Source organism: Myxococcales bacterium (genome assembly GCA_022184915.1).
Classification (GTDB): Bacteria; Myxococcota_A; Polyangia; order Fen-1088; family Fen-1088; genus JAGTJU01.
Genome location: JAGTJU010000001.1, coordinates 1 through 115,343, shown reverse-complemented (window position 1 = coordinate 115,343; position 115,343 = coordinate 1). Strand labels below are relative to the sequence as shown.

Genomic DNA, 115,343 nt, shown 5'->3' with positions numbered 1-115,343 from the left:
GACGACAACGCCGACGATGACGACAACGCCGACGATGACGACAACGCCGACGATGACGACAACGCCGACGATGACGACAACGCCGACGATGACGACAACGCCGACGATGACGACAACGCCGACGATGACGACAACGCCGACGATGACGACAACGCCGACGATTGAGAAACGCCCATCGAAATGGTGAAGGCCGCCCAACAGGTGGCCTGAATGCCAAAAGACATCTTGCGCGAGGCCAGCATTGAAACGTCACCCCGTCCTGGGGACGCTCGGTCGCGCAGGTTGCCGGGCTACAGCTTGCGCAGCCAAGCCTGCGCCGCTTCCAGGCGTTTTTCCAATTGCCGAATGGAAGCCTCACTGATGCGCTTGACGCCTGATTTGCGATTGAGGTCGCCATTGACGTCGGCATGGCGACGCCCCGTCAGGTGCACCAACTCACGCACAATCGCGCTGTTTTTTTCCCGCAGATCGCGGCGCCTTGCCAACGGGCTGCCAGCCGGCAAGGGCGCAGGGGCGGGCTCGGGCTCGGGCAACGGCAAAGGCGCGATGGATTCCCATGCGGTCTCCAACGGCGCTGTCGCCGGCTCGCCGCCGAAGCCCACCAAGTCGGGGATCTCCTCGCCCGCGTCCTCGAACACGCGCTGCTCATCCAAAGGCCGCCCCTGATCGTCCAGCGGCACCGCTGACAAAGCCGCAAACAGCGACAGCTGATCGTCAAGCAAGTCGGGCTCTTTGGGTGCAGCTTCCTTGGCGGCGGCGTCGTGGCCCCACGTCTCGTCGGGGTTGTCTTTCTTCCTTAAGCTGTGCCGGCGTTGTTCGGCGATCGTAAACGCCGAAGCGCGCACACGCGCGTCGTCGGGAATAAACATGTACGCCGTGCGTACAGGAACTACAAGCGCCACGTCCCTCCGCGTCAAATTTGTCTGATAAAATATGTTCTATCAACTAACGTAAGCCGCCTTGCGTCCTTAGCCTTACTGCCGGCGGTCGGGTTGCCTGCCGTGCAAAACGCTGGGAAGGTCGCGCTTTACGAGACCTACAATCGGACGACCGGCATTGCGGCCCTCAGCAAGATGCCCATCGAGTTGCCGAACGGGCCGCTCCCGTTCGGGTTTACCGCAAGCTCGAACTTCGGCACCCAAGTGGTTAGCACGGGAGGTAGTGTCTTCGTCAGCGATCAGAGTGCCACCCAGGGCCTCGTGTACCGCTTCAAGTGGGAACGGCAGCCAGGGCGGGATCCGCATGACCCGAAGACTTTCACCTACGCCGCGGATACCCTCGTAGGTACGTCGGGGCCGAGCTACGGCAAAGCGCTCGGCGCCTTTGCGGATCTTGTCGCCGTCGGGGAGCCCACCGCGAACAAAGTCGCCGTGTGGCCCACCGGAAACTCGATCACGACACTCGTCACCACGGCGAGCACTCCGCAAGGAACAGTTTCGGTCTCGGTCACGAAGAATGGCGCCGGACCTGACCCGATGGTCACCGCAGGGAACTGCACTACTTTCCAGCAAGGGATTCAGGCAGGCGTAGCGTTGCCCATTTGCCTCAACGTACAGAACACGGGCGAGCTTGTCGGCAGTTCCGAGGTTTGCTTCCCGAACCCAACGGGTAGTGCTGGTTTCAAGGTGTATCGCTGCTCGAGGAGAGCTGTTTGCCTTCCGCTCGAGGTGAAGTCCAACGACCTTTGCTGCGGAGAGCTGACGAAGCGGACAACGTTGACTTTCAACCCCTACTGCGTTGAAACTGATGGCTTCAGCGACTTCCTGGCGACGCCAATTCCGACTCAAACACTCAGGGACGCGGACAGTGATTTGCGGCCCGACCTCGTCGACAACTGTCCAACGACGTTCAACCCCTTCCAAGCGGACACCGACAACGACGGCATTGGCGACGTATGCGAAGCGACTCCGAAGCCCGTCCCCGTCAAAGGCATCGCTCCGGCGCTTGCGCTCCTTCTGGTAGGTGTGGGAGCATTCATCCTTCGTCGCAAGGTGCTCTCTTGAAAAAGCAAATTGGAAGGTTCGTTCTAGGGACGCTTCTCTTGGTCGGGTGCGACGACGATAGCGGCGGCTTGACAGGCGCCACCATTGATGCAGACACCATGGATGCGAACACAATCGTCATCGTCGACGCACAGCAACGCCACGATACCGCCGCCAGGGAGGACGTTCCGCCTTTGGTGACCTCGGACGCGCATCCTCCAGACGCGGCGGTGACGGATGCGGGTGTGGCGCCGGACGGGTCGGTCGCAGACTCGGGCTGGGTGTTTGGAGCGGATGTCACGGAGGTGCCGTGTGACAAGTTTGGGCATGCGCTGAAGGAGGTGGCTAGGGCCACATGCGCCGGCGCCACGCGTCCAGTATCGGCAACCATCTGCTTCCCGAACCCCACGGGGGTTACGCATTTAGAAGTCAACGGTTGCGTTGCCAAGAACGTTCCGTGCGGGCGATATGAGGTACTCGATGCGAGAAGGGGTTTTGTTGCCAAGAATTGCGCATCCTTGAGAGCTATTCACCGTACTGCGTGCGCGGGGGCGACAAGACTGACTTCGTCGTGGCTCTCTCGTATCACTTCGTAGATGTAGACATGGATCTACAAGCGGACCTCGTCGACAACTGCCCGACAGCGTTTAACCCGTTCCAAGCGGACACGAACGGCGACTCCATCGGGGACGCCTGCCAAGGGCAGGACGCTTCGGCGATGTGACCGGGGATCGGCGGGAAGACGATGTTGTCATAGGGGTTATTATCGGACAAGTGCAAGCGTCTCGCCGTTCTTGACGCAAGCGCAAATGCAGCTTATTCGTCCTATGGTCTCTAGACGAAGTGCGCAACCTCTACGTTCAAACCCCTTACTTTAGCAGCGGCAATCGCTTTCCATGCCTTGGCTGACATCAGTGGGATGGGTCGTGGCCGCAGCAACCCCCGCCGCGTTCCGATCAGCTCCTTAGTCTCAAAGAGATCTGCCGGTATGTGCGCCGCCCTTCGCACGCTCACCTCCGACAAAACATTCAAGCCAACGACGTCGCCGCACTCGCACCTCCCGCTTCGCTCGGTGTCGAATGGATCATTGCCCACTCGAGTTGCTTCATGCAGTTCCACCGAGGGGCCAGTGGCCGTCATCTGGAAGGTGTCAAAGGCGTCGACTAAAACTGTATTGAGCCGAGCCAGATTGGCCGTAAAGTGCGTGGACTCGTCAGACTGTGGTCCTGAGATGAGGCCAGAGTTTGGAACGGCAGTGAACATCATCGATCCAGGCGCGGTTTCCCTAACAATGGTCCACAGCGCGCCCACGCTGCCGATGTTGTCTTCAGTGCGATGAGCGTCTGAGCGGCTGCCTCTCCGTAGGCCGAAGAGAATTTTCTGGGGCTTACGCTGTTCATCAGAGCCGATAGGTAAATCAAAGCGTGTTTTGTGGTCGTGGGCGCAGAGGATGGGGAGAAGGGGGCGAACTTCATGGAAACATCATGATGGGCTTTGAAAACGCCATCGGCTTCCACCATAGGCCGCACACCAGAGAACACGCGCCTCGTGAGCAACCTGATGCGCATGCTGCTGTTGTGGCAAAAGCGAGCGTTATCAAACGGCAGCGCCACGGTGAACGTACGGGCACTCACCGCAGGCACCGGTCAAGGCGAGTGGGCCGCAGGTCTTGAGGCAGCGGCGAAAACTGCCGGCAGCGATGCGGCGTTGCTCACAAACACAGCTCAACTGACGCGCGAAGTGCTTGGGCTGTTGGCCAAGGCGCCGACAATTCCCGTACCCGCCGGCTACGCGATGCCTCAGTAGCTGCATTTCCCTCTTTCATGCAATCTGCGTGCATGATTCCCGAATCACATCACGGTGCATGGAAGGGGCCGAACCGCCTGTGGCTCGAGAACGCTAATTTCACGCAGGCGCATTTCCTTGACGAGCCGGTCCTGCAATGTCTTGTTCATCCGCTCAACGCGTCCTTTGGGCTGCGGCGTATTCGCGCAGATGATGTCGATATTGAGAGCTGCCAGCGCCCGACCGAACTGGCTAACACCGGCTGAACAGCCGCTCGATCCTTCCTGATTCACGCGGAACACCCCGTGTTTGTCGCTGCAAAACGCCACGGGATTACCGTGCTGGCCCAGGTACGACTGCGTGGCTGCAAAGTAATGAAGGGCCGATTCACTAACCACGAAACGCAGTTGCATCAACCGTCCCGTCGCATCGTCCACGTAGACCAATGCTGTGCAGCGGCCAGCGCGTGTCTCGAACCACTCATAATCGCAGCCATCAATCTATATGAGTTCGCCAAGACATTGGCGGCGGTGCCGGGGCTGATGCACACGCCGTGTGCGCTCCGAACGGGTGAGCCACAGTCCCGCTTCGGCCAGCCACCCACGCACGGTCTCACGGCTCACGTCAATGCCATGGATTTCAACGAGCTTCTCGTGCGCCAGCTTCGGCCCGAAATCCGCGTAACGCTCACGCACGAGTTCTACAACGACCGCCTTTCGCCTAAGCAGTGAGCTTGCGATTGCTCGGTCGACCGCGCTAGCGCGACATAAGCCCGCACAACCCATCGGCTTTGAACTGCCGGCACAGGCGCTTCACTTGGCGCACGCTAAGCCCTAGCTGTGTCGCGGCCTTGGTTTGTGTTAGCCGCTTCTCAAGCCTACCCCGCCCCTTTGCGCCGAGAGTTCATCACCTGCGGCATTTCCCAGCACGCCTTCGCGCACCTATACGGCGACTGCTGACAAAGTGCCAGGTTCTCCAGGGCGAGAGCACGTTGAGGTTTAAGGCCCGATCTTGCCGCGGCGAGGGAAACGCCCAAGCCGCTCGTACGTTGAACTGTTGAACTAGCGAAACAAAGGATCGTCGACGAAACGCACTTCGAAGATTCGCGGCCAAGACTTGCCCGTCAGCAGGTAGTGTTGACTTTCGGGCACATACGCAATCCCGTTTAGATCTAGCGCTCCATCGATCGCGTCGGACGAAACGTCAGCATGCCGAAGCAGATTTCTGGTGTCGATGATGGCGGTTATCTCGCCGCTCGCAAGGTCGATCCGAACGAGCTCTCGGTACTCGAACACGTTGGCCAAGACTTCACCGTCGACGCACTCAAGCTCATTGAGTCGAAGAAATCTAAAAGGTAGAGTACCGGTCGTGCGCACGTCGACCTGGTGCTTCAGGGCAAAGGTTTCCGAGTCGCGGATCTGCAGTGAGCTCGTGCCGTTGCTCATGACGAAGGACTTGCCGTCATGACAAAGCCCCCAGCCCTCGCCCTCGTAGGCGAACTCGCCGACGCGCTCAAGGGTCTTCATACTCCAAAGCAAGGCTCGCCCCGAGCTGAATGTCAATTGGACGAGCCGGTCGCCATCACGCGCGAGCCCTTCACCGAAGAGGTCCTGATCGAGCCGGACGGCTGCGACCTCTTCACCGGTACCGAGCGCGAGCCGGCGCAGCTGAGAATCACCAACGGTGCCCGTGCTTTCCCACAGCTCGCCATCGTGAAATAAGAGACCTTCGGTGTGGGCCTGCTGCGAATGGGGATAGGTTCTGACGACCTCGACGGTAAGCCGCGCGGGGGGCTTTGTGGCGATCGTCGGCGGATCTTGCCGCCGGATCGCGGGGCTCGCGCCGGCGTTCGAATAGTTGCCGCAGCGGTTCCCAGGCCAGCGGGTATCGAGAAGATGGCCACAGGTCGGAGCGCCGTATTCAATTTCGCACTCGCCATCTTCGACGCAAGATCGGCAGCGGCCGTCGATGCACAGGTAAGCACCACAAGTATTCTGCTTGCCGTCGGTTGTGCCGTTCGGATTTCGCGGCGCGAGCGTGCAAGGCGCACCAAAGCGGGCGGTCGAACTCACGTCGACGCTGCCGCACTGTCCGGTCCGGTCGCAGAATCCGCCGCTGCAGTCCGCGTCGGTACTGCATCCACCGAGGGCTGCCTCAGGCAAGGAGCGAGCGGTCGAACTGCATCCCAAGAGTCCAGCGAACCAGACCACGAACGTCACAGAGGCGTGCCGTGCTTGCCCGCAGGATCGCTTCCCTGGCGCTAGTCGGGACCCGGCATTCCTCAAAGTCGATACACCTGAAAGTTTCGTCATGTTTTAACCTCGGGCTGAGGTGGCCGCAGCACAAACGCGTCGGCCACCATGACCCTGGGAGCTCAGGTCGGCTCGCGCTCAGTTGCAGCCGGCGCCATCACCGCCAGGCCCTCCAAAGTTGAACCAATTGGTTGAACCATTGTTCTGAACGGCTGTCATATTGTAGCAGGCCGCGTCGGTGGCGGTGCCAGTACCGTTGAACCAGATGTTGCCCACCGAACGCTCAACGATCATTTCGAGGAAGGCGAGGCTACCCGCGGAGGGGCCCAAAATCCCGTTGCCTAGATCACCATTGTGCCAGCTGGTGGGGGTCGCGTCGAACACCTCGCCGTACCAGTGCGTTTCGCAAGCCGAGGCGTTGATCAAGTCGAACGGTATCTTCCCGCTGGCGTTTCCTATCGGATAGTAGCCGAGCCAAGTGAAGGAGGTCGGGCTCACATAATCCTGCACCCACCAAGCGCCGTTGAAAAGCGTGGCGCGCAGCCGGCGCTGATGTGCCTGTCCGGCAGGCGGACTGGGTATGGTCGCGCCGGGGGGGAACGCTCCTGGATAGCGTACAGGAACTACAAGCGCCACGTCCCTCCGCGTCAAATTTGTCTGATAAAATATGTTCTATCAACTAACGTAAGCCGCCTTGCGTCCTTAGCCTTACTGCCGGGGGCCCGGCCCCTCTCGAAATTCAAGCGGCCAGATAAATCCTTAGAGGAGCACCCGCGCGAACGATGCCGTCCAAAGTGCGGGGATTCAAGGGCCTTCCCAATTACAAAGAATAGACTCTTCACTCGCACGCGTCCTTACGGCCGCACCCCGACTGGCGCAGGTCAAGCGCCTTTGCGAGTAACTCGCGAGTACCGTGACTCAACAATTCAACACGTCGACTTCGCTGGGGCGTGGTGTTGAACACCCCCACTTGGCATCAGCCCACGCCCACGCTACTGAACAGGACATGGTCTAGAGCTGCGTTGTTCTGCGCCTTCTACGCAAGAGCGCCTGGATCCCACAATACGAGACAAGCCCAACGAGTAATGCAGGACCACCATACATACGGGCGGCAGAGCCTTTCGTGGGAGTTGCCAGCGTCCTCGGATAGGCCTCGCAAAGGCCTCGGCGTTCTTCGGGGGACATATCTGTCTGCACCCTGCCTCCGCTCCTGTGCGGGAACATTATGCCGCTACGCGAAGGATCCGAAACTTCCGCACAGATAGGGACCGAATTTCCTTTTTCGTCGGTCGAAGTTTCGTCTGTCGTTTCCCTGCAACTGTGCGCAAAACCGAGGGCATGCCCGAGTTCGTGCAACACGGCAGCTTTCAGGTCGCGATGCCCAGGAAACATTCCTGTCCCTGTCGGGAAAAGAGACCATTCAAATGTCGCCGCGTTGATTTCTATGTCTGCTTCTAAAATCTTTGCAGAGCCACCGTCAGCTGTCGAAAATACGGTCGTCAACGCCATTAGGTCTGGATCGTGACACCACTCCCCTTGGCCGTGGTGGGTGCAGTTCCGATACCTAGCAACCACCGTGTTCCGCGAATTTCTCGCCGAAAGCCCGTTAGTTGTGGAGGACTGCTCGACTTTGATCGTCAAGCCGGCACAGGCAGTTGAATTCCACGTTTCAGCGGCGGCCTTCATCGCGACCAAAAGATCACGGTCTAGTCTGGTCGGGACGGGCGGAAGCGATGACTCAACAAAAAAGGTTACCGTTTGGTCGTTCCACTTTATCGGCCGCCCTTCGGCATCTCGTGTTGGAACGTAGGCGACGGCAGGTGAAGAAATCACGATCAAGCTAACAACGCAGCACTTGCTAAGTGTCTCAATAACAGCTGCACAACAATGCCAACCGACCGACAGGTGCTCATTCCTGGGCGGCACTCGTGCGTGCGACTCTTGCACCAAGTGAGAAGCCATTGGTAGGTTGTCACTGAACCTGTTTGATCGTCACAACCCAATCATCAAAACAATACTTGCATCCGGCCTGCCCGGGGTCGGGAATCAGCTCTCGACGGATAGCCTGAACCATAGATGCATCGGCTAGCGCATTACCGCCAAAAAAAACCGAGGTCTGCCAACGCGCCGAGCAGTTCTGCCCTGGGCCCGTCTTCACATTTTCGTTAACCAGGATTGCCGGTCGTTCGGATCGGCCTCCGTTAAATCCATTCGACCGGCCCGCGTAGTTGTGCTCGCTCAGACCGTTGGGCGGTTCGACGAACTTTCCCATGGACGTTGCACATATGGGGCTCGATGCAGCAAACTCGTTCGTGACCTGTATCTTGAACGTAGAGGATGGGGCCAACTGGTCGATCGCACTGCAACTGGCCCTCGTAAGGTCGAGCGGCTGTTCTTCCAGCAATGTGATTTGATACACGTTTCCTTTGTCGACACCCTTGCCGCAAGAATCTTCAGGTACCGTGCATGCTGATGTTCCGACAAGAACCAGGGTAAGCGCCAGGTCGGCGATCATTTTTGGCCAAGCCATACGCACGCTCCTGGAGTTGGATTCTTACACATGTACGGCGAAACGATGGCCTTGCAAGCAGGTGAATTGGGATCCACTTTGTATTCCTTGCCGTCGTCAGTGCACACAATGTTGTCGCCGCGTTGGAAGGCGATTGTCTTCCCGTCGCCATCTCGCATGAGCCAAATGGGCTCCAAACCAGGTCGGTTGGATTGTGAGAAGCAGATCGTTTTCCCATCGGGCAATGTGCGAACGGTCGTACCGACCCTGACCCCCTCCATCATTTCGTCGAACAGGCGAGACCGCGTCCCGCCTGAATTGCAGATCAAAGTCTCGTCACCCGACTTGGAGCAGACGCTTGTCTCGTCTGCCGTGACGTTGCATCTGGCACGTACCTTGGCGACGCACGGCGGGTAACACTGGTCTAACGGTGAAGCGTCCGTGAGGCCGGTGTTGGCTGCATCCACCACGGCACCGGCATCAAGTTTAACGCTGGCAGCCTGATCCTTCCCTCCGCCGTCTCGCCCGCCGTCATCCGCCGTGGCCGCATCATTCTCCATATCACCATCGTCGGTGTGGCAAGCCGTTACCGGAATGAGAGCAATCACTGTCAAGCAATGAAGCCACGGCCAAACGCCTTGTGTGTTCTTTTTCATCGGCTCTAAAGAGTACATGAACTCGAGACGCAACGGCTATCGCTAGTGGGAGAAAAGCAGGATGAGACGGGAATGTTGTCCGCTAGGCAGGAGCATGCGTTGAATGGGTTGGAACAAGGACAAGGGCAACTACCTACACAGGAGCCTTGATGAAGAAACTGACCGGGCGGGCACGACGTGATCACGCATACAGAGCCCTGGCGCGTCTGCCCTGGAGGACAAACACATTGCCTGTCTTTTTCCACGAACGGGGCGCTGCACGGCCCAAATGCGCAGAACGTGTCGGCGGGTGGGTCCCCGATCCATTCTGTTGGACATGTGCCTCCCGGGCCAGCGTGGATCTTGAAGACTTCGCAGATCTGGCACCAGTTGTAGCCCTGCTCTCGCATCGCTTGGGCCATGCCACCAAATAAGCTGGCCTGACTTAGAGAACTTTCCCGCTCAAACATGTACCTGACAGCATCCCACAAGCGCGGGCCATCTAAGGAAACGTCTTCGTCATGGACATTGGGAGTGGTGGGCCCTACGTACCGGAAATCTGCCCCGAGGTCTACCTCCCAGATACTGCCATCCCCTGGGTTGAGGGTTGATGGCGGATGACCATCGAACGCATCATGAATGGTGGTCATTCCTCGGCCGACGGCTCGAGAGAAGTCATCCTCCGTAGTAGGATCTACTGGCGTACAGGAACTACAAGCGCCACGTCCCTCCGCGTCAAATTTGTCTGATAAAATATGTTCTATCAACTAACGTAAGCCGCCTTGCGTCCTTAGCCTTACTGCCGGGCTCCTCGGCCTTTTGACCCGAAAAACACCCTTCGAACGACCTATTGGCCAGATACAAGTTCCGAAAATTTGCCGCAGCCCGTATGGAGGTGCCCCGAGCCGCAACCCTTTGATGCCGGTACCGACGCGGAAAAGGCAGACGCGGCTGCGCTCTGAGCGCAGGGTGCAAGCTGAGATCTGGACTGACAATCGCGACATCTGTTGACGTTTGTTCGAGCGCTCCGCGCGTGATTCCGCAACTCGTACTGGCCTGATTCGTACCGCCGCAATTCTCTGATGCTTCCGGGGGCGCGCTAACCTGCCTTTGATTTAGTAGCTCCAAAATCACTGCATGCTCACGACGAAGCATTAACGATTGTGGCTTTGAATTGACATCGGGTTGGTGAAAACGCAGATTGCATTCGTGCATTTCAAGTCTGCAAAGGTCGCACTCGGCGCTCTACTCGCTTCGGCCATGACCTTCGTCATTTCGATCGCTGTTAGTCGTGAGGTGGCGGCAGATGAAGTGGAGACACTTCCGCCTTTCGAATCGGTTCTATGTCCAACCGCCTTAGGCGCACGGAAATCTGTTTACTTGATCGAAGACGAACAGGGCTCAATTGGCGCTGCCTTTCTCTTTAAAGATCGCAGACACCTAGTGACCGCTTGGCACGTCGTCTCCGATGGCTTGCCTGCGGTGGCAACTTCGATTTCAGGTAAGAAGACAGCCTTCGAGGTGGTCGCAAAAGATGAAGCCAACGACTTAGCCATTTTGCGCGTAAGCCACGATCTTGAAGGTGACCCGATAGAGCCGGCACAGATCGTAGAAGTCGGAATGCCAGCTTTCACCATTGGTCATCCTTCTGGACTATCGCGCATAGCGGAAAAGGCCTTCACAAAGGGTATTCTTCGTTGGTCGATCGCCACGGGAACCATCTCTCAGATCGGTGAAGACCTCGTTCAAACCGACGCAGCGGCGATTGGAGGCAACTCAGGTGGCCCGCTTGTGTCCTGTTCAGGAAAACTACTCGGGGTAGTCAGCCTAAACTTCGGTGCCGGAGTGTCAGCGGCAGTAAAGGTCGAAAGGCTACAAAAACTGACGAACGTTTCCGAACGGAAAATTACACCTCACCGCTTCTTATTCTTGATGGATCTTGCGGGAGCGTTGGGAGTAAATAGTTCCAACGCCGGGATGAGTCTCGCGTTTTCCGAGTTCATCGGGGCCGTGGGACTGCGACTGGGGTTGAGCCTAGTTTCTAACGATAACTTCACATCCCCGCTATACCGAACAGATCGAGGCGTGCTTTCGCTTGGCCTTGCCTATAGAGGCTATTGGCCACAGATCAACGGTTTTGTAACTCCCCATATTGGATGCGCCTACATAGTTGACAGGGTAAGCGAAATCTTCATCGGAGAAACAAGCGGTCAATTGCGCCAAAGCTTGAAACGCTATTCTGGAGTGGGGACGAAATTGGGCATCAACCTCAGCTATGGTTATTGGCTTTTTGGGTTGGTTGCAGAGGTCCCGTTTTCAGGCGACGTGAAGGGCAACAGCTACAACGCGCTGTTTGGCCTCGCATTCTAGACTCCGTTCGCTTGATTGATTGATCTCGGGGATGGACGCAGGTCAAGCCGTTGGAGAAGCGGTTCCTCAGATCAGAGCTTAGATGTCGTGTAGCGCCCAACTTCGAGTCAATCGTCACGTCGAACCGTTGCGTTGTTGGCTTGAGACCGCCCCCAAATAGAAATGTCCCCTTTGAGCCGCGTTCTGCGTGCTCATGGGTGGACTCATGCAGGAAAGCGACGTCGTCTCCACCTGGACGGGACCCAAATCGACAGCGGCGACTTTATCCGAACTTTCGGCTCGTCTTACGAACAGCCACGCCCTCTGAGACTGCGCGGACCCAATAAAGTCCACGGCATGGTCACGCCACATGCGTGTCATATCCAACGTGAGCGATACCGACTCACCCTGGGGTACCCATTCGAACTCGGGCGTCGGCGCACCCGCGTGGATATCGAATGGGAACGGATTCGCTTCAACTTCAAATGCCGCCAAAGACTCCGAGACACGTTGCTCGTAAAAATAAAGGGCCACGCGCTTGGCGCCTTCCTTCGACACAGCCACACTCGGGCAGACCAACTTTTGAGGGGTTCCCTCGAGATGACACCCTGTTTTCATGAGAGCCTCTTCACCCAGCACGGTCGCCCGCACGAGACCATCCGTCGATGCATCAGGTCCACCACCAATTTGGTAAGTCCAGCCTGACGGGGGTGGCAGAAGGGGAAATTCGCAAAAAGCGGCGGAGACGGCATGAGCCGGTACGCGTGGAGGCGTGCCCACGAGCGGGCCGAGCAAAACGCGGCCAGGGGCGCAGCGTCCTTCGCGCACGTGTTCAGGCTCGAGCGGGATCGCCATCGGGCCGAGGGGAGGCCGTTGGTGATGAAAAGGACCCGTCGGGTCCAACGGAAGGTCTGGCGACGCGCCCCCGATGGGCATCTCGGGCATGCCACCCATGGGCATCTGGGTCATGCCACCCATGGGCGGTCCTTCCATGGTGCCCCCCAGCAGAGCGCCGCCTGTTCCCCCGGCGGCGCCTTCACCGTCTCCACCACTACCGCAGCCCGATGATAGACAACCCAACAGGGCAACCAGAAAACAGGACGCACCGTAACGCATTGCGTGTCGACGAGGAGGTTCCGAGTTCTGAGACATCGGCGGCATCGGTCTGCAAAGGGCGGTCCAGCCTGGCCTTGCCTCAATAAGGCACGGCATCGGGGCGTTTTATGAGGGGCATCCTTGCCTCTTTTTGTTCACCGCCACGAAAATCTGAGGCGAACTGCAGTTTCTTGGGGAAGACCGAATGCCCACCAAGCGGACGGCCAAGGTGCCAGGCGGGTCAGTCTCCTAGGCAACTCCTAGGCGGGAACCGGCTACAGGGGCGAGCCCTGCGGGTTCGTGCGCCGCATGTGCTCGGGTAGCCCTGGGCACTTACGCACCCAGGGCCCCCACAGATCCGGGCATGCGGGACTACCGCACCCGGCTCTTCAAGAATACAGGTTCACTGACGTGGGTTTCCGCGAGGGCATGTGGGGCAAAGGCAGAGGGTAGCGTGCAAGTATCCGCAGGAAACGCTCCCACGTGATCCTTCCCCGTTGAGAGCGACGACGCAACCAGCCGCACCAGGTTGTCGCAACGGCCCAGTAGTAGCGTGAGAGCCCACGGGAATTCCCGGTGATGCCGTAGTACCCATAGTGCCCTCGCATCTTCTTCTGCAACGCTCTCTGCTGTTCTTGCACGCTATCGTGCCGGTGTGCCCCGGCACCATACGCGTATTCGTTCCAGTGCTCGCGTTAGCCTTGCTGGACCACGAGGTGAGCCACCCCTTGCTCTTGAGCGATCAGTGGCTGCAGCCAACGACGGTGGACGCTGGGTCTTCGAAACCAGCGGCACCGCATTTCCGTTCGAGGACCAAACGGCCTACACGAAAAGAGCCAAATCAAGTCGTCTAACGGGCGATATGCTTCACGGCTATCTGCTGGCGCTGGGCGTACCGGTCGACTCTGAACCGAACTGGCGTACTGCTCTCTTGGTCCAGAAATAGCGCAAACCGACCGACAGTACTCCACCGGCAGGGTCGGTCGTGGCACTTGCCATCCCGGCTACGCCACGCTTTGTTCCGCGCCATTGCTGTGCGTTCGCAACCAGTTGTTGTCGTCGTAGGTCATCGTGCGCGCGCCGATGTCTTCATCGTGCGCCCACACAAGGCGCCCCAATGAATCGTATCGGAACGCATGCGTAACGAGGCCGCCTTGCAGAATCATCTTCGTGATTCGATCAGCAGCGTCATAGGTGGCCACCACCTCTTCGGGCTTGCCGTTTACCGTGCGCGTGGTGTGCATGATGCGCCCCAAGCGTCAATAATGTCCGGGTTTAAATCACAGCGGGCGCCGCGATGGTGCGGAGCAGGTAGCAACCGTAGCCTCTTACGCCGCGCCTGCCGCCCTAGGTGAGAATCCAAGCAACCCGAGGGCCGCTGCGCCGATGCCTTTAGGTGGACCAAGCCCGAGCTTACAGCCACCCCGCCTCGTCACCAGGGGCCCTATATGCACCCCGGCAGCCGCAAAACACGGCGCTTTTCCGCGTGATGCAGGCCCACCTCGCCTCCTTCCTCGATCAGTGGCAAAGCAGTGCCGACGGCCGCAGCCTCCCCCGCCACGTGACGGGCGAGCTGCAAGAGTACATCACCTGCGGCATTCCCCAGCACGGCTTCGCGCACCTATACTGCGACACCTGCCGCGCGCGCCATGTGCTGCCGTTTAGCTGCAAAGGCAGAGGCTTTTGCCCAAGCTGTGGCGGCCGCCGCATGAACGAAGGCGCGGTAAATCTTGTTGACCACGTGCTGCCCACGGGTGTGGCGCTTCGACAATGGGTGCTCACCTTCCCCTTCGTGTTGCGCTTTCCCTTGGCCTTCGACGCGCGCCTGCTGGGCGCCGTGCACCGGCTGTTCACAGACACGGTGGCCGCCTTCTATCGCAAGCGCGCCATCAAGACTTGCGGCACCGCCAAGGCCGAATGCGGAGGCCTCACCGTCATTCAGCGCGCCTCGAGCGACCTGCGCTGCAATCCGCATTTTCACACCGTGTTCCTCGATGGCGTTTACGTGTTCCCCCAACACGGCGGCCCGCCGGTGTTTCACCCCGCTGCGCCGCCCTCGCAAGTAGAGGTGGAGCAGGTGGTGAAGAAGGCGGCCGCACGCATCGTGCGCTTCTTGAAAAAGCGCGGCCTCATCGAGCTTGCCACCGCCCCCGGTGACGACGAAGTGACCGTCATCGTGGGCGACGAGACCTTGGGTGAAGACGACCCGTTGCTTGCACAGCTGCTTGCCGCTGCCACCGCGGGTCTGCCTCCCGCTGGGCCTGCGCAGCGGCGTGCGCCTTTGCGCTTGGCCTTATCCGCCAACGCCCAGCCTATACGCAAAGGCCGGCTGTGCGCCGAGCATTGGGGCTTCAATCTGCACGCCGCCACCCGCGTGCACGGCAACGACAATCAAGGACGCGAGCACCTGTGCCGCTACATCCTGCGCCCGCCACTTGCAAACGACCGCTTGCACATTCTGCCGGGCGACAAAGTGCAACTCGACTTCAAGCGCCCCTGGTCCGATGGCACAAGCTGCATCGTGCTCGACGCCCAAGCTCTCATCGCGCGCCTTGCCGCCATTGTGCCTCCTCCCAGGCGCCACGTGACCCGCTACTTCGGCGTGCTGTCGTCACACAGTGCCTTGCGACCTCTCATCGTGCCTGCGGCGACTGTGGCCGCCACTGCGGCGCAAGCAACGGAATCGCCCGCCCAAGACCTGCAAACCCCCATTGCCGCCAAACCTCCTCGCACCTCTAAATACATCGCGTGGAGCGACTTGCTTCGCAGAACATTCGGCATTGAGCTGCACTGCAACCGCTGCCACGGCGACCTGCGCCTCATCGCCCTGGTAAAAGAAGCCGCCACCATCGCCAAAATCCTCGGCGCCATGGGGCTGCCCACCACGCCGCCCAGGCTTGCCCCGGCCAGGGCACCGCCTCACCAGGCCGAGCTCGACTGGTGTAATTGACGTCCCGCCGGGTGCCTTGCCAGAGCGAGCTTTGGCGCAGCCGCATCCGCTTACGGAAAACACGCGGCATTTCGCCCATTTCCGTCTCCTTTTTCAACCCTTGCCCCTCCCAGTTTCCCCGCTTGAGAGGCTTGTTCGCTCGGGCTCCTCGGCCTTTTGACCCGAAAAACACCCTTCGAACGACCTATTGGCCAAGGTAGGCACGTGTACAGCAACGCTCATCCATCCCCGCTACATCTTGACTGCAGCCCACTGCTTCTTCTACCGCCCCCAAGGACGCCCGACGCCCGACACCTTCCGATATCGCTTCTTGCCTGCAGGAGCAACCCAAACCGTGGACATCAAGGTGGAGAGGATCTTTCAGTTTGCAGCCATCGCCACAGACAGAGACGTTCCTGAATCTGAGTTCAACAATGTGTGGCGAACAAACTTACCGTCTCTGCGAGGGAACGACGATGTGGCAATTGCGCGGCTGGCAGCGGAGGCACCGCCGACTCTAATCCCCGTTCGAATCAGCAGTGTAGCCCCGACAACGGGCGACATAGTCACCACCTTCGGATTCGGATGCACCGATGGAACGACTCTTCGAGGAGACGGGCGCAAGCGCTCCAAGACTTGGACATACGTCGAGTCGGAGGACTATAGAGGGAGCCAAGAAAGTGGTGCGATCTGCGAAGGCGACTCTGGAGGTCCTGCAATCTTTGGTGCGGCTTCAAGCGGCGGAGCCATATGGGGTGTCAACTCAGCCAGTAGCGCCACCCGCGACATCTTCGGAGACGTCACTTGGTACGGGGATCGCGTCCTTGATGCGATTCAAAGGATGGAAGGCGGCATCGCCAGGGGGATTCAGCGAGAAGGGGAGATCTATCAAGAGATCTCGGTATCGGGTTCGCCTGACCTTACCCAAGCCTGCCGCGACGCGTGCACCAGGGCAAACCTCTCGTGCGCGGCCTTCACCCTGTTCCCCGTCAGCGGGACCTGCAGACTCTTCCGTGCGGTGGGAGGTTGGAAGGCCAACCCTGTCGCCCTGTCAGGAGTGCGCGCGACCGAGGAGGCGGGCGTTGATATCCTGGGCGCAGCCCTACCGGAGGGAACAGTTACGCTTACGAACGGGAGTGCAGAGTCCTGTCGTTCGCTATGCGGCGTAACGAAGTTCTGCCGCGCCTTCTCCTGGGAGAACGCAACAAAGGTATGTCGCATGAAGGGCTCCTTTTCGTCGCGTGCCAATAATGCAGCTTTCCTTTCGGGAGTGAGTACAGGCCTCGCAGCGCAGATAGAGCGGACAGGGCCGAGCTACAAGTCGATTCCGCTGACTTCTCCTGATCCCTATCGCTGTAGGAGCGAATGCGACGTCGATGCCCGCTGCCGCGCATATAACTACTTCCCAGGGGGCTTCCTCTACTCGGGATCTCCTCCCACCTGTCAGCTAAAGAGTGCCGCCGGAAACGTCACCTGGAGGAACAGCGTGTTCTCTGGTGCCAAGCGGGGATTATCCTACGGTGTTGACCGACCCGGCAACACCTACTCAACTGTGAGTGAAGCTTCGATGACAGCGGAGCAATGCCAGACTGCGTGCAGCAAAGATTCGATGTGCAAAGCCTTTACCTTCTGGCCCGCCAATTGGACCAAGCGGCAATGGTCTCGATGTGAACTTAAGTCCACGGAGTCGGCGGCGACGCCAATGCCGTCACCTCAAGGCGATGGTGTCATCTCGGGGATACGGGGCGATAGTTTCTTTTAACCAGGAGACTCTCCAGAGTCGTCCACCGTCGAGATCGGCAGCGAAACCACGAAGGTGGCTCCAACTTCGGTATCAATAAGCGTCAGATCCACTCCATGTTCGGAGACGATCCCCTGAGATCGTCCGCTTTCGCTTGTTCTGTCGGGTGCCATTGCCAGCAAAAATGGCCGCAAACAGTGCATCGCTGATCACTACGTGTTGTTGGTCATGCGAAGTTGCCATCGGAGCAGCCTACGGCCGCGGCAGTGAAACACCAAGCGAGCAGCGAAAGAGTTAGGCGAAATACTCGTTTACTGCGAAACCTCGGAATGCAGATCCACGGAGCCGCCCCCAAAGCCAAAGGTCGCCTATGCGCAGAGCAATGGGGTTTTAACCTTCACGCCGCCACCCATGTGCATGGCAACGACAAACCGGGCCGCGAGCATCTTTGCCGCTACATCTTGCGGCCCCCCTTCGCCAATCACCGCTTGCACTCGTTGCCCGACCGCAAAGTGCAACTTGATTTCAAACGTCCCTGGTCTGACGGCACAAACGCGGTTGTGCTTGCACCGCATGCCTTCATCGCTCGCCTTGCCGCCATCATTCCCCCGCCAAGGCGCCACGTCACCCGTTACTTCGGCGTCCTGTCTTCGCACACAAATCCAAATTCATCCCTTGGAATGAACTTCTACGCCGTACGTTTGACACCGAATTGAAATGCGCAAATTGCAAAGGGTGCAGATCTTTTCGGCGGCATGATTTGGGCAGCTATACGACGGTCAGCTTGGGACGCCTATTGACCTTCAATGGGAGCTCGGTTGTGGGGGGATTGCGGCTGTAGCGTTCGAGGTGGTTTCGGCGAAGGTCGGCCTGTTCGTGGAAGTGCCAGTATCGATCAAGGTCTCCGCTCGACCGAAGGGAGCGGAGCTTGAGGACAGCCTCTGCCCCGTCGAGTCCCCAGCGGGCACCGGTAATGTCCATTCTGTCCTTAATGAGGTGCCGACACGCCCCCTCGATCACACCTGTGGCGATCGGCATGCCAGCTGCCAGGTACCGATCGTATCGGAGATAGTTCCGGTACTTCAGAAGATAGTTTGCGCAGTCATCTACAGCGGCACGTTCGGACCCCGTCATCTCCCGCAGGGTTGCACTTCTGCGCATGCCACTGGCCACGGTGCTGGAGCGCCCCCGCAAAATCTGGAGCAAGCGCTGCTTTACCCACCGTTCCGCAGCGATAGAGCCCTCACCCACTAACGCAAAGGCCGCCTTCCACAGGTATTCCAGCACGTGAATAATGTCGATGATGATAGTGGGGTTGACACCCGTTCGCCTCGCCGTCTGCTTGATTGTCCGAAGCTGTGACATGTTGCCGTCTACGAGGCTCACCCATGTCTTTGCGACCGTCGGGTCACAGCGATGGGCGTGCTCGAACATCGCGGCGATGACCTCTTCAGGGTCCCGCACGACACTGGCCCAGACCCGCTTGCTTTGTGGGCGTGGGCGCACTGGAGCCTTTTCGCCCGGCCTGCCGTCAGGGTGAAGGTCCTTTACGATGTCTTCGGCAGTTCGGACGAACGGCGCGACTGTGTAGACACTCGCAACTTGGGCCATCCGTTTGCCGTTGCGCTTCTCGCCCCGACTCAACCGCTTGGTCAGCTTGTGCGCACGCTGCTGCGCCGCCCGCTTCGTAGCGTCACGAAGGCCGTCCATCCGCATCACGATGCCCTTTGCGTCGGTGGTCGTTACCAGGAGTGCGCCGGTTTTGCTCGCTTGTTCCTCTGTCTCGGCCTGCTGGGCTTGGTAGAAGGCCTCAAAGTCCTGCGCCGCCTCGACCGCGAGCTCTTCGACCTGCCGCTTCGGAACCGTGGTGCCTGTGTTGGTGCCGACCGCTTCAGCGGCCTGATCAAAGGACGTCTTGATCACCTCTGCAACGACGCGACGCCGTACCTCATGCGAGTACAGGCCATGAGGCAGGTTGAGTTCGGCGTCCCTCGGAAACAGTGTCTCTGCATCCCGGGCCGAGTACCCGAGGCGTCCAACCTCCACCTTGCCAAACACCGTCTTGAGGTGCCGTTGCCGCTGCCTCACTTGCGTTCGCACAATGCCAGTCGCACCCACAACCTCACCTCTGGCTCTTCCGGGGCCGCGCAGGTCAAGGTGGTCTTGGAGCAAACACCGTAGCAGCTCCCAGCCTTCCTGTTGCAACATCCGCTCCAACTCGCCGTGGGTCATCTGCAACGCCTCAGCACTCGCCAGTCGCCCCTTGAGTCCGTCGAAGACGTGCTCCGACGTCGAGAAGGGGTTCTCATCTGCGGTCTTACGTGTTTGTATCTGCATCGGGGGGGCCTCCAGGGACGTATGAGAATTGACACCACATACATGCCTTGTAGGTCCCCCTTTCGTCTATTGAATCACGTCAAATCCTCGAGAGAACCCGCAGCCGAAAAGAGCTGCACCCAATTGCAAAGGCGACCTTCGCCTCATCGCGCTTGTCAAAACTTGGTCTCGACCTCAAGGTCTGCGAACGTTCCCCCGGGGATCGGCGCAAAAAGAAGTTGTCATAGGGAGTGCTATCGGTCTTTTCGTGAGTCTTGCCACACTTGACGCAAGTGCAAATGCAGATTGAACGTCCTATGCTCGGCATTTCAGATCCAAGATCTAACTGATGCCAACCCTTACCCTTGCCGATCTACGCCGCTACGCCATTGCGCGCAGCTTGTTTGCGCCGACAACGTTGCCGCGCGCAATCGATAGGCTTGGCTTCGTACAGGCCGATCCGATCCGTGCGCCAGCAAGGGCACAAGACCTAACACTGCGCCATCGCGCAAAGAACTACCACGCGGGTGATCTTGAACTGCGATACGCGACGCTCGGTATCGAGGAAGATTTTTTCGTCAACTACGGCTTTTTGCGCCATGAGCATCAAATCTTGATGCATCCGCGCGTGTCGCGCACGCAGTGGACGGCGGCGCGTAACCGGCAGGCACAGGAAGTGTTGGAGTTTGTCCGCGCACAGGGCGCGGTACACCCGCGCGTGGTGGATGCGCATTTTTCCCACGGCAAGGCCAGCAACTGGTTCGGCGGATCTTCCAATGCCAGCACGCAGCTGCTCGATGCCATGCACTACCGGGGCATGTTGCGCGTGGTGCGACGAGACAGTGGCGTGCGTGTCTATGCAGCGCGCGAACAGATTTCCACGGCTCTAGACGCGTATCAGTGCCGGCAGCAGGTTGACCGCCTGGTCGAATTGATCGTGCGCAAATACGCGCCCTTGCCCGCAGCAAGTCTGAGCGGACTGTTGAGCCAGTTATTGCGCAATGGTACGCCCCAGTGGACTGCAGATCGAAAACGCGCACTTGATCACGCCAAGCAAAATCTTGCTCATGCGCGTGTCGATGGCATCGACTGGTACTGGCCGCGCGATGAGAATCCCGGATCAAGTCGTTACCGCATTGACGAGCAGGTGCGCCTTTTGACACCTTTCGATCCGGTGGTGTGGGATCGCCGTCGATTCGAGATCTTCTGGGGCTGGGCCTATCGCTTCGAGGCCTACACCCCAGCGCCCAAACGCAAGCTCGGCTACTACGCGCTACCTCTGCTTTGGGGCAATCAAGCTGTGGGCTGGGGCAACGTACATGTGCGAGATGGGCGACTCGTCGAATCGTTCGGCTTCGTGAGCGCGCGGCCACGAGCGAAGGCATTCACGGCAGCACTGGAAGAAGAGCTGCAGCGTCTTTCTGTATTTCTTGGTCTTTGACTCTGCAGACCATCGCCAACAATCCCAGCGTGAACCAACACCTATGTTGGAAGTATCACAGCTGTGCGAGGGCAGCTACCCAGCAAAGAGTTGCGTACAGGAACTACAAGCGCCACGTCCCTCCGCGTCAAATTTGTCTGATAAAATATGTTCTATCAACTAACGTAAGCCGCCTTGCGTCCTTAGCCTTACTGCCGGGCGAAAACAAGGACCACGCGAGAATCAAGCCGTATTGAATCAGTATTTCACAATACATTTGCATGGCGCGGTCAGATCTCCCCCCTCCAGCCCCACCCTCGGCTCCCTACAGAACCTCAAGCCGGCCACAGATCCGAATCACATCCCGTCTCGCCCGTGCCTCCGGGCGGTCCCCTCGCCGGTGACCACGTGGGCACCTCCGCTGAGAGGCCCTTGTAGGCCAGGATCGTCTCGATAGCCCCTCGCTCTTGCACAGGGCCCAGCACCTTCATCGGCCCCGCGCAGCGCGGGCACACCAGCACCTCGTGAGCGAACACGCGCCGCATGAGCTCGGCCCAGCTCATCGCCGCTGCGTCGCCTCGCTCCCGTAGCTCCGTGACGTGGTCCTCACCCCCATCTCTTTCTCCCTCGCGCTTGCCACACCCTCGTCGCGCCTTGCGCCCTGCCCCGCCCGGAACGATGCGGACACGATCCGCCGCCGCGGGCGCGAACACCCCGTGGTAGCGAACCAGGTGGGCGCGCGGACGTGGCACCAACGCAACCAGCTTCTCGATGAACTCCTCGGGCGTAAACGCAACGTGCGTGGTGCCGTCGCGCCACGGGCGTTTGAGCCTGACGGCCACACGCCCATCGGGTAACTCCGAAAGCCGATCTTCGCTCAGCGGTGGCCTGGCGATGTAGCGAATCAGCCGCTCCAGGCCGTCCCTGTCGTTGGCTGCGATGCGCGTGCTGGCGTGCAGGTTGAAGCCCTCGACGAAAGCGCACTGCTTCCCCAACACGTAGGGTTCCCACGACGCGATCGGATCGTTGCCGAGCCGCATGACCGCTTGTCCTCGGCGCCTTCCCGTGGCGATGAGGGATTTGACCGAAGCGCCTGCGATCACGGAGAGCGCCTCGGCGTCGTCAGCGTCTCGTTCCTCTGACGAGGCAAGCGCCTGTGTTACACCCTCCCAGATCCGCGCGGTCACCTCGGCCACCTCCTCATCGCGCGGAGGTGGCGTGGCGAAGAACGCGGGCCGACCGGGCGTGTCGACACGGAACACGCCGTCGGTCACTACGGAATGAAAGTGAAGGTTCAGCGCAAGGCCGGAGCCGAAGCGCTGGATCACCGTCACGGCGCCCGTCGCGAGCGCCCCCCGCACCCCGGCCTTGCGTGCACGCTTTCGGTACCACCGGCTCACCTCGCGCAGAAAGACCCTCAGCACCACGCTGGCCAGGTGTGGCTCGCGCGCCATGCGGTAGCGAAGCGCGTGCGGCACCGTCAGCACCCACTGCCGCGCTGGGACCGCCGGAAACACGTTGTCCACCACGTGCGCGGCCGTCTCGGCCATGCGCCGCCCGAGGCAGCTGGGGCAAAAGCCTCTTCGTTTGCACGAAAACGCCACCACCCGCGTCTCGGCGCAGGCTTCGCAACGAACGTTGACGAAACCCTTGCCCAGAATCCCGCAACCCAGATACGCCTCGAACTCCGCCGCCACGAAGGCGGGCAGAAAACCACCCTCGCCTCGTACGTTGTCGCGGAACGTGAGCCAGGTGTCCTGCACCACGCGGTAGAGCCGCGTTTTTTCAGGCTCGCGGCGGCGATACCCGGAGACCTTCCCTGCGGCTCTGTCGACCACCCCCGCTTATCGCGCCCGCATGCGCTTTCGTTGCAGGGCTTGAACGCCCTTGCCGCAACCGCGAGCCAGGCCGCTCGAGCGGGTCCGCGTTCGCGCGGCGCCCCCTCCGAACCTTGCAACGCCGCGCCGAAGATGCCCCTCAACCCATCATTCGATGCGACGGAAGTTCATATCCGTCCACAGGATGGTCGCAAGGGCGGCGTTTTTATCGCAACATCCGCGGGGCGACGCCCGAAACGAATCTGTGTCAGCGCGATTCCCAGATGTGGCCGGCCACGTGGCCGCGCTCGAATCCCAATGGGCCTTGAGCCCAGGAGATCCTGCGTGCCGCGCCAGCGTGGAAGCCGGACTGGCCGAGCTGCGCGTGGCCTGGCGGGAGCAGCCCCACATCTTTGCCCCCGACGTCTTGGCGCGCCTGGCCAAGCTGGCGAAGGTCATCAAGCGCGCGCACGAAGGCCCGGTGCCCATGCACGTGGCCCTGGGGGCCCTCAAAGAGACCTTTGGCTACGATCGCTTTCGCCCCGGACAGCACGAGATCATCGAAGCCGTGTTGGCCGGGCGCGACTGTGTGGGCATCATGCCCACGGGTGCAGGCAAATCGCTCACCTATCAAATTCCGGCCCGCGTGTTGGGGGGCACCACGCTGGTGGTCTCACCGCTCATCGCGCTGATGAAAGATCAGGTGGATGGCGTCAACGAATACGGGCTGCGCGCCACCTACCTCAACAGCAGCCTGCCCCCCGAAGAACGACGCCGCCGCGAAGAGGGGCTGGCCACCGGCGCTTACGAGCTGGTCTACGCCGCCCCTGAAGGCATCGAAGCGTCGGTGGGACGCGCGCTGTCCCGGGCGCGCATTCGCCTCGTGGCGGTAGACGAGGCCCACTGCATCAGCCAGTGGGGCCACGATTTTCGGCCTGCCTACCGCAACCTCGCGGGGCTCAAGCGCAAGTTCGGAGGGCTTCCCGTGTTGGCGCTCACCGCCACCGCCACCCCCGAAGTGGGCCGCGACATCATCGAGCAGCTGGGCATGGACAACCCCGTGACGTTTCGGGGCAGCTTTTTTCGCCCGAACCTGCGCCTGCACGCCTACAAAAAAGGTGACGGCCAAACGAAGACCCGCGACAGCATCCTCAGCATCATCCGGAGCCGGCGCGGCGAAAGTGGCATCGTTTATTGCATTACCCGCAAGTCCGTCGAAAGCATCAGCACCTTCTTGCAGGAATCCGGGATCAAGGCCGCCGCGTACCACGCAGGGCTCGAGCCGCGCGAGCGCGATCGCGTGCAAGAGGCGTTTTTGCGCGACGATTACGACGTGGTGGTGGCCACCATCGCCTTTGGGATGGGCATCAACAAGTCGAACATCCGCTACGTGATCCACCGGGACATGCCTCGCTCGGTCGAGAGCTACTATCAGGAGATCGGACGTGCCGGCCGCGACGGGCTCGACGCCGATTGTGTGCTGTTCTACTCGTGGGCCGACGTGATGAGCTACGACCGCTTCGGGGAGGACGGGCCCGCCGAGGCCGCCGCGCGCAACCGCGCCCAGACGCGGGAGATGTTCGAGATGGCCGAGCGACGCCTGTGCCGGCACCAGGCGATCGTGCGTTATCTCGGGGAGACCCTGCCCCCCTGCGTGAAGTCCTGTGACGTGTGCGCGGACTGGGACCTGCTCGACACCTTGCCCGCGGCCAAAGCCGCGCGCGGACCCGTGCTGGCGCGGCTCGAGGCGAGCCTGGGAGGCCGTGTCCCCCTCGAGACGGGGGGCGCCGATGGCGAGCTCTTCGCGCGCCTCAAGACCCTGCGCAAGCGTTTGGCCGACGAGCGCAAGCTGCCGGCCTACATCGTGTTTTCGGACGCCACCTTGCGGGCGATGGCCCTTAACCGCCCGCGCTCGCTCGACGAGTTCCTGACCCTGCCCGGGGTGGGACCGAAAAAGCTCGCCGAGTATGGCGAGGCGTTTTTGCGCGAACTGCAAAGCGGCTCGTAGCCGCCAGCGGGCCGCGCACCACAAGCAGCAGGAGCTCATGTCAGCGGCGGCTCGAAGCCCGGCTTCCACTTGATCCCGCAGCCGATCGAAGGCTTCTGGAGCGCCGCAACGGCACGGCCCTCCAGCACGGCGTCGATCGCGGCGCGCAGGTCGGACCCCGTAACGGGGCGATCGTTGCCCGGCCGGCTGTCGTCGAGCTGCCCCCGGTAGACCAAGGCGCGGTTCGCATCAAAGACGAAAAAATCAGGTGTACAGGCGGCCTGATAGGCACGGGCCACCGCCTGCGTTTCGTCGAAAAGGTAAGGGAAAACGTAGCCCCGCGCGGCTTTTTCGGCGGCCATCTTCTCCGGGCTGTCTTCGGGGTAGCGATCGGGATCGTTCGCGTTGATCGCGAAGATCGCCACGTCCCTTCCGGCGTAGTCGCGGCCAAGCGCTGCAAGCGCCGGGGCCACGTGCTTGACGAAGGGGCAGTGGTTGCAGATGAACATCACCACGAAGGCGCGGGCGCGCGCCGCCGCCAGCGAGACCGGCTGGCCGTCCACATCGGGCAGGGTGAAGTCCGGCGCCACGGTGCCCAGCGGCAACATGCAGGAGGTCAGGGCCATGAGGGGGAGTATAGCGGCAGGGCGCCGAGATCGAAGGCGCCGAGCAGCTTCTGGGTGACGGGCCGCTTGGCGTCGGGGAAGAGCCGCGCCCGAAAAAAGCGCTGGGCGTCGGCGGACGACAAGCGCTCGTGGGCCGTGCGGGCGGTGGCCTCGTCGGCGAAGGGCAGGAAATAGCAGGTGTCGTCGAAGAGCACGGGCCGCCCCTCGTGCGGTCCCACCACCTGGAAGCGCAGCGAGGCGTGCAAGCCGGAAACCGCCACTTTCCAGGGGGCGAAGCTGTAGGGGCCCACGCCGAACACGGAGAAGGGAGGTTGTCCCCGGTAGATGGAGCTGCGGCGCGCGGCCAGGAGGTCGGCGTGCGCTTGCAGGTAGGCCCAAAGACCCGGCGCGGAGGTGGCCAGGGCTTTGGTGTCTTGCCCCGGTCGCCGTTGCGGCAACACCAACCGTCGCACGGGGGCCAGCCGGCCGTGGTGCAGATCCGTGCTCTTGACGAAAGGGTAAAGGTGCTCCGCTTCGACCATGACCACGTCGCCCGCGCCGTTGAACGAGGCGCCCCCGCGCTGGGCAAGCTCCATGACCGCGGCGCAATCGTGTTTGACCCCGGAGCGCCAGGGCCACGGCTGTGGGGACAGGGCGCCCCGGGTGGCCTCGAAGGCGTCCAGATCGGCCACCAGCTCGTCGCCCACCTGACCCAACATGCGGGCGGGCGTGTTCTGCCCGAGGCCCGCGAACCAGGGCCAGGGGCGTGCGGGGCGCCGCTCGGCCTCGCCCGTCGTGCTGAGAACCAAAAAGACGGCCGAGACCGAGGCCTTGAAGTGAGACCGCGCGTCCACCTCGAAAACCCGCCCCGTCACCCGGGGTGCCTCGCGCACGCAAAACTGGAACACCTTGCGAGCCACCGAGGCCTTGCAGATCATGGCGATGACGAAGGGCCGCCCCGCGAGCGCCTCGAGCCACTGGCGCAGCAGCCATTCGGAAACGTCGAAGTTCGCGGCCCCCGTGCGCGCGGCCAACCCGGGCAGCCGATCCACGTTCGACTTGTCGGGGTGGTTGTTCCCCTGAAGTGCCCCGAGTTTCCCGATCGTGACCCACGGAGGGTTACCCACCAACCAGAGCGGCGCGCCAAAGGCGGATAGCTCGGCCTTCCAATCCACACGGAATACGTCGACCTGACGCAGGTGCACTTCAGGGGGCAAGGTGAGAGCCGCTGCCCGCAAGTAGGTGGGGTCGAGCTCCCAGCCGTGAAGGGGCACACCAGGAAAAGTGGCGTCGAGGGCTCTCAAGAAGGCCCCCAGGCCGCACGTGGGCTCCAAAACGCCAACGGGTCTCGGCAGTTCCGGCAGGGCCGCCAGACAAGCCAGCGCCTCGCGCGCCAACACGTCGGGCGTCTGGAAATCGCCACGGAGGGCGCGGCGGTGCAAGTCATCCGGCGCGCGAGGAGCGGAGGCGGACACGGGAGAGGTCACGCGTGACACGGGCGCAGGCTACCCGATCCGGGTGGCACACCGACTGCAACACGCCGGCGCTACGAGGCTTCGGCCCCAAGGGGATTCACGGAAAACGCGAAAAACCTTCGGGAGAGCCTGCGGATTTTGCGCACCCCACAAAGACCGACTCGAAAACGAGCCTTCTTTACACAAACGCAACGCACCTTTGGCCCCGCCGTTACAGGGCGATTCTTAAAATCGAAGAGCTTGAACCGAAACGACCTGACCCGACTGAGCTTCGCTCAAGCGGGCATTGTTTCCAACCGAAACGAAACGCGCTCCCGAGGAAAACGACATGAACGTTGAAAAGGTGATGAATCGACAGGTTCCAGTCTGCCGGCCCCACGACTCCGTGGACTCGGCGTTGCGACGGATGCTCGACGGGGGGCTCGAGAGCCTTCCGGTCGTGGACCGTCTTGGCCACCTGGTGGGCGTGGTCTCGGCTGAAGCGGCCCGCACCGCCGTGCGCCGCTGGTCGGGGGCGTCTCACACCATGCCGGTCGACACCGTCATGGCCCGACAGGCCCCGAGCTGCCGGCCCTCGGACGCCCTCGGCGATGTCGAGACTACCTTGGCGCACTACGGAGCCCCTTCGATTCCCGTGATCGACGACGGCGGGCGTTTTCTGGGGTTGGTGTTCGCAGTGGACGCGCCCTTCACGGCGGCTGCGCTGCGGGCGTCGGCGAAGAAGTCGAGCGGCTCTCTGCGGGCCGCCTGAGCCTGCGTCAGGTCCGTTCAAGCAAGCTCTCCCCAGGCGCGCGCGGCCACCCGGGTCCTCCCAGGTGGCCGTTTCCACTTTCGAACGCCCGCTTCGTTTCGGTTTGGAAACAGGTCTTCGCGGTTCCAGAGTTGGTGCTACCGTAAAAACGTGGACGCGCCCGACGAATGGGTCCCCTGTGTTTCTGGTGGCCTCACCGACCTCAAGCGGCTGCTGGAGGCCTGCCAGGCAGAAGGCATCGCCGCACGCCTGGCTGCCGCCGATGCGTGCGACGCGCGGGGCGGCTGCGGCTGTGGGCCGAAGATTCAGCTGCTCACCCCACGGGACGAGGCCACGCGCGTGGCGGCGCTGCTCGCGCGCCAGTGGCACGAGGCGCTGGCCCGAGAGGGCACCGCCGTGGCGCCCCCCGCGGCGGCGGGCGACGAGCCGCCCTGCCCCGCCTGCGGCTCCACGGAAGCGCTCGAGGCCGGGGCCTGTCCCGGGTGCGGCCTGCAGCTGGCGTAAGCGCCTCGCTCAGCGGCGGCGGCTCGCCAGCGCCCGGTCGATCTCGCGCGTGGCGTCCTTTTTCTTGAGGTCGTCGCGCCGGTCCCAGTCTTGTTTGCCCGTGACGAGGGCTAGCTCGACCTTGAGCCGCCCGCCCTTGTCGTAGAGGGCCAGCGGCACGAGCGTGAAGCCCTTTTGTCGCAGCTTGCCCGCCAACCGATCCAGCTCACGTCGGTGCATGAGCAACTTGCGTCGACGGCGGGGTTCGTGGTTGCGGACATGCGCCCACACGTAGACGGACACGTCCACCTGATGCAGCCACGCCTCACCGTTGCTGATCTCCGCGAACGCATCGGTCAAGTTCACCTTGCCGTCGCGGATGGCCTTGACCTCCGAACCCACCAGCACGAGGCCGGCCTCGAGCGTTTCATCAACATGGTACTCGTGGCGGGCGCGCTTGTTCCGCGCCAGCACCTTGATCGCATCGGGGGACGCTGACTTGCTTCCCCCTTTTCCGGACGCTTTGTTCGCTGTCTTGCTCGGCGCAGGCACGGCCGCACAGGTTGGGCCCCGGGGAGGCCAGCGTCAAGCGGCGCGGCCCGGGCGTGCGGCCTCCCACAGCAAAGGCCGCCGCGCGAGTTGTGGGTTTGGGCATCTCGCGGCAGACTGCCGGCACCTCGACCCTGTCTTTTCGGGAAGGGCCAAAAGCAAGGGAGATCTTCGCCAGGGCAGTCTGGCGCCACGGCTCAGGCTCGCAGGCCAGCTGCCGATGCCTTTGGGCTGCCCCATGAGCTCTCTCGATCCCCGAACGTCCAGCAAGGAATCTTTGATGGCTCCCGAATCTGAAGACACGGCGCGCGCGAGCAGCCCCCCGAAAAGCCCGCTGGCCTTGGCCCTCGAGCGCGCCGCGAAGGCCCCCACCCAGGAGGCCGCATGGGACGAGCTCGAGGAACGGGCGGTCGCCGCGCAGCGGCCTGAAGACGTGGCCGCGCTTTATCGCGAGGTTCTGAAGTCGCTGCCGGCCGAGGCGCTTTCGCGGATCGGCGCGCGGGCGCTGGCGTTTCACGAGGAGTGGTTCGGCGATACCCCGGAGCGGCTCATCGATCTGCTGCGCGGCCTGCTGGCACGCGACCCCTCGCTCGCATGGGCCACCGAGCGGCTCACCTTGTTGCTCTCCGTTTCACAGCAGTGGGACACCTTGCTGGCGGTCTACGACGAACTGCTCGTGGCGCTCAAGGACGGGCCGCCGCGGCGCAAGCTGCTCGAAGAAGCGGCGGGCGTGGCCAAGGACTTCCTGGGCAGCCCAGAACGGGCGATCCGCTACCTCACCGAGCTGTGGAAGAGCAGGCCCACCGATCCCCACGTGGAGGCTTCGCTCGAGCGGCTGCTCGACAAGGAACAGCGTTACGCCGAGCTCGAGACCTTGTGGGAAGCGCGGCTCGAGCTGATGTCAGGCACGGAGGCCGCGGAGCTCAGAGCGCGGCTCGCCCACCTGAGGCTCGACCACTTGGGCCACGTGGCGGGCGCCCTCGGTGACGCGCAGGCCTTGCTGAAAGCCCGCGAAGACGACGCCGCTTGCCTCGTGCTCGAGCGCATCCTGAAATTTCCGGGCGCTACGCCTGCGCAGCGGCAAAGCGCGCTGTCCCTGCTTCGCAACGACTACGAGCGGCAGGGGGACCAGGGCCGCATCGTGGAGGCGCTCGAGACGGCGCACGCTTTTGCGTCGGGGGAGGAGAAGCTGCGCCTGCTCCGCGAGGCGGCCGAGCGGCTCGTGGCCCGCAACGACAACGCGTCCGCGATGGACCGCCTGGTGGAGCTTTTGGCCCTGTCACCCGGCGACGCGCCGGCGCGCGTGCGCCTGCACCAGCTGGCGGAGATCTCCGAGCGTTTCGACGTTTACGTCGAGGGCCTATTGGGGGCTGCCGAGGCAGCGGATGACGAGCGGTTGCGAGCGGCGCTGTGGCTGGAGGCGGCGCGCACGGAGCACGAGGTACGCGGGCGACACGGCGAGGCCGCCACCCTGCTGCGCAAGGTGGCCGACGCCGCCGGCGCCGATCAGGGTCAGCGCCTCACCGCCTTGCGACGGGCAAGCCGCCTCGAGGCCCGCTTCGGTGAGCCGGAGGCCCGGCTGGAGGTGCTGGAGCGGTTGGCCCTCCTGGCCCCCGAGCTTCCGGAGCGGCAAGCGGCCCTGGGGCAGGCCGCCCGCTTGGCCACGCAGCTCGGCCAGGACGAGCGCGCCCTCGCGGCCTGGGAGGCACGCCTGGCGCTGGTGCCGGCGGACTTCGAGGCGCTCGATGCGCTCGTGGAGGCGCTTACACGGGGGGGCCAGTCCGAGCGGCTCGCGGAGGTGCTGCGGGCCAGGGCGGAGACCACGCCGCATGCGGAATCCAAGCGCGCCGACCTCGTGCGGCTGGCGCGGGTGCAAAGCGAAGCGCTCCGCGATCCTGCGCTGGCCATCGAGACCTGGCTCGAGGTCGAGCGCCGCTTCGGTGAGGACGCAACGTCTGCCCAGGCGCTGGTGGCTTTGCTGGCATCGACCGGCGCCTTCGAGGAGCTCGCACGACGGCTCGCACGGCTGGCGGCTGCCGACAAGGCCGCGCTCGTGGGCGGAAGCGTGCGCCTTGGCAACGTGCTTCACACCCGCCTCGACAAACCCCGTGAAGCGGCCCTGGCGTATGCCACCGCGCTCGCGCTCGCGCCCGAACATGCAGAGGCCCGCCTTGGGCTCGAAGCGCTTCGGAGCACGCCCGCGGCGGCGGCTCTTGCCGTGGAGGCCCTCGCGCGGGCGTTTACCGAGACGCGTGACTGGGCCAAGCTCGTGGCCCTCACCGACGCCCGCCTCGAGCGGCTCGGCGATCCCGGGGCCGAGGCGCGCCTGTTGGCTGAACTTGCGGGCTGGGTGGAACGCGACCTGGGCGACGGCGAGCAGGCCCGGACCCTGCTGGCGAAGGCCCTCGTGCGCGCCCCGGACAACGCCCGGCTCGAGCAGGATCTGCTGCGCCTGTGTACGGACGCGCCCACCTGGCGGTTCGCGGTGGAGACGCTGGAGCAGGCAGCGCAGGCGCTGCCCGAAGGCGCGTCCCGCAAGGTGGCGCTGCTCGTCCAGCGGGCCCGCTTGCTCGAGGCCCAGCTCGATCAGCCCCGCGCGGCGATGGCCGGTTACGAGGCGGCGTCGCGCCTGGCGCCCGATCGCAACGACCTCAAGCTGGCTGTGGTCCGGCTGGGCGGGGCCTTGGCAGACTTCAACGGCGCGGCCGAGGCCGTGCTGCGCGCGCCCGTGTCGACGGAGGTGGTGAAGGGCTCGCTGCTGCCCGCCTACGAGCACGCGGCCAAGGCGTCGGGCGCCTTCGCCGACGCGGCCCGGGCGCTGGCCGAGACGCTGAGCAAGCGCACCGGCTTGCCCGAGGCGCTCGTGCGGGATGTCGAGGGCCTCGTGGCCACCTGGTACGAGCAGCATGTGGAGGGCCCTGAAGGCACGACCCAGGCCGAGGCGGCGTGGCTCCGCGCGGCCCGCCAGAGCCCCCACCACGTGGCCACCTGGGAGCGGCTTGCCAGCTTGCAACGCAAGCGCCCTGGACGCCCGCTCTTCGAGACGTTGGTGCAGCTCGGCGCGCTCGATCCCCGCCGCCTGGACGTTGCCGCCGAAGCGCTGCGGGTGGCCCGCGACACCCTGCGAGACACCCCACTCACGGTGCAGCGGGGGTTCGCGCTCTTGGGGCAGGTCTCGCTGATCTTGCGCAATGAACAGCCGGTCACGGGCGAGCTGGATCCTGCGGCAGCGGCCGAGTTGGCCGTGGCCGTGTTGGTCGAGACGCTCCTCGCTTCGGGGAACCGGCAGGACGCGGTTCGCGCCGTCAACGTGCTGACCGACGTGGCCACCTGGCCGCTGCCGGTGGCCTTCGTGCGGGGTCTGCGCCGCAAAGCGGCCACCACCACGCTGGAGGTTCTGGGGGACAAGGGGCGCGCGCGCGCCTTGCTGCGTGCCGTGGTGGAGGATGCCCCGGAGGATCGCGAGGCGATCGGGTTGCTGGCCGGGCTGCTCGAGGAAGCGGACCTCTTGAGCGAGGTGCTGTCGGTGCGCCGGCGGGAGCTGGCGCTTGCACTGCCTCGCCCCGAGCGCATGGCGCTGCGGCTCGAGATGTCGCGGGTGGCGGGTCTCATCGAGACGCGAAGCGCACGTGTGTCGACGTTGCTCGCCAACCTCGAAGAGGCGCCCGGCGACGAGGCCACGCTGGCGGCGCTGTCCACTCTGCTCGGTGCCAGGGGTCAGCACGCCGAGCTGGCCGACATCCTGGGCGCGCAGGCCAAATCGCTCGAAGAGCAAGGGCAGCTCGAGCAGGCCGCTGCGATGTGGGGCCGCATGGCCGCCCTGGCCGAAACCCAGCTGGGCGATCTTGGCCGCGCGCTCGCGGGCTACGAAAAAATGGTGGCGCACGCGCCCGCGCCGGCGCCACTCGATGCGCTTGCGCGGCTCTGCATGGCGAAGGCCGAGCCGCGGGCAGCGGCCGCCTGGCTCGAGCAGCGGTTGGTTCACGCCGAGGGCGGTGAACGCAGCGACGTTTGCCTGCGGCTCGCGCACGCTTATCTGGCCAGCGGGCAGCGGCACCGGGCCACGGGCACCCTGGAGCGCGCGCTGGCCGAGGCGCCGGCGGCACACGAGCTGCGCGCCCTGCTGGTGGACACGTACCGTGACGCCGAGGCCTGGGAACCGCTGGCACGGACGCTGGCCGCGGGCTGCGCCGAGGCGCTTTCCAGCAAGCAGCTCCTGGCTTACGCGCAGGAGGCTGCGGCTCTTTACCAGGGTGAGCTGGCAGAGCCCGAGCGCGCCGTGAGCGTTCTCGAACTGGCCTTGCGCAGGCTGCCTGCCGAGCGGGGGCTACGCACGCGCCTGGCCGAGAGCTTGCGCGTGGCAGGACGCAACGAAGAGGCCCGCAAGGTCCTCGCAGCGCTGCTCGAAGAGATGGGCCGGCGCCGCTCGAAGGAACGAGCCGCGATTCATCACCAGCTGGCCCTCGTGGCGCGTGCGGAAGGCGATCTGCCCGCGGCGCTCGACCACCTCGAGCAGGCCTCGGCCATGGACGTGGGCACGCTGCGCATTTTGCTGGATCTCGCCGAAACCGCCGCGTCCGCCCAGGCGCTGGATCGCGCCGAGCGCGCCTACCAGGCCCTCCTGGTGATGGCCCGCCGCACGGATACGACGGACGTGCCGCTTTCGGCGGGCGAGATCCTGCTGCGGCTCGAAGCCGTGGCCAAGGCCCGCGGCGACGAGGCGACCGCCGCCGAACGCCTCGATTCGGCGATGGCCCTGGCGCTCCAGAGCGGGCACGAGGCGCAGCGCCTGCAGGCGGCCTTTCTCACGGCCGGCCAGGTCGAGCGAGCCGTGGCTCTGCTGGACAAGCGCGCGGCGGCAGCGGGGTCGGGTGCCGCCGAGGCGCAAGCGCTCTGCGACAAGGCCCGCCTCTTCGAGCGACAGGAACGGCTCGAAGACGCGCTCGCGGCGATCGCCTTGGCACTCGAAAAGGCCCCGGACCTCGACGAGGCTCACGATCTCGGCCGGCGGCTCGCGCGCGCGCTCGGTGATCCCGAGCGGTACCTCGGGCTGGTCGAAGAAGCGATGGAACAGATGCGGCGGCGGGACGACGGCGCGCGCATGTGCACGCTGCTGATGCGCGCGGGCACCGTGGCGGAGGAAGACGTAAAGGATCCCGAGCGGGCGGCCCGCGCCTATGCCCGCGCCGAACAGACCGGTCACCACCTGTCCGACGTGCTCGTGGCGGTGGCCCGCCTGGCCGGCGCCGCAGGCGACAAGGACGAGGAAAGCCGGGCGATGAGGGCCCTCGCACGGCTTGCCGAGAGCGCCGCCGATCCGGACGCCCAGGCCCAGCTCCGCTTCCGCGTGGCGGAGCTACAGCTGCGCGCCCCCGAGACCCGCGGGGCCGGGCTCGAGACCCTGGCCGCCGCGCTCGACCGTGTGCCCGACTTCGCGCGGGCCCAGGCCATCGTGCGCGAAGCAAACGTGCCCGAAGACGAACTGCCCCGCGTGATGCCGCTTTACGAGCGGGTCGCCCGCGCGTCGGGTGACGACCACATGCTGCTCGATTTTCTCGAGCGGCGGGCCGCCTTCAAGGACGTCACGCAGGCCGAGGTGAGTGAAGCGGTGGAGCTGGCAGTGGCCCTCGGGCACAGCGATCGGGCCGAGCGGCTGCTCGAGCGCGCCGTGGCCTTGGCGGGCCAGCAGGGCGAGGCGCGGGAGGCCGGCTGGGCGCTCTTCGAGCTGGCGCAACGCCGGCGGGCCCGGCACGATCTGCACGGCGCCTTCAAATGGCTGGTGGAAGCGCAGACGGCCGCCGATGGGCCGCGCATCCCCATGCTGCTGCGTGAAGTGGCACGCGAAGCCACCCGCCAAACCAATGGGGCCCGACTTGCCGCCGAGGTCTACGAGACCCTGCGGGCGCGCAACCCCGCCGACAAGGAGCTGTGGCAGCCGCTCATCGAGCTTTATGAGCAGCTGGGCGACGAAGACAAACTGCGGGCCGTGATCGCCGAGACGCTCGAGAAGCTGCTGGACCGACAGGATCGCATCCAGGTACGCCTCGTCTGGGCCCGCCACCTCTTGCGCACGGGCCAGGACGACGCCGAGGCCTCGTCGGTGTACCGCGACGTGATGATGGAGGAGCCCGGACACCGCGAATCCCTGATGGCGCTCGCCGAGCTGCACGAACGGCGAGGGGATGTGTCGGAAGCCGTGGCCTTGTTGTCCGAAGCCCTGCGCGAAGCCGAGGTGCGAGGCGACGCCGATTGGCAGGCCGAGACCTCGCGGCGGCTCGGTGATCTACTGGGCAAGGCAGATACCGCGCAAGCCAAGCAGGTGTACCGGCAGGCCCTGGCCTCGCACATTCCCGATCCCGCGCTCAAGCGGTCCTTGCAGCAAAGTCTGCTGGATCTGCTCGACGACGACGAAAGGCAGGAACGCGCGGCGCTCGGCGAGGCGCTGCTGGCCGACGAGGCCGGCGCCGCGGCCGGCGCGCGGGCGCTGCAGTTGGCAGAGCTTTACGCCTCGTTGGGCAATCACCCGGCCGAACGACGGGTTCTCGAAAAGGGACGGCAACGGGCACCGGGTGAGGCCTCGCTCTTCGAGCGGCTCGCGGTCCGGCTCGAGGCCGAGGATGCCTGGGACGCCTGGGCCGCGTTGATGGACGAAGAGGCCACGCGGCTCGCCACCTTCGAGCCCGAAGCGGCGGCCCGCATTCTGAGGCAGGCGGCCACCACCCGGCGCGAAAGGCTGGCCGACACGGCCGGCGCGGCCACGCTGTTGCGCAAGGCCGCGGCGCTGCAGCCCGCAGACGTCGCGCAGGTGCGTGAGCTGGTGAACTGCCTGCGCCAGATGGGGGACGCCCCGAGCGCCATCGTGGCCGTGGGCGAGACGCTCATGCGGACCGATCTCGCCGCCGCGCGCGGCGCGCTTCATCGGCTGCGCGCCGAGCTGCACATCGAAGCGGGGGAGGTCGCGGCTGCCGTCGAAGATCTGGAAGCGGCCTTCCCCCTCGAGGGGCCTGCGGTGGCCGAGCCGCTCACGGACGCTCTGTTCTTGCTGGCCGCACGCGCGGGCGAACAAGCCGATCTGCCCACCGAGCGCCGGGCCATGCTCCGCCTGGCCGACGTGTTCAGCGCCCAGGGCCAGGGCGACGAGGCCCAGGAGCTGCTCTTTCGCTGGGTGGACCACCATCCCGAGGACCGCGACGCGCTTCAGGCGCTGCGCGGCCGCTTCGAGACCGCAAACCAGTGGGAAGATGTGACCCGCGTGTGCCTGCGCCTCGTCGAGATGGAAGCGGGCGAGGCACGCATCGAAGCCGCCCTCGGCTTGGCGCACGCCTACGAGCTGCTCGGCCGGGCACACGAAGCGATGCCCACTTTAGAGAAGGTGCTGGGAGAGCACCCGGGCCAGCCGGCGGTGCTGAACATCCTCACCATGATGTACGAGCAGGCGGGCGACCGTCGCAAGGTGGCGGCGCTGCGGATCCAGGCTGCCGAAACCATCTTGGATGAAGAGGAGCGCCTGCACGTGCTGACCGAAGGGGCCGACCTGTTCCTGCAGGAGGGTGACCCGCAATCCGCCGTGGGAGCGATCAACAAGGCGTTCGCGCTGCGGCCTGAAGACCGCGTGGTGCAGCGTCTGCTGGCCGATACGCTTTTGGCCACAGGCCAGTACGGCCAGGCGATGGCCATGCTGGAACGGCTGGTCACAGACGTCCGCGGCGTTGATGGGGGTGAGCTCTGCGCGCTTCATCACCGCATGGCGCGGGCCGCGGAGGGCCTGGGCGACGCGGAGGGCCAGCTTTCTGCCCTCCGCAAGGCGCTCGAGGCCGACCGTCGCAACGGGGCCGTGGCGGCCGAGCTGGCCGATCTCGCCGAGGCGATGGGCGATGACGATCTGGCGCTCAAGGCGCTTCAGAGCATCAGCTTGAGCGGCCACGAAGGGCCTTTATCCGTGGCCATGAGCTTCTTTCGGCGCGCCCGCATCGCAGCCAAAAACGGCGACCGCCAGCGGGCGCTCATTTTCGCAAAGCGCGCCCTGGAGGAGGATTCGACCTTGACCGAGGCCCAACAGCTCCTCGAGCAGGTCCGGTAAGGCGCGCGCCTGCCGGAGCGGCCCCGGCGGGCGACCCGGCTTGCCAGCACACGACGGGCGCGCTAACCGGCGAGCATGGATCTCTTGCTCGAGAACAAGGTGGCGGTGGTGACGGGCTCGAGCCGCGGGCTCGGCCGGGCGATGGCCTTTGCGCTGGCGGAAGAGGGGTGTCGCCTGGTGCTCTGTGCCCGGGGCGCCGAGGCCCTCGAAGCCACGTGGCAGGAGGCACGGGACCGCTTCGGCGCCGCGCGTGTGCGGGCGGTGGCTGCGGACGTGAGCACCGTTGCGGGGGCTTCGGCGGTGGGAGAAGCCGCCCGGCAGGCCTTCGGCCGTGTCGACGTTTTGGTGAACAACGTGGGCGGCTCGGGCGCACGAACCTTTCAGGACATGGACGAGGCGGATCTGCAGCAGGCCCTGGATCGCAACGTGTGGCCCACCGTGCTCATGAGCAAAGCCGCCCTGCCGCTGATGGAGCCGGGCAGCGCCATCGTGAACGTCGCGTCCATCTGGGGGCGCGAAAGCGGCGGCGCCCCGGGCTACAACCTGGCGAAGGCGGCCGTGGTGAGCCTGAGCAAGAGCATGGCGCGCGATCTCGTCGGCCAGGGTGTGCGGGTGTGCTGTGTGGCGCCGGGCTCGATCCTGTTTCCGGGCGGCGGCTGGGAGCGGCGCCAGAAGGCCGATCCCGAAGGCATCGCGGCCTTCGTGACGCGCGAGATCCCCGCGGGCCGCTTCGGCACACCCGAGGAGCTGGCTGCCGTGGTGACCTTTTTGGCCTCACCGAAGGCGTCCTGGGTGGTGGGGGCCTGCCTGCCCGTGGATGGGGGCCAATCGCGCGCCTTTTGAGGCCCGGAAACCCGCCGGGCCATCAGCCCGACAGCGGTGGAGCCCCGGTGGTGGCCCCCGCGAAAGCGTGGTAGTCGTGACAGCTCGATGAGCGCCTCTTCCCCCCCCTCCACCCCCGTTGCCAGCTTTGCCACGCTTTACGGCCACGCCCCCACGGTGACGGCCCGCGCCCCAGGGCGCGTGAATCTCATCGGTGAGCACACCGACTACAGCGAAGGGTTCGTGCTGCCCACGGCCATCCCCCGCTTCACCACGGTGGAGCTCCGGCCCCGCTCCGACAAACGCGTGCAGGCGGTGAGCGAGAACGCCGGCACCGGAACGCCGGTGAGCTTCACGCTCGGCGAAGAGACCAAGGATGGCAGCTGGTGCGACTATCTGAAGGGCGTCACGGTGGCCTTGTCACGCGCGGGCTACCACCACGGGGGCTTCGACCTGCGTATGAGCTCCACCGTGCCGCTCGGCGCGGGGCTCTCTTCGAGCGCCTCGTTCGAGGTGGCCGTGTTGCGTGCCCTGCGCGAGGCGTTTTTGCTCGAGCTCGACGACGTGAAGCTGGCCCTCCTCGGACAAAAGGCCGAGACCGACTTCGTGGGCGCGCCCGTGGGTGTGATGGATCAAATGGCATCCAGCCTCGCCGATACGGGCACCGCCTTGATGTTGGACACGCGCAGCTTGGCGTACGAACGGGTGCCACTACCCGCCGCCATCGATTTGGTGGTGCTGAACTCGGGTGTCACGCACAGCCACGCCGGCGGTGAGTACCGCACGCGCCGCGCGGAGTGCGAGCGGGCCGCCGCCGCGCTCGGCGTGCGCATGCTGCGGGACCTGAGCGTGGACGATCTACCGCGCATCGAGGCGTTGCCCGAAGCCGAACGCAAACGCGCCCGCCACGTGGTGAAGGAAAACGCGCGCGTGCTCGCGTTCGCAACGGCCCTGCGGCAGCAGGATTTGAGCGCACTCGGCGCCCTGCTTTACGAAGGCCACGCTTCGCTGCGCGACGACTTTCAGGTGTCGGTGCCCGAGATCGACCTCATCGTCGAGATTGCTCGCGCAACGGACGGGGTCTACGGGGCGCGGCTCACGGGGGGAGGCTTTGGCGGCTCGGTGGTGATCTTGGCCGACGCAGCCCGAGCAAAGGACGCAGGCGCCCACATCGCCCGCAGCTACGCGGCCCGTTCGGGCTTTACGCCTACCGTGCTCACGCTGCGGGAGTAACCGAGGGTGATGCGCGCTGCCTGGCTCCTGGCGACGCTGCTTTGTGCCGGAGCGGGTCTCGGTTGTCGCGGTCCGAACGCCCCCCTCCCCGGCGTGACGCTTCCCGGACCCGAAGATCCCGTGGCCAAGGCCGGGCCCCCGCGGCTCGTGGCTGAAGGGTTTACGTACCTCGAGGGCCCGGTGTGGCTGCCCGAGCGGCAGGAGTTGTGGTTCGTCGATCCGAAGCTCGACAAGCTCTTCAAGGTGACGCCCGCCGGCACGAGCGCGGTGGTGCGCGACCCGAACGGGGGGGCGTCGGGCCTCGGGCGTTTGCCGAACGGGGACGTGGTGCTGCTCGAATCCGCGGCGCACCGCCTCGTACGCCTGCCGGCCGGGGGCGCGTGGACCGTCTTCGCTCACGAGGCCGAGGGGCAGCCCCTCGATCGGCCCAACGACGTCACCGTGCGCAGCGATGGCATGGTGTACGTCACCCTGCCCTTCGTGCGCCAGGTGCTGCGCCTCTCGGCCACGGGCGAAGCCAGGCGCGTATGGCAAGGTGAGGAAGGCACGAAGCCGAACGGCATCGGGCTGTCGCCTGACGAACGGATCCTGTACGTCACGGACACGTTGGAAAACCTCGTGCGCGCCTTTCCCGTGCACCCGGACGGCAGCCTCGGCGCGCCCACAGTCTTCGCGGCGGGGCTTGGCCTCGACCGGCACAGCACCTGGGTGACCGACGGCATGGCGGTGGATCGCGCGGGCAACGTCTACGTCGCGTCGTACGCCCGCCCCGCATCGGATTCACCGGGCGAAATCGCGGTGTTCCGTCCGAACGGCGCCCGCTGGGGGCGGCTTCTGATTCCCCGCGGCCCTTCCAACGTGACGTTTGGCGGAGCGGATGGCAAAACGCTCTATGTGACGGCGCAGGGCGCGCTTTACGCGCTGGCGATGCCGATCGCAGGTGTGGGTGATTTCGAGCGCCCCCGGGCGCCTCAACCGGCGGAAGAGTGAAAAACTTGGATCGAGACAAACGAGATGCCCTCGGGGCCATCGTCGACAACTTCAAATCGCAGCAGCGGCAGCAGGTGTCGCTCGACGAGCTGGCCGTGTGCGCTGAGGACAACCGGCTGGACCACGGCGCCATCGAGGCGCTCATCGATGCCCTCGAGGCCGTAGGGATCACGGTGGGTGAAGCTGACCCGCCGGGCCCCACGCAAGACGAAGCACAGGAGATCCTGGTCAAGGTGCTGGCCGCTGCCCGCAGCCTCAAGGCCGAGCTCGGACGCGCACCCAGCACCGCCGAGATCGCCGAGCGGCTCGGCCTCGAGGCCACGATCATCCGGCGGGTGCTGCGCTTCGGCGCCACCCTCACGTGAGCGCCGGGCCGCTCACAGCGACAACGTGTCGCCCGGCAGGCCGCAAAAGACGCGCTGGCATCCCTTGGCCGTAAGCGCCGCAGCGAAGGCGTCGCGCGCCTCGGGCTCGCCGTGGACCAGGGCCACCGTGTGGAGGCCCCCGTGGCGTTTGAGGGCCAGGGCGAAGTCCAGGAGACCTTCGCGGTCGGCATGTGCGGAGAGGCCCTCGAGGTTGTACACCTCGGCCCGAACGTCGCGCTCGACCCCCGAAGACACGCACCTTGCGCCGGCCCTCCACCAAGCGGCGGCCCAGCGTGTGCTGCGCTTGATAGCCCACGATCACCACGCTGTTTTCGGCGCGGCCCAGCCCCTGGCCGAGGTGGTGCAGGATGCGTCCACCTTCGCACATGCCCGAGCCCGCCAGCACGATGCAAGGCTCGCCGCTCTCCTGAAGCGCCCGCGAGTCTTCCACGCTGCTCACGTAGCGGAGCCCGGGCGGCGAGAAGGGATCATCGCGGCCGAGCAGGCGATCGCGCAGCTCGTGTTCGAGGCTTTCCGGGTGCAGCTTGTAGATCTCGGTGATGGCAATGGCGAGCGGGCTATCGATGTAGATCGGCACGCGCGGGATTTTGCGGGCCGCGTGCAGACGGCCGAGCGCAAAGAGCACCTCTTGGGCACGTTCGAGGGCGAACGTGGGAATCAGCACCCGTCCCTTCCGCGCCAGCGTCTTTCCGACGATCTCCGCAAGCCGCTCGTCGACCGATTCATAGGGACCGTGGCTGCGGTTGCCGTAGGTGCTCTCCATCACGAGCACATTGACGCCCGAAGGTGTCTCTGGCGTCTTGAGCAGGGGCAGCTCCCGGCGCCCGAGATCTCCCGTATAGAGCAGCCGCACCCGCCGGCCGTCTTCCTCCAGATCCAGGCAGGACAGCGCCGAGCCCAGCACGTGCCCCGCCTCGAAGAAGGTGAGCTTCACCCCGGGGCCAATCACCAAAGGCCGCTCGAGCGGCAAGGTGATCATCTGGGCCAGCGTGTGCTGCACGTCCTCCACATCGTATAGAGGCACGATCGGCTCCTCTTCGCCGTTGCGCTCGCGCTTGCGGTTGAGGTAGCGCGCATCTTGCTCCTGGATCATGGCGCTGTCTCGCAGCATCACGCTGCACAGATCGCGGGTGGCGGGCGTGGCGTAAATGTTGCCCGCAAAGCCAGCTTTGACGAGGGTTGGCAGATTGCCGCTGTGATCGAGGTGGGCGTGGCTCAGCACCACGGCGTGTGCCTGACGGGCCCAGCCCGGGAGCTCTCGGTTCTTGGCGTTCGCCTCGGCGCGGTGACCTTGGAACATGCCGCAATCGAGGGCGATGGTCGTGTCACCCACCACCAGGCGGTGCAGCGATCCTGTGACTTCTCCCGCCGCGCCATGGAATTCGAGCTTCACGGGTTCACGTTAGCGCGGCAGAGCCGCCGAGCGCCAGCGGGCAGGCGGCGGTAGACTCGAGTCATGGCCACGGAACCGGCGCCCCCGTTCACAGCCGCATTGGATCCCTCCACGACGGCCCCGCCCGTTAGCGGCGCTGGGGCAAAGGCACACCGCTGCCGACCACGCGCACACCTTCTTCGCGGTGGGCTTCGCGGAGAACTTTCGTATGCGCTCGCTCGCCACCCTCTTGCCTCAACCGCACAAGGGCACCGGTGTGGCGCCGGTCACGGTGGACGGGGGCACGGCCTTCGTTTTTCCCTTTGGCGTGGTGACCTTTCAAAACGTGCCGGCTGCCTCACGCAGCGCCTTCCTCGAGCGGGTACGAGGCCACCTGGATGGGCCGGGGACCTTGGTGGCCGAGGAATCCTTCGACGTGCGCGAGGCGGCCGACGCGGAGCTTGCCGTGCACGAGGGCGCGCTGGTGCTCGATGCGCTCACCCCTTGCGCGCGCCAGCGTGGTGGCGCTCACCCTCGCGCAAAGCGTGGCGATGGACCACTACGAGGCCGTGATTGAACGCATGTCCGAGGAAACCGGCAAGTTGGTGGAGAAGCTGAGGCGAACGGGCTCGGCGCCGCTCGGGCGTGCGGCAGCTCCATCGCTTCATCGGTGAGGCCGTGAGCGCCCGCAACGTGGTGCTCTCCGTGCTGCATCTGCTCGAGAAGCCCGACGCCACGTGGGACGATCCCGCCATGGATCTCATCTACGACGACCTGCGCGACGAGTTCGAGCTGGGCACCCGCTTCGCCGCCCTCGAGACGCGGTTGCGCAGCGTGCAGGAAGCCCTCGAGCTCATCCTCGATGTGGTTCGTGATCGGCGCCTCGTGTGGCTCGAGGCGGCGATCGTCATCTTGATCGTGCTCGAGATCGCCATGACCGTGCCGGGCCTTCTGCGCTGAGGGCACAAAGCTCGCGGCGCGGACGCTGACCGCAAACCAGGATTGCCGGTCGTGATTGCGCGCATACAATCGTCCGACCCTCGGACGCCATGGCTGCCTTCGCATTCGACTGTCTGTCAGACCCCGCTGCGTTCGTGATCGATGGCGCGAACCGTACATGTCGGTTGGCGGGAGCCAGCGCCGCCTGGCTGCGTGTAGGCACAGTACTCCTGGCCCTGCTTTGCATCGTCTGCCTACATCAGGCCCTCACTCGAGACGCCAGGGCCCCTCGGGTTCACGCCGTCCGCCTACTCACGGCGGTCGCGTGTGCGCTCGGTGCCGCGGGTACCGGGGATCCTGCTGCTGATCTTCGTGCGTGCCGACTCCCCTTTTCACGCCGCTGCCACGGCCGCGCAGGTGCGCAGCCGCATGGCGGCCTTCGCCGAGGTGGGTGAGGGCCTTGCGTGTGTGGACATAGAACGGGACGAATGCTCCGCGTGCCAGCCGCTCGCCCAGCTCGTGTACCTGGCCTGTGATGCGAAGAACCGCGCCGCGGGTGGCAAGGCGGTGTTCGAGGCCAACGCGTTCTCGGGCGCCCCCTGCGAGCGGCGCGGCGAGAGGGTCATCTGCGGGGCCCCCCCGTCCCTCGCGCGCGCAAGCCTCCCGCCGGCACGCCGACGCCCATGACCGAGGCCGACACCCCCAAACGTGCGCGGGCTTCCTGCGTCGTGCGGCTCGAACGTGTGCAGGCACCTTACGCCTGGGTCCTCTTGGGGATCGCTGTGCTCTACCTCACATCCATGCGCTCGATCTGGGGTGCGGCGATCGCGCTTGCCTGCGTCCTGGCTCCCGCGTTCGGACCGCGCCCGCGCGCGCGAGGCGCACCCGCGCTGTCGCGGCAGACCTGTTGGGTGGCGGTGAGCTTCATGGCCCTCGGGGCACTCGCCCAGCTTCGGCCCTTGACGCCGCTCGCCTGGGACGAGTTCGTGTGGGTCTCGAAGGCTCAGATCGAAGCGCGCGGGGGCTTCGGTGCACTGACCGCGGCGGCGCTCGAGCCCGGGCACGAGGTGTTCCCGGCGGGGTACCCTTTGCTCTGGTCGCTGCTGCCCGGCTGGCTCAGCCCCTCGCCGCAGCTTCTGCCGCTGACCCTCGCCTTCGGTGTCGGCAAGTGGCTCTGCTTCGGGGCGTTCGGCCTCACGCTCGCCGCTTCGGGGCTGTGGCAGCCACACCCGCGCAGGCGCTGGACGGCGCTGGCGTGCGGTGCGTTGGGGCTCGCCTTTGCTGCACCGTTGTTCCTGGTGCACGCACGGCTCGTCTACGCCGATGCGCCCGTGGGCCTCTTGGCGGCCGCCCTCGCGCTCTCCTTGCTCGCGCGCGAGCAGGAGGGGTCTCGGATTCCCTTCTTCGTGCCCGCGGCGCTCGCGATCGTGCTCTGCGGTTTCAAAGACGAAGGTACGGGCCACGTGGTGGCGGTAACCTGCGCCGCCTGGATGTTCGGCCCCCGCGGGCTGCGAGGCCCAGCCCTATCCGCGCTGGGTGCTTCGCTTGCCACCTTCGCCACCTGGCGTGTTGCGCTCGCTCAGCGAGGACTTTCGAACGCCGACCATTCGCTCGGGTACTTCACGCCGTCAGCCGCCTTTCCTCTGGCGCGCACGTTCATCGCGGAGGCGCTCGATCCTTTGTCGTGGGGCCTTCTGTGGCCTCTCACGGCAGCCGCCGCGGCCCTGTTGCTGGTCGTGCCACACTTCGGGAGCCCCGACCCTGCAAACCTGCAAAGACGCCAGGCCCGCTTCCTGGCGGCAGCTTGGTGCTTGCAAGTGGGTGTACTCCTGGGGGCATTGCTGGTGGGTCCCGAACGCGTGCGCCTCTTTGCGTGGAACGGCACGCTGCTCAACCGTTTGTTGGTACAGGTCACGCCCACGGCAGCCCTGGTGCTTGTGTCCTTCGTGAACCTCTACCGCCTGCAGCACGAAGCCGCCGGGCAGAACGCAAGTCCTTCTTCCCCGTCAAGTAGCCCGACGAGCCGATGACCTGCCTGGTTCATTTGCGGGTCGCCCCGGCGTTTGTGTAGCCGCGCAGCTCAAGACGCTAGAGCCCCCCGTCGATCGCAAGGGGGCTGCGAAGAGCTCGGCCTGGCAGACGATGGAGCGAAGCTTCGCTCTCACGGGTTTCCGTACGTCTCGCCAGCCCGCGCCCGACGCGCTCACGACGAACATTCACAGGGTGGGACACACGCATGAGCGACGGCCAGTCAGTTGCGGCAGGGACGAAGGGTCAACAGGGTGGGTATGGGGCAACGAAACTCGCGCGGCTACTTCTCGCCGCGCTCATGACGGCATGTGGCTCCTCGAGCCCTCCCGTGGGGGTGGACGGCGCCCCCTTGCCGCCCGACCTGGACGCCAGTGTGGTGCCACCGGGGCCCGGACAAGACGCCGACCCCATGAACCCGCCTTCGCCCTGGGACGCTGCGCTTGGTGATACGGGCGGGGTGGTGTTGGCTGCACGGAGAGCTCAGATGCTCTCGGTGCCCCCTTCGTTCGTGCTGTCGAACGAAGAGTACTCATACATGCCCAAGCACTCCGGCGCGGGCGATACGGAATGGCGCATCGTCCAGGCGCCCCCCGGCCTGCTCGTGCGCGAGCGGCGCTTGATCGCCGAGGCCAACACGCTGCCCGCAGGCGCGCATACGGTGGTGCTGGAAGCGCAGGTGGGCGACACGCTCGTGCGCCAAAGCTATCCGCTCACGGTGGCTACGCCCCTGCAAAGGGCAGCGCGTCTGGTGACGCCCACCGAGCCCACCCAGGTGGTGGTGCAATCCGAGACCAGCCTGGTGCGCCGGGCAGGTGTGTCGCTGCCGGTGGGGGCCGTTTCGGTCGATACCAACGTCTCCGTCAACGAGGTGAGCCGCGCCCCCCAGCGCGTGGGCTATCGAGGCGCCGGGCCCGTGGTGGACTTCGGTCCGTCGGGTACCGTGTTCCGACGCCGTGCCACGGTGGCCTTGCCCTTCGATGGGCAAATGAACCCCGGAAAAACGGGCGCCTTCACCTACAACCCTCACGCGGGGCGCTGGGGGGAGGCCCGTGGAAGTGCTGGGCGTGGACGTCGAGAACAAGCTGGTGTTCGCCAAGGCCTCTCACTTCTCGATGTACATGGCCGCCGAAGGTAGCCTTTCGGTGGCCACCAGTCTGGGCGTCATGCCGGCGCCGCCCCGCTGTGAGGGGCGCTTGTCCGCACACAGCGTGCTCGAGGCCACGACCGCCGAGCTTCCCGTGGCGGCCATCAACAACCTTTCCGACGAGATGAAGGCGCTTGTCCCGGGCGCCCTGGAGATGAACGCCGAAGGCATGCCGGTCAAGACGGTGAGTCTGGCGGACCTCCTTGCGACAGGGCAGTTCCGCGGCACCTTGCGTGTGGTGTACGTCTACGAACTTCACGAGGGCGATGACGACGCCCGCGTGCTGCTCGATCGCAAGGTCATGACCGCCTCGCTCTTCGTGAACGAAGAGGGTGTTGCACGCGTCACCGTGGTGGATGCGCTCGGCAACGTCATCGAGTCCCGTACGTATCCTGCGCTTGCGGGGGAACGAGGGTGAGGTGTGGAAGCGGCTCTCGGGCGCCACGGCGCATGCCTTGTTCACCGACGTGCCGCGCGAGGGCCTTTCGGTAGGCACCCGCGTGCACTTGATCTATTTCCCCGACGATCGCTCCACCGAGCCCACCGCCATCGACGACCTTGGCATGTCGCTGGTGCAGACCTACCCTCTACCGGGCAGCACGCCTTCCGCCCGTGCCGCCACGTTCGACGAAGACTGTGATCAGCTGCTCGGAACCTTCGACGCCGAAGACGGGCGACAGAAGCCCGCGATCGTGGCCGAGCCGCTCGAGCTCGTGTCGACCTTGGTGGGACAGGCCGTGAAGCTCTCGGCCACCGTGGTCAATGCGGACGGCATGCCCAAGGCGCAGTGGAACGCGGGAGACGCCAGCCTGGCAGACGCGCCCGGTGAGCCGCAGGCCCGCATCTTTTCGGCCGGAAAGCCCGGACGCTACGTCGTGGTGTTCAGCGCCGAGGTGGGCGGAGATACCCTCAGCCAGTCGTTCGCCATCGACGTGGCCGCGCCCCCGATCGTGAATACGCCCCCTGCATGTCGTCCCTTCGCCAGCGCGGACAGCGGGCTCGTGGGGGATACCGTGGGGCTCAAGGCGGTGGTCGCGGACCGTGAGACCCCTCTCGAAGCGCTCACCGTGCACTGGGGCTTGCTGAATCCTGGCGCGGATCCTGCCTCGGCGGCTGATGACGTGCTCGTGGACTCGGGCCTGGTCTCGGGATCTGGCGAGTCGGGCCGCTTGGTGCTGGGCCGTGAAGGCAAGTATGTCGTGGCCTGTCGCGCGTTCGACGGAAAAGAGTGGGGCCTTCCGGGCTCGGTCGAAGTGGCGGCGTTGCCCGTCGACGTCAACCGCCCCCCCGAGGACGCCTTCCTCTCTCCCCCCGTGGCTGACATCCTCCTGGGAGACTCGGTGCGCCTCGTGATGCGCGCGCGGGATCCCGAAGGCAAACCCTTGACCTTCTCCTTTGCTTCACTGCCCGAACAAGACGGACAGGGAGCCCCCCTGGTGCCAGACCCTACAAGCACCGCAGACCGCAGCGAGATCGTCATCAAGCCCACCGAGGCGGGGCTCATCGAGGTGCGCGCCACGGCTTCCGACGGCGAGTTCACCACACCGCCTGAGTACGCACGCATCATCGTGCGGGGAAAAGGCGCCATCGCGCATCGATACCGATGGAGACGGTTTCTCGGCCGGCATGGGCCCGGGAGAAGACTGCAACGACGCAAACCGCGCGATCAACCCTGACGCGGTGGAGATCTGCGGCAACGACATCGACGAGAACTGCGATGGCCGCATTGCCCGGGGCGACTGCGACGGTGACGGCTACGCCGCCTGCGACGGCAGCAACACGGGAAGCTGCGACTGTGACGACACGGATCGCTACGTGTTCTCCGACGCCCGCGAGCTCTGCAACGGTCGGGACGACAACTGCGACGGCAAGATCGACGAAACCTTCAACCTCGAGGGCTCGTGCACCGTGGGCATCGGCGTTTGTCAGGCTTCAGCCAAACTGGTCTGCAGCCCCGACGGCTACCGTACCCTGTGCAGCGGAACGCCCGCGCCGGCGAGCCCCGAGCTTTGCGACGCACGCGACAACGACTGCGACGCGCAGGTCGATGAGGACGACGTGTGTGCTCTGCCCCTGATCGGCATTTACTTCGAGTGCGCAAAGCCACGGGCGACGGACGATCCCACGAAGTTCACGGACTGCCAGCAGCTGGACATGGAAGGCTTCGAGCTGCGCAAGGACGGCGTGGTGGTGCTGTTGTCGGCCCCCAAGGGCGTGCTGAACTACGACCCGAAGGCGGCCCCTTACTGCTGGCACAACGAAGGCACCTGGCAAATGAAGAGCGCGAATACACTCGTCGCGCGCCTTCCCAACCCGGACACCGGCGCGATCGAAGAGCACCTCCTCGAGAACGTGACCCGCAAGGCCGACCGGCTCAGCTTCTCGATGTTCGACGAGGAGACCCGGATGACCCGGGTGCAGGAGCATCGCCTGGTGTCTGCCAACAACGGCGGCAAGTGCAACTTCCCCACGGGCTGCCGACCCAACCCAGAGGTGTGCAACCGCCAGGACGACGACTGCGACGGCCAGGCCGACAACGGACTGACCTGCACTTTCTGCGACGCAGACAAGGTGGACAACGATAAAAACGGCAAGGTCGACGAACCCGGTGAGCCCTGCGCACCGCCCCCCTGCCTGCGACAAAGACCAGGTCGACAACGATAAAAACGGCAAGGTCGACGAGCCCGGTGAGCCCTGCGGCCCCCCCATGACCTGTGACAAAGATCAGGTCGACAATGACAAGAACGGCAAGGTCGACGAACCCGGTGAGCCCTGCGCGCCGCCCCTGCCCTGCAACAAAGACGGCTTCGACAACGACCGTGACGGCACCGTCGACGAAGCCGACGAGCCCTGTGGTCCCCCCGTCTCCTCTTGTGACAAGGACCAGATCGACAACGACAACAACGGCAAGGTCGACGAACCCGGTGAGCCTTGTGCACCACCCTTGCCCTGCAACAAAGACGGCTTCGACAACGACCGTGACGGCACCGTCGACGAAGCCGACGAGCCCTGCGCCCCCCCCCGTCTCCTCTTGTGACAAGGACCAGATCGACAACGACAACAACGGCAAGGTCGACGAGCCCGGTGAGCCCTGCGCGCCGCCCCTGCCCTGCAACAAAGACGGCTTCGACAACGACCGCGATGGCATCGTCGACGAAGCCGACGAGCCCTGCGGGCCCCCTGTCTCCTCTTGCGACAAGGACCAGGTCGACAACGACAACAACGGCAAGGTCGACGAACCCGGTGAGCCCTGCGCGCCGCCCCTGCCCTGCTACAAGGACGGCTTCGACAACGACCGCGACGGCACCGTCGACGAAGCCGACGAGCCCTGTGGGCCCCCCGTCTCCGCGTGTGACAAGGACCAGATCGACAACGACCAAAACGGCAAGGTCGACGAACCAGGTGAGCCCTGTGCACCACCCTTGCCCTGCTACAAGGACGGCATCGACAACGACCGCGACGGCATCGTCGACGAAGCCGACGAGCCCTGTGGGCCCCCCGTCTCCTCTTGTGACAAGGACCAGATCGACAATGACCAAAACGGCAAGGTCGACGAACCCGGTGAGCCCTGCGCGCCGCCCCTGCCCTGCAACAAAGACGGCTTCGACAACGACCGCGACGGCATCGTCGACGAAGCCGACGAGCCCTGCGGGCCTCCGGTTTCCTCTTGCGACAAAGATCAGATCGACAACGACCAAAACGGCAAGGTCGACGAACCAGGTGAGCCCTGCGGCCCGCCCCTGCCCTGCTACAAAGACGGCTTCGACAACGACCGCGACGGCATCGTCGACGAAGCCGACGAGCCCTGCGGGCCTCCGGTTTCCTCTTGCGACAAAGATCAGATCGACAACGACCAAAACGGCAAGGTCGACGAACCAGGTGAGCCCTGCGGCCCTCCGCTCACCTCCTGTGACAAGGACCAGATCGACAATGACAACAACGGCAAGATCGACGAGCCCGGTGAGCCCTGTGCACCACCCTTGCCCTGCTACAAAGACGGCTTCGACAACGACCGCGATGGCATCGTCGACGAAGCCGACGAGTCCTGCGGCCCCCCCGTCTCCTCGTGCGAGACGGACCAAATAGACAACGACAAAAACGGCAAAATCGACGAGCCCGGCGAGCCCTGCGCGCCGCCCGTCTCCTCGTGCGAGACGGACCAAATAGACAACGACAAAAACGGCAAGGTCGACGAACCCGGCGAGCCCTGTGCGCCTCTTCCCGTCTGACGATCCCGCGGGGGGCTGGGCGTGGTCCTGCCCCCGTGGCATGGTCAAGAGATTGTGAAGATTTCGGCGCTTGGTGTCTTCGCCCTCTCGGGCATATTGTTCGGGCGTGTTGCTCTCGCACAAGAGCACGCTCACCCGTGGCAGACGCAAGGGAGCGCCGAAACGGTCTCACAACGCTTCGTGCCCCCAAAAGGGTACATCCGGGTCCCCGTTGCAGAGGACAGCTTCGGGGCCTGGCTCCGAAACTTGCCGCTGCTCCCGGGCCGACCGGAGGTGAAGCTCTTCAACGGGCGTTTGAAGGGCAACCAAGGCGCCCAGGCGGCGGTCTTGGACGTGGATGTGGGGACCCGAGACCTGCAGCAGTGCGCCGACGCCATCATGCGCCTGCGAGCCGAATACCTTCTTGCGACGGGACGCCCGAACGAGATCTGTTTCCGGTTCACGGACGGTACGGATGCGGTCTGGCTCGACTGGGCCGCCGGGCTCAGACCCCAAAAGCAGGGGCGGAGCCTTGCGTTCGTTCCGGAGGCTCGCCCGGACTCGAGCTACGCGGGCTTTCGCAAGTATCTGAATCTCGTCTTCACGTATGCGGGCTCGTATTCGCTGCACAGAGAGCTTCGCAAGCTATCTCGGCAGGACGTGATCGAGCCTGGTGACGTGATCATCAAGGGTGGCTTCCCTGGACACGCCGTGGTGGTGATGGACGTGGCCGCCAACGCGCACGGACATCGGGTGTACTTGCTGGCCCAAAGCTACATGCCCGCCCAACAGATTCACATCCTGGCAAGCCCGGGTGAGAGCGATGCCTGGTACCGTGGCTCGGCCACGGCGGCGCTCACCACGCCGGAGTGGATCTTCCCAGCAGGCTCTTTGCACAGATTTCCAGCGCGCAGGTGTGAAGCGGCGAGGCTCAAACGGTGAGGGCGCTGCCTGGAGCCCTATCGCTGGCGTTCGCGCTGGCGAGCCCAGCGCCTCGCTCAACCCAGTCCCCCCCGGCAGGCCTCAGTTGTTTGGAACACCACTACCCTCTGCAGATCGCCCGGGAGGGGCAGACCTGGTACGCAAAACTCTCGGACGGCGCCTCCGTTCCGTTCGATGACGGCAAGGTCAAGTCGTTCGAGGAGAGACTCGCCGGGGCCGATCTCGAAGACACCTTCGTGCCACGCTACGAGACCGGTCCCACAAAGATTGAGAACCGCGCCCAGCACGACCCGGGACGCTTTCGCTCGGAAAGCTTCCTGAAGTCACTTTATGGCTTGCCGCCCGCGCGAGGGGATCGGGTTCGCATCCCCTTTCTCGGAACTGGGCTCACCGTTCACCGCGCGCTCGGCGGCCCGCTCGCAAGAGTCGAGCGCCGCCTCGCCTCCGCGGTTGCCCAGCGTCCCGAGCTGGCCCGCTGGTTGCGCCGCTTCGGTGGCGTCTACAACCCGCGCAACGTCGCCGGCACCGAACGCCCCAGCGCTCACGCTTACGGCATCGCCCTCGATCTCGATCCGTCCCAGGGCCACTACTGGCGGTGGGACCACCCCCGCCGCACCTCCTGGTCGCACCAGCTGCCCCAGGAGATCGTGGACGCCTTCGAGGCCGAAGGGTTCATCTGGGGCGGCCGCTGGTATCACTACGACACCTTTCACTTCGAGTACCGGCCCGAGTTGCTGGACGCACGGTGCTGGGCGCCGGATGGCGGCTAGGAGCGCCCGCGCGTGGGCCTAACGTATCGAGGCCATGGGTCTCCTGTCAGTGATGATGCAGAAGCTCTACGTCGTGAGCTCCGCCGTCCCATCGAACGCAGATGCGCCACTTTGCGGTCACCATGAAGGGCGTGAAGGTTGTTTGATTGGCGAGAGTGAAGAAACACGCCTCGATTCGACGTGAGCCAAAACTCTCGGGCGGCCCACTCAGAGAGGTGAAGAAGAACAATTCGCATGAACTGGCATGCTTCCGTCGCCCCCATGACTTCGCTGACCAACAGCGCGCTCGTTTCGCTCACGCTCTTGGTGGGGTGCGGCCGGTACGCACAGCTCATCGAGCCTGGGCCCACCGACGACGATTCCGTGCCCGGGGACGCGGCGCCCCCGGAGGTTTGTTCGGGCCGGGCGGTGTCGCTCGCCGCGGCCGGGGTGGCCATGTGCGCGGCGCGGGACGACGGCCGTGTGCTGTGCTGGGGGGACGGCGACAGCGGGCATTTGTCTCCGGCCTCGTTCCGCTCGCTGGCCAACCCCGTGCTTTTGCCCGAACTCGAGGACGTGGCCCGTGTCCTCGGCAGCGATTCGCTGTTTTGCGCCGTTTTTCGCGCCCCCGGAAAGCAGGCGCAGTGCTGGGGAGTCCTTCGCTTCACAGATCGGGAGGGCCGTTCGATGCTACGCGACCAGCCTCTGCCGCTCGGGCTCGCGGGCGGCGACCTGGCCTTGGGGGCAGGGATCTGCGCCCTGTCTGCAGGCACCCTCACTTGTTGGGGGGGCCCCTTTTGGGATCCCTTGCCGCTGGCCACCGACGTGGTCCAGGTCTTCTGGGACAGTGAGCAGAGCGTCGTCGCGCTTAGCCGGGAAGGCGTTTGGACGCGCTTTGGCGGTCCTGCGCCTGAAACGCTCACGGGTTTTCCCGAGGCGGTGGCAGCCGTTTCGGCACGCGCGTCCCGCTGGGCGCTGCTTTTGCCCACTGGTGAAGTGGCCTTGCCCAATGGTGGGGGGCACCCGGAGACCGTGTCGGCTTTCGGTACCGACAACGCGGCCGTGGAGGTCGGGCCGGGCGGTCAGGTTTGCGTCGTCAAGGCCAGTGGCGGCGTCATCTGTTCGAAGGAGGTCCGCCCGTCTGCACCCGCCGAGGTTCCCGGGGTGAGCGCCGCGGCGCTGGCACTGGGATGGAACGACTGTGCGCTCGACAGGGCAGGACGGGTCTGGTGCTGGGCCGGTCTGGACCTTCAGGGGTCCGAAGAAAGCGCTGAGGTCAGCTTCATGGACCTCGCGACGCCCACGGCGCCGAACCTTTGCCCTTGAGGCCGCGGCCTCAGCGACGCGCGGGCGCCCAACCCACCGAGAGGCGGGGCCCGTGCCACAAGCCTTCCATCGCCAGGTCCCGCCCCTCCTCGTCGAGCCCGGCGCTACCGACGAGGTTGTGGCCGAGCTCGTAGCGAAGCTGCACAAACATCCCTTGCCGAAAGAGCCATTCGGCGCCGAGGCCCAGCAAGGGGCCGCCTCCTGTGCTCCAGAAGGAACGCCCCACGTCGCCCGCGAGGGCGGCTTCGCCCTCGAAATGTGTGGCCGCCAGGCGCGCTCCGGCGCCCGCCAGCCAGGCCCCGTGGGACCAGCGCCGCCTCAGCATCAGCCAGGTGTCCCAGCGCAGGCCGCGGGCGTGCCCCTCGCCTCGTTTGATCTCCCGGCTGCTCGCGTGGCCGGTGAGCGCGCCCAGCGCCTCCCAGCCAAGGGAGCGGCCCTCGCGCTGGTACGTGAGCTCGCCCCCGAAGGCTTGAATCCAGCCCAAAGCGCCTCCCAGGTGCTCCAGGCCGCTGGTCGCGGCCACGCGCCACGCTGCGCGAACGCGCGCGGGCGCTGGCGTCGTCTGTACGGCCACCGGTGCGGGCAGGGCGAGCGCTTCCAGCATTTCTGTGGCCGAAAGCGCGAGCACCCGGGGGTGCGCCGCCTCGTCGAGGCCATGCAAATCGACCTCGCGGGAGGCGCGGGCGCCGTCACGCGGCCGGTACGCGTCGAGGCGCACGGTATCGCCGCAGGTCACCGTGAAGCTGACAGCCTCGGGGGGCAAGCGGCGCGCCTGGGCCTCTTGTGCCACGAGCTGTGTCACCGTTTCGTGTCCGGGAGTGCGGCAGCCGCGCAGTTCGAGTGTGGCCGCTTGCGTGCCAGCCGCGGCATCAAGGCCAAAGCCCAGCAAGACGATTTCGACGAAGGTCATGGACTGGCCGTAAGGCTGCGCAGGCGCGCCCTGTGCACACCTTGCGGGTAGCGCTGCTCGTAATCGGTGGCAAGGCGCTGGGCTTCCTCGCGCCACCCACGGCGAGCCGCGGCCACCGCCTCCAGCGCCAAGGCGTCTTCGGCCAGGGGGTTTCGCTGGGCATGGGCACGCACCCACGCGAAGGCTCGCTGAGCCGCTGCGGGGTCGTGCAGGTCATCGAGCCAAACCCGGCCTTTCACGAGCGCCGCTGCGGCCGCGAGGGCGTGACGTGGTTCAGCGGCGAGGGCGTCTTCGAGCAGTGCCACGGCTCTGCGCGCGTCTCCCCGTCGTCGCGCCTCGTCTGCAGCCTCCATCAAGGCCGCAAGTCCCACGGGGGCGGTTGGTGTAAGGGAGATGGCGGGGGGGGGCGAGGGGCGCAGAGGGCAGGCGAGGCTCGGCTGCCGGCGCAGCGGCGGCGGGCCGGGTTCGTGGCTTCGGCGGAAGGGCCACCCTGGGGTGCACCGGCGCGGGAGAAAACGCCTCCGCCTCCCCGGCCGCCAGGGTGCGGCTGCCACCGGGCCAGGTCACGTCCACTTGGCCTTCTTCACATCGAACCCAGGTCTGGCGCCCTCGGATTTCTACCGTGAACTGGGCGGCGAGCACTTCGACGAACACATGCTCGGTCCGCACGGAGAAGCCTGCCAAAGGTCGGGGCGCCACTGCAAAGGAGGCCTTCCCTCTATTCAACGCGACCCGAACGCCCCTCTCGCCAAGGGGCTCCACGGCCAGCGACGTGTCGGGACGCAAGATCGTCGCCGTCGCACCTTCCGTGAAGGTGACGGAGGGGCGTGCCGCGACGCTTGCCACCGCCGCGGGAGGCGTTGGCGGGGCGGGCCGCAGCACCGCCGTCTCATGCGGGTGCCAAGACCACCAAACGAAAAAGGCGGCCAGGGCGGGCACCGCGGCCATCACAGTCAGGCGCAGGGTGCGGCGACGCTTGTGCTTTCGTGCAAGAACCCCCCAAACACGATCCTGCGTGCGGCGGTGACGGTCCGGCGACCAGTTCGTTTCGAGCCTGGGCAGTCGTGGCATGCCGCCTCCGAGGTCAATCATCGGCAATGACCTTTCTCACCAGCGCATCGGCGCGGCTGATGCGGCGCTTGGCGGTGGCCAAGGAACAACCACACAGCTGCGCGACCTCGAGCGCCGAGTGATCCTCGATGTGCCGAAGCACCCAGGCCACCCGGTCGCTGGTGGGCATGCGGTCGAGCTCCCGGTACACATTGGCGAGGGTGGCCCGCTCCTCGCCGTTGAGAGACGGATCGACGAGTGCGGGAGGCTCCTCGAGGCGATCGAGGCGCAGCCAGCGCATCAGGCGCCTTCTCCGAAGCTTGAGCGTGCACAGGCGAACGGTGATCGTGGACAGCCAGCCCTTGATCGCCTCGCGGTCGCGAACGGAGGCCAGGCCGGGCAGCGCCGAGACGAACACGTCCTGAACGACGTCCTCGACATCGCCGTCGCGTCCCATGAGCTTCATGGCCACGGCGGCCACGTAGGGGGCGTAACGATCGTAGACCTGACGGGCGAAGACGCTGTTGGTTGCGTCTTGCGCCGCCGTCTCCGAGGACGCGCCCACCAGCCCTTTCGAGGGCGCGGCGAGACCGAAGCGTGGAGGAGAAAAGGCCATCCGAAACTCTAGGTGGGAGTTTCTCTTCGAATGGCTCACCGCGATCCGCCTTTTTTCGTCTTCGCTAACTACGCAATGCTCCTACCCCGAAGACGAGCGGCGCCGGGATGGTTACCAAAGGACCCTTACACCGTAGGAGGCAAACTGCTCGTCGCTCGAGATCACGGTGTACCCTTGCACCAACGCCTGCGCGATGATCATGCGGTCGAAAGGGTCGCCATGATGATGCGGCAAGGTCGCCACTTTGGCGATGAAGCGCAGGTCGAGCGGAAGGGTCTCGGCAAGCAGATCGCGGGCAGCCTGTGCGAAGAATTCTTCCACCTGGCAAGGCAAGGCCAGTTTGCCGATCGACGTCTTGATGGCCATCTCCCAAGCGGAAACGGTTGAGACGAAAAGCTCGTGGGCGTTGTCCGTAAGCACGGCGCTGACGTCCGCTGAAAGCGTGTGGGGCGCCGTGGCGGCGCGGTAAAGCGCCACCGTATCAAGCAGAAAGCGCATCAGCGCCGCTCTAGAGATTCCGCAAAGAAGGCTGCCACCGCGCGGTCCGCGTCAGCCCACTCTTCGCTGGACAGGGACGGAGCCATACCGGCCCAGCGCCCGAGCGTACGCTCAGGCTGCCGCACCGGAACGAGACGCACGACGGGCTTACCGTTTCGCGCGATGACGATCTCCTCACCCGCTTCCGCCTGCTCGATGAGCTGCGAGAAACGACCTCGCGCCTCGTAAACGTTAATCTGCTTCACAGCGAAAGCTTGGCTTGTACAACCTGACTAGTCAACCTCATTGAGAGTCCTCTGCCGGAGGTGCAACGGCCGCGGGGCGTTGCTTTGCAAGGCACGTCCCCGCCAGAGGCGCTCGCCCTTGTTGCGCTATATGTCATCTTCGTGTACGCGAGGAGCGGAATGTCAAAGGAGGGCAACGGAAGCTGCGGCCGCCGGAGAGGCGCATGGGTTTTCGTTTTCGTGTGGCTTGGCCTTGTGGGTCTTGTGGGCTGTGAAGGTGGCCCTGACCTGCCGCCGCTCCTGTTCGAGTCGGAGCACTTCGTCTACCACTCGGAATCCACGCAGCACGACCCTGCCGAAATTCAGGCGGCCCTGGAGTCTCACTACGCCGCCGCGGCACGGGCTTTCGGTGAGAGAGTCGTCCTTCCCAAAAAGATTCGCTACAACCATTTCGTTCATTGGGATGAACAGCTCGCCTCAGAGCTTTGTCTCCTTCGCACGGCAGCTGGGTGCGCGAACCTTGTTTCAGGCGGGGTGTACTCGGGTCGTGTGATCCACGAGCACGAATTGATTCATGCGTACCTGGTAGGGTTGGGAGTTCCCCACCGCATTGTTTCGGAGGGCGTGGCACAGGCGCTGTCGTCATGTGGAAACCTCGAAGCTCCTACGGCATTGGCAAGTGCGTCCTCGACAGACGTCTTTTTCCAGAGAGACGTCGCCGTGGAGGTCTACTATCGAGCCTCCGAAGCCTTGATCAGATACGTGATCGCACAGAAGGGTCTCGATGCTGTCCTGAGAAACTTCACGAGCATCAGGTACGATGCCGCCGGCCACGCGTTCGAGGAACAGTTCGCGCGCGCGTTCGGAGAGCCTTTGGCCGACGCTTGGGAAAGGGCAAAAGCGCGGCGAGAGAACGTGAGACAGCCCGAGCCATGCCTCTGTTACAGACCACTCGGCGAGGTCAGTCACACCGATCGCAAAAACCTCATCGTCGCAGGTCTTTCGTATCGAGGAGTCGCTCCCTTGTGCTTGGACGTTCAGGAAACGAGCGGCAGCGTGTTCGGGTTGGCAGCGTTCATCGATGGCCTGGCTCAGGTCACTCGAGACACCTGGGGTGAATCGGGAGCGACAAAGTACACCTACGCCGTCGAGGATCGAAAGTGGTCCATTCTCTCGGGGGTCGTCGCGCCGGCAACCTATACGTTTCCCCAGATCCAGGCCCTCAACTATCGTCTTTCACCCAACCCTGGACAGGCGGTAGAACTCGACGTTCCGGAGGGGGTCTACGTTGGCGAAGTCAACGTAGAGAAGGTCGACGAGCCGTGGCGCTTTCCGACTCGTCTCGTGTTCCACTCGCCTCAAGAGGTTGACGAAGTGCTGTTCGGACAAGGCTCTATTTGCAGGCTCGACGACGCAGGCGGGGAGCTCGAGTGCCGCCGCGCAGAAGAATGGCTGGGCTCTCGCCTATCGGGTCGCATCGAGATTCGTCCCGAAGCGTCCGGTATACGCTTGAATTTCAACACGGGAGACTGCTTCGCTATGCTTTCGGACACCAAAGGGCTCTGCGTCCAAGGCGGGCCCGGATGTCCGCCCTTCTGCGCCTACCACGGGTTCGATCTCGGCTATCCCAACACGGAGTCGGCGCAACTCGCTGGGCTCCCAGTCCCCTGACCAGCCGGGGGGCTCCCTAAAGCCTCCCCCAAAAACGGGTCATCGCCGCAGCGGGCATTGTGTTACTTTTTCGACAGCATGCGGCTTCGTCCCTTCCCTCCGGCACGGCAAGCCATCGCCTTTGTCATCGCGATCGTCACGGCGGTGCCGCAGGTTCGTGCCCACACACCCCCGGTGGCTCAGGGCGAAACCCCCGTCCATGCCCCCCTGACCCCCGTCTACGTAAATGATCTTTCCGAGCTGCGGCCGTTGGTGTCAGAAGACCCAGAACTCGCGGCACGCGCCAACGATCTCGAGCGCCGCCGCAGGCGCGCGGGTACGGTGGGAATGGTGAGCATCGTCGGTGGGATGACAATGGTCGTGCTCGGGGTGATGAGCCTGCACGAGCCGCCCGACGACTGTCGGAGCGCTTGCTTTGCACGCACCACGCCCGTCACGTGGCCGCTGATAGGCAGCGGGTTGGGGCTGGCGGTCGTCGGCGGGCTTGCGGCCTACTGGATGGCACCGCCACGGCGCGCTCTGCTGGGGCTCATCGACCCCTGGAACCGCCGCAATCCGGGGCGTCCGATCGCGCTACAGGATGTGCCGTGCGGCGATGGCGATCGCCAGTGCGCAGACAAGCCGTTTCCGTTGCCGCCGGAGATGGTTCCCACCTCGGTGGTCTTCAAGGTCCGGGGCCGCCTGGGCCTGGGTGCGCAGCTGCGGTTTGGCGCGTTTTCCACCCGGGAACTCGATCGGGGTTTGCGCCACACCAAGCTAGAGGCGCATCGCACGCGCTATCGCAAGACGCTCGAGCACGTTTTCACTTTCGGGTTGCGGAGTTCGGGCTCCTCGATGCCGGCTCGCTGCCGTGACTGGACCAGCGAGGAGGGGAACGTGCGCTGGGGGACCGAAGCGCGCGCGGCCATCGGTCCCGTTCAACTGACAACAGACACCGCAACCACCTTCACGCCAAGCATCAGCGCGGGCGGTTTCTCGTGCGACTTGCAAGCGCCTGACGGCTCTCCCCTCCAGATCGCGCGTGCACACGCAGACGACCCGGGGTTCGTACTGCTCGACGTCGGCCAGGAGCTTCTGCGCGCACGCCCGTACCGGGCGTCGGCCCAGAACGGATACTGGTGGGAGACCACCGCCGGCTTTCGCATCGATCAAGGCGGACAGCCGATCGCGATCGTCGATCTCACGGAGACCGGAAGAGTGGCGCTATCGACACGTGTGGATGAGAACACGGCCCTGCAGGTCGCTGCGCTCATCATGGCGATCATCCTCGATGCGGATCGCCACCGCGCCCGCAGCCTGGATGATAGCGTCTTGAATCCGCTCTTCTGAACCACGAGGTCGCTACCACGAGAGCTGGCTTGGCCGCCCCGGAGCCTCGCTGCGCAGCGCCCGGCCGCCCCGGAGCCTGTGCGGCCCCGGGGCTTTTCGATCGCTCAGCGCGGCTGCGGGGTGAAACGGCCTCGCGCCATCTCTGGGAAGTCGGGCATCTCTGCCGTGGCGGGCTCCGGAGCCGGAGGCGGTGATGCCAAGGCCGTGCTGCCACAGGCAACGCCTGTCTGTTGCACCCGGCACGCAAGTCCCAACAGATCGCAGTCGAGGGTGGTCATGCGGCGCGGCCCCTCCTCGAGGGTGGTGCAGCGGCTTGCGACGTTTTGCATGCACATCCCGGATTCATCAGCGTCTCCACAAGGGTCTTTCCAACGTGCCGCCTGACGAACGAAGGGCAAAACCTCGGAGCCAAACGTGGCGTACACGGTGCCGAAGTCGCAAACGCTGCGGTTCGATCCCACTCCACCAGAGACCACGCCGAATCCCTCGTATTTTCCTGTCTTTTTGTTGAAACGGATGAGCGGGCTTCCCGCATCACCCAAGCAGGGCTGGGCGTCTCCCGGGGCTCCTCCGGTGACGGCTTCGTCACCTGGCAGCAAAAGGGTGCTCTCCCAGAGCTCGCGGGCAAACTGCTCGAGATAGGGGTAAGGATCGCCGCCGCCGTATCCACCACCGCCCCCACCCTGACCACCGTATCCACCACCAACCCCGCCGTCACCACCCACTCCCCCTGCACCACCGATCCCTCCGTCACCACCCTCGCCACCCGCTCCGCCCTCGCCACCCGCTCCGCCCTCGCCACCCGCTCCGCCCTCACCGCCCACTCCGCCCTCACCGCCAATTCCCACGTCGTCACTCCCTCCTCCGATGCCCCCGAAGCCGCTTGTACCGGCGGATCCCGCTGAGCCGGCGGCGCCACCGATGCCACCCATGGGGGCCGGCGCACCGCCTGAGCCCCAAAAGCCGATCTCAGAGACGAAGGGCCGCGCTCCGTAGCCGTTGTCCTTGAACCAAGCGAAGAACGCGTCGAAGGTACCAAACAGGGCTTCGAAGGCGCGGCCTTCCGTGGCCTTCACGGTCTGCGTGCCCACGCGCCGCTCGCCGGACGTGAAGCTGTCGCCCGAGACGCCGTAGCCGATGGCCACGAGCTTTTGACCCACGTTGCGCGCGGTCAATGGGCGCACTTCGAGAGGCGCAACGTTGCGCACAGGCTCTTCGAGGTGCAACACCGCCACATCGCGCCCCACACCCACGAACCCGCCCCATGCCTCGCCGGGGGCCCTCTCGGCCTCCACGATGTCGATGAGCCGGTTCGGCGCGAGGGCGTTGGGTCCCATGGCGAAGGCGGCGCGCATGCCGTACCAGCGCACCTCCTCCACAACACGGGCACAGTGTTTGGCGGTCAGAACACTCTCACTGCCCACGAGGGCCGCCGAACAGAACGGAACCGGCTGCAGGTAACGCTCACCCGGGTAGTAACCCACCAGGGCACCAGCGAAATCGAGTTGCGGGTCTCCGGCCGCAAAGCCGCCGATGAGTTCCTGGCTTTCGGGATCCGTGGACGTTTCGGAGGGAGCCACGTTACCGCCGCAAGCGACGGTCAAGGCGCCGTAGGTGGCCATCGTCGAAGCAAGGCCAGCCCTTTTGAGCAATGGGTTCATGAGGAAAGCTCCTGGACATGAGGGACTTCGCGAAAGCCCGGAGAACCCGGGCAACCGCGGCGCGGCACTACAGCAAGACGCAAGCCAGCATCATTCCTGGCTCAAATACTGGACTTGGCGCAAGAGCAGAGGCGTCAGGGGCACAAACCGCGACAGGCACGCCCGGGTTCCGTCGCCTGCGGGCAGCCAGAGGTTACGGCACACGGCCACCTCTCCCCGTACGCGCCCAGAATGGCGCGTGGACACGGCCGAGGCCTCAGCGCCCGCGCATGCTTTCTTTGAGCAACTTCATGAACACCCCACCCACCACCGAGCGCGCCGCGTACGAACGCCACTCGCCCGTAGTGGTCCAGTAGCGATCCGTCATGGGTACACGGTCAGGTGTCTCGTGCAGGAAGCGATGCACGGGCAGCATCAGCGCCCGGAAGCTCTCGTCGTCCTCGGCCAGCGCGGCCACCCACGAGATCCAGTCGAGCTTCGTGTAGGTCATGCGGCTATCGAGGGGAACCCCGTAGCGCTGCGCCACCTTGCGGTAATGCGCCACCTCCTTGGCCTCGACCGCCTCGGGGAACAAGTCCAATCCCAAAAGATCATCCCAGACCATGTTGTACTTCAGGGACCACGTGCCCGGCTTGTCGAAGGCCAGGCGGACATGATCGCCATCGTCGGCCTCACGGATCCAGCGGCGCGCCATGGCCGAAGCGGCCTTATGAAATACCTGCGCCCGCGCGTCGAGGCCCCGCATTTTGCAAAGCGCTCCATACGACGCCAGGCCCAGGATGGCCTTCACGGACAGGTTCGTGTTGTGCGCCAGATGGCCGGCGAAATCGTCGGTCGAGAGTTGATTTTCGGGATCATAGCCCTTGGCCAGCAAGTACTCGGCCCACAGGCTCAGGCGGCTCCAGAACCGCGACGCGTAGCGCGCGTGGCCCTCCCGCTTGGCGATCGCGTAGCTGAGGATCAGCATGTTGCCACTTTCCTCCACGGGCATTTGCCGATCTTCGCTGGCCTCGCCGCCCCCGTAGGTTTGGCCATTGCCAAGCGGGTAGGTGCCCACGTCGTGCGGGGCATAGGGCCAGCGCCAGCGGCCCGACGCGGCGTAGACGAAGATGGGGGTCATCTGCGCCTTCAAGAGCTCGGGGTTGAGTGTGAGAAAGTACGGAGCCGCTGGATAGAACACGTCCACCGTGCCCATGGATCCGTTGCTCCAGTTTTCTTTGGAGAACGCAAAGGGCTCGCCCCCCGGGCCTCGCACCACCTTGTGCGCGGCCATGGTTTGCCGGTGGGCCAGCGCGCAGAGCTCGGCGTATTCCCGGCCACCTGCCCGCTGGGCGCGGCTCATGAGCTCACGATCGTAGGCCTCGCAGCGTGCCTCGAGGGCAGGGCGCTCGGCCTCCGATGCCAATAGCAGGCTCTCGATGCCGAAGAACTTCGTTTTCCAGTAACCCTCGAGGCGTTGGCCGAGAAACTCCACGGAGAAGATGTCGTCGTAGGCGAGCGTGACGTGCGCCTCTGCCGGCTTGGTGGCAGACAAGGCAAGCGGCAGCTCGAAGGCCATCACCGGCCGCACCTCTTTGACGGCAAGGCCCTGTCCCTCTGCCCCCGTCTTCGGCAGCGGCTTGCCTTCGGCGAAGGCCATGAGGCTGGCTTCGCTCTTGCCTGCGAACACGCCCCTGTGCGCGGCGGTGGGCACCGCCACGAAGAGGTGCCCCCAGTCGATGCGGCGCTCGTCGCCACTTTTCGCCAACACCGCCTGCGTGGCGCTGCCCATGCGCAGCACGGTCAGCCCGTGAAGCTGCCGCTCTTGCCACGTCACGGCCTGGTCGTGATCATTCACCGTGGCCAGGCCCGAGATGTCGAAGTAAATCGATACGTCGTGGGGCTTGCCGTCCTTCGCCGTGAGCCGCCACACCACATAGGTCACGGGGCGCGAGACCAGATCCAGGTTCTCGGGCAGCGTGGGCGTCAAGAACGCGAGCTCGAGCTCCACGCCGTCTTGCGTATAGCGAAAGAGGGTGCGCGTGGGCGTGACCTGCGCGCTCGTCGTGCGGGCCGCGGGCACGAAGCCGGGCGCTTTGCCCATCAATCGGTACACCTTGCCGTCGAGGGAGACGAGGCTCCGCACCGGGACCGGGCTTTGCGACCAGTGCACCGCTTCGGCACGGGTGGGCACCTCGTCCTGCATCCACAGGCTGAGGTAGGGATCCAGGGCCACGAGCGGAAACGCAGGCGGGCGGAAGGGGGCTTCCTGCGCGCGGGCCCTCGACGCGCCCACCGTGAGCATGAGCAGATAGCCTACCCACAGCCTTGCCCGCGCGATGATCACGCGCGCCTCCGCCCGGGCTTCTTCGCAGCGCGCTTGTTTCGGCCGGTGGAGCGTTTGCCACCCCGCGCCCCCCGCGAGGGCGGCTCCGAGACAGCGACAAAAAAATCTTCCAGGTGCGCCAACAGCGCGCGCTCGTCCTCGTCATCGAAGATCACGGGGCCCTCCAGGAACTCACGCAACGAGATGCGCTTGTCACGGTACGACGCCACGAACGAAAGCAGATCTTCGAGGGCGCCGAGCTCCTCCTCGAGCTCGTTCGTCAGCTGTGCACTGACCTCCTCGTAGCCGAAGCGCTTGACGTCGGCAAGCAACGCCGCGTCCGGCTCCTTCCGCATGAGCCGCAGGTCGTGCCGCAGCTCCCTGTGCTCCGCGCGCAGCTCGGCGATGCGCGCCCGCATCGCTTCGCAGCGGGCCTCGAGATCAGGGGCCGAGGGGAGATGGGGCTTGCCTCCGGATGCGGCTTTGGCCCAGGCGGTCTCGAGCGCCATCAAGCGCGCCAGATCCCCCGCTCCGTAAGCGGCTGACGCTTCCTTCATGGCCGCCTCGCGTTGCGCCCGCTCCTCCGTACTCATGGTGCCGTGGCTTTTATCCGGGTGGAGCCACTCCGCGAGCTTGCGGAACAGATCCCGGCTGGCTTGTTTGTCTCTCCCTTTGTGTTTGGGCGCGTCCACCGTGGCATCAGGTGCCGCTGCGGCGGGCGTGGGCGGCGTGTCCCCGAAGAAGGCCTCGGCGTCGAACCCAAAGGTGGCGGCCACATCCTCGGCGCTGCGGCGGTCGGAGATGAGGCCACGCTCCTGCAGGTCCAAGTAAAGCGCCCTCACCTCTGCCCGGCCCCGGCTGCGGCCGGCGAGCAGCTCAGCAAAGGCCTCGTGAATGCGCTCGTCTACCTGGCGGCACTCTGCCATGAGCGGGTCTGCGGTCTCGCCAAGCTGCGCGTGCATGCGAGCCAACGACAGCTCGAGCGCCTCGCACGCCGCCCGCGCCCGCTCCACCTTCTTGGCCCACGCCGCCTCTTCCTTGGACAAGGCCGCCAGACGCTCCGCCGCTGCCAGCGGCCGCAGGGCGGTGGACGACGAGGCCAGCTCGGTCACGCGCGGCTCGCGGCGATGAGCGCGCGGGCGGCTTCGGGCTCTCGCTTGCACTCGAGCAGCGCGCTCAACATGAGGGGGGCCACGATGGTCGCGTCCGACTCGATGACGAACATCGGCGTCTCGGCCGTCAGCTTGTCCCACGTGATCTTTTCGTTGGGCGTGGCGCCCGAGTACGACCCGTACGAGGTGGTCGAATCCGAGATTTGGCAGAAGTAAGCCCAGGGGCGCGCCGGCGCTTCGAGGTCGTATTTGAGCGAGGGCACCACGCAGATCGGGAAGTCACCCGCGATGCCTCCACCGATCTGGAAAAAGCCCACGCCTTCGCCCGCAGCCAGCTCCTGATACTGATCGTAAAGCGCGCCCATGTACTCGATGCCTGACTTCGCGATGCTGGCCGCGAAGTCACCCATCTTGACGTGCGACGCGAAGATGTTCCCGAAGGTCGAGTCTTCGTACCCAGGAACCACCATCGGCAGGTTGGCCGCGGCGGCCGCCAGGAGCCAGCTGGCCTTGGGATCGCCTTCGTACTGGCTGGGGTCGATCATCTTGATGAGATCGTAAAAATATTCGTGCCAGAACCGGCGCACGCCGTCGTCGCTCGCCTTTTTCCACATGGGCACGATGAAGCGCTCGACGGCACGGAAGGCTTCGTCCTCGGGGATGCTGGTGTCGGTCACCCGCCGCATGCGCTCGTTCAGGATGCGGGTGTCATCCTGCTTCGTGAAGTAGCGGTACTCCGGAAAGTCCTTGTAGCTCTTGTGAGCCACCAGGCGAAACAGCGATTCCTCGAGGTTGGCGCCCGTCACCGACAGCCCGTGGATCAAGCCCTCCCGGATGGCCGGCGCCAGCGTGAGCCCCAGCTGCGCCGAGGACATGGCGCCCGCCACGGCCCAGAACATCTTGCCGCCCCGCTCGATGTGCTCCCAGTACGCGAGCAAAGCGTCACGCGTCGCGCGGGCGTTGAAGTTCTTGTAGTTGGAAAGCACGAACTCGAGGAGGGGCAGACGGGCTGTGGTCATCGGGCCGCTTTTACCAGGCGACCACCCGAAGGGAAATCGACATTTCGGTCGAAAACGGCCGGGACGACCAGGAAGCCCGCCCCCCAGGGAGCGCTCGTCCCCCCGCGCACCGCTTCAACCTGGTTCGACAGCCGATTTCGAATGTAACTTCCACGTAACTTCGCTCCGGGGCTCTTCAGGATCCTCGCCACAAGTCGATCCGTCTTCAACGAGGTTTTTATGATCACAGTTTTTCAGGGTCGGTCCTTCGACACGGACGCCGAGCAAGCGATGGCCGCCGCCACAGCGGACTTCGACGCCTCCGCGCCACTCGACATCGTGTTCCTTTTTTCGAGCACCCACCGGGACCCCCACGCCGTCATGGCCGCGGCGCGACGGCGATTTCCGGACGTGCCCGTCGTGGGGTGCACCACCACCGGGGAGTTTCTGGGTGGCGCCCACTCGAACGGGGCCCTCGTGGTTGCGGGTCTCAAAACGCCCCGCTTGCGCTGGCAGGCCACCCTGGTTTCGGGGCTGAGCACGCTCGAACAAAACACCGTCAAGGCGAAGGTCGACGGCCTCTTCGAAAGCCTCGCAATCGACCGCGAGGACTTCGACCCCAGCCACCTCTTCGGGATCACCTTCGTCGATGGTCTGCGGCTGCGCGAAGAGCGCCTTTCGGCTTGGCTCGCCGAGGCGCTCGAAGGCATTCCCTTTTTGGGCGGCAGCGCCGGCGATGACCTGAAGTTTCAGCAAACCCACGTGTTCGCCGAGGGACGCGCCGAGACCGATGCCGCCGTGCTGGTGCTGGCACACGCCGAGGATCCTTCTGCCTTTTCGATCCTCAAGCATCAACATTTCACCCGTACCGAGCGCCGTTTGGTCGTCACGAACTGCGACCCCGAGACCCGCAAGATTCTCGAGCTCGACGGTGAGCCCGCGCTCGATGCCTACGCACGCGCCCTCGGGCTGACGCCCGACGCGGTGACGGATGCGGTGGCCTTCATGAACCCGTTGACCTTCTCGGTCAACGGCGAGATCTACGTACGCTCGATTCAGAAGATCGAAGCCGATGGAGCCTTGACCTTCTACTGCGCCGTCGAAGACGGCATGGTCCTCGACATCGGCGGCCACCACGACATGCCCGTCGAGTTGCAAAGGGCGCTCGGCCAAACCGACGTGGCTCGCGACGGCGGCGGCGCCACGGCTGCCCCGCGCAAACCCGATTTCATGTTGATGTGCAATTGCATTTTGCGGGCCCTCGAGGCGCAGAACACGGGCCTCATCCCCCAAGTGGATGCGGTGCTTTCGCAGTCCGCCCAGGCCTCGATCGGATTCGACACCTACGGCGAACAACTCAACGGTCTGCACATCAACCAAACGCTGGTCGCTCTTGCCCTTCACGGATGACACCATGACGACAATTGACACGAGATCCTGGGAAGCCCGCGCACGCGCCGCCGAGCGCACCGTGGACGTATTGAAGAACAAGGTCTTCGGGCTTTACAACGGCGACCAGAGCAGCATTCAGAAGCAACTCGAACGCGCCCGCGTCCGGGAAGAAGAGAACAGACGCCGACGCGCCGTCATGGAGGCTCGCGCTGACGAGATGGCCAAGTACACGGCAGGCCTCGAAAAAGAGGTTGCGGCCCGCACGCGCGAACTCACAATCATTCTTGACAATGTGACCTTCGGGTTCCTGGTCATCGATCGGGACCTGGTGATTCAGCCCGGCTTCACGAAGTCCTGCGGCGCCTTGCTTTCCAAGTCCGATCTGAGCGGAGCCAACTTCCTCGACGCCCTCGCCGTCAGCAGTGAGCGAGAACGAAGCCACTTCTTGCTCAGCGTGGATCAGATCTTCGAGGACCTTCTGCCCGAGGCGCTCCTCCTCGACCAAATGCCCTCTCGGTTCGAGGTGGGGCCACGCGTCCTCAAACTGGAAGGTCGGACGATCCGCGATGACGCAGGCCACGTGACGGGTCTGCTCGTCACGATCTCCGACAACACCAGCCTGGAGACGGCGCAGCGGGAGAGCCGGACCAACGGCGCATTGCTTTCGATCTTGAAAAACCGTGACGCCTTCGTTGACTTCATCGCGGACAGCCGCAACCAGCTCGAGCTGGCACGGGCCGCGATCGCAGACGCAGCCTACGTCAGGCGGGTCATCCACACCTTGAAGGGCAACGCGGCCTCTTTCGGCCTCGACGAGGTGGCAGCCCTCATCCACGAGATCGAAGAGCAAGACGTGGTGACGCACGAGCACCTCGCCAGCATTGCGGCGGCCTACGAGGCTTTCCTCGAACGGCATACAGACATCCTGGGCCTTTCGTTCTCCGCGGCCAACGACAACAGCTACGAGGTCTCGGCGCACCGCATGGCAGAACTCAAGACGATGGTGCGCGACACCAAAGCCGCAGAACCTCTGCGACGCTGGACCCTGGAGCTGGAGCTCAAGCCCATCCGCACTTTGCTGGGTCCCATCGATAACTTCGTACAGCGCCTCGCGGACAGACTGAACAAGCGCGTCAGGTTCGACTTGGAGGGTGGGGAGGTCAGCGTGCATGCGCAGATCCTGCAACCCGTGGTGAGAAACCTGACGCACCTCTTCCGCAACGCCGTGGACCACGGCATCGAGGCCCCGGACGCCCGGCAGGACAAGCCGCTCGAGGGCCACGTGCAGCTCAAAATCAGTGAGCGTGACGATGCCTGGGTGCTCGAGATGAACGACGACGGGCGGGGCATCGACACGGACAAGCTGACCGCACGAGCTGTTGCATCGGGTCGCGTCAATCAATCCGAAGTCGCGTCGCTCACCGAGCAGGACCGCCTGTCCCTCATCTTCCTGGACGGGCTGTCCAGCGCCGACGTGACGACCGACGTTTCAGGCCGGGGCGTCGGCATGAGCGCCGTGTGGGACGCCGTGCGCGAAGCAGAGGGGCAGATTGAGGTCACGAGTGAGCTCGGCAGGGGCACCCGCTTCCTCATCACCGTGCCCAAGCCACCCGAGCTGGTGCCAGCGGGTGAAGCGCCCCAGCCCTTCGTCGGCCGACAAGCGGCCCGCTGAGCCGAGGGTGCCGGTGGGGGCCCTGTTCCAGCAGTGGACAGGCCCCCCGCGAAGGCACAAATCGCGCGGGTTAGTTTCTTTTCGGTGCTTCGGCCGCTTTGCAGGGGCTGCCCTGCGCGGCGAAGACCGGACATGCGTTGTCGGCGACGTAGCCACCGGGCGCATCGTCCATCTCTTTTTGCACGGCGGCGCGCAGCTCGGCGAAGCAGCGCTTGCCGAGCAGGGTTTGCGCCAGCGGCACGGCCGCGTAGTGGGCAGGCACACCAAGGCCCGCCACCACGGCAAGTTGCAGGTCTTCATCGGTGCAAAGCTGCTTGTCGAACTTCCCTGACAGGGCTTTGTCGAAGAGCGGTAGCGCCCGCTCGGCGTTGACCTTCACGCGCACCAGCTTCGCGGCGCCAAAGCGCTGCGCGGGCTGCTTCTTGAAGAAGGCCTCCGCGCGTTCGAGGCACCCATCGGGGTCGTAGCTTTGGTCGAGGCAGGTCCCGAAGCCCTCGAGAGAGCCAATTTTGGGGAGCCTCTCCTCGGCCCGGGACAGGCTTGGGTTCGCGGCGGACAGGGCCAAGTACGTGCTGGGAAGCAGCATGAGGAAGGATCGAGCGACGAGCTTGGACATTCCGATCAGCCTATCCGAAGTGATCATCTCGCGTCAACGGAACCCGCCCCACCCGGAAAAGGCAGAAGGGTGTCCGCAACGGGGGCGTGGCGTGTCGATGGGTTGGGCCCGCTCGTCATCACGCCGGGGGACTCTCCCGGTGAAGGAGTTCGGCATCTGCCACCGTCTGCTCTACGATGACACCGCTGCAAGGGGCCCAAGGCCGCAAAGACAAGGACACCATGAACCACTCATCACGCATTCGACCCGCATTGCCTATCGCCCTCGTCGTCATGGCGGCGTTCGCGAGCGCCTGCTCCGACGACGACAACCAGCGCCTCTACACCACGATCCTGGCGGAGAACTCCGTCGAGCTCGGCCGGCAAGACGTCACCGTGGCGATCGGTGTGGGCCGCGGCCGCGCCGTACTGGAGGTGCCTGCCAGCGCGCTACAGCGTCCTGCGCGCGCCCGCGTGCGCTTGGTCTCGGGTCTCTTGACCCGGGGTCGCACCCCCGTAGGTGACGTGGCCGTGGAGCTGACGGGCCCGGGCCTCGCGTTCGTGGCGCCCGCGCGCCTTCGGCAGGTGCTCGCGCCCCCTCCTCTCGCCCGGCGGTATCAAGCCGTGGTAGGCGTCTCAGCGCGCACGGGATTCCTCGTCCGCCAGGTGGGCACGCTCGTGGGCCCCGCCGACAACGGCGACCAAGAATGGACCGCACCCGTCTCCGAGCTGGGTGTTTGGGGCTTTGCTTTCGATGAGGCAGGCGACGCGGGGGCGGACGATGCCGGCGCGGACGATGCGAGCGCGCCTGATGCCGGCGGTCCGGATGCCGGTCCTGTGTCCCTGGGCTGCGAAGGTGCGCCGCAGTTGCTCGCCGCCTGCGTGCCCGAGGCAACGCCCGAACAGCAGGCCGCCGCGCGCACCGCCTGCCTCACGCTCCGGGCGACCTACGAAGCCCCGCTGGCCGCTGGCAACCTGAACCCCCGCTTTTTGCCAGTCTTCGACAACTGCATCGGAACGCCAACCAACACGCAGTTCTGCACGTTTGCACGCGACGACGACGACGACGATGTCGAGCCCGAAGCGGCGAAACTCGTGGAAACCTGTGCGGAGTGGGCGGGCGTCGCCGCGGCGCCCCCGCGTTACCGGAACGACGCCGCCCTTGCGACGTGTACGGCTGCGGGATTTGCGGACACGGAGCCGAGCTGCAATGCCGTGGTCGCCGGTCCGGCGTTGACCTGCTTTCAGACCGTAGCGGCTTGCCGCGAATCCTTGCCAGGCGGCACGATCGCCGACGACGTGTGCGCCTTGGTGGGGCTCTTTACCGACGAAGACCTCGTGCAGTTCGACGTTTGCGCCACCCGCTCCTGCGCGGAGATCGGCGATTGCTTCCGGCAGCTCAACGAAGCGAACTTCCCAGGGCAATGAAAGCCGCATAGCCGTGGAGAACAGCAACGCCTTCAAGCACCGGATCGGCGGGGCCGTCGTGCAGCAGCTCGCGACGGCCACGCGGCGCGCTTGGCGTAGCTTTGACGAGGCCAGCTTTCGCACGCGCGCCCTCGACGGCCTCGAGGCGCTCGAGCTCAAAGCACGAGTGAAGTGGGTGGCGCAGGTGTGGGCCGAGCACTTGCCCCCCGACTACGCCGAGGCGCTTCCCCTCGTGCTGGCGACCATGGGGCCGCCTCTCGAGACCGGCGCGCAGGTCTCGGAAGGGCTGTTCTTTCACTGGATCCACGCCCAGTTCGTGGAATCCTACGGTCTATTGCACGTGCTGCCCTCTTTGCAGGCCATGCGGGAGCTCACGCAACGCTCGACCGCCGAGTTTTGTGTGCGGCCCTTTCTGGTGCAGCATCCGGACGAGACGCTGGCCTTCTTGACGAACGCACGCAGCCACGCAAGCCCCCACGTGCGGCGCTGGGTCAGTGAAGGCACACGGCCGCGTCTGCCTTGGGGGCTACGGCTTGCGGCCTTCGTGAAGGATCCGGGTCCGGTGCTGGCGTTGATTGCACCGCTGCGCTTTGACGATGAGGAGTACGTGCGCACCTCCGTGGCGAACAACCTGAACGACATCGCCAAGGATCACCCCGAGCTCGTCGTGGAGACGGTCAAGGCGTGGCTTCGTGAGACCTCGAATCCCCACGCGCCCTGGATCGCCAAGCGCGCGCTGCGCACGTTGATCAAGCAGGGGCATGCCGGGGCGCTCGAGGCTTTGGGGTTTTCTGCAGGCACGCGCACGAAGCTCGTGGCGTTCACGCTCGATCGCGAGAGCCTGTCCGTGGGCGACGACCTGGTGATGGAGGTCACTTTGCAGGCGGGGCCCGCCGAGGTGGTGAACCTCGACTACGCCATCGGTTTTCAGCTCTCTGGGGGAAAACGCGGTGAAAAGGTGTTCAAGCTGAAGGTGCTGAACCTCGACGAGGGGCAAACGGTCGTCCTGCGCAAGAAGCACTCGTTCCGCCCGATCACCACACGGAAGTACTACGGGGGCGAACACAGCGTGGCTCTGATCGCCAACGGGCAAACCCTGGGGCGGGCCACGTTCACGCTGCAGGTGCCCTCCTCGCGGCGAGGTTTTGTGGGGGGTGGCCGCTGAGGGGCGTCCCTCACCAAGCGCGCGGACCAAACTGGTCGTCGAGCACGCTCAGCGTAGCCTTGCGCAAAGCCTCGTTCTGGGGGGACAGCCCGTCGGGCTTGAAGCGCGGGGGACTGCACACCAAACTCGTGTGCGCGCCGCCCGGCGTGACCACGAGGTGATCCAGCACGGGAATGCCCAGCAGGAGGCCTGCGCTCACCAGGCGGTGGGTGAGCTCGTGGTCTTGCTCGGATGGCGCCGGATCGCCGCTTGGGTGGTTGTGAACGAAGATGACGGCCGCGGCGCCCAGCCGCACCAAGGGACGGAACACATCGCGCGGGTGCACTTCGACCCTCGTCAGCGAACCACGCCCCAAAAACAGCTCTTCCAGTACGCGGTTGCGCACGTCGAGCGCCAGCGCCCAGAACTCCTCGACCTCGGCCAACGCCAAGCGCGCCGAAAAGTGCGCGGCCACGTCGCGGCCCCGCCGAATGCTTCTGCCGCTGGGAAAAGGGCTGGGCCGGGTGTACGCCGCAAGGTGCACGATGGCACGCAAGCGGCGGATCTGGGCCGAGGAGAAGCCCAGCGCCTTGAGCTCCTCATCGGAGGCGCGGTAGGCGCGGCGCAGGTCCCCATGGGTTTCCAGCAAGGCACCCGCCCGCCGCGAACCGAAAAGCTCGGCCAAAAGCGGAAGAAGCTCGGTCGTCGAGAGCCGTGATCGCGTGGCCATGGTCACAGCCCCAGCTCGTAGCCATCCAGCAGCTGGGCGCAGGCCCGCGGATGCGTCGGCATGTGTGTCAGGTGCTCGAGCCATACGGACCAATACTGTTCGTCGCTCCAGCTCGCAGGCCGATGGCGGCCCGCAAAGAACGCCAGGTCGAACCTGACCTTGAAGGACAGGGGTGTGGCGCCGCCCGGCAGATCACGAACGAGATCCAGGCGCCCCCGGTGACAGCGCCGATCCTGCCACATCACCTCGAAGTAGGTCTTGGCCACCTCCCCCGGCTCCAGGGCGTCGGCGGCGGCGCGTACGGCGCCATCCGCTTCGGCCCATCCGCGAAAGGGCCCTGGCAGCCAGGCGCGTACGTTGAGCGGTGCCCACGTAAACACCACCCGTTCGAGCCCGATCCGCCGCGATCCGGGCGCCATGAGAAACGACGTTTTCATGGGGGACAATTTTAAGCACTAAAAATACATTTTTAAAACGGAGATGCGCATTTTGGTGGGTTTCTGCAGGTAGAAATCCTCTGGTACACTGCTCCACGCATTGGCCAGCAAACGCCCCCTCAAAGCCGGGCCGAAGTCCACCGCGCCCGGGAACACGGCAGACGTGTCCGCACCTCGCGTGGGGCGCCCCGCAAAGAACAACCGCAGGCTCAACGTCTACATCGGTTCGGATCTCTACGAGGACGTGCGTGACATCGCCGAACGGCGGCGTATGACCTACTCGGCCCTGGTGGAGCTCTACCTGGAGATGGGCGTCAACCGGGATCGCAAGCGTCTCGAGCAAGCGGCGGAGCAGCCTGAAGATTACCTGCCCTGAGACGAACGCGGCCGTCGCCAAGAGAGATGGGGCTCAGCGCTGGGAGCGGAAAAAGACGAAGTCGTCGGTCGGAAGGATCGCCACCGCAACCCGCTGGTATTCGAGCGCGAACGTGGGGACCTGCTGGTGTTTCTGGGGATTCTTTGCGTGGAGCTTTGCCTGCGCCTTGGGGCTGTAGTAGTGGTCGGCGCCGCTGGTCATGTCGGGATCGAGTCCCAGGTAGACGCGCGCGACGACCTTCGCCATGCGCTCGAGACGCAGGGCCTGGTCCGGGCGCTCCAGAGGCGTTTTCTTTTCAAGGTGGGCGAGCGCCGCGCCGAACAGCCAGGGGTCAGCGGGGTTGCTCCGAGGCCTCGTCGCATCGAAGCCCGTGTGCAGCACGATTCCCTCCACCGTGTCCTGCCCACGGTGCTTGTTTGCGGCGCGGTTCATGATGAGGTGAGCAAGCGCGCGCCAGGCGACCTCGCTTTGTCCGCAGGCTTCGCCCCAGATGGCTGCGACCATCAGGTGAAATTCCTTCTTCTTGGCCTCTGGAACGTGCACCGCGCTCGAGGCGAGCGCTGCCAGGTCGCCCCCGTACGAGAGCAACTGGGTGCAGACGGCCCTGCCGGTATCGGGCGTCGCCAAACCACCCGCAACGAAGGGAGCGAAACCGTCCGGCTGTAGCGCTTGCGCCATGTTGGCCGTGTACGCAATGAAGCTCCCGAAGGGTTCCTTGGCATTCGGCCCCGGGGGGAATGCGATGGTGGCGAACACGGCCGCATGGGCGTGGTCGCGCAGGTAGCCCGCCTCTTCTCCACCGATGGTCAGCGAGCCGGAGAACGTGCCGGGTTCGGTTGCGGCCGGGGCGCCCTGGTTCAGCTGAACGGAGCAACCGATGTCCAGGGGCCGAATCCCGACCGGTTCGGGTTCCTGAAGGTACAACGCCACATCGAAGGTGAGGCCAAAGTCCGATGCGATCTGCGTGACCTGGCCCGCAACAGCTGCGTGGAGCGCCCCATCCGAGGGCGCGTCGGGCGCAGGAGCGGCAGGCTCCTGGCGAGCGATGGTCCATTTCGTCAACCGAGGGGGCTCCACCTCGGCGACCAAGCCCGCACAGATGGGCTGCGAGCCCGGCACGGGCAGGTGATCGTCGCCGAGCGCGCGCACGCGGTAGCGGAACCGGAGCTTCGCGGTTTCGCCGATGCTGTACCAAAGCCGTCCGCCGTCGACGCCCAGGCGCAGCACCTCGACGTGCGGCTCACTGCCCATGGTGAACGTCGTCTTGTAGCCCCCCATGGCGAGCTCATCCTCGTAGGAGGTCGGGGATGTTTCACTTTCCCACACGTGCAACTCGGCTTCCCGGTTGGCGAACGGCGCACCCGCCTCTATGCGAAGCGCGAGCTTGCGCCCGACCAGGATGGTCGCAGGATCGAGCGGCGTGCGTCCGTCCGGCGCCACCACCGTCGCTGAAACCGGCACATCGAACGACGCACCCGCCTCACCAGCTGCGAGCTCGCACGGCTCCGTCGCCCCGTCTTCAGGCTCGATGCAGAAGCCAATCTGCCCCTGGCCCGTCAGCCCCAGTGTCAAGACGTCGCAGGTCAGCGGGGCCGGCTTGGGTTCCTCCTTGGCTCCCGGCGCCGAAGGCCGCAGCTCGCGCACCTCGAACGGGACCGCAGCCAGCTGGCCACCCTTGTCACCAGCGGGGACCAACACCACGCCCGCGGTGTGCTGGACTCGGCGAACCTCGCTGCCCATCTGGATGAGCCAGATGAGGCTCGCGCGCACCTCGCGGTCCAGGTTGTCCGCCGTGCCCTCGAGCGTGAGCTCTTGTTGCAGCTTGGTGACGACGACAGCGGGCGAACACGGCGAGAGCCGAGGTCGCACACGCGTCGTGGCGCGCAGGCGAAACCTGTTCATCGTGCCAAGCTCGAACGTGAGCCCCTCGACGGGCGTGGCGCTGCGGCTTCCGATTTCAGGCATGGCGGTTCTCCGTCACAGGGGCGAGCGGTGAGGTCACAGCAGTGGGCCCTTGGGCGAGCCCGCTCTCAGCATGACTTGCCGATTCACGGGCCGGATGTGGGGCAGCCCGGGCGCCTTCAGGGAAACTTTGTAGTACGCCCCGGGCGCGACGAGATTGGCTTGGATCCGTGCGGCGAAAACTCCGTTTGGGTCCACCAAGCCACCTCCTTTATGGACGGGAGCGTAGTAGCTCACAGGCAACGGCAGCGGCGACAGGGGTGGCGTGACCCGCTCCGGAACGACCTCGAGTACGAGCGGGACGTGTTTCCTGCTGGCGCCTCGAACGCTGACAACCTTGCCAGCGCCCCGGCCGCCGTACGCGAACGGGAGCTCGGGTTGTGCACCCCGGGCAGCGGGAATGCCTTCGGTGCGGCACCACAGCACGAGGTATCCGTCCTCCTCGGCCACGGCCATCTGCGGCTCAGCCAGGATGCGGGGCTCGAGCAGGAGCTTGAGCGATGCCTTGAGCTTGGCCCCGCCTCCTCCGGTCCCGTCCGGCTCCACGGTCACCTCGAGGGGCGCCTCACCGCGCCGCTTGAACGTCTGGCCGACGCTGGTCACGCCTGGCTTGACCACCACGCGGCTTGGCTTTTTGCCGTCGCTGGGATCGGCCTTGAACGAAATTGCCGTCCCGACCCACAGGTCGGCACCGCCCACGAGCGGCACATTGACCACGATTTCGTCTTCGATGAGCTTGGCGGTGATCGGACCGAATCTCTTGGGCGTGAGAACACCAGACGCCCCGGCGCAGCGGGCAATGACCGCTTGCGAGGATCCAGCCAGCGAGCCGAACAGGTCCTGGTCGACGCCCGCGGGCCCGCCGCCGAATTCTACCCCGGGGGCGCGAAGCGACGCTCCGTTCACGGCGCAAAACGAGAATCGGTAATGCAACCGCCCGTCGTCCGTTCGTAGCCGTCCCCCCTTCGACTCTTCCGCCCGGATCTCCTCGAGCAGTTGTGTTGGATCGAAGCGGACCACCACGCCTTGTTGGGCCGGGGCAAAAAGGACCAGCTTCTTGCGCTTGTTCTCCTCGACCACGGAAACGTCGGCGAACGCCGAGATCTCCTGGGCGGCGGCGAAGGCACCATCGCCATCGATGACACACTTGCTTCCATCCCAAGAGAGCCGGGAAACGACGCACCGTTTTGCCTTGCCGCGCAGCTGCTCGAGGCCGTTGGCGAGCACGCAGCTGATCCGCGCGGGCGCCTTGCGAACGAACGCTGCCAGAGTGAGCTGGCTCGTGATCCGTTGCGACGTACCCTCAAAGCCCCTGATGTGGCTCCCCTCGATCCGAAGGCCCTCGATCAGCAGGTTCTTGCAGGCGGCGACGCCGGTGGGTTTCACCGTGAGCTCGAGCCCCTGGCGCAAAAGCGAGCTGAGCCGCTCGGTCTCGGGCATCCTGACGTTTTCGTCGAGCTCGTCTTCGGTGAGCGGCGCCTGTTGCCCGACGATGGCCACCTTCGAGAACCGATCACTGGCAAGCGCCTTCGTCGCAATCTCGTGAACGCGCCGCCAGCTCGCCGGCACCGCAATGGTTGCGCTCATCCCTGCATGGTCGAGGCTCTTGATGTCTCCGTCGCGGCATCCAATCTCGTGGAGCGCGTCGGCGAGCGCGCACGAGACCGAAAGATCGGTGTACGCCCGCTGCAGCTCCGCGTATTCAATGTTTTTCGTGACCTTCGGCGTTCCTTTGCCAAAGGTCTTCGCGATCCCAACCACGACGTCGTCCTCCACCACCACGTCTTGGGTGATCTCCACCGGCGTTTGGAACGAAAGGGTCCGCGCCTGGGCAGGTACGCACCTATTCTTCCCGTTCACGGTTGGCTCGGACCAAGACTTGCCATCGGTGCTCACCTCGACAGCGACGAAGCCATTGAGAAGCCGCGGAAGCGGCGCGTGCTCGTCGGCCTTCACACACCACACCAACCCCGATCCGGAACGCCGGGGGCGGTAACGGGAGGCCGCGAGATCGTCCGCATCGGTGTCGCGGAGCATGGGCGCAGCGATCTCGAGAGTCTCCGGGCCGAGCCGCTTCGGTGCGTTCTTCGCACCGTGGAGCTGGAGCTTGAACGAGCCCCAGAAGTCCACGGCCAACGCCTTGACGAACACCCCGTTCGGGCCGTACGGCGCACGGTTCGCGATGGGCAAGGAGAGCCCCGCGCCTTGCGCCTTGATCGTCAACGCGACCGTGGGGTCGTATCCGAAGTCATCGTTGATGACGAGCACGTGCACCGGGGTGCCAAGCTCGACGCGCGAACGCCCGCCGTGGACGATCCAGCCCATGGCCACGGGATCGGCGTCCTCCTTTCGGAAGATGGCGCGCCTTGCGACCTGCAGCTCCAGCAGCCCCTTCTTCTGGAGGATCGAGAGCAGCCAGACCATCGTGACGGGGTGGAGGTTGTCGACGTGTGCGTCCGGCGGCAGCTGATCACCGAAGAGACTCCCCTTGCTGCCCGCCGCCTTCACCGTTTCCTTGTTGTCATGAAGCAGCGGTATGCCGACCGCTTTCATGTTGAGCCACTCTGCGTCAGCTGTTTTCGAGCGGAAGACGCTCCACGCATCGTCCTTCCACCACGCGATCTCCTTCTGAGCCTTCGCGTCGGCCTCGGCGGTGAAGATCCCCTCCGTTTTCAGCTTTCCGAGCAGCTTTTCGACCGCTTTGGGCGACCATTCGGAAAGGTGCGTGAGCCGCGCTCCACGCCAGCGCTGGGCCGCCATGTCGGCCAAAAGCCCCGTCCCAGCGGCGTCGGGCTCGGGGGTTTCGGCGTCACCGAGCACCAGCGCCCCCTCCTTCGGTGCCGTCACACGCACCCGATCGGCTTGCGCCGGAACGTGGACCGTGAACGTCAGGATTTCAGGTTCATCCTTCTTGCCGGACGGCGGGCCCGCCTCGACGATCAATGTCTGCTTTCCAATGAGGGTTCCATACGGCGTGGCGCTTCGACCAGCGTCATCCTTGAAGTACTCGAGCTTCAGCTCGTAGGGGCCGTCGGAAGCCAGACGAGACGACTCCGCCAAGCCGTCGCGCTCGACCTCGATCTGAACGGGGTACGTGAAGGGTTTGCCGACAAAATCTCCGGTGGCGTCGCATCGCTTTTTGGGCGCAAACGAGGCGCCATCTCCGAAGAGGTCGATGATGTCCGAGCGGCGGCCCAGGTCGACGAAGCCCAACGACTGCTGCCGCTCCTTCCAGGCGTCGACCGCGGCTTCGAGGACCTTGCGGTCGGAGGGGGAAAGCGCCGGCAGCAGTTTGCCCTTGATCTCGTCGAACTCGAGAAAGTTGTCCTCCGTGGTCTCCTTGATGAGCTTGTCGGCCGAGAACGCCTTCTTTAGTTCCGGGAAGTGATCTCCCGTGAGGCGAAGCACCTCACGCACGCTGCTGCCCCCGTCCTGCGCAGGGGAGAAGACCTCCCAATGGACAAACGCGGGAGTGGGCGCCGCTGCTGGGGCGGCTTTGTCACCCGCGCGCGGCGCCGCCGGCGGTGCAGCGCCCGGTGGGGGCCGCTCGACCAGTCCGATCATCTCGCCCTCAGCCACCGGGAAGAACGGCTCGTCGAAACTGACGATCTGCCCTTTCTGCAACGCCTCGATGACTTTGCCGACGTCCAGGGGCTTCTCCTTGAAGAGCCAACGCTCCCTCCGGTTCTCGTCGAGGTCGTCGAGCGGAACGATCGGCTTCGGGGCGCCGTGGACGGCGAAGCTCTGGCCGGGCTGAAATTTACCTGTGACCGGGACCTTCGACCAGTAGGTGGTCCCCGCCGCGCCCTCCGCGTCCTCGTCGATCTTCGTGAACGTGCCGTAGCGCTGCTCGAGCAGCGACTGGAACCAGGGCACCACCGGCGTCTCGGCCCCTTTCTTGTCACCTCCCCTGGGCTCGGGCGGTGTCGCTGGGGGCTCGAACGACAGGGGCGCCGTGTGCATGTAGAGCGAGTAGAGCGGCAGGGCCTTCTTGTCGCTGAACTCCTCTTTCCCCGAATCGCGCCAACGGATGTCATGACGGACGAGCACGAACCCGTTCCAGTTTTGGGCGAAGGTCATGGCGGGGCTGGCTTCCTGGCGCTGCGACAAGCGCACCGCCGCGATGTACCCAGGGGCCATGCTCCGAACGGGCGCCGGCGTCGGCCCCTCCGGAAACATGTGCACCCCGCCATGCAGATTGCGATTGAGGCCAAGTCCGTAGTAGCCGCCAACGCCCGTCTCGTTGGACTCGACGTTCCAATAGGCTCTCAGGGGGGATCCCATACGGTTCGGATCTCCCAGGGGAAACCGGCAGCTCCTGCCACCCATGGGGGCCGAGACGCCGGGGACGGCGCCCTTCGGGTTCTCGAGCCCAAACTGAAAGTGCATGGCGTCCGGTTCGTTGAAATGGCCACCCCAGAAAAAGCCAAGCTTTCGAAGGAAAGTGACGATCTCTACCGGCATGTCGAACTTGAAGTGGTTGAGATCGTTCTCGGAGGGATTAATGTCGAAAGCGATCCCGAATGCGTGATTCGAGGGATGCGCCGACTCTGTCGCTTTCGCACCTCGTACATCTCGGTCGTACTCGGCAAGAGCGATGTGAAACAACTTGTCCCATGATGAAGCACCGGGGTGGCGCTCTCTGTACCAACGCCAGGCTTCTTCCTCGAACTTCTTGTTGTCTCGGAGCTCCTTCTTCGTTCGGCCGCACCTTGCGTACCGGAAGTAGTAGCCATTTAGACGCCGAAGTTCGTACCCTATGGAGGCAGCGATCTTCTGAACTTCTCGAAGAGCGTAGGTGACGAGGGGGAAGAGGTCCTTGTGGTACCGAACCTGCGGCTCGGAGCGAGTGAACCCGAAATCTCTTGGGCAAAGGGGCAGAGTCAGTTTCTCTAGGAAGTCCTTGTCGTAAGGGTCACCAAACTGCTTGGTGAGGAAATTCTCTCCGCGCAACAGCTCACGGTCAGCCAATCCAAAGTGGAGCTCCACTCCGTCCTGGTTCTTATAGTCATCGACCGACTTCTGGAAATTGACTGACATGGCGCCTGCACCTGCCTATGGCTGTTTGGCATCCGGCGCTCTCAGCACCTCGAGTTCATATATTCCCTTCGCTGCTGACCGTGTCCATCTGTACCTGACTGGCTCTCCCGCATCCAGCGGATTAGCGGTCTCGAATTCGTACAGGCCCTTCTCTGGCGACCACCGATAGGTTGCGCTCTGAGGATCTGACCAGCGAGTAAAGTTCTCGTTGCGGTAGACTGAATAGGTAAGAGTCAGTCTTTCCGGCGGCCATCCGCCGTCTGATGGAAATACCGCCAAGCTGTTGGATCCCCACCAGCGAGGTTCGTTGAGAACCACACGGACGTCCCCTGCCCTAACATCGAAGATCAACGTCGAAGCAAAGATGTTCACCGGGTAGTGCTTGAAAACCTCCAGCTCATTCGCAGCCTGCTCGAGCAGGGTCTGCGTCCTGGAGAAAGAGTACTCGTCGGTGACATCGCCGAAGGTATCCACGACCAGCAGCCAGCGCGTGTTCACCTCGAGTAGCCGGAAGGAGAACTCTCGGTTGACCCCTACGTCGTCGCTGTCCGGATCGGGAGCTCTGTCAGGATCCCCTTTGAAGGGGTACCACTCGGTCGGCTCGCCATCGGGACCGTTCCAGCGAGCGTAGGGAGCCGGCGTCCACCGCTCTCTGTGCTCTCGCTTGTACCGGCTCTCGCCGACGCCGCAGTTGTCCTCGAACACGCGCACCCAAAGCGGGAACTTGTCGCGTTCGATTGAGACCGTGTGCTTCAAGCATTTCCACGGCGCCCGGCCCGACCTTACGACCCACTCGATGGAAGGCAGGTCCTTCCGCACGGGGGCACGGGCCTTCACTTTGCCAAAGTTGCCTCCTGTCGCCAACTTGAGTTGAGGGCAGGTGGGGGTCAGCGCCGGGGCCTTGACCGTTTTCACCGTCACGGCGTCCGAGCTGAAGACCACGGCTACTTCACGCGCTGCCTCCGCATCCTCTTTGTCTGCGCATACTCCAAGCACCGCCACTCGTTCCTCGTTCCCAATTCCGCCGGCCTCATTCGGAGCCAGCACGCGCGGAAACCCCTCACTCAGCCTCAGGACCTCAGGCTTCGGGAATGCGTGTACCCGTTGCTCGACCTCCTCCAACTTCTTCCCAGATGCGATCACGAGTGCGTAGGCGTCTGGCTCGTCGGCGCCCTGATGGGATCCGCCTTGGATTGGCTCCGCCACCTTGGTTGGGGACGGCGGTGCTACCGGGAGCGGCGACGGCTCGCTCCCCCGCTTGCAGCCGAGCGTCCCAGCGGTCAGCTCCAAGAGCATGGCGAGCGCCCCCATCGTCAAGCAGTACCGAATCTGCGACGAAGTACCCTTATTGTGCGCGTAAAACTCGAGCGACCGGTTCATGACGCGATACTCTGACCGGAGACGCCCTCTTGCAAGAGTGATCTTCTCCGGTTGGGTCCGGCGCCGTCCACGGCCCAGCCCTGGCCAAGGGATCGGCGCACCGTGCCCGCGCTCGAGCGGTACGTTCATCTTGAGAACGGGGTTTCGGCGTCACCAAGCACCAGCGCCCCCTCCTTCGGTGCCGTCACGCGCACCCGATCGCCTTGCGCCGGAACGTGGACCGTGAACGTCAGGATTTCAGGTTCATCCTTCTTACCGGAAGGCGGGTCCGTCTCGACGATCAACGTCTGATTTCCAATGAGAATTACTGCGTGGCGCTTCGACCAGCGTCATTCCTGAAGTACTCGAGTTTCAGCTCGTAGGGCGGAACCTGTCAATGACTTTGAGACCAGCGTTATGGAAGTTTACTGTTGCGTCTCCTCTGTGGTGCTGTTCGGTTTCGGTGGGTTGATCCAAACCGTCTCGGGCGGCTTCCGGGGCTTGGGCGCTCTGTTGACGAAGCGGTGTGGATTGGCGGCATAAGCGGCGTCGAGGACGCGAGCACGATGCGCCAGCCGCTCGTCGACAAGGCCATGATGGACGTCGTGCGGCGTGAGCAGGGCAAGCCGGCTGTGGTGGTGCTGAGTGTTGTACTAGGTGAAAAATTCCCGCAGAAACTGGCGCGCGTGCTCGATCGACGCGAATCGTTCGGGAAAGGCTGGTCGGTACTTCAGTGTCTTGAACTGAGCCTCAGAGAAGGGGTTATCATCATGAGTTCAGGGGCTGCATACTGCGGGGTGGCACGGCTGTCGGCGTCGCTCACGAACCTGGGCGTTGGCGCCGAGAATACGACACATCGTTCGTTCGGAGCAGAGATACTTGCCCTCATCGAGGAGCGCGGCAAACACCTCGACTGGCGCCAGATTGCAGAATCGCAGCTCATTCAGCGTCGCGAGCACCTCTTCTCTTTCAGCCACGGATAGGGCACGTAGGTTCGAGGCTTTGGCGCGACGTCAGGCCGCATATCGACGGCAAACAGATGCAGCACGCCCAGAGAAGCCAAGGCACTGCGTCCAATTCAGAGCGTTGACGTGCTCAGATTGTTCGGCCTCATCTCGGCTAAAAGAGGAACGCGCATCCAGTTCTTCGACAGTTCGCGCCTCATTGTTTCGGGCATTCCATCCTGGCAAGACGCCCAGGCATCACGCGCGCGCTCAATCCCAGAACGCACTTCTGAGGCAGACCATGCCAGCCCCGAACGCTTCACAAGCGCCAGAAGGGACTCGGGTGATACGGCGGAAAACCTCCTGGCCCCCCCTAAAGTGAGCCCCAGTTCAGGACCGTTTGCAAGCTCCCAGCCGTATGAGTTGGCCCAGGTTATTGTGCTGACGAAGTCATAGCAGGGCGTCAAAGTAGGCAGGTCCGCATTTCCCCAAAGGAGACTCCAGTTCTTAAGGTGAGCGTCGGTATTCCCAGAGGCAATTACGAAGCCGATCCTGCGGGCCATTTCCCGTCCTTGATCTTCGCCTGCGACGTCGCTCACAAACTTCAATGCGCCGTCAAACCCGATTCGGTTTGACCCAGAATCTCCGTATTTGTGGTCCGGAAGGAGCTCAAGCGCCTGACAAAGATCTTCCTGATGTATCTTTGAGCCGTCTACGCGTCGATCGAAACGCTCGATCGCAAATGCGTCGGGTACGTCTTCTATCCAACTGGTCGGCAACCCCAGCAAGTTGGAGGTCTGAACTACCATGTTAGGAGGAACGTCGAAGCCGGCGCCCTTTGCCCATTCCATCGTTGCGTGCTCCACTTCCGGAAGTTCTGAATGGCGGGTTCCTGGCAGTTTGACGATCCACTGCGAGGCACCTCTTTCTGCCGCCAAACTCAGTTTATCGCGCACCATCGACATTGAGAACTTCAGTTGCATGCCAGCGAGTGAGAACCGGAATTGGTCGGAGGGCGCTGCATTCTCTGGGAAAACTCTTGCCGAAGCAGGGCTGGACGGCGTGGCAACTGACACTTCAACTGCTCCCGAAAGATCCACTCCGAGAGCCCCAAGTAGCCTGTAGGAGTCTGTTTCCTTAAGCCCGTGAGCGGCGCAGAGCTTCTCTCGCAAAATGCTGCCTTTTTCCGGGAGGAGGTTCTCGAACCAGGGGAGCAAACCGGTGCCCGATTGTCTGGGACCAGGCGAGCGCAGAAAACCTATCCCAAGCCGTGGACGCTGCCGGGTCTGTTCCCAAGCCATATCCGGAATCCATTTTACCAGGCCGGTACGAGTCCGCTCCAGAGTCCCAACTTGAACTGCCGGTAGCGTCACCTTCATGGTCATGCCGCGAAAGCTCCTGTTCAATCCGACTCTGGAGAGTCCGCGTGATCTAGATAAGTGTCAACTGGACGGAGACGCGGTTCTCCAATACCCGCTTTGACCGAAAGGAACTTGGACACTGCCGTGCGCACCCGATTCCCACGGTGAATGAGGAACTGCGCGACATCGTTCCTAATCAAGTGTTCAAACGAGATTTTGTCGATGAGATGCGATTCGAGTGCTGCCCGATCATGCTCAAACGACCAGGTCTTGAATTCACTGCTGAGACCCGTGTGGCGCGCGTCTAGCAGAGCTCTGTTCGCTGCGGTTCGTGCCGCTTGCTTCGATTCCAGCTCGAGTCCTTCCCAGGCTTTGCTTCGAAAGATCTCGCGGGCTACTCGCTCGCCATCAGACACAAGCGCCTTCCAGGACACCTTCCCTCTACGGTCCGACGGTTCTAGCGCGAGCAGAGTAAGTAGTTCCACTCTGCTTGCGGCGTTCCGCGAGAAAAACGGCTGGAGCGTCCAATCGACGTGCAGTGGCTCGTTTACCGAGTCCAGGAGTCTCTTCAAAGATCCTTCGAAATCGTCCTCGACTATGCTGCGAGACTGCAGCCGCATCTTCGACACCGCTGCTCGCTGATGGACTCCAGTGACAACGCCGCGCCAGAGCCACTTAGAGAGTTCGCGTCGGGTGAGCTTGTCTGTCTCCGGAAAAAGATAGAACCACCGCGCAAGCAGGACGAACGCTATTGGGTAAGGAATGAAGCCGTACGAGGGGATGCCGGCTCCGGAGTCGTCACTGTCAGAAGGGGTCTGCAGAAATGCAACAGTGGCCTGGAGTGCCTCCGTCGCATCGAACTCTCCGACGAGATGGGATACCGCCTTCTCTCCAAGGTCCTCTAATCTCCTCGAGGGATCTAGGCCGCTCATGGCCAGAACCGCTTTCAAGACTTCGGGTCTAGGCGGCTGACCGAATCCGTCCAGGTCACAGCTCTCTTGAAGCCGTTGCAGGTCCAGCTTGCCTGCCGTGTGTGCTCGCGTTCCGAGCAGAGCCTGAAATACCTCATCAGGGCGCATTCTGACGCCCGTGCTGTTTAGTCGGGCGAACGCCCCCTTTAGCCCCTCGGGGTCGTCCGTGTCCATGAGGTAGGCAGGGACCTCGAAGTCCAGGATGCGCTGCTGAACATCTTCAACTTGTGTTTGCATGGCAACGTCGAGTTCGCAGTCCCTAAGCCATCTGCCGAGCCGCTTCAAGTCGCCTAGCGTTCGGAGGGGTACATGCCGTCCCTTTTCGTCTCCCGATGGCTCTCCCGACAAGAACTGCATTTCAATCGGGTCGTACCGAACGATCCAGCGATTGTCCCCGCGGTGGTCCAGGTCCAAGAGCGCGGCCGCGAGAGCCGTTGTTCTTTGCTGACCGTCTACAATGAACCACGCTCCGTCTTTCTTTGGAACTGGATGTCGCGCATTGCCGATTCGGAAACTCTCATCCGCAGGAGCATCCTTCTTCCAGAAGAGCAGTGAGCCTATAGGGTAGCCTTTGAGGACGCTGTCGAACAATTTTACTACGTCGCTCGCTTTCCATCGCAGAGGCCTTTGAAAGTCCGGAACGCGAATTTCGGCTGCTTCCACCTTCCCAAGAATCTTCCTCACAGTGAGCGAGAAAGCTTGCGGCGGCTTCTCTAGAGGGGAAAGAAGTTGCTGATTCGACACGGACGCCATTTGGTGTATCTTAACCAGAGTTGGCCAGAAAGCTACGCCTCTGCGGCATGCGTGGCTCAACGCTTCCCGTGCCGCTGACCGCCACGACTCGATCAGTGCACGCGGCTGCCGAACCCGGGGCCTTCGACGATCTCGGCCTCTACCGTGGCCAGCCTGTCCAGCCGTTCCTGGACCTCGGCGGGCTTCATGAACAGGCCCGCCAGCTCGACGAACGTGCCGGCGAGCCGCTCTTCCGCGTTGGCCAGCACCCGTTAGAACTCCGCCCGCCGCGTGTGCCCCGTGCGGGCAAAGCCTTCCGTCAGCAAGATCGGGCGTTCGTGCGAACGCGCCTCGATGAGGCCCACCACCAACAGGAGAATCCACGCGGCAGGGGCTCGATGTTCGTGGCGGCCGCCAGCTGCGCGCGCGTGTACGTGTTGGCCGTATCGGCCCCGGGGGTGATGCCGAGTTCAGCCAGCAATGGGGGTGGCGTGCTTTACGTGAAAGAAGGCGAAGGTACGAAGAACGAACTCGAACCTTTCCCCGTCGTCAACATTCGGCTCGGCAAGTCCTGGTGAGAGGGGCGCGGAAGACGGCGAACACAATACCTGGCACGCCGCTCGCAACATGGCGGCCGCATGCAACTCGTCTTCGATCGCGGCACCGTGCTGTTGCACGATCCGCCGCCTGAGATCGATCCCGGCCAGATCCCGGCGCTGCGCTGGGATCCCCGGGTCAATGCCTTTCGCGCGCCCGCCCGGCTCGCGTACCCTATTCGGCGGGTCCTCCGGCAAAAGGGTGTCGCGTTCGACGACACGCTCCGCCCGCTCTTCGCACAGCCGTCCGGATTTGCACCACTGCCGCTGCGGGACTACCAACGAGCCGCGCTCGAGGCCTGGCGCAAAAACGGCAGGCGGGGCGTGGTGTCGCTGCCCACCGGCACGGGGAAAACCCGCCTGGCGTTGGCCGCGCTCGCCTGCACGGCCACCCCCGCGCTCTGCCTGGTGCCCACGCGTGCGCTGCTCGCCCAGTGGGTGAACACGCTGGCGAACGTGTATGCGGGTCCCATCGGCTGTCTGGGCGATGGGGACCGCACACTGGCGCCCCTCACGGTGGCCACCTACGCCAGCGCCACCCAGCACATGGCAAAGCTCGGCAACGCCTTTGGTCTTTTGGTGATCGACGAAGCCCATCACTTCGGCAACTCCCGTTTCGACGAAGCGCTCGAGATGTCGATCGCGCCCCTGCGCCTCGGGCTCACCGCCACCCCGCCACCTCCGGGCCCTGCGGCGATGGCCCTGGCGCGCCTCATCGGGCCCGCCGTGTTCACGCTGGACGTGGCGGATCTATCCGAGAACCTGGCGCCCTTTTCTCGTGTGCAGATCCCGCTGTCACTCGACGACGACGAACGCGCCACTTACGACGCGCTCGTGAGCGTTTACCGGGAGGCGCTCGGGCTCTTTCGGCTCAAACACCCCCGGGGCCAGTGGGAGGACTTCGTGCGCCTGGCCGCCGGCACCAACGAAGGCCGTCGCGGGCTGGCGGCGTGGCGGCGGGCGAGGCATCTGCTCGCGTTTCCGCGTTGCAAGCGGCGTGCGTTGGCAGAGCTTCTGCGCGACCACCAACACAGGCGCACGCTGGTGTTCGTGGCTGACAACGAAACCGCCTACGCCGTGGCACGCGAGCATCTCATCATGCCGCTCACCTGCGACATCACCCGCAAGGAAAGGCAGGCGATGCTGGCGCGCTTTGGGCGGGGTGAGCTTGCCGCGCTGGTCTCGGCGCAGGTGCTGAACGAGGGGCTCGACGTGCCCGAGGCCGACGTGGGCATCGTGGTGGCGGGGCGGCTCGGGGAACGCGAACACACGCAACGGGTGGGACGCCTGCTCCGGCCTGCCCCCGGCAAACAGGCGATTGTCTACGAGCTCGTGGTGCAAGGCACGAGCGAGGTGTGGCAATCGGAAAGGAGATGGTGCCGTCTTGCTCCGCGACGCCGACCTTCCCCTTAGGATCCTGGGCACCCGAGCCCACTTCGATTTTCTCGGCCCGCAAGACGAGCCCTGGCTGAGCGGCCTCATCGAGGCCACGCGCCCGCTTTCAGGGGCCAAACGACGTCAGCTCGCCGAGCGGCTCTCCGAGCCCCTTGTCGGCGAGGCTCCTCCGTTCAAGCGGCGGGCCGCGGCCCGGGTGTGGCTGCGGCTCTGGCGCCCGCTCAAGCTGGGCAAGCCCTCCCCCGCGCGCCTGCGGGAGCACGTATTTCCCGCAGCCGCAGCCGGTGCCCCACGCGAACGCGTCTTCGCGGACGTGGCAGAGGCCCTGGGCATCGAGGCCGCCGGCATCGAGGAGGCCCTCTTTGCCGACCTGCCAGGGGAGCGGCGGCTCGAGGCGCCTTGCCCCCTGCCTTCGGCCCGCGAGCTGGCGCTGCGTACGAACCTGGCAATTGCGCAGGCGGCGCTCATGCGGGCCGCCGCGGTCGAGCTCCAGCTTCTCGGCAACACGCGCAACATTGTTAAGATTGCAAAGCTTCAGGGCCTGATGTGCGTGGTCAAGGCCGACGCCTCCGAGCCCCACGTGGAGATCTCGGGGCCGTTTTCGCTGTTCCGTCACACCTTGCTCTACGGGCGCGCGCTGGCAAGCCTCGTGCCCCACCTCGCCTGGTGCCCGCGCTTTTCCCTCTCGGCCTCAGCCCAGCTGCGCGGGCAGCTCTGCGACGTGTCGCTCGACCACACGGCCCCGCTCTTTCCCGCGGCGCCCCCGCGCGCCTTCGACAGCCGCCTCGAGGCCCGCTTCGCTGCCGAGGTGGCCGTGGTGGCACCCGATTGGGACGTGATCCGCGAGCCCGAGCCTCTTGCCGCGGCCGGTACATTGGTGTTTCCCGATTTTTTGCTGCAGCACCGGATCTTTCCCGAGCGGCGGGCGTTCGTCGAGCTCGTCGGCTTTTGGACCGAACGCTATCTTTCGGACAAGCTCGCGCGGCTCCGTGCCACCGGTGTGGAAAATCTCGTGCTGTGCCTCGACGCCGATCGCGCCTGCGCCGCATCCGAACTGCCGCCGGGGCTGCCCGTGGTGCCTTACCGCAAAAAGGTGGACGCGGCAGCGGTCATGCGGGAGGTCGAACGCCTCACGACCCGATGAGCGCCAGCCGCGGGCGCCGCCTCAGAACAGCTCGATCTCGCCTCCCTTGGGGGCGATGGACTCCTCGAAGCGGGAGACGGCCTGCGCCTCCTGACGCAGGACTTGCTTGACGGCCTCGGGCCTCACACGCACGAAGGCCTGTCCCGAATCGGTCTTGAACATCACCTGCATGGGCCGCTCCCCGCCCAGGCGCTGCCCCGCCACCGGAATGCCTTCCTTTTTCAGGAATGCGAAGACGAAGTTGGCGTTCTTCTGGGGAACGCCTGACGCGATCTTCAGGATCTCGCAGGCCCCGAAGACTTTGGCCTTCAGGCGCCGCTTGTTGGCGCCCAGGTTGAGCAGATCGTTGATGAGCCGCTCCATCGCATGAACGCCATAACGAAGCGCATTCGGTCCGTCGTCGCCGGCGTCGGGGACCAGGAAGTGATTCATGCCGCCCACCTTCGCCACGGGATCGAAAAGGCAAGCCGCCACACAGGAGCCAAGCAGCGTCGACACGGTACTTGGGTGAGGGGACGTAAATACGTCGCCCACCACGATCCGGTGCACTTGCTCGGAAAGCACGGGTTTTGCGCGCACCACGGGGTTTCCGGCATCCCCTGCAAGCCGGTACGCGGTGTTGCGCATCGAAACGAAGCGCGACGTGAGATCTTGCAGTGACTCCGAGTGCCCCACGAACAGCGTTCCGCCGGGCTTGAGGTGGTCGGCAAAACCCTCCACGAGCCGCTTCTGGGTGACCTTGTCGAAGTAGATCATCACATTGCGACAAAAGATCACGTCGAAGCCATCGGGGATGTGCCAGGGAGGCGCCGTGAGGTTCACCTTGCGAAACTCGATCGATTGCTGAAGGTGTGCCTTGACCTTCCACAGCCCCTCGCTCTTGCCCTTGCCCCGCAGGAAGTGCCGGTGCAGCTGCTCGCGGGAGAGCCCCTTCATGCGCTCGCCGTCGTACACGCCCTCGCGGGCCCGGCGCAACACGTCCGTGTCGATGTCGGTGGCGTAGATTTTCACCTCGACCCCCGACGCGAAAGCACCCGCTTCGTGCAGCGCCATGACGATGGTGTAGGGCTCTTCGCCGGTCGAGCATCCCGCACTCCACACTTGCAGGGTGCGCGGGCCCGGCCGGGTCAACGCCTGGCGAAGCACGTCGTCGACGAGAACCTTGAAGTGGTGGGGCTCGCGGAAGAACTCGGTTTTGTTGGTCGTGATGGCGTTCGTGAGCTGCGACCACTCGTCGGCATTCGCCGAGAGACCCCGCAGATGCTGAATGTACGCCTCGAAGTTGGGAAGGCTGAGCGCGCGCAAGCGGCGCGCCAAGCGCGACTCGAGCAGCACCCGCTTGTGCGACGCCAGATGAATGCCACAGATCCGCCTGACGACCTCGCTGAGATCGGCGAACGCGCGATCGGACATCTTGGGCGACGCAGGGCCAAGCGGCTCCGCCCCGCTATCCAACGCAGGTTCCAAGGTGACTCACACTTCCTCGAACCCATCCATGGCTCCGGCCGAGCCCCCGCCTCCTCCGGCCTCGGACATGATGCGATCCATCTCTGCCGCCCCCCCCGAGGCCTCGGGCTCGGGGCGGCGCACCCGCGATGGGCTTGCCTTCCGGAACGGGCGTCGGGCGGGCGGGGGCACCACGTGGCGCCGGGGGGGTGCCGTGCCCTCGTCTTCCGCCTGACTTCCCCGCTCCCTCAGGCGAAAGCGGCTCACCACGCTCAGCAGGTCGTGTGCCCGGCTCGACAACGTCGAGGCCGTCTCCGCGAGCGCCTCGGTCTCGGAGGCGTTGTTCTGGGTCACGGAGTCCATCTGGGTCACGGCCGTGTTCACCTGCTCCACGCCGGTGGCCTGTTCGGTGGATGCCGCTGCGATCTCGCCCACGATGTCGGTCACACGTTTGACCGACGTCACGATGTCGCTCAAGGTCTGGCCCGAGCGGTTGACCTGAACGCCTCCTTCATCCACCAGCACCACCGCCTCGTTGATGAGCGATTTGATCTCCTTCGCGGCCGCCGCCGAGCGCTGCGAAAGGTTGCCCACCTCGGCCGCGACCACAGCGAAGCCCCGTCCCTGCTCGCCCGCGCGCGCGGCTTCCACCGCGGCATTGAGGGCCAGCACATTCGTCTGAAAGGCGATCTCGTCGATGGTGGTGATAATCTCGGCAATCCGCTTCGAGGCCGTGTTGATCTCCCGCATCGCTGCAACGGCTTGCTGAACATCCTGGCCGCCCTGCTCGGCCGTGTTGCGCGAGGTCTGCGCCAGCTGCGCCGCCTGCTGCGCGTTCTGCGAGTTCTGCCTGACCGCGGCGGTAATCTCTTCCAGGCTGGCCGCCGTCTGCTCGAGGCTCGAGGCTTGCTCCTGGGCGCCGCTCGAGATCTGTTCGGCGCTGGCCGCCACGCGCTGCGAGGCGCTGGTCACGGCGGTGGCCGAGCGGCGAATGTCGATCATCATGTCGTGCAGCTTCTCCACGAAGGTGTTGAATGACCGGCTGAGCGTTGCCAGTTCGTCCCGGCCCTGTTCGTCGAGCCGGCGGGTGAGATCTCCCTCGCCTTCGGCCACGTCCTGGATCAACTGAACCGTGGCATGGATGGGCCGCAGGATCGAGCGTGCAATCGCCCACCCCAGAAGAACCAGGGCCGCCACTGACGCAATGACGATGACCACCAAGGTCCGGCTGCGGAACGCCACGAGGGCCGAGGTCTCCCGCTCAATCGAAACACTTTCCTTGACGGCCATCTCGACCGTCCGGTCGATCGCTGCGCGGTGTTGAGCATACGCCTCGTCAAGCTCGCCCATGGCGGCGGCCACCGCCTGCGGATCCTTCCGCTCAACCGCCGGAATGAACTGGCGTTCCACCACGGCAAAGAACCTGCGCGCAGGCTCGTACGAGTTCCTCAGCAACTCCGTCCGCATCGGGCCCTCCGGGAGCGCCTTGTCCCAGAAGGCATGGCGTGTGTCGTACTCGGATCTGAGTGCCGCCATCTTGTCGAGAAGCGTGGTGGTCTCGTCTTTCGACTGGCTCCTTTGGAGCAGATGCGCCACGAGGTAAGATTCGATGATGTACTCGGGAGGCGGCAGAATGTCCGCCACGAGATCTTTTTGCAGGATGATGCGGTCGTAGTTCGCGCCGTCTACCTTCACCTCTCTCACGGTATCGTCAGCGTAGATGCCTAGCGCGGCCAACACAGCCGCGCCCAGGCCCCCAAGCGCGAAGAGCTTCATCTTGATCGTCCAATTACTCAACATGACGGTTCTCCTGAAAATCGAGCTGGTTACCCTGCCCAAGCGGCATACCGAAGGCGTCTTCCACGAGCGCCTTGACATCGAGACACATGACGAGCCCGTCCTTGACGTGGGCCACACCCGTGACCATCGTTTGCTCGGGGCGAGAAGGAAGCTCCGGAGGCGGCGAGAGGACCTCCAGCGGGAAGGCCACCACCGCGTTGACTGCATCGACCACGAGCCCTACCGTTTTGCCTTCGACGCTGACCACGATGATCAAGGTGAAGCGGTCATAGGGCGGCACCGGCAGATCGAACTTGATCCGCAGATCGATCACCGGAATCACGGTGCCGCGCAGGTTCATGACACCCTTGACGAAGGAGGGCACGTTCGGCACCCGGGTGATCTGCGAGTACACCTTGATCTCCTGCACGCCGAGCACGTCGATGGCGTACTGCTCGGAGCCAAGACGAAACGTGAGCATCTGCCCTGATGCTCTCGGCTCGGCTCCCTTTTCTGTTCTGCGTTGTGGCTGCATTGTCCTCTCCGATGCGGATTTCGCTTCAGGCCCCCAGCACGGCCTCGATCGCGGCAGGCGCCAGATCGTGCAACGGCAGGCAGCGGTCGACGGCGTGACACTTCAATGCTTCCTTCGGCATCCCGAAGACGACACATGTGGCCTCATCCTGAGCGAACGTATGCCCATTGGCTTTTCGCATCGCCAGAAGACCTTCGGCGCCGTCGGCCCCCATCCCTGTCATCAGCACGCCCACCGCGTTGGCGCCGGCGTACTTGGCACACGAGTGAAAGAGCACGTCCACCGAGGGGCGGTGTCCCGAAACCGCGGGACCGTCGGTGACATCCACGATGTACTGCGCTCCGCTTCGCCTCAAGCTCATGTGGTAGTTGCCCGGAGCCACCAGCGCATGCCCAGGAAGCACGCGATCCCCGTGCACGGCTTCCTTGACTCGCACGCGTGACAGCCGGTTCAACCGCTCGGCAAAGGTGCTCGTAAAGCGGGCCGGCATGTGTTGCACCACCAGAATGCCGGGCGCGTCGGCCGGCAAAGCAGAAAAGAACGAGGCCAGCGCCTCGGTGCCCCCTGTCGAGGCGCCCACCGCGATGATCTTTTCGGTGGTGCGTGACAACAGAGGACCACGCGCCGCGGCCACCTTCTCGACGCGCGGACGAGGCTTCTTCGGCACGAGGGCCGAGACGCGACAGTGCGCCGCCGCGCGGACCTTGTTCAAGAGCTCTTGTTCCAAGGCCACCGTGCCCGTGCGCAAGTCCAATTTCGGTTTTTCGACCACCTCCAGGGCGCCCATCTCGAGCGCCCGCATCGTGGTAGCGCACCCGCGCTGCGTGAGCGACGACACGACCACAACGGGCATTGGGTGATGCGCCATCAGGTTGGCCAAGAAGGTCAGGCCATCCATCTTGGGCATCTCGAGATCGAGAGTCAGTACGTGCGGGCGCAACGCCTTGATCTGGGTCCAGGCCACGAGAGGATCGGGCGCGGTGCCCACAACCTCCACGTCGGTCGCCCGTCCCAGACTCGCCGTCAGCATCTCCCGGAAGAGGGCAGAGTCATCCACAATGAGCACACGGGTTCGCTCCATGAAGGCCTCACCCTCCGAAGTGGTTCCCCAGGCGCGCTCGGGCCGGCTCGCGGCGGCCGCTCATCCCGCAAAGCGTTGCGAGCCCCGCCACGTCGATCACCAGGGCCACACGGCCATTGCCCAGGATGGTCGCGCCCATCACGCCCGGCACGGGCTGGTAGTGCGTCTCGAGGTTCTTCATGACGACCTGGATCTGGCCCCTGACTTCGTCCACCAAGAGGGCGAAGCGGCGCCCGCCCTGCTCCACGACGACCACGAGACCCACGTGTTGCTCGTCGCGCGGCGGGTCAGCATCGAAAAGCGCGCCCAGGCGAACCAAAGGCAAGGTTTGGCCTTGGAACAGCACCACCTCGTCTCGTGCCATCACCCGCCAAGCCAGGTGCGATTCGGCCCGAAACGACTGCAGCACGGAGAGCAACGGCAACACGTAAAGCTCATCCCCTGCCGTGACACACAGACCATCCAAAATCGCCAACGTCAGGGGCAGCGTGACCACGAAGCGGGTGCCTCGTCCCGGCAGAGATTCGAGCCGGATGGAGCCGTTGAGCGTCTCCACATTGCGTTTCACCACGTCCATACCCACGCCGCGTCCCGACACGTCAGTGATTCCGTCGGCCGTGGAAAACCCTGGCGCAAAGATGAGCGCATGCACGTCCTCTTCGGCCAGCTGTTGCCCCGGCGACACCAAGCCGCGCTCAATCGCCTTGGACAGAATTCTTGACGACTGCAGCCCGCGGCCATCGTCTTCCACGATGATCTCCACCGAGCCCGCGACGTGGCTGGCACCAAGGGCAAGCTCTGCCTGCGGGTTTTTGCCTGCTGCCACACGCTCGGCGGGGGGCTCCACGCCATGATCGAGAGCGTTGCGCACGAGGTGGGTCAGGGGATCGACGATGAGATCGATGACGGTCTTGTCGAGCTCCGTGTCGCCTCCGTATGTGCGCAGCGAAACCTGTTTGCCCAGGGAGCTCGCCAGGTCCCGCACCATGCGGGGGAAGCGCTGAAAGAGGCTGGACACGGGCACCATGCGCACCCCCATCACGCCTTCCTGCAATTCACGGGTGTTCCGCTCGAGGTCGCGCACGGCGGCTTCGAGGCGCGGAAGGTCCTCCGGATTGAAGTTGGCCACGATGTCCTTCAGCATGGACTTCGCGGTGATGAGCTCGCCCACGGCATCGATGAGTCGATCGATCTTGGCCGTGGGCACACGAATGGTGGACGCTTCAGACCCGCGCTCAGGTGACGTGCGAAGCGCCGTGGTCGGCCGTGACGACGGGGTGGAGCCCCCACGCGTTTCGAGGCCCTGCGGCGCCGCGTCCCCGGCGGGCGGCTCTGCTGCCGCGAACGTAGCGCCGCCGCAAAAAGCGAAGGGATCCTCGAGTTCACTCAGAGGTCGTTCGCTCGCAATATCGAGCTGCCACGTTGCATAGTTGCACTCGGGGTCGACCAAGCCCAGCTCGGGCGGTTCGTCGAAGGTGCAGCGCACTTCATACGAAGTGCACAAGCTCTGGAGCTCGTCGAGCACGAGCAGGGGGTCCAAACCCTGACGGTAAAGCTCGGGACCTGGCGAGAACACGACGCGGTATCGTGTCTCATGGGGGGCCGAGACGAGCACGGGAACTGCCACGGGAGCCGAGGGCGTCGGTGCGGTGGTGTCCAGCAAGCCCCGCAGGCGTTCGAAGGTCGTCGTATACGTTTCGTCCTTGCGCGCCTCGACGCCCGCAGAGGCTGCCGCCACGAGGCTGGCCACGACGTCCTTCGCGGGCAAGAGCACATCGATGACGGAGGCAGTGGCGTCGAGCTGGTGCTCCCGCATGAGGTCGAGCACGCTCTCGAGCACATGCGTGAACGTCCCGATCTCCTCGAGCCCCATGGCCAGCGCGCCGCCCTTGATGGAGTGCGCCGCCCGGAACACGGCGTTGATGGACTCGTCGTCCCCGGGTTGGCTTTCGAGCGCGAGCAGGCCCGACTCGAGCGCCAGCAGGTGTTCTTGGCACTCTTCCAGGAAGATGCGTCGAAAACGCTCGAAGGGCGTTTCGCTCTCGAGGCTCATCGAGGCATGACTCGCGCGATGGTCTTGAGCAGGTCGGGCGGGCTGAAGGGCTTGACCATCCAGCCCGACGCGCCTGCCTCGCGCGCAGCCTGCTTTTTGGCATCGGAGGTCTCGGTGGTGAGCAGCAGCAGGGGCGTGGTGCGATAGGCCGCGATCTGGCGGACTTTCCGCGCCACCGTCAGGCCATCCATCACCGGCATGTTCAGGTCGGTAATGATGAGATCCACCTTCTTTTTGACTGCCTCGGCCATGCCATCGGCGCCATTCGAGGCCTCTCTGACCTCGTACCCCGCCGTGACCAGCGTGTGCTTGAGGAGTTCGCGCATGGACTCCGAATCGTCGATGATGAGAACCGTCTTGCTCATTCGCTCTGCCTCTTCTTTTTAGCCGTTCGTCCGTTCCCAGCTCAGGTAGTCGGCAACACCCAAGGTCACGGCGGCACGCACGAGCTCGTCATTGGCGCCGCAGAGGCGCAGCACGCGGCCCACCTTTGACAGCGCTCGGCTGACCATCACCAGGCACTGCAGAGGTGCACCACCCAGGTACGCGCAGTCACGGCAGTCCACGGTCACGTCCCGCCGCTGCACCTCGGGGTCCGTGAGTCGCTCGAAAAGAGCGATCACCTCGGCGTTCGTCATTCGCCCTCGCAGGCCCAAACGTACGCCGCCCTCGTCGGTGGGCTCGACGTCGATCAGCGGTCGCTCGGGCTCGAGAGCCGTCTCGCTCGGTGTCACGCCAAGAGTCATCGACGCCTTGGCGCCAAAATTGATAGCCGAATCACTTGGAGCCTTGGGGCGTGCCCCGGAGCCTCATGGAGACGCACCACGGCCTACACGCACACCAAGCCCAAGTCTCGGCAGCAAACGTCCAGCGTGGCGCGCAGACCGTCCAGGACGCGCTTACCCGAAGGCCAGCTCGTCCATCTGACGCCGCATGGCCTCACCGAGGGCAGCGGCGGTCAGAAAGCCCATCTCGACCATGAGCTCACCGATGTGCTTGCTACGGAGGGCCTGCTGGCGCTGCAGCGCCACGTGCAAGTCGTCGCGCGAGATCAAGCCCTCGTGCACCAGAAGCTCGCCGATTGGCAGCGGCCGGGTGCCTTCGTCGACGGATTCCATCTGGGCCCTCAGCGCGCGGCTGAGGTCCGCTTCGCCCAGCACGCCCATGTCCAGGAGGATCTGCCCAATCGGAAGACCACGAAGCCAGGTCTGTCGTTCCAGCGCCCGCCGCAACTGCGCCGCCCCAACCAACCCCTCACTCACGAGGAACGATCCGAAACCGTTGTGCATCTCATAGCGTGACCAGCTGACACAGTCGAGGCAAGTCCCATCCCAAGAAAATCAGCAGTGGGGGTTCTCGACCTACAGCGGGTTTGCTCGGCGCAAACGCACACACACCCGAGCAAGCGCTTTCCCCCTCCCCTTCACCATCAGATTCGGCGCAAGCGCCTCGCAAAGGTGGACCGAACAAGCTCTCGTTGTGGTGTTGTCATGAAGGCTCGTCGGCTGTCAGAAAGCGTACCAAGAAGCATTTGACACTCCTGTTTAGCTCTCGCATTCGTCAGTGACGTCGTCCTGTTTCGGGGGCGTCGCTGACGATGCCGCTTCCGAAACCTGCAGGGCTCGACTGTTTTCCGCGGCGAAACGCTGGCGCTGGTAGTGTTCAGGTCGATGCGTCTGACTCGACAGGCCGACTTTTCCCTGCGTGTTCTCAGGCCGGGGGGCTCAGGCTCTCTATTGACCCTGCTCTGTTACGCATCGGCGACGTGGTGAGAGAGACCGAGCCCAACTTCGAGCTGCTCGAGTGCTTCAACGCCGAGAAGAACACCTGCCCGCTCGACCCCTCCTGCACGCTCAAGGGCGTATTCAAGCAAGCCGAACGCCGGTTTCTCGAGACGCTCGATCAGTACACGCTGGCGGACATGATCCGGCGGCCCCAGGCGCTCATCAAAGTGCTCTTGCCGTCCCGCGCTCCAAACTCCGCGCGGCCTTAGCCCCAGGGGGCTCGTCCGCCGGGCCCTGCGGCCACCCGCGGCTTCGGCGCAGAATCCTGTGATCCCCGTGACATCGGATCGCCTTGACAGGGCCCCACAATCCGGGGAGCGTGTCAGCCTTTTCCGAGCCACGTGCCCCCTTCTTCCTCGACCGGGGCGCACCTTATTCCTTGGGGCCCCCCTCGAAGGGTCCCCCCCCAGCCCCCCCCCTTCCTCTAGGAGACTTCATGAAGCGACGAGACCTCCTGGCGGGCGCCACCTTCGGCACCGCCGGCAGCCTGCTCCTTCCCGCCTGGCCCTCGCCCCGCGCCGCCCTTGCCGCCCGCCGGACCCCGCCGCCCTACAAAGAGGTGATGCGCCACGACGATCGGCCCCGCAGCGGCGTGACTTTGGGAGGCGTCGGGGCTGGAGGCGCCGAGCTGCGCAAGGACGGTCGCTTTTACGAGTGGAGCGCGTTCAACAACGCCCCCCGGGGCACGGGCCCCCACCTGGGGTTCGAGCAAGACGACATCATGTTCTTCAAGCTGCGCTACGAGGTGCCGGGACAAGAGCCGCGCATCAAACTGCTGCAGATCGAGGGCGGCCACAGGGTGGGCACCGTCGACGTGCACGTCTACGAGTTTCCCTGGATGACCGGCGTTCAGACGATCACGTACAGCGCCCGGTTCCCCCAGGCTGAGTTGGTGTTCACGGATCCCGAGATGCCCGTGGAGATCACCCTCGAGGCGTTTAGCCCCTTCGTTCCTCACGACGTGGACAGCTCCACGCTGCCCGCCATCTGTTTCGATTTCCAGGTCACGAACAAGTCGCGCAAGCCGGTCGACGTGATGCTCATGGCCTGCCAGCGCAACGTCGCAGGCTACGACGTCAAGGAAAAGCTCTACAGCGCCACGCGCTTCGAGGGTACGGGGTGGAAGGGGTTCGAGGCCGGCGCCACGGGTCTGCCTGCCGATCACAGCTCGAATGGCACCCTGGCGCTGCTGTCTCTTTCGGACGAGACCACCCACTACCTCGGGTGGGAACACCGGCACCCTTACTTCGAGCGCGTGCTGCGCAGCAAAACCTTGCCCGGGCTCGACGAAACCGCCAAGCGCACCACGAAAGACAAGGCCACGGGCAAACGCTTTGCCTTGCCCCGCACGTTCAACACGCTGGCCCGCTCGGCGTCGCTTGCGCCCCGCCAGGGCTTTTCTCACGGCTTCGTCATGGCCTGGCACTTTCCCAACATGTGGAACGAGGACAAAACGCGCATTGAGGGCGCCTACTACGCCCGCACGTTCAAGTCGGCGGCCGAGGTGGCCCGCCACGTGGCCACGCACAAGGCCGACCTGCGGGGCCGCACGCAGGCCTTCGTGGACGCGTTCTATGACAGCGACGCCGACCCCGTGGTGCTGGACCAGGTGAACTCGCAGCTGAACACCTTCGTCACCAGCGGCTGGGCCACCAAAGACGGCAACTTCGGCATTCTCGAGGGCCTCACCCCGGAAAAGCACTGGGGACCCCTGGCGACCACGGACGTGAGCGTCTACGGCTCGATCCCCATCGCCACCCTGTTTCCCTCGTTGCAGCGCTCGACTTTACGGGCTCACCGGGGCATTCAAGAACCCTCGGGTGAGATCGCCCACGGCCTGCTCCGCGATTTCGCGAAGAAGAAGACCGGCGTGGCCGGTGTAGACAGGCGGCTGGATCTACACGCCCAGTACGTGGGCATGGTGATGCGCGACTTCTTCTGGACGGGCGACAAGGCCTTCTTGAAGGAGATGTGGCCTTCGATGGAAAAGGCCCTCGAGTACTGCCTGAAAGAGCGGGATCTCGACGGCGATTCGATGCCCGACATGGAAGGCATCATGTCGAGCTACGACAACTTCCCCATGTTCGGGGTGGCCGCGTACATCGGCTCGCAGTGGCTCGCCGCCCTGGCCGGCATGGCCGCGGGCGCCCGCGCGCTGGGCAACGAGCCCGCAGCCAAGCGCTACGCCGCCTTTTACGAAAAGGGTAAGGCGATCTTCGAGAGCCGCTTGTGGAACGGCAAGTACTACCGCCTGTGGAACGACGAAGGCGGCAAACACGGCGGCAAGGATGAAGGCTGCCTGACCGATCAGCTGATCGGCCAGTGGACGATGCGCTTTTTCGGCAAGGACGATCTGGTCCCTCGCGCCCACGTGCGGTCCGCCCTCGAGGCCGTGCTCGACCTGTCGTACAAACCCGATTTCGGCTTGCGCAACTGCAGCTGGCCCGGGCAAACGCCCTGGGCCGACATCCCCGATCACATCTGGGTGGATCAGGCGAACACCTGCTGGTCGGGGGTCGAGCTGGCCTTTGCGTCGTTCCTCATGTACGAGGGTCTTTACAAAGAGGGGCTCGACGTATTCCGCACCGTGGATCGGCGCTACCGCAAAGCGGGTCGCTACTGGGACCACCAGGAGTTCGGCGGCCACTATTACCGGGCTTTGTCGGCGTGGGCCGCGGTGAACGCCATGGCGGGTCTCACCCAGAACCAGGGCGTGCTGGGGTTCGCGCCCACGGTGCCCAAGCGGCAACTGCGGCTCTTCTTCGCCACCCCCACGGCCACGGGCCACTACGAGCGCAACGGCGCGGCCGGAGGTCAGAGGATCAAGATAAGCCTGGCCACGGGCGAGCTCACGCTGCAGGGGCTCACGCTCAGCCTCGACAAGCCGAGTGCGCGCGCCACGCTGCGGGTCGATGGCCAACCGCTGAGCTTGCCGGCGGGGGCGGTCACGGCAGGCGCGGGCGAGGTCACGTTCTCCTTCGCCACGCCTCTCGTCGTCAAAGCTTTACAGGTGCTCGAAGCGCGGGCTTGATGGTCGCGTGAGCACCCCCCATGCCCGGGGGCCCGGCAACGCCGCGGCTCCCTCCCCTCCCGCGCGCCCGCAGCGCCACGCCTTGTTGGTGCGGCCGGGCGCGGCCTTCCGTTGCTTCGCCGACGGGCTGTGCTGTAGCAGCATCCACCTTCTCGGCCCCGTCTCGGCGGCCGAGCTCATCCCGGTCAAGCGGCTCCACCGCGATCCCGTCTTTTACGACAGCTCCATTCGCGCGAAGGTGTTTCGCTTCAAGGACGACGGCACGTGCGTCTTCCTGCGCCCGGATCATTTATGTGGCGTGCACGCACAGCTGGGTGTCGAAGGAAAGCCCGACACCTGTCGCAAGTTCCCCTTCGCGCTCGTGGCCACCCCCGTGGGCCGCAGGGTGGTCACCGCCCACCGCTGCTCGTGCCGCACCCTGGGCGAGCGTCCCGCCCTCACCCCCGCCGCGGTGGAAGAGGAGATCCGCATCCCGGGCAAGGTCTTGCGTGCCGAGCGCAGCATGCTGGGGCGGATTTCGCTCACGTCTCGTCGCCACGTGGGCTTTGCGACCTACCTCGCCGAGGAAGCCCCCTGGCTTGCCGCTTTGGCGGCCGGCCGTGACCCCTTCACCGTGCTCGCGCGCAAGCCCTTTCCCCGGCTCCGCGGGCGCTCCTGGCGCGACGTCGCCAAGGAGTTTCACGAACAGGAGGACGATTCGGCGTACGAACTGGCGAAGTCCTGGTTTGCCGATGCGATCCTTGCGGTAACCGCAGGCGTGCGCTTCCCTCACCGCGGCCGGCCCTGGGCGCGCTTCTTCGACAAGGCCGAGGCCCGCGCCACCACCGTGCGCCGCCCCCGCGACATGTACAACGACTGGCTGGCCGACGTGATCTGGTCCTTCGAGTGGACCGATCACGGCACGTTCGCGCGCGCCCGCCGCGAATTGGCCACGCGCCTCGCCATGGCCCAGGCCATCGCGGCCGCGCTCACCCGCAAAGGCGTGCGGGCCGATCGGGCCACCGCGGAGGCGCTGATGATCATCGAAGACATCGGCACCACCGAGGCGTGGGAGGCCGTGGTGGCCCTGATGCCGCCGTGAACCACCGCACAACCAGACGCGCCGGCCACGCACGGGGGCCGGCACCGGGCCGCCTGCCGTGGCATCCTACCGAGGCTTTCCCGCGCCCCCGCCCATGATCGAGCTTTCCGGTATCAGCAAATCCTATCGTGCGGGCGTAGACGCGCTGCCTGTGCTGCGCAACATCAACCTACACATCGGGGCCGGAGAGCTGGTGGCCATCATGGGCTCTTCAGGCTCGGGCAAGTCGACCCTGCTCAACATCCTGGGCATCCTGGACGACTACGACGAAGGGCTCTACACCCTCGACGGCACCCCGATCAAAGATCTCAGCGAGGGCCGGGCGGCCCACTACCGCAACCGGTTTTTGGGCTTCGTCTTTCAGTCGTTCAACCTGTTGGCACTCAAGACCGCCACCGAAAACGTGGAGCTGCCGCTCCAGTACCGGGGCGTGCCCCGGCGCCTGCGCCGTGAAATGGCGTTGGCCGCCCTCGAACGGGTGGGCTTGTCGGCCCGCGCCTCGCACCTGCCTTCGGAGATGTCGGGCGGGGAAAAACAGCGCGTCGCCATCGCGCGGGCCTTGGTCACAGGGCCTCGCCTGGTGTTGGCCGACGAACCCACCGGGGCCCTCGACACGAAAACCTCGCATCAGATCATGGAGCTGCTCGAGGAGGCGAACGCGGCGGGCGTCACCCTGGTGATCGTCACCCACGAGCCCGACGTGGCCGCGCGCTGCCGCCGCCTGGTGCGCATCCGTGATGGCCAGATCCAAGAGGGAGACGCCGAGCCCCCCGCCCGGGCGGGGGCGCAGCCGGCCACGCCATGAACACGCTCGACCGATGGCGCGAGGTGGGCTCCTCGCTCGCGCGCCGCAAGCTGCGCACGGCCTTGACCGCGCTCTCCGTCGCCTGGGGCATCTTCATGCTGGTTTTGTTGCTGGCGGCGGGCAACGGCCTCGCCAACGGCGCCGAGAGTGCCTTTCGCGACATCGCCACGAACAGCGTGTGGCTGTTTCCCTCCCCCACCCAAAAGGCCTTTGCGGGCCACCCCAAGGGCCGGATCATTCGCATGACGAACGACGACTTCACCTTCGTCAAAAACGCCGTCACCGAGGCCGACCACGTCAGCGCCCGCTACCGTCCCCGCGAAGACGCCACGGTGTCCCGCCGCGGCCGCCAGGGAGCTTTTTCGGTCAAGGCCGTTCCCGCAGAGAACAGGTTCCTCGAGCGCACCAACATCAGCCGGGGCCGCTACCTCGACGACCTCGACATCCAGGAGCGCCGCAAGGTGGCGGTGGCCGGCCAAAAGGTGATCTCCGTGCTCTTCCCAGGCGGCGAAGACCCCCTCGGCCAGTCCATCTCGATTGGCCGCAGCACCTTCACGATCGTGGGCACCTTCAGCGACGAAGGCGATCAGGGCGAACAAGACACGATCTTCATCCCCCTGTCCACGGGCCAGTTGGTGCTGGGGGGCACGAAGGACGTGGACAGGGTCATGTTCACCGTGGGCACCACGCCCGTAGCCGAAGCCGAGGCCGTGGTGGACGATCTCAAGCGGAGACTGGGCGCCCGCCACGGCTTCGATCCCACGGACAAGGGCGCCATTCGCGTGCGCAACAACCACTTCATGCACCAGAAGATGATGGGCGTGCTGTGGGCCATCCGCAGCTTCGTGTGGCTCATCGGCCTTGGCACCATCCTGGCGGGCGTGGTCGGCGTGGGCAACATCATGCTGATCTCCGTCAAAGAGCGCACGAAGGAGTTCGGCGTGCGCAAGGCCCTGGGGGCCAAGCCTTCATCGATCGTGCTCATGGTGCTCGAGGAAGCATTGCTGGTGACGACCACCGCCGGTTATCTCGGGCTCGTGGCCGCCGTGGCCACGGTGGAATTCGGCAGCCGGCTCTTGCCCGACGACAACACCTTCTTCCGCAACCCCGAGGTGGATGTGCGCGTGGGCCTCATGGCCACGCTGATCCTCGTGGTGGCCGGCTTGCTCGCAGGCCTGTGGCCGGCGCGTCGGGCGGCGCGCGTAAACCCGGTGGAGGCGCTCCGCGCGGAGTGAGCCATGCGCGCGCTCGATCGGTGGAACGAGGTCTTCGAGACCCTGCGACGCAACAGGCTGCGCACCTTCCTCACGTCTTGCGGGGTGTTCTGGGGCGTGTTCATGCTGATCGTCATGTTGGGCTTCGGGCGAGGCCTCGAGCGCGGCGTGATGGGCAGCCTGGGCCGCTTCGCCCGCAACGCCATCTACGTGTGGTCGGGCACCACCACGAAGCCCTACAAGGGCCACGGCCCGAACCGGCAAATTCGCTTGATGGGCAGCGATGGCGCGCTCCTGGCCGAGCGGGTCCCGGGGGTGTTGGCCGTCGCCCCCCGCACCCACGGCGGCTGGGGGGCCACGTCGCCCGTGTCGCGGCGGGAGCGCTCCGACACGTTTACCGTATCCGGGGACGTGCCGGAGTTCCTACAGATCGAAGGGCTCGTCGTCGACAAGGGACGCTTTTTGAATCCGCTCGATCTCTCGGAGTTCCGCAAAGTGGCCGTCATCGGGCAGCGGGTCTTCGAGACGCTCTTTACGCCCGACGAAGATCCCATCGGCCAGCAGATTCGCATCCAGGGCGCCACCTTCGACGTGGTGGGCACATTCCACTCCGAGTCGTCCGGCGAGCGCGCGGACTTCATGAACGGGCGGATCTATCTGCCGCGCTCGACCTTCAACCGCATGAACGGCCGCGGCGATGAAGTGCACTACTTCACGATCCTGCTCGACGAAGGTGTGTCGTCGAGCGAGGTCGAGGCCCAAGCCGCCCAGTTGCTCAAACGGCGGCACCAAGTGGACCCCGACGATCCCGGAGGGATCGAAAGCTACAACAGCGAAAAAGACTTCCGCCGCCTCTCGAACCTCTTTTTGGGCATCGCCACGCTCTCGTGGATCGTGGGGGTCATGACCCTCCTGGCCGGTGCGCTCGGCGTCAGCAACATCCTGATGATCTCGATCAACGAACGCACGAGGGAGTTCGGCATCCGCAAGGCCATCGGCGCCACCCCCCGTTCGATCATGGCGCAGGTCGTGGAGGAGGCCGTGGTGCTCACGGGGCTTGCGGGTGGCCTCGGCCTCTCGGCCGGCGTGGGTGTGCTGGCCTTGTCACAGAAGATCTTCGAGTCCATGCCGAAGACCCGCGGGCCTCAGTTCTTCGCGCCTCCCGATCTCGATCTCCCCAAGGCCCTCGTGGCCGTGGCCATTCTCACCCTCGTGGGCGCGCTGGCCGGGCTGGCCCCCGCCCGCACGGCCGTTGCCATCAAGCCCGTCGAAGCGCTGGCTCACGAATGACCCTGAACGCATCATGAAACGCAGCTTTCCCATCGTCATCGCTCTCCTCATCGTGCTGCTCATGGGCGGCACCCTCTGGTTCCTCTACAGCAAGTCCCGTCCGCGGGAGGCCAAGGCGGAAACGGAGAAGCCCTTTCGCACGGAGATCCTGAAAAAATCAGTGGCCTCCGGCACCATCTCGCCCCGTCGCGAGGTGGAGCTCAAACCCAAGGTGGCGGGCATCTTGCGCAACCTCTTCGTCAAGCCGGGCGATGAAGTCAAAAAGGGCGACGTCGTAGGCGAGGTGGAGATCATCGTGGATCCCGTCGGACTCAACGAAGCCGAGCTGCGCTTCAAGTCAGCCGTGCTGCGGGAAGAGCGGGCCAAGCGCGACCTCGATCGCGTTGTGCCTCTGGCGGCCCAGGGAAACCTGGCCGCGGCCGAGCTGGACCGTTTCCAGGCCGAGCACGAGCTGGCTGTCGAGGAGATGAACACCGCCCGCAGCCGCGTTCAGCTGCTGCGCGCGGGCGCGCTGAAGCAGACCCGCGGGGCGCCCACCCTCATCGAGAGCACCGTCGACGGCACCGTGCTGTCCATCCCGGTCAAGGTGGGCAGCTCGGTGATCAACGCCAACAGCTTCAACCCGGGCACCACGGTGGCCTTCGTCGCCGACATGAGTGACATGATCTTCAAGGGCACCGTGGACGAGTCCGAGGTGGGCAAGCTGAAGGCCGGCATGCCCGTGCAGATCGTCATCGGTGCGCTCAACGATTCCACCTTCGAGGGCACGCTGCAGTTCGTGGCCCCCAAGAGCGTGGTCAAGCTGACTGCCGGCACCACCGAGTTCGAGATCGAGGCCGCCTTTTCAGCTCCCAAGGGCGTCACGGTACGCGCGGGCTACAGCGCCAATGCGAACATCGTTCTCGAGCGCCGCACCAACGTTTTGGCGGTCTCGGAGAGTTTCCTCGTGTTCGAGAAGGGCAAGCCACACGTCGAGGTGGTGAAGGGCGAGGGCCCCGCCCAGCGTCGGCCGATCGAGGTAGGGCTCTCGGACGGTCTCAAAATCGAAGTTTTGGGGGGTGTGACCGAAGCCGACACCCTCCGCAAACCCCCGCCGGCCCCCTGAGCGGGCCCGCGGCCGTGCTCACACCTCGATGAGCAAACGCTCGGGATCCTCGATGCACTCCTTGACCCGCTTGAGGAAGGAGACCGCCTCGCGCCCGTCGACGATCCGGTGATCGTAAGACAGGGCCAGGTACATCATGGGCTTGATCACGACCTGGCCGTTGACCGCCACGGGACGATCTTGAATGGCGTGCAGCCCCAAGATGCCGCTTTGGGGCGGGTTCAAGATGGGCGTCGAGAGCAACGATCCGTAAATGCCGCCGTTGCTGATGGTGAAGCTTCCCCCCTGAAGCTCCTCGAGCGCAAGCTTGTTGTCGCGGGCACGCGTTGCCAGCTCGGCCACGGTCTTTTCGATCTCGGCCAGCGAAAGCCGGTGGGCGTCGCGCACCACGGGCACCACCAGACCCCGGCCGCCGCCTACGGCCACGCCGATGTCGAAGTAGTCCTTGTAGATGATGTCCGTGCCACGGACCTCGGCGTTCACGATCGGGAAGGCCTTGAGCGCCTCCACCACGGCCTTGACGTAAAAGGACATGAAGCCCAGCTTGATGCCGTGGCGCGCCAGGAACGAATCCTGGTAGCGCTTCCGCAACGACATCACGCTCTCCATGTTCACTTCGTTGAAGGTGGTCAGGATCGCCGCGTTTTGCTGCGCCTCGAGCAGGCGACGGGCCACCGTTTTGCGCAGCGGCGTCATCGGCACCACGCGCTCCACATCGGCCCGGCTCCGTGGGGCCCCCGCGCCGGTGCGCCGTGCAGGCCCACCCACCACGTCCACGGGCGGGGCAGGCTGCGTGGCCCGCACCACGTCTTCACGTTCGATGCGACCGGCAGGACCGGTGGCGTGAACGGCCGCCGGCGCAAGGTTGTGTTCGGCCATCATGCGGCGAACGGCGGGAGACGCCTTCACGGGCGCGCCGTTGCCGGCTGACGAAGCCGCGGCGGGCATGGGCTTGTCTGTGCCCACGGCCGGCGTGGCGGCTACCGACCTTGGCGGCTCGGCGGCCTTTGGCGCCTCGGGGGCCGGGGCACTTTCGGCGGCAGGAGGCGCAGCGCTCGCCTCGGCGCCGGCCTCGATCTCGGCGATGATCTGACCCACCTTCGCGCTGTCCCCCTGCGCGATCATGATCTTTCGCAACACGCCCGAAACGGGCGAAGGGATCTCCATCGACGCTTTGTCGCTTTCCACCTCGACCAGCGCCTCGTCGGCGTTCACCTGCTGCCCCTCGGCCTTCTTCCAGGTACCTATGGTCACTTCGGTGACCGACTCTCCGATCTGAGGAACTTTGACCGTCTGGGTGGTGCTCATGGTGCGCTCGACTGGGGCTCAGGACTTGGGCGGGGGAATGCGCAGGGCCTGCCGGATCAGGTGCGCGTGTTCGAGTTTGTGGCGCGTGGCCGAACCGGTGGCCGGAGACGCCGACACAGGACGGCTTATACCGCCAAACCGGAAAAACGAAAGCAGCACGGGACGAAGCTGGCGATAAATGTAGTGCCACGCACCCATGTTTCGGTGCTCTTCCTGCACCCACATGCACTCGATGCCTTCCTTGTAGTCGGAGAGCGCTTCGAGGATCTCGTCGAGCCGCAGGGGCGCCAGCTGCTCGACACGGATGATGGCCACATCGTCGATGCCATGCTCTTTCCGGGCGGCCGCCAGGTCGTAGTACACCTTGCCGCTGCACAGCAGGACCCGCGTCACCTTCTCGGGATCCACGTCGGCATCCGGGATCACGTTTTGGAAGTGACCCGTGTAAAAGTCCTCGAGCGGCGAGACGGCCGCGGGATGTCGCAACAGCGACTTCGGCGACATCATGATGAGCGGCTTGCGGTAGGGCCGTCCCACCTGGCGTCGCAGCACATGGAAGTACTGCGCCGGCGTGGTCAGGTTGCAGACCTGAATGTTGTCGTTCACCGACATGTTCAAGAAGCGCTCGAGCCGGGCGCTCGAGTGTTCGGGCCCCTGCCCCTCCATGCCATGCGGAAGCAGCATCACGAGCCCGCTCACCCGGCGCCACTTGGCCTCCGACGAGACCAGGAACTGATCGATGATCACCTGGGCGCCGTTGACGAAGTCGCCGAACTGGGCCTCCCACAGCACGAGCCCATCGGGTGTGTCGAGGCTGTAGCCGTACTCGAACCCGAGCACGCCGGCCTCCGAGAGCAAGCTGTCGTAGATCTCGAACGAGCCCTGATCGGCCGAAAGATGGGCGAGCGAGGTGTACTCCTCGCCCGTCTCGTAGTCGATGAGCGTCGAGTGGCGGTGGCTGAAGGTGCCGCGTCGGACGTCCTGGCCCGACATGCGCACGCGAACACCCTCCCCCACGAGCGAGCCGAACGCCAGCGCTTCACCCATGCCCCAATCGATGGGACGTTCGCCCATGGCCATCTCTCGCCGCATGGCCAAAAGACGCTTGAGCTTCGGATGCGGCGTAAAGCGGGTCGGCACCGAGGAAAGCGAAACCCCCACGGTCTCGAGCGCCTCGCGCGACACGGCCGTCTCGATCTGCTTGTCGACGGGTTCTCGTCCGCCGCGCACCCGGGACCAGATGCCAGCGAAGGTGCTGGGGATCGGCGGCTGCTGCAGGCTCTTTGCGGTCTCGAGCGCCTCTTCGAGCTCGAGGCGCTTGCGCGCCGCCGCGGCCTCGGCGTCTTCCAACCGAATCGGCACCTCGCCCCCGGGGTCGGAGTTTGCGAAGTGCTCGACGTACGCCTCGCGCACGGGTTTCTTGGTGGCGATCCGGCGGTACATGAGCGGCTGGGTGTAGCTCGGCTCGTCGCCCTCGTTGTGGCCAAGCTTGCGGTAGCACCACATGTCGATGATGACGTCGCGGTGAAAGCGCTGCCGGAAGTCCACCGCCACGTCCACCACCTGCGCGACCGCCTCGGGATCTTCCGAGTTCACGTGCAAGATGGGCACCTGGAGCATGCGGCCCACGTCGGTGGAGTAGGTCGTGGAGTAGGTCTTGTCGGGCGAGGCGGTGAAGCCGATCTGGTTGTTCACCACGATGTGGATGGTTCCGCCCACGTTGTACGCGTCGAGGCCCGACATGTTGAAGGCCTCGTAGATCACGCCCTGCCCTGCGAACGCCGCGTCGCCGTGGATCAGGATGGGCAAGCCGCGTGAGCGATCCTTGTCGCCCATACGATCCTGCTTGGCGCGCACGCGCCCTTGAACCACGGTGTTGACCGCTTCGAGGTGGCTTGGGTTGAAGCCGAGCGAGATGTGCACCTTGCCGCTCGGAGTCTGCCGATCGGTCGAGTATCCGAGGTGGTACTTCACGTCTCCGCCTGGATCCCACTGAATGGCGCTGGCCTTGTCGAGGAACTCGGCGAAGACCTCCGCGGCCGGCTTACCGAGCGCCGTGGTCAACATGTTGAGGCGCCCGCGGTGGGCCATGGCGATCACCACCTCGCGCACGCCCTGCGAGGCCGACCGATCGATCACGCGATCGACGAGCGGGATCAGGCTCTCGGCGCCCTCGAGCGAAAAGCGCTTCGCCCCCAAAAACTTGGTCTGCAGGAACTGCTCGAAGACCTCGGCCTCCGTCACCTTACCCAAAAGCTGCAGCCGCTCGGCCCGCGACAGGAACACGCGGTTGCGGGTGGCCTCCACGCGGTGTTGCAGCCAGCTGCGCAGCTCGTTGTCGTGGATGTGCGCGAGCTCCACGCCGATGTGGCGGCAGTAGGTTTCGCGCAAGTGCTCGAGCACGTTCTTGAGCGGGCCCGAGGTCAGGCCGCCGTCGTCGTCGACTTTGACGATCGTGTCGATGTCCTCGAGGCCCAGCCCGTAATCGGCAAGCCGCATCTCGTTGCTGGCCCGATCGAGCAGATCCAAAGGATCCAGCCGGGCGGCCATGTGTCCAAGCTCGCGGTAATCCTCGATGAGGCGTCGGATGCGCTTGCCGCCCCGGGCTCGATGCGCCGCCACGGCGCCCACGTCGTCGAGATCGTCGATGAGGGTCAGGCTTGCGGCGGGGGCGGGCCCCCGGGCCGCCCCGGTGATGTCCGCGGAGGCCTCGGCGTGCGCCGAAGTGGGCCGCGCGACCGGCGCCGCCGTGTGCCCGTTGGTGCGACCATGCCCATTGACCTCGCGGCCTGGCTCCACGTGGGGGACCGCGACCGGGGCCTGAGACAATGCGCCCGCGGGCGGCGCGAGCCACAGGGGCTCACCGCGATCCACACGCGCGAAGGCATCCCGCCAGGCCGGATCCACCTCTGCCGAATCGTTCTGGTAGGCGAGATAGAGCGCTTCGACCCAATCGAGGTTCCCTGGTGAAACCTCCCAGTCGTGTGCGTCGGGCTGCCCCACCATGCCCTGTGGAATGCCTTCAGACATGGGGTCGCCCTTTCTGCGAAGGCGCGAGCCAAACGAGGCGCGATGAAACAGCCTCGGTCGGTGGGCCCGGGACGCGCGCCCGGGAGGCCCATGGGGAACGATCGCCCGGGAGGGCGGGGAGTCTGTAGGGAGAATGGATGCGGTACATGGATGGGGGGCACCCACGCGGGGGGCCTTCGAGGCCACCTATTCTAGTCGACGGGACGCCGCGCGTGAAAGGTCCGCCCAGAAAAAACACGGAGTCCGAGACCGATCGCCGCTTTTCGGTGGCGCATCACACCAGGGTCAGCCGAGGCGCGGGAGGCACCGGCGTTCGGGCGCGCTTTCCGTTCCGCTTGCTCGCGTACATGTCGCGGTCGGCGGCGCTGAGAAGCGCATGGGCATCAATTCCGTCGGTTGGCCACGTACTGTGGCCTACAGATAGATACAGAGAAAAAGCAGCAGTCCGGTTCCGGTGGTCGAGCGCCTCGGTGAGCCGCGCCACCACCCGGGCGGCCCCTTCGGCGCCGGTCTCAGGCAAGATGACCACGAACTCATCCCCCCCGAAGCGGCAGCAGACATCCTCGAGGCGCAGCGTCTCGCCCATGATGAGGGCCACCTCGCGCAGCACCCCGTCGCCCACCATGTGACCGTGCTCGTCGTTGATCTGCTTGAAGTCGTCCACGTCGACCAGCAGGAGGGAGCCCACCCGGTCCGGGTTGCGGGACAACCGCCGGACCTCCTCGTCGAGCCGCTCCTCGAAATAGCGCCGGTTCCGCAAGCCTGTGACGGAGTCGCGGTAGACCGCTTCCCGCAGGTGTTGCAAGGCACGCACCTGGCGTCGCAGACGCTCGTTTTCGCGCGCGAGCCTTTCGATTTCCGTGTTCACGTCCGTCTCCTCGGTGCGGCGGCGACGGCGGGGCGGGGGCTGGGGCTTGCTCGCCATTTTCATCGTGTGGGGTTCCCTGACTATCGACCCACCCGGCGGGGCCGATAAGGGCCTCTTCGCGTTTCCGGCAGGAAACGGACAAGACTCACGAAAAAGAGCGAGCCATCCACCTGAAACTTGACGGCTCTGCGGGGCTCCTCCAGGGTAGAAAACGCAACTAAGGGGAGGGTGTGATGATCGACAAGACGACGAAGAAGACGGTTGCGAAGGCGAGTGCGGGCAAGCAGGTGAAGGCGGTGGAGGCGAAGCCGGTCGCGAAGACGCGGGCGAAGGCGGCGAGCGCGAAACCCGCCGTGGCACCGCCCGAAGAGGCTCCGCAGGTCCCCGCCGCCAGCCCGGACCTGGCACCCGTGATGCCACAGGCCGAGAAACCCAAGTCCAGCGCCACGGCACGCCGGCCGAAGGCTGCAGTCACGCTGGCGCCGCTGCCCCTGGCGCCGTCCTGGGACGACGTGGCCCGCCGCGCCTACGAAATCTTCGAGCGCGAAGGCCATACGCACGGCAACGACCAGGATCACTGGTACCGCGCTGAATTCGAGCTTGGCGGACAGCCGCGCGGCGCCTGAGCCACGAGGGCCGTCGTTCCGAATCCGCGAAGCGGGTTTCCCACGACCCGTTTCGTACGGCCCTCACGGGAGTGAGCTCCGGTTGGCTGCTAGGCTCAGCAAGTTGTGATGGGAAATCTGCGTCGCTTCGACATATTGTTCTTCATCCTGGCCGCGTTCGGGATCCTCGCGATCCACGATGTGTGGGTGAGGTCGCAGACCGTAGCGAATGTGCCCTACAGCGACTTTTTGACCTGGGTCAAGGGCAACAAGGTCTCGGAAGTCGTGATTGGCACCGAGCAGATCCAGGGCGAGCTCAAGGAAGAGATCGACGGCAAAAAGCGCTTCGTGACCACGCGGGTCGATCCCAACCTGGCTTCGAAGCTGGACGACACGGGCGTCAAGTTCTCGGGACGCATCGAGAGCGATCTTCTGCCCAACATCCTCAGCTTCCTGCTGCCGCTCGCGCTGGTGATGTTCCTCTGGATCTTCATCATGCGGCGCTTCGCCAACCGCATCGGCGGCGGCGGCGGCGCCGGCGGGCTCATGTCGATCGGCAAGAGCAAGGCGAAGGTCTACGTGGAGACCGACGTCAAAACCACGTTCAAGGACGTGGCGGGTGTCGACGAATCCAAAGCGGAACTGGAAGAGGTGGTCTCGTTCCTCCGAGACCCGAAATCCTACGGCCGCCTCGGCGCACGCATGCCGAAGGGTTTGCTGCTGGTGGGTCCCCCCGGCACGGGCAAAACCTTGCTGGCCAAGGCCGTGGCAGGCGAAGCCGGTGTGCCCTTCTTTTCGATCTCCGGCTCTGAGTTCGTGGAAATGTTCGTGGGCGTGGGAGCCGCCCGCGTGCGTGACCTCTTCGAGCAGGCCCGCCAAAAAGCTCCGGCCATCATCTTCATCGACGAGCTCGACGCCATGGGGCGCGCTCGCAACGCCTACCCGGGCATGGGCGGCCACGACGAAAAAGAGCAAACCCTGAACCAGCTTCTGGTCGAGCTCGACGGCTTCGATTCGTCGTCGGGCATCGTGCTCATCGGCGCCACGAACCGCCCCGAAATTTTGGACCCGGCCTTGCTGCGCGCGGGCCGCTTCGACAGGCAGGTGCTGGTGGATCGACCCGACAAGATCGGCCGCAAGCAGATCCTCGAGGTGCACGTCAAGAAGGTGAAGCTCGACACCCAGGTCAACCTGGAAGAGGTGGCCAGCCTCACGCCGGGCTTCACCGGCGCCGACCTCGCGAACCTCGTCAACGAAGCGGCCCTCGTGGCCACCCGCCGCAGGGCCGACACGGTGATGCTGTCTGACTTCGAGCAAGCCATCGAACGGATCGTGGCGGGCCTGGAAAAGCGCAACCGGCTGCTCAACCCGCACGAACGCCGCGTGGTGGCGTTTCACGAGATGGGGCACGCCCTGGTGGCGGCGGCGCTGCCGGGCTCGGATCCCGTGCAGAAGATCTCCATCATTCCTCGGGGCGTCGGCGCGCTGGGCTACACGATTCAGCGTCCCCTCGAGGATCGCTACCTGATGACGCGCACCGAGCTGGAAAACAAGATGGCCGTGCTGCTCGGGGGCAGAGCCGCCGAGTTGGAGGTGTTCAACCATCTGTCCACGGGAGCGGCGGACGATCTGGCCAAGGTGGCCAACATCGCCCGCAACATGGTGACCCGCTACGCGATGGTGCCGGAGCTGGGCAACGTGGCCTACGAGACGGACGGGCCCAATTTCCTCGGCACGCCCGGAGCCCCCGTCGCCGGCCGCCCGGCCTACAGCGACGAGACGGCCCGCCAGATCGACGAAGCGGTCACCCGGATCGTGGGCGCCACCTTTGCGAGGGCCCGCGCGATCCTGAGCCTCAACCGCCCTCTGCTCGACGAAGGGGCCACCACGCTGCTGGCGCAGGAAACGCTGGTCGAAGCCGATCTCAAGAAGCTGTTTGCCCGCATCCAAGTCGATGCGGCTGCAGCCTGACGCGCGCAGGGACCTACATCCGCGGGCTTTAGGGCGCCGCGCGCACATATCGCGGCGCTCGGGGCGGCGTTACACTGGAAAGTGGTGTCACCGCCCGCCGCACGTTTTTTCGTGGCCCCCGACATTTCCGCGTCGCCCCGGCGATGCGTGCGCCTCTTCGGGTGGGTGCTGGCGGTGGTCCTCTCGGCATGCGGGAGCTCCGACGAGCTCGCGCCGGCCCCCGTGTTCGCGCCCGATGCCCGGGCGCCGCGCGAGGCGGGGGAGCTGCCCGTCTTTGGCACGCCCGGGCGCGAGGTGGTGGATCCCTTCGCGGGCTCGTGTGCGTCCAACACCATCCGGCCCGAACGTGTGCCGCTCGATCTGATCTTCATGATCGACACCTCCGGCTCGATGGCCGATGCCACACCGGGTGGCACCTCCAAGTGGGACGCCGTGCGTGCGGCCTTCACGTCCTTCGCCCGCGCCGCCGAATCGGACGGGGTGAGCGCGGCGCTGCACTTCTTCCCCCAGGTGCAACCGAACGTACCCGCTGAGTGTACGACCCCCGCGCAATGTGGGGCCTTCGGTCCTTGTGAGACGTTCAAGGCCTGCGCGGGCAGCAGCACCCTGCCCTCGTGCACCACCGATGCCGACTGCGGCACGCTCGGCCCCTGCGCCCCGCTCGGCCGCTGTGGCGCGCAACCCGCCTTCTGTGTGCCCGTGGGCGAACGCTGTTCCTCGCAAAGTGGCGACGTCTGTCGTGCCTTGCCGGGGCGCTGCGCCGGGCGAGACATCTGCGCGCCCGAGACCTACGCGCAAGCAGGCTCCCCGCTGGTGGCCCTGCCGGCCGGCGCCAGCACGCTCCTGGGATTGCTCGCGGACAAGAGCCCCGAGGGCATGACGCCCACCGGCCCCGCCCTCGAAGGCGCGCTCACCCGGGCGCGCAGCCAGGTCGCGAACACCCCGGGCCGGCGCGCGGCCGTGGTGTTGGCCACCGACGGCTTCCCCACGAACTGCAGCCCGCGCGGCATCGCGGAGATCGCCGCGGTGGCGGCCGGGGCCCTGGCCACGTCACCGCCGATCCCCACCTTCGTGATCGGTGTGTTCACGCCCGAGGAATCGTCGGATGCGTCCCTCAATCTGTCCCGCATCGCCCAGGCGGGCGGCAGCGGCAAACCCACGGTCGTTTCGACCAGCGGCAACGTGAGCCAGGGCTTCCTGGCCGCGCTGAACGACATCCGGGCGGCGGCGCTGGCGTGCGCGTACCAGATCCCGAAGGCCGAGCGGGGCCAAATCGATCTTCAGCAGGTCAACGTACGCTTCCTCACCGGCGCCAACGCCTACCTCACGATAGGCCAGGTGCCGGCGCCCGCAGCGTGCAGCCCCTCGAAAGGCGGCTGGTACTACACCCTTGACGCGACGACTCAGCAGCCGACCGGCATCACCGTCTGCCCGACCACCTGCGACCTTTTCCGCGCCGATCCGCGGGGGCGGGTGGACCTGATCTTGGGCTGCCAGACCGTACAGGTCGACTAAAAGCCGCGCCGCGCTGTCTTGTTGCGTTATTGCCGTAACACGGCTGTGACAATTTGGACGCGTATCTGTTGCATTGCTGTCACGGACTCGGAGAGGCGCGCACCTACACTGGCGCGAGGTTCAAGAAAGCCGCGGGAGCCTTCATCCTGCGCGCGCCCTTTTCCATCGAGCACCCGCAACATGCCGAAACGACGATTCCCCACGAAACACCGGTGGCTGGCCCTGTGTGCCGGCGCCACGGCGGCCCTGCTGGTCGCGGTCCCTGCCGCAACCGGACGCGCCGAGCAGG

General features: G+C 65.0%; 97 protein-coding genes and 1 pseudogene (1 of these 98 running past the window's edge). 53 read left to right on the top strand and 45 right to left on the bottom strand.

Annotated features, from left to right (window positions below):
- Positions 1–165: the end of a hypothetical protein gene (locus tag KA712_00490; protein MCG5051415.1), read on the top strand. 327 nt of this gene lie to the left of the window's left edge; the window shows 165 of its 492 coding nt (coding positions 328–492); the start codon falls outside the window, past its left edge; it ends in the stop codon at positions 163–165.
- Positions 166–290: 125 nt separating this feature from the next.
- Here the strand turns inward: KA712_00490 and KA712_00485 are convergent, their stop codons facing one another.
- The gene (locus tag KA712_00485; protein MCG5051414.1) at positions 291–869 is read right to left on the bottom strand and encodes a hypothetical protein; all 579 of its coding nucleotides are present in this window, start codon (positions 867–869) and stop codon (positions 291–293) included.
- Between the two features lie 606 nt (positions 870–1,475).
- On the opposite strand from KA712_00485, the gene KA712_00480 reads away from it, so the two are divergent.
- From KA712_00480 to KA712_00470, 3 genes are all read left to right on the top strand, one after another.
- Entirely contained in the window at positions 1,476–2,003 is a 528-nt protein-coding gene (locus KA712_00480; protein MCG5051413.1) for a thrombospondin type 3 repeat-containing protein, read from the top strand.
- A 583-nt stretch (positions 2,004–2,586) separates the two neighbouring features.
- Positions 2,587–2,706 carry a thrombospondin type 3 repeat-containing protein gene (locus tag KA712_00475; GenBank protein ID MCG5051412.1) on the top strand — a complete coding sequence of 40 codons (120 nt, stop codon included), beginning with the start codon at positions 2,587–2,589 and terminating at the stop codon, positions 2,704–2,706.
- Between the two features lie 824 nt (positions 2,707–3,530).
- Positions 3,531–3,788: a hypothetical protein gene (locus KA712_00470; protein MCG5051411.1), complete on the top strand. Its 258-nt coding sequence runs from the start codon at positions 3,531–3,533 to the stop codon at positions 3,786–3,788.
- A 44-nt stretch (positions 3,789–3,832) separates the two neighbouring features.
- Here the strand turns inward: KA712_00470 and KA712_00465 are convergent, their stop codons facing one another.
- The gene (locus tag KA712_00465) at positions 3,833–4,204 is read right to left on the bottom strand and encodes a hypothetical protein (protein MCG5051410.1); all 372 of its coding nucleotides are present in this window, start codon (positions 4,202–4,204) and stop codon (positions 3,833–3,835) included.
- A 105-nt stretch (positions 4,205–4,309) separates the two neighbouring features.
- On the opposite strand from KA712_00465, the gene KA712_00460 reads away from it, so the two are divergent.
- Positions 4,310–4,498, top strand: a complete 189-nt coding sequence (locus KA712_00460) for a hypothetical protein (protein ID MCG5051409.1) — start codon at positions 4,310–4,312, stop codon at positions 4,496–4,498.
- Positions 4,499–4,828: 330 nt separating this feature from the next.
- Here KA712_00460 and KA712_00455 read toward each other — a convergent pair whose 3' ends face one another.
- The 4 genes from KA712_00455 to KA712_00440 all read right to left on the bottom strand — a co-directional run bounded on the left by KA712_00455 (position 4,829) and on the right by KA712_00440 (position 9,184).
- Positions 4,829–5,839 (bottom strand): glutaminyl-peptide cyclotransferase, encoded by a 1,011-nt coding sequence (locus KA712_00455; protein MCG5051408.1) that lies wholly within the window; start codon positions 5,837–5,839, stop codon positions 4,829–4,831.
- A 318-nt stretch (positions 5,840–6,157) separates the two neighbouring features.
- Positions 6,158–6,517 carry a hypothetical protein gene (locus tag KA712_00450; GenBank protein ID MCG5051407.1) on the bottom strand — a complete coding sequence of 120 codons (360 nt, stop codon included), beginning with the start codon at positions 6,515–6,517 and terminating at the stop codon, positions 6,158–6,160.
- A 1,474-nt stretch (positions 6,518–7,991) separates the two neighbouring features.
- The gene (locus tag KA712_00445) at positions 7,992–8,534 is read right to left on the bottom strand and encodes a hypothetical protein (protein ID MCG5051406.1); all 543 of its coding nucleotides are present in this window, start codon (positions 8,532–8,534) and stop codon (positions 7,992–7,994) included.
- Entirely contained in the window at positions 8,531–9,184 is a 654-nt protein-coding gene (locus KA712_00440; GenBank protein MCG5051405.1) for a hypothetical protein, read from the bottom strand. Before KA712_00440 ends, KA712_00445 begins: the two co-directional genes overlap by 4 nt.
- 1,167 nt (positions 9,185–10,351) lie before the next feature.
- On the opposite strand from KA712_00440, the gene KA712_00435 reads away from it, so the two are divergent.
- Positions 10,352–11,533 (top strand): serine protease, encoded by a 1,182-nt coding sequence (locus KA712_00435; GenBank protein ID MCG5051404.1) that lies wholly within the window; start codon positions 10,352–10,354, stop codon positions 11,531–11,533.
- A 114-nt stretch (positions 11,534–11,647) separates the two neighbouring features.
- On the opposite strand, the gene KA712_00430 is transcribed toward KA712_00435, so the two are convergent.
- Positions 11,648–12,367 carry a hypothetical protein gene (locus tag KA712_00430; GenBank protein MCG5051403.1) on the bottom strand — a complete coding sequence of 240 codons (720 nt, stop codon included), beginning with the start codon at positions 12,365–12,367 and terminating at the stop codon, positions 11,648–11,650.
- A gap of 1,244 nt (positions 12,368–13,611) precedes the next feature.
- Entirely contained in the window at positions 13,612–13,851 is a 240-nt protein-coding gene (locus KA712_00425) for an RHS repeat protein (protein ID MCG5051402.1), read from the bottom strand.
- A 245-nt stretch (positions 13,852–14,096) separates the two neighbouring features.
- On the opposite strand from KA712_00425, the gene KA712_00420 reads away from it, so the two are divergent.
- The 3 genes from KA712_00420 to KA712_00410 all read left to right on the top strand — a co-directional run bounded on the left by KA712_00420 (position 14,097) and on the right by KA712_00410 (position 17,993).
- On the top strand, positions 14,097–15,557 hold the full coding sequence (locus KA712_00420) for a transposase (protein ID MCG5051401.1): 1,461 nt from the start codon (positions 14,097–14,099) through the stop codon (positions 15,555–15,557).
- A 238-nt stretch (positions 15,558–15,795) separates the two neighbouring features.
- Positions 15,796–17,298, top strand: a complete 1,503-nt coding sequence (locus KA712_00415; GenBank protein MCG5051400.1) for a trypsin-like serine protease — start codon at positions 15,796–15,798, stop codon at positions 17,296–17,298.
- A gap of 308 nt (positions 17,299–17,606) precedes the next feature.
- Positions 17,607–17,993 (top strand): transposase, encoded by a 387-nt coding sequence (locus KA712_00410; protein MCG5051399.1) that lies wholly within the window; start codon positions 17,607–17,609, stop codon positions 17,991–17,993.
- A 121-nt stretch (positions 17,994–18,114) separates the two neighbouring features.
- On the opposite strand, the pseudogene KA712_00405 reads toward KA712_00410, so the two are convergent.
- Positions 18,115–19,614 (bottom strand): annotated as a pseudogene (locus KA712_00405) (ISKra4 family transposase).
- A gap of 328 nt (positions 19,615–19,942) precedes the next feature.
- Between KA712_00405 and KA712_00400 the strand changes: the two are divergent.
- A complete protein-coding gene (locus KA712_00400; GenBank protein ID MCG5051398.1) occupies positions 19,943–21,034 on the top strand; it encodes a winged helix DNA-binding domain-containing protein in 1,092 nt (363 codons plus the stop codon).
- 314 nt (positions 21,035–21,348) lie between these two features.
- On the opposite strand, the gene KA712_00395 is transcribed toward KA712_00400, so the two are convergent.
- On the bottom strand, positions 21,349–22,851 hold the full coding sequence (locus KA712_00395) for a transposase (GenBank protein MCG5051397.1): 1,503 nt from the start codon (positions 22,849–22,851) through the stop codon (positions 21,349–21,351).
- Positions 22,852–23,095: 244 nt separating this feature from the next.
- On the opposite strand from KA712_00395, the gene KA712_00390 reads away from it, so the two are divergent.
- A complete protein-coding gene (locus tag KA712_00390) occupies positions 23,096–24,838 on the top strand; it encodes an ATP-dependent DNA helicase (GenBank protein MCG5051396.1) in 1,743 nt (580 codons plus the stop codon).
- A gap of 35 nt (positions 24,839–24,873) precedes the next feature.
- Here KA712_00390 and KA712_00385 read toward each other — a convergent pair whose 3' ends face one another.
- Together KA712_00385 and KA712_00380 are read right to left on the bottom strand one after the other, a co-directional pair.
- A complete protein-coding gene (locus KA712_00385) occupies positions 24,874–25,443 on the bottom strand; it encodes a thioredoxin family protein (protein ID MCG5051395.1) in 570 nt (189 codons plus the stop codon).
- Complete coding sequence (locus KA712_00380) at positions 25,434–26,918, bottom strand: hypothetical protein (GenBank protein MCG5051394.1); 1,485 nt, start codon at positions 26,916–26,918, stop codon at positions 25,434–25,436. Before KA712_00380 ends, KA712_00385 begins: the two co-directional genes overlap by 10 nt.
- Positions 26,919–27,225: 307 nt before the next feature.
- Between KA712_00380 and KA712_00375 the strand changes: the two genes are divergently transcribed.
- Together KA712_00375 and KA712_00370 are read left to right on the top strand one after the other, a co-directional pair.
- A complete protein-coding gene (locus tag KA712_00375) occupies positions 27,226–27,648 on the top strand; it encodes a CBS domain-containing protein (GenBank protein MCG5051393.1) in 423 nt (140 codons plus the stop codon).
- A gap of 150 nt (positions 27,649–27,798) precedes the next feature.
- Entirely contained in the window at positions 27,799–28,152 is a 354-nt protein-coding gene (locus tag KA712_00370) for a hypothetical protein (protein ID MCG5051392.1), read from the top strand.
- 9 nt (positions 28,153–28,161) lie between these two features.
- Here the strand turns inward: KA712_00370 and smpB are convergent, their stop codons facing one another.
- Positions 28,162–28,683 carry an SsrA-binding protein SmpB gene (gene smpB, locus KA712_00365; GenBank protein MCG5051391.1) on the bottom strand — a complete coding sequence of 174 codons (522 nt, stop codon included), beginning with the start codon at positions 28,681–28,683 and terminating at the stop codon, positions 28,162–28,164.
- Between the two features lie 277 nt (positions 28,684–28,960).
- Between smpB and KA712_00360 the strand changes: the two genes are divergently transcribed.
- The 5 genes from KA712_00360 to KA712_00340 all read left to right on the top strand — a co-directional run bounded on the left by KA712_00360 (position 28,961) and on the right by KA712_00340 (position 40,170).
- The gene (locus tag KA712_00360; GenBank protein MCG5051390.1) at positions 28,961–36,760 is read left to right on the top strand and encodes a tetratricopeptide repeat protein; all 7,800 of its coding nucleotides are present in this window, start codon (positions 28,961–28,963) and stop codon (positions 36,758–36,760) included.
- Positions 36,761–36,835: 75 nt separating this feature from the next.
- Positions 36,836–37,603: an SDR family oxidoreductase gene (locus KA712_00355; GenBank protein MCG5051389.1), complete on the top strand. Its 768-nt coding sequence runs from the start codon at positions 36,836–36,838 to the stop codon at positions 37,601–37,603.
- Positions 37,604–37,690: 87 nt separating this feature from the next.
- A complete protein-coding gene (gene galK / locus KA712_00350; GenBank protein MCG5051388.1) occupies positions 37,691–38,815 on the top strand; it encodes a galactokinase in 1,125 nt (374 codons plus the stop codon).
- A 9-nt stretch (positions 38,816–38,824) separates the two neighbouring features.
- Positions 38,825–39,805 (top strand): SMP-30/gluconolactonase/LRE family protein, encoded by a 981-nt coding sequence (locus tag KA712_00345; GenBank protein MCG5051387.1) that lies wholly within the window; start codon positions 38,825–38,827, stop codon positions 39,803–39,805.
- A gap of 5 nt (positions 39,806–39,810) precedes the next feature.
- Complete coding sequence (locus KA712_00340; GenBank protein MCG5051386.1) at positions 39,811–40,170, top strand: hypothetical protein; 360 nt, start codon at positions 39,811–39,813, stop codon at positions 40,168–40,170.
- On the opposite strand, the gene KA712_00335 is transcribed toward KA712_00340, so the two are convergent.
- Positions 40,163–41,584, bottom strand: a complete 1,422-nt coding sequence (locus KA712_00335) for an MBL fold metallo-hydrolase (GenBank protein MCG5051385.1) — start codon at positions 41,582–41,584, stop codon at positions 40,163–40,165. The two genes, KA712_00340 and KA712_00335, sit on opposite strands and share 8 nt — an antisense overlap.
- 208 nt (positions 41,585–41,792) lie before the next feature.
- Here KA712_00335 and KA712_00330 point away from each other — a divergent pair, with 208 nt between their 5' ends.
- The 14 genes from KA712_00330 (at position 41,793) to KA712_00265 (ending at position 52,902) form a co-directional block, all read left to right on the top strand.
- The gene (locus KA712_00330; protein ID MCG5051384.1) at positions 41,793–42,140 is read left to right on the top strand and encodes an RMD1 family protein; all 348 of its coding nucleotides are present in this window, start codon (positions 41,793–41,795) and stop codon (positions 42,138–42,140) included.
- Positions 42,109–42,237 (top strand): hypothetical protein, encoded by a 129-nt coding sequence (locus tag KA712_00325; protein ID MCG5051383.1) that lies wholly within the window; start codon positions 42,109–42,111, stop codon positions 42,235–42,237. The genes KA712_00330 and KA712_00325 overlap by 32 nt, the downstream gene beginning before the upstream one ends.
- Positions 42,238–42,241: 4 nt before the next feature.
- Entirely contained in the window at positions 42,242–42,523 is a 282-nt protein-coding gene (locus KA712_00320) for an RMD1 family protein (protein ID MCG5051382.1), read from the top strand.
- Positions 42,524–42,829: 306 nt separating this feature from the next.
- The gene (locus KA712_00315) at positions 42,830–43,189 is read left to right on the top strand and encodes a hypothetical protein (GenBank protein MCG5051381.1); all 360 of its coding nucleotides are present in this window, start codon (positions 42,830–42,832) and stop codon (positions 43,187–43,189) included.
- Positions 43,186–44,532, top strand: coding sequence for a hypothetical protein (locus KA712_00310; GenBank protein ID MCG5051380.1), 1,347 nt, complete (start codon positions 43,186–43,188; stop codon positions 44,530–44,532). Before KA712_00315 ends, KA712_00310 begins: the two co-directional genes overlap by 4 nt.
- Positions 44,533–44,738: 206 nt before the next feature.
- A complete protein-coding gene (locus KA712_00305) occupies positions 44,739–45,668 on the top strand; it encodes a hypothetical protein (protein ID MCG5051379.1) in 930 nt (309 codons plus the stop codon).
- On the top strand, positions 45,598–46,095 hold the full coding sequence (locus KA712_00300; protein MCG5051378.1) for a hypothetical protein: 498 nt from the start codon (positions 45,598–45,600) through the stop codon (positions 46,093–46,095). The genes KA712_00305 and KA712_00300 overlap by 71 nt, the downstream gene beginning before the upstream one ends.
- The gene (locus KA712_00295) at positions 46,076–47,353 is read left to right on the top strand and encodes a hypothetical protein (GenBank protein MCG5051377.1); all 1,278 of its coding nucleotides are present in this window, start codon (positions 46,076–46,078) and stop codon (positions 47,351–47,353) included. Before KA712_00300 ends, KA712_00295 begins: the two co-directional genes overlap by 20 nt.
- Positions 47,304–48,341, top strand: a complete 1,038-nt coding sequence (locus KA712_00290; GenBank protein MCG5051376.1) for a putative metal-binding motif-containing protein — start codon at positions 47,304–47,306, stop codon at positions 48,339–48,341. Before KA712_00295 ends, KA712_00290 begins: the two co-directional genes overlap by 50 nt.
- Positions 48,286–48,714, top strand: a complete 429-nt coding sequence (locus KA712_00285) for a hypothetical protein (GenBank protein ID MCG5051375.1) — start codon at positions 48,286–48,288, stop codon at positions 48,712–48,714. The genes KA712_00290 and KA712_00285 overlap by 56 nt, the downstream gene beginning before the upstream one ends.
- Positions 48,656–49,906, top strand: a complete 1,251-nt coding sequence (locus tag KA712_00280) for a hypothetical protein (GenBank protein ID MCG5051374.1) — start codon at positions 48,656–48,658, stop codon at positions 49,904–49,906. The genes KA712_00285 and KA712_00280 overlap by 59 nt, the downstream gene beginning before the upstream one ends.
- Positions 49,907–50,086: 180 nt before the next feature.
- A complete protein-coding gene (locus KA712_00275) occupies positions 50,087–50,827 on the top strand; it encodes a DUF4846 domain-containing protein (GenBank protein MCG5051373.1) in 741 nt (246 codons plus the stop codon).
- Between the two features lie 107 nt (positions 50,828–50,934).
- Positions 50,935–51,597: a M15 family metallopeptidase gene (locus KA712_00270; GenBank protein MCG5051372.1), complete on the top strand. Its 663-nt coding sequence runs from the start codon at positions 50,935–50,937 to the stop codon at positions 51,595–51,597.
- Between the two features lie 261 nt (positions 51,598–51,858).
- Entirely contained in the window at positions 51,859–52,902 is a 1,044-nt protein-coding gene (locus KA712_00265; GenBank protein MCG5051371.1) for a hypothetical protein, read from the top strand.
- A gap of 10 nt (positions 52,903–52,912) precedes the next feature.
- On the opposite strand, the gene KA712_00260 is transcribed toward KA712_00265, so the two are convergent.
- The 6 genes from KA712_00260 to KA712_00235 all read right to left on the bottom strand — a co-directional run bounded on the left by KA712_00260 (position 52,913) and on the right by KA712_00235 (position 56,221).
- Positions 52,913–53,812, bottom strand: a complete 900-nt coding sequence (locus KA712_00260; protein MCG5051370.1) for a hypothetical protein — start codon at positions 53,810–53,812, stop codon at positions 52,913–52,915.
- The gene (locus KA712_00255; protein MCG5051369.1) at positions 53,809–54,183 is read right to left on the bottom strand and encodes a hypothetical protein; all 375 of its coding nucleotides are present in this window, start codon (positions 54,181–54,183) and stop codon (positions 53,809–53,811) included. The genes KA712_00260 and KA712_00255 overlap by 4 nt, the downstream gene beginning before the upstream one ends.
- Positions 54,086–54,904, bottom strand: coding sequence for a FecR family protein (locus KA712_00250; protein MCG5051368.1), 819 nt, complete (start codon positions 54,902–54,904; stop codon positions 54,086–54,088). Before KA712_00250 ends, KA712_00255 begins: the two co-directional genes overlap by 98 nt.
- Positions 54,897–55,478 (bottom strand): RNA polymerase sigma factor, encoded by a 582-nt coding sequence (locus KA712_00245; GenBank protein ID MCG5051367.1) that lies wholly within the window; start codon positions 55,476–55,478, stop codon positions 54,897–54,899. Before KA712_00245 ends, KA712_00250 begins: the two co-directional genes overlap by 8 nt.
- Positions 55,479–55,589: 111 nt before the next feature.
- On the bottom strand, positions 55,590–55,976 hold the full coding sequence (locus KA712_00240; protein MCG5051366.1) for a type II toxin-antitoxin system VapC family toxin: 387 nt from the start codon (positions 55,974–55,976) through the stop codon (positions 55,590–55,592).
- Positions 55,976–56,221: a type II toxin-antitoxin system prevent-host-death family antitoxin gene (locus KA712_00235; GenBank protein ID MCG5051365.1), complete on the bottom strand. Its 246-nt coding sequence runs from the start codon at positions 56,219–56,221 to the stop codon at positions 55,976–55,978. The genes KA712_00240 and KA712_00235 overlap by 1 nt, the downstream gene beginning before the upstream one ends.
- Positions 56,222–56,380: 159 nt before the next feature.
- On the opposite strand from KA712_00235, the gene KA712_00230 reads away from it, so the two are divergent.
- Both KA712_00230 and KA712_00225 read left to right on the top strand, forming a co-directional pair.
- Positions 56,381–57,871: a hypothetical protein gene (locus KA712_00230; protein ID MCG5051364.1), complete on the top strand. Its 1,491-nt coding sequence runs from the start codon at positions 56,381–56,383 to the stop codon at positions 57,869–57,871.
- A gap of 78 nt (positions 57,872–57,949) precedes the next feature.
- Positions 57,950–59,200: a DUF3040 domain-containing protein gene (locus KA712_00225; GenBank protein MCG5051363.1), complete on the top strand. Its 1,251-nt coding sequence runs from the start codon at positions 57,950–57,952 to the stop codon at positions 59,198–59,200.
- Between the two features lie 104 nt (positions 59,201–59,304).
- Here KA712_00225 and KA712_00220 read toward each other — a convergent pair whose 3' ends face one another.
- From KA712_00220 to KA712_00205, 4 genes are all read right to left on the bottom strand, one after another.
- On the bottom strand, positions 59,305–60,861 hold the full coding sequence (locus KA712_00220; protein ID MCG5051362.1) for a S1 family peptidase: 1,557 nt from the start codon (positions 60,859–60,861) through the stop codon (positions 59,305–59,307).
- A gap of 256 nt (positions 60,862–61,117) precedes the next feature.
- On the bottom strand, positions 61,118–63,187 hold the full coding sequence (locus KA712_00215) for a DUF4965 domain-containing protein (protein MCG5051361.1): 2,070 nt from the start codon (positions 63,185–63,187) through the stop codon (positions 61,118–61,120).
- Positions 63,184–64,278 (bottom strand): hypothetical protein, encoded by a 1,095-nt coding sequence (locus tag KA712_00210; protein ID MCG5051360.1) that lies wholly within the window; start codon positions 64,276–64,278, stop codon positions 63,184–63,186. The genes KA712_00215 and KA712_00210 overlap by 4 nt, the downstream gene beginning before the upstream one ends.
- A complete protein-coding gene (locus KA712_00205; GenBank protein MCG5051359.1) occupies positions 64,275–65,297 on the bottom strand; it encodes a deoxyhypusine synthase family protein in 1,023 nt (340 codons plus the stop codon). The genes KA712_00210 and KA712_00205 overlap by 4 nt, the downstream gene beginning before the upstream one ends.
- A gap of 219 nt (positions 65,298–65,516) precedes the next feature.
- Here KA712_00205 and KA712_00200 point away from each other — a divergent pair, with 219 nt between their 5' ends.
- On the top strand, positions 65,517–66,686 hold the full coding sequence (locus KA712_00200) for an FIST C-terminal domain-containing protein (protein MCG5051358.1): 1,170 nt from the start codon (positions 65,517–65,519) through the stop codon (positions 66,684–66,686).
- Between the two features lie 4 nt (positions 66,687–66,690).
- Positions 66,691–68,340, top strand: coding sequence for an Hpt domain-containing protein (locus KA712_00195; protein MCG5051357.1), 1,650 nt, complete (start codon positions 66,691–66,693; stop codon positions 68,338–68,340).
- Between the two features lie 70 nt (positions 68,341–68,410).
- On the opposite strand, the gene KA712_00190 is transcribed toward KA712_00195, so the two are convergent.
- Complete coding sequence (locus tag KA712_00190) at positions 68,411–68,956, bottom strand: hypothetical protein (protein MCG5051356.1); 546 nt, start codon at positions 68,954–68,956, stop codon at positions 68,411–68,413.
- Positions 68,957–69,177: 221 nt separating this feature from the next.
- Here KA712_00190 and KA712_00185 point away from each other — a divergent pair, with 221 nt between their 5' ends.
- Together KA712_00185 and KA712_00180 are read left to right on the top strand one after the other, a co-directional pair.
- Complete coding sequence (locus KA712_00185) at positions 69,178–70,362, top strand: hypothetical protein (protein MCG5051355.1); 1,185 nt, start codon at positions 69,178–69,180, stop codon at positions 70,360–70,362.
- A gap of 13 nt (positions 70,363–70,375) precedes the next feature.
- Positions 70,376–71,527, top strand: coding sequence for a DNA alkylation repair protein (locus KA712_00180; protein MCG5051354.1), 1,152 nt, complete (start codon positions 70,376–70,378; stop codon positions 71,525–71,527).
- A 10-nt stretch (positions 71,528–71,537) separates the two neighbouring features.
- On the opposite strand, the gene KA712_00175 is transcribed toward KA712_00180, so the two are convergent.
- A complete protein-coding gene (locus KA712_00175) occupies positions 71,538–72,236 on the bottom strand; it encodes a JAB domain-containing protein (GenBank protein MCG5051353.1) in 699 nt (232 codons plus the stop codon).
- Positions 72,237–72,238: 2 nt separating this feature from the next.
- Positions 72,239–72,673: a hypothetical protein gene (locus tag KA712_00170; GenBank protein MCG5051352.1), complete on the bottom strand. Its 435-nt coding sequence runs from the start codon at positions 72,671–72,673 to the stop codon at positions 72,239–72,241.
- 100 nt (positions 72,674–72,773) lie between these two features.
- Between KA712_00170 and KA712_00165 the strand changes: the two genes are divergently transcribed.
- On the top strand, positions 72,774–73,049 hold the full coding sequence (locus tag KA712_00165; protein MCG5051351.1) for a hypothetical protein: 276 nt from the start codon (positions 72,774–72,776) through the stop codon (positions 73,047–73,049).
- A gap of 33 nt (positions 73,050–73,082) precedes the next feature.
- Here the strand turns inward: KA712_00165 and KA712_00160 are convergent, their stop codons facing one another.
- From KA712_00160 to KA712_00145, 4 genes are all read right to left on the bottom strand, one after another.
- The gene (locus KA712_00160) at positions 73,083–75,014 is read right to left on the bottom strand and encodes a cell wall hydrolase (GenBank protein ID MCG5051350.1); all 1,932 of its coding nucleotides are present in this window, start codon (positions 75,012–75,014) and stop codon (positions 73,083–73,085) included.
- A gap of 33 nt (positions 75,015–75,047) precedes the next feature.
- Positions 75,048–80,051: a M15 family metallopeptidase gene (locus tag KA712_00155; protein ID MCG5051349.1), complete on the bottom strand. Its 5,004-nt coding sequence runs from the start codon at positions 80,049–80,051 to the stop codon at positions 75,048–75,050.
- Between the two features lie 15 nt (positions 80,052–80,066).
- Positions 80,067–81,431, bottom strand: coding sequence for a hypothetical protein (locus tag KA712_00150; GenBank protein ID MCG5051348.1), 1,365 nt, complete (start codon positions 81,429–81,431; stop codon positions 80,067–80,069).
- A 125-nt stretch (positions 81,432–81,556) separates the two neighbouring features.
- Positions 81,557–81,715, bottom strand: coding sequence for a hypothetical protein (locus KA712_00145; GenBank protein ID MCG5051347.1), 159 nt, complete (start codon positions 81,713–81,715; stop codon positions 81,557–81,559).
- 261 nt (positions 81,716–81,976) lie between these two features.
- Between KA712_00145 and KA712_00140 the strand changes: the two genes are divergently transcribed.
- Positions 81,977–82,393: a hypothetical protein gene (locus KA712_00140; GenBank protein ID MCG5051346.1), complete on the top strand. Its 417-nt coding sequence runs from the start codon at positions 81,977–81,979 to the stop codon at positions 82,391–82,393.
- Between the two features lie 95 nt (positions 82,394–82,488).
- On the opposite strand, the gene KA712_00135 is transcribed toward KA712_00140, so the two are convergent.
- From KA712_00135 to KA712_00125, 3 genes are all read right to left on the bottom strand, one after another.
- Complete coding sequence (locus KA712_00135; protein MCG5051345.1) at positions 82,489–83,733, bottom strand: HipA domain-containing protein; 1,245 nt, start codon at positions 83,731–83,733, stop codon at positions 82,489–82,491.
- 23 nt (positions 83,734–83,756) lie between these two features.
- Positions 83,757–85,439: a DUF262 domain-containing protein gene (locus KA712_00130; protein ID MCG5051344.1), complete on the bottom strand. Its 1,683-nt coding sequence runs from the start codon at positions 85,437–85,439 to the stop codon at positions 83,757–83,759.
- A gap of 92 nt (positions 85,440–85,531) precedes the next feature.
- The gene (locus KA712_00125; GenBank protein ID MCG5051343.1) at positions 85,532–85,687 is read right to left on the bottom strand and encodes a hypothetical protein; all 156 of its coding nucleotides are present in this window, start codon (positions 85,685–85,687) and stop codon (positions 85,532–85,534) included.
- Positions 85,688–85,756: 69 nt separating this feature from the next.
- Here KA712_00125 and KA712_00120 point away from each other — a divergent pair, with 69 nt between their 5' ends.
- Genes KA712_00120 through KA712_00110 form a run of 3 tightly spaced genes read left to right on the top strand, consistent with a single transcriptional unit; the run spans position 85,757 to position 88,553 of the window.
- Positions 85,757–85,996, top strand: coding sequence for a hypothetical protein (locus KA712_00120; GenBank protein ID MCG5051342.1), 240 nt, complete (start codon positions 85,757–85,759; stop codon positions 85,994–85,996).
- Between the two features lie 60 nt (positions 85,997–86,056).
- Complete coding sequence (locus KA712_00115) at positions 86,057–87,427, top strand: DEAD/DEAH box helicase family protein (GenBank protein ID MCG5051341.1); 1,371 nt, start codon at positions 86,057–86,059, stop codon at positions 87,425–87,427.
- A complete protein-coding gene (locus KA712_00110) occupies positions 87,399–88,553 on the top strand; it encodes a DUF790 family protein (GenBank protein ID MCG5051340.1) in 1,155 nt (384 codons plus the stop codon). Before KA712_00115 ends, KA712_00110 begins: the two co-directional genes overlap by 29 nt.
- Before the next feature lie 21 nt (positions 88,554–88,574).
- Here the strand turns inward: KA712_00110 and KA712_00105 are convergent, their stop codons facing one another.
- The 8 genes from KA712_00105 to KA712_00070 form a co-directional block, all read right to left on the bottom strand.
- Entirely contained in the window at positions 88,575–90,020 is a 1,446-nt protein-coding gene (locus tag KA712_00105) for a hypothetical protein (protein ID MCG5051339.1), read from the bottom strand.
- Between the two features lie 6 nt (positions 90,021–90,026).
- Positions 90,027–91,799, bottom strand: a complete 1,773-nt coding sequence (locus KA712_00100) for a HAMP domain-containing protein (protein ID MCG5051338.1) — start codon at positions 91,797–91,799, stop codon at positions 90,027–90,029.
- Positions 91,789–92,259, bottom strand: a complete 471-nt coding sequence (locus tag KA712_00095; GenBank protein ID MCG5051337.1) for a chemotaxis protein CheW — start codon at positions 92,257–92,259, stop codon at positions 91,789–91,791. The genes KA712_00100 and KA712_00095 overlap by 11 nt, the downstream gene beginning before the upstream one ends.
- Positions 92,260–92,338: 79 nt before the next feature.
- Positions 92,339–93,394 (bottom strand): chemotaxis response regulator protein-glutamate methylesterase, encoded by a 1,056-nt coding sequence (locus KA712_00090; protein MCG5051336.1) that lies wholly within the window; start codon positions 93,392–93,394, stop codon positions 92,339–92,341.
- Positions 93,395–93,401: 7 nt separating this feature from the next.
- Entirely contained in the window at positions 93,402–95,447 is a 2,046-nt protein-coding gene (locus tag KA712_00085) for a chemotaxis protein CheA (protein ID MCG5051335.1), read from the bottom strand.
- Positions 95,444–95,812: a response regulator gene (locus KA712_00080; GenBank protein ID MCG5051334.1), complete on the bottom strand. Its 369-nt coding sequence runs from the start codon at positions 95,810–95,812 to the stop codon at positions 95,444–95,446. The genes KA712_00085 and KA712_00080 overlap by 4 nt, the downstream gene beginning before the upstream one ends.
- Before the next feature lie 18 nt (positions 95,813–95,830).
- Complete coding sequence (locus KA712_00075) at positions 95,831–96,181, bottom strand: STAS domain-containing protein (GenBank protein MCG5051333.1); 351 nt, start codon at positions 96,179–96,181, stop codon at positions 95,831–95,833.
- A gap of 165 nt (positions 96,182–96,346) precedes the next feature.
- Positions 96,347–96,736 carry a hypothetical protein gene (locus KA712_00070; GenBank protein ID MCG5051332.1) on the bottom strand — a complete coding sequence of 130 codons (390 nt, stop codon included), beginning with the start codon at positions 96,734–96,736 and terminating at the stop codon, positions 96,347–96,349.
- A 308-nt stretch (positions 96,737–97,044) separates the two neighbouring features.
- Between KA712_00070 and KA712_00065 the strand changes: the two genes are divergently transcribed.
- The 7 genes from KA712_00065 to KA712_00035 all read left to right on the top strand — a co-directional run bounded on the left by KA712_00065 (position 97,045) and on the right by KA712_00035 (position 105,757).
- Complete coding sequence (locus KA712_00065) at positions 97,045–97,440, top strand: Rrf2 family transcriptional regulator (protein MCG5051331.1); 396 nt, start codon at positions 97,045–97,047, stop codon at positions 97,438–97,440.
- A 227-nt stretch (positions 97,441–97,667) separates the two neighbouring features.
- Positions 97,668–100,262 carry a hypothetical protein gene (locus KA712_00060; protein ID MCG5051330.1) on the top strand — a complete coding sequence of 865 codons (2,595 nt, stop codon included), beginning with the start codon at positions 97,668–97,670 and terminating at the stop codon, positions 100,260–100,262.
- Positions 100,263–100,269: 7 nt separating this feature from the next.
- Positions 100,270–101,343, top strand: a complete 1,074-nt coding sequence (locus KA712_00055; GenBank protein ID MCG5051329.1) for a YkgJ family cysteine cluster protein — start codon at positions 100,270–100,272, stop codon at positions 101,341–101,343.
- 94 nt (positions 101,344–101,437) lie between these two features.
- Positions 101,438–102,148, top strand: a complete 711-nt coding sequence (locus KA712_00050; GenBank protein ID MCG5051328.1) for an ABC transporter ATP-binding protein — start codon at positions 101,438–101,440, stop codon at positions 102,146–102,148.
- Positions 102,145–103,383, top strand: coding sequence for an ABC transporter permease (locus tag KA712_00045; GenBank protein MCG5051327.1), 1,239 nt, complete (start codon positions 102,145–102,147; stop codon positions 103,381–103,383). Before KA712_00050 ends, KA712_00045 begins: the two co-directional genes overlap by 4 nt.
- Before the next feature lie 3 nt (positions 103,384–103,386).
- Positions 103,387–104,652, top strand: a complete 1,266-nt coding sequence (locus KA712_00040) for an ABC transporter permease (GenBank protein ID MCG5051326.1) — start codon at positions 103,387–103,389, stop codon at positions 104,650–104,652.
- Between the two features lie 13 nt (positions 104,653–104,665).
- Positions 104,666–105,757 (top strand): efflux RND transporter periplasmic adaptor subunit, encoded by a 1,092-nt coding sequence (locus KA712_00035; GenBank protein ID MCG5051325.1) that lies wholly within the window; start codon positions 104,666–104,668, stop codon positions 105,755–105,757.
- Positions 105,758–105,775: 18 nt separating this feature from the next.
- Here the strand turns inward: KA712_00035 and odhB are convergent, their stop codons facing one another.
- The 3 genes from odhB to KA712_00020 all read right to left on the bottom strand — a co-directional run bounded on the left by odhB (position 105,776) and on the right by KA712_00020 (position 111,020).
- Positions 105,776–107,065 (bottom strand): 2-oxoglutarate dehydrogenase complex dihydrolipoyllysine-residue succinyltransferase, encoded by a 1,290-nt coding sequence (gene odhB / locus KA712_00030; protein ID MCG5051324.1) that lies wholly within the window; start codon positions 107,063–107,065, stop codon positions 105,776–105,778.
- 18 nt (positions 107,066–107,083) lie between these two features.
- On the bottom strand, positions 107,084–110,095 hold the full coding sequence (locus KA712_00025; protein ID MCG5051323.1) for a 2-oxoglutarate dehydrogenase E1 component: 3,012 nt from the start codon (positions 110,093–110,095) through the stop codon (positions 107,084–107,086).
- A 274-nt stretch (positions 110,096–110,369) separates the two neighbouring features.
- Complete coding sequence (locus tag KA712_00020) at positions 110,370–111,020, bottom strand: GGDEF domain-containing protein (protein MCG5051322.1); 651 nt, start codon at positions 111,018–111,020, stop codon at positions 110,370–110,372.
- 176 nt (positions 111,021–111,196) lie between these two features.
- Here KA712_00020 and KA712_00015 point away from each other — a divergent pair, with 176 nt between their 5' ends.
- The 3 genes from KA712_00015 to KA712_00005 all read left to right on the top strand — a co-directional run bounded on the left by KA712_00015 (position 111,197) and on the right by KA712_00005 (position 115,054).
- Positions 111,197–111,589 carry a DUF2934 domain-containing protein gene (locus KA712_00015; GenBank protein ID MCG5051321.1) on the top strand — a complete coding sequence of 131 codons (393 nt, stop codon included), beginning with the start codon at positions 111,197–111,199 and terminating at the stop codon, positions 111,587–111,589.
- Between the two features lie 108 nt (positions 111,590–111,697).
- A complete protein-coding gene (gene ftsH, locus KA712_00010) occupies positions 111,698–113,539 on the top strand; it encodes an ATP-dependent zinc metalloprotease FtsH (GenBank protein MCG5051320.1) in 1,842 nt (613 codons plus the stop codon).
- Between the two features lie 84 nt (positions 113,540–113,623).
- Complete coding sequence (locus KA712_00005; protein ID MCG5051319.1) at positions 113,624–115,054, top strand: hypothetical protein; 1,431 nt, start codon at positions 113,624–113,626, stop codon at positions 115,052–115,054.
- Positions 115,055–115,343: the final 289 nt, after the last annotated feature.

What these genes read in the sequence shown, in the direction of transcription:
- KA712_00485 (MCG5051414.1), bottom strand. Translation starts at nt 869, where the DNA reads ATGTTTATTCCCGACGACGCGCGTGTGCGCGCTTCGGCGTTTACGATC.
- KA712_00480 (MCG5051413.1), top strand. Translation starts at nt 1,476, where the DNA reads ATGGTCACCGCAGGGAACTGCACTACTTTCCAGCAAGGGATTCAGGCA.
- KA712_00475 (MCG5051412.1), top strand. Translation starts at nt 2,587, where the DNA reads ATGGATCTACAAGCGGACCTCGTCGACAACTGCCCGACAGCGTTTAAC.
- KA712_00460 (MCG5051409.1), top strand. Translation starts at nt 4,310, where the DNA reads ATGCACACGCCGTGTGCGCTCCGAACGGGTGAGCCACAGTCCCGCTTC.
- KA712_00445 (MCG5051406.1), bottom strand. Translation starts at nt 8,534, where the DNA reads ATGATCGCCGACCTGGCGCTTACCCTGGTTCTTGTCGGAACATCAGCA.
- KA712_00440 (MCG5051405.1), bottom strand. Translation starts at nt 9,184, where the DNA reads ATGAAAAAGAACACACAAGGCGTTTGGCCGTGGCTTCATTGCTTGACA.
- KA712_00430 (MCG5051403.1), bottom strand. Translation starts at nt 12,367, where the DNA reads ATGGCGATCCCGCTCGAGCCTGAACACGTGCGCGAAGGACGCTGCGCC.
- KA712_00425 (MCG5051402.1), bottom strand. Translation starts at nt 13,851, where the DNA reads ATGCACACCACGCGCACGGTAAACGGCAAGCCCGAAGAGGTGGTGGCC.
- KA712_00420 (MCG5051401.1), top strand. Translation starts at nt 14,097, where the DNA reads ATGCAGGCCCACCTCGCCTCCTTCCTCGATCAGTGGCAAAGCAGTGCC.
- KA712_00410 (MCG5051399.1), top strand. Translation starts at nt 17,607, where the DNA reads ATGCAGATCCACGGAGCCGCCCCCAAAGCCAAAGGTCGCCTATGCGCA.
- KA712_00400 (MCG5051398.1), top strand. Translation starts at nt 19,943, where the DNA reads ATGCCAACCCTTACCCTTGCCGATCTACGCCGCTACGCCATTGCGCGC.
- KA712_00385 (MCG5051395.1), bottom strand. Translation starts at nt 25,443, where the DNA reads ATGGCCCTGACCTCCTGCATGTTGCCGCTGGGCACCGTGGCGCCGGAC.
- KA712_00375 (MCG5051393.1), top strand. Translation starts at nt 27,226, where the DNA reads ATGAACGTTGAAAAGGTGATGAATCGACAGGTTCCAGTCTGCCGGCCC.
- KA712_00360 (MCG5051390.1), top strand. Translation starts at nt 28,961, where the DNA reads ATGGCTCCCGAATCTGAAGACACGGCGCGCGCGAGCAGCCCCCCGAAA.
- KA712_00355 (MCG5051389.1), top strand. Translation starts at nt 36,836, where the DNA reads ATGGATCTCTTGCTCGAGAACAAGGTGGCGGTGGTGACGGGCTCGAGC.
- galK (MCG5051388.1), top strand. Translation starts at nt 37,691, where the DNA reads ATGAGCGCCTCTTCCCCCCCCTCCACCCCCGTTGCCAGCTTTGCCACG.
- KA712_00345 (MCG5051387.1), top strand. Translation starts at nt 38,825, where the DNA reads ATGCGCGCTGCCTGGCTCCTGGCGACGCTGCTTTGTGCCGGAGCGGGT.
- KA712_00330 (MCG5051384.1), top strand. Translation starts at nt 41,793, where the DNA reads ATGCGCTCGCTCGCCACCCTCTTGCCTCAACCGCACAAGGGCACCGGT.
- KA712_00310 (MCG5051380.1), top strand. Translation starts at nt 43,186, where the DNA reads ATGACCGAGGCCGACACCCCCAAACGTGCGCGGGCTTCCTGCGTCGTG.
- KA712_00305 (MCG5051379.1), top strand. Translation starts at nt 44,739, where the DNA reads ATGAGCGACGGCCAGTCAGTTGCGGCAGGGACGAAGGGTCAACAGGGT.
- KA712_00290 (MCG5051376.1), top strand. Translation starts at nt 47,304, where the DNA reads ATGGGCCCGGGAGAAGACTGCAACGACGCAAACCGCGCGATCAACCCT.
- KA712_00265 (MCG5051371.1), top strand. Translation starts at nt 51,859, where the DNA reads ATGACTTCGCTGACCAACAGCGCGCTCGTTTCGCTCACGCTCTTGGTG.
- KA712_00260 (MCG5051370.1), bottom strand. Translation starts at nt 53,812, where the DNA reads ATGACCTTCGTCGAAATCGTCTTGCTGGGCTTTGGCCTTGATGCCGCG.
- KA712_00250 (MCG5051368.1), bottom strand. Translation starts at nt 54,904, where the DNA reads ATGATTGACCTCGGAGGCGGCATGCCACGACTGCCCAGGCTCGAAACG.
- KA712_00245 (MCG5051367.1), bottom strand. Translation starts at nt 55,478, where the DNA reads ATGGCCTTTTCTCCTCCACGCTTCGGTCTCGCCGCGCCCTCGAAAGGG.
- KA712_00240 (MCG5051366.1), bottom strand. Translation starts at nt 55,976, where the DNA reads ATGCGCTTTCTGCTTGATACGGTGGCGCTTTACCGCGCCGCCACGGCG.
- KA712_00230 (MCG5051364.1), top strand. Translation starts at nt 56,381, where the DNA reads ATGTCAAAGGAGGGCAACGGAAGCTGCGGCCGCCGGAGAGGCGCATGG.
- KA712_00225 (MCG5051363.1), top strand. Translation starts at nt 57,950, where the DNA reads ATGCGGCTTCGTCCCTTCCCTCCGGCACGGCAAGCCATCGCCTTTGTC.
- KA712_00220 (MCG5051362.1), bottom strand. Translation starts at nt 60,861, where the DNA reads ATGAACCCATTGCTCAAAAGGGCTGGCCTTGCTTCGACGATGGCCACC.
- KA712_00205 (MCG5051359.1), bottom strand. Translation starts at nt 65,297, where the DNA reads ATGACCACAGCCCGTCTGCCCCTCCTCGAGTTCGTGCTTTCCAACTAC.
- KA712_00200 (MCG5051358.1), top strand. Translation starts at nt 65,517, where the DNA reads ATGATCACAGTTTTTCAGGGTCGGTCCTTCGACACGGACGCCGAGCAA.
- KA712_00195 (MCG5051357.1), top strand. Translation starts at nt 66,691, where the DNA reads ATGACGACAATTGACACGAGATCCTGGGAAGCCCGCGCACGCGCCGCC.
- KA712_00190 (MCG5051356.1), bottom strand. Translation starts at nt 68,956, where the DNA reads ATGTCCAAGCTCGTCGCTCGATCCTTCCTCATGCTGCTTCCCAGCACG.
- KA712_00185 (MCG5051355.1), top strand. Translation starts at nt 69,178, where the DNA reads ATGAACCACTCATCACGCATTCGACCCGCATTGCCTATCGCCCTCGTC.
- KA712_00175 (MCG5051353.1), bottom strand. Translation starts at nt 72,236, where the DNA reads ATGGCCACGCGATCACGGCTCTCGACGACCGAGCTTCTTCCGCTTTTG.
- KA712_00170 (MCG5051352.1), bottom strand. Translation starts at nt 72,673, where the DNA reads ATGAAAACGTCGTTTCTCATGGCGCCCGGATCGCGGCGGATCGGGCTC.
- KA712_00160 (MCG5051350.1), bottom strand. Translation starts at nt 75,014, where the DNA reads ATGCCTGAAATCGGAAGCCGCAGCGCCACGCCCGTCGAGGGGCTCACG.
- KA712_00155 (MCG5051349.1), bottom strand. Translation starts at nt 80,051, where the DNA reads ATGTCAGTCAATTTCCAGAAGTCGGTCGATGACTATAAGAACCAGGAC.
- KA712_00150 (MCG5051348.1), bottom strand. Translation starts at nt 81,431, where the DNA reads ATGAACCGGTCGCTCGAGTTTTACGCGCACAATAAGGGTACTTCGTCG.
- KA712_00140 (MCG5051346.1), top strand. Translation starts at nt 81,977, where the DNA reads ATGCGCCAGCCGCTCGTCGACAAGGCCATGATGGACGTCGTGCGGCGT.
- KA712_00135 (MCG5051345.1), bottom strand. Translation starts at nt 83,733, where the DNA reads ATGAAGGTGACGCTACCGGCAGTTCAAGTTGGGACTCTGGAGCGGACT.
- KA712_00130 (MCG5051344.1), bottom strand. Translation starts at nt 85,439, where the DNA reads ATGGCGTCCGTGTCGAATCAGCAACTTCTTTCCCCTCTAGAGAAGCCG.
- KA712_00115 (MCG5051341.1), top strand. Translation starts at nt 86,057, where the DNA reads ATGCAACTCGTCTTCGATCGCGGCACCGTGCTGTTGCACGATCCGCCG.
- KA712_00100 (MCG5051338.1), bottom strand. Translation starts at nt 91,799, where the DNA reads ATGTTGAGTAATTGGACGATCAAGATGAAGCTCTTCGCGCTTGGGGGC.
- KA712_00095 (MCG5051337.1), bottom strand. Translation starts at nt 92,259, where the DNA reads ATGCTCACGTTTCGTCTTGGCTCCGAGCAGTACGCCATCGACGTGCTC.
- KA712_00090 (MCG5051336.1), bottom strand. Translation starts at nt 93,394, where the DNA reads ATGGAGCGAACCCGTGTGCTCATTGTGGATGACTCTGCCCTCTTCCGG.
- KA712_00085 (MCG5051335.1), bottom strand. Translation starts at nt 95,447, where the DNA reads ATGAGCCTCGAGAGCGAAACGCCCTTCGAGCGTTTTCGACGCATCTTC.
- KA712_00080 (MCG5051334.1), bottom strand. Translation starts at nt 95,812, where the DNA reads ATGAGCAAGACGGTTCTCATCATCGACGATTCGGAGTCCATGCGCGAA.
- KA712_00070 (MCG5051332.1), bottom strand. Translation starts at nt 96,736, where the DNA reads ATGCACAACGGTTTCGGATCGTTCCTCGTGAGTGAGGGGTTGGTTGGG.
- KA712_00065 (MCG5051331.1), top strand. Translation starts at nt 97,045, where the DNA reads ATGCCGCTTCCGAAACCTGCAGGGCTCGACTGTTTTCCGCGGCGAAAC.
- KA712_00060 (MCG5051330.1), top strand. Translation starts at nt 97,668, where the DNA reads ATGAAGCGACGAGACCTCCTGGCGGGCGCCACCTTCGGCACCGCCGGC.
- KA712_00050 (MCG5051328.1), top strand. Translation starts at nt 101,438, where the DNA reads ATGATCGAGCTTTCCGGTATCAGCAAATCCTATCGTGCGGGCGTAGAC.
- KA712_00045 (MCG5051327.1), top strand. Translation starts at nt 102,145, where the DNA reads ATGAACACGCTCGACCGATGGCGCGAGGTGGGCTCCTCGCTCGCGCGC.
- KA712_00040 (MCG5051326.1), top strand. Translation starts at nt 103,387, where the DNA reads ATGCGCGCGCTCGATCGGTGGAACGAGGTCTTCGAGACCCTGCGACGC.
- KA712_00035 (MCG5051325.1), top strand. Translation starts at nt 104,666, where the DNA reads ATGAAACGCAGCTTTCCCATCGTCATCGCTCTCCTCATCGTGCTGCTC.
- odhB (MCG5051324.1), bottom strand. Translation starts at nt 107,065, where the DNA reads ATGAGCACCACCCAGACGGTCAAAGTTCCTCAGATCGGAGAGTCGGTC.
- KA712_00025 (MCG5051323.1), bottom strand. Translation starts at nt 110,095, where the DNA reads ATGTCTGAAGGCATTCCACAGGGCATGGTGGGGCAGCCCGACGCACAC.
- KA712_00020 (MCG5051322.1), bottom strand. Translation starts at nt 111,020, where the DNA reads ATGGCGAGCAAGCCCCAGCCCCCGCCCCGCCGTCGCCGCCGCACCGAG.
- KA712_00015 (MCG5051321.1), top strand. Translation starts at nt 111,197, where the DNA reads ATGATCGACAAGACGACGAAGAAGACGGTTGCGAAGGCGAGTGCGGGC.
- ftsH (MCG5051320.1), top strand. Translation starts at nt 111,698, where the DNA reads ATGGGAAATCTGCGTCGCTTCGACATATTGTTCTTCATCCTGGCCGCG.